Source organism: Bradyrhizobium glycinis (assembly GCF_016031655.1).
GTDB lineage: Bacteria > Pseudomonadota > Alphaproteobacteria > Rhizobiales > Xanthobacteraceae > Bradyrhizobium > Bradyrhizobium glycinis.
Window position 1 is genome coordinate 1 of sequence record NZ_JACCHQ010000014.1, and the last position, 112,916, is coordinate 112,916.

The 112,916-nt window shown below is 60.9% G+C and carries 106 protein-coding genes and 6 pseudogenes (1 of these 112 running past the window's edge); 48 read left to right on the top strand and 64 right to left on the bottom strand.

The annotated features are described in order from the left end of the window. The 4 genes from HZZ16_RS20220 to HZZ16_RS20235 form a co-directional block, all read right to left on the bottom strand. A partial coding sequence (locus tag HZZ16_RS20220; RefSeq protein ID WP_197951284.1) for a transposase occupies positions 1-213 on the bottom strand: 213 nt, incomplete at its 3' end. A 428-nt stretch (positions 214-641) separates the two neighbouring features. Continuing rightward, the gene (locus tag HZZ16_RS20225) at positions 642-2,198 is read right to left on the bottom strand and encodes a hypothetical protein (protein WP_197950951.1); all 1,557 of its coding nucleotides are present in this window, start codon (positions 2,196-2,198) and stop codon (positions 642-644) included. 487 nt (positions 2,199-2,685) lie between these two features. Continuing rightward, positions 2,686-3,684 (bottom strand): GIY-YIG nuclease family protein, encoded by a 999-nt coding sequence (locus HZZ16_RS20230; protein ID WP_197950953.1) that lies wholly within the window; start codon positions 3,682-3,684, stop codon positions 2,686-2,688. A 64-nt stretch (positions 3,685-3,748) separates the two neighbouring features. After that, entirely contained in the window at positions 3,749-4,573 is an 825-nt protein-coding gene (locus HZZ16_RS20235) for a DUF4062 domain-containing protein (RefSeq protein WP_197950955.1), read from the bottom strand. Between the two features lie 258 nt (positions 4,574-4,831). Here HZZ16_RS20235 and HZZ16_RS20240 point away from each other — a divergent pair, with 258 nt between their 5' ends. Further along, positions 4,832-5,557, top strand: a complete 726-nt coding sequence (locus HZZ16_RS20240) for a recombinase family protein (RefSeq protein ID WP_197950957.1) — start codon at positions 4,832-4,834, stop codon at positions 5,555-5,557. Next, positions 5,551-5,673, top strand: coding sequence for a hypothetical protein (locus HZZ16_RS37940; RefSeq protein ID WP_283815844.1), 123 nt, complete (start codon positions 5,551-5,553; stop codon positions 5,671-5,673). The genes HZZ16_RS20240 and HZZ16_RS37940 overlap by 7 nt, the downstream gene beginning before the upstream one ends. A 14-nt stretch (positions 5,674-5,687) precedes the next feature. Here the strand turns inward: HZZ16_RS37940 and HZZ16_RS20245 are convergent, their stop codons facing one another. After that, positions 5,688-5,879: a hypothetical protein gene (locus HZZ16_RS20245; RefSeq protein ID WP_197950959.1), complete on the bottom strand. Its 192-nt coding sequence runs from the start codon at positions 5,877-5,879 to the stop codon at positions 5,688-5,690. 306 nt (positions 5,880-6,185) lie between these two features. Between HZZ16_RS20245 and HZZ16_RS20250 the strand changes: the two genes are divergently transcribed. Next, on the top strand, positions 6,186-7,202 hold the full coding sequence (locus tag HZZ16_RS20250) for a hypothetical protein (RefSeq protein WP_197950961.1): 1,017 nt from the start codon (positions 6,186-6,188) through the stop codon (positions 7,200-7,202). Between the two features lie 288 nt (positions 7,203-7,490). On the opposite strand, the gene HZZ16_RS20255 is transcribed toward HZZ16_RS20250, so the two are convergent. From HZZ16_RS20255 to HZZ16_RS20265, 3 genes are all read right to left on the bottom strand, one after another. After that, entirely contained in the window at positions 7,491-7,724 is a 234-nt protein-coding gene (locus HZZ16_RS20255; RefSeq protein ID WP_197950963.1) for a hypothetical protein, read from the bottom strand. A gap of 703 nt (positions 7,725-8,427) precedes the next feature. Then, positions 8,428-9,846, bottom strand: a complete 1,419-nt coding sequence (locus HZZ16_RS20260) for a hypothetical protein (protein WP_197950965.1) — start codon at positions 9,844-9,846, stop codon at positions 8,428-8,430. An 82-nt stretch (positions 9,847-9,928) separates the two neighbouring features. Continuing rightward, complete coding sequence (locus tag HZZ16_RS20265; RefSeq protein WP_197950967.1) at positions 9,929-11,554, bottom strand: site-specific integrase; 1,626 nt, start codon at positions 11,552-11,554, stop codon at positions 9,929-9,931. A 287-nt stretch (positions 11,555-11,841) separates the two neighbouring features. Here HZZ16_RS20265 and HZZ16_RS20270 point away from each other — a divergent pair, with 287 nt between their 5' ends. After that, the gene (locus HZZ16_RS20270) at positions 11,842-13,059 is read left to right on the top strand and encodes a tyrosine-type recombinase/integrase (RefSeq protein WP_197950969.1); all 1,218 of its coding nucleotides are present in this window, start codon (positions 11,842-11,844) and stop codon (positions 13,057-13,059) included. A 258-nt stretch (positions 13,060-13,317) separates the two neighbouring features. Here the strand turns inward: HZZ16_RS20270 and HZZ16_RS20275 are convergent, their stop codons facing one another. Further along, positions 13,318-13,569: a transposase gene (locus HZZ16_RS20275; protein WP_197950971.1), complete on the bottom strand. Its 252-nt coding sequence runs from the start codon at positions 13,567-13,569 to the stop codon at positions 13,318-13,320. 178 nt (positions 13,570-13,747) lie between these two features. After that, positions 13,748-14,150 (bottom strand): annotated as a pseudogene (locus tag HZZ16_RS20280) (transposase); the annotation flags it as partial. 616 nt (positions 14,151-14,766) lie between these two features. Here HZZ16_RS20280 and HZZ16_RS37945 point away from each other — a divergent pair. The 7 genes from HZZ16_RS37945 (at position 14,767) to HZZ16_RS20310 (ending at position 20,986) form a co-directional block, all read left to right on the top strand. Next, positions 14,767-14,892 (top strand): hypothetical protein, encoded by a 126-nt coding sequence (locus HZZ16_RS37945; protein ID WP_283815845.1) that lies wholly within the window; start codon positions 14,767-14,769, stop codon positions 14,890-14,892. Next, positions 14,889-15,266: a triphosphoribosyl-dephospho-CoA synthase gene (locus HZZ16_RS20285; protein ID WP_197950973.1), complete on the top strand. Its 378-nt coding sequence runs from the start codon at positions 14,889-14,891 to the stop codon at positions 15,264-15,266. The genes HZZ16_RS37945 and HZZ16_RS20285 overlap by 4 nt, the downstream gene beginning before the upstream one ends. Positions 15,267-15,697: 431 nt before the next feature. Then, complete coding sequence (locus tag HZZ16_RS20290; RefSeq protein WP_197950975.1) at positions 15,698-17,134, top strand: ABC transporter substrate-binding protein; 1,437 nt, start codon at positions 15,698-15,700, stop codon at positions 17,132-17,134. A gap of 60 nt (positions 17,135-17,194) precedes the next feature. Further along, positions 17,195-18,118, top strand: coding sequence for a carbohydrate ABC transporter permease (locus HZZ16_RS20295; RefSeq protein ID WP_197950977.1), 924 nt, complete (start codon positions 17,195-17,197; stop codon positions 18,116-18,118). Continuing rightward, complete coding sequence (locus HZZ16_RS20300; protein WP_197950980.1) at positions 18,115-18,954, top strand: carbohydrate ABC transporter permease; 840 nt, start codon at positions 18,115-18,117, stop codon at positions 18,952-18,954. Before HZZ16_RS20295 ends, HZZ16_RS20300 begins: the two co-directional genes overlap by 4 nt. A gap of 10 nt (positions 18,955-18,964) precedes the next feature. Further along, a complete protein-coding gene (locus HZZ16_RS20305) occupies positions 18,965-20,065 on the top strand; it encodes an ABC transporter ATP-binding protein (RefSeq protein ID WP_197950982.1) in 1,101 nt (366 codons plus the stop codon). 30 nt (positions 20,066-20,095) lie between these two features. After that, positions 20,096-20,986 (top strand): SMP-30/gluconolactonase/LRE family protein, encoded by an 891-nt coding sequence (locus HZZ16_RS20310; RefSeq protein WP_197950984.1) that lies wholly within the window; start codon positions 20,096-20,098, stop codon positions 20,984-20,986. A 44-nt stretch (positions 20,987-21,030) separates the two neighbouring features. Here the strand turns inward: HZZ16_RS20310 and HZZ16_RS20315 are convergent, their stop codons facing one another. The 5 genes from HZZ16_RS20315 to HZZ16_RS20335 form a co-directional block, all read right to left on the bottom strand. Next, positions 21,031-22,884: a TRAP transporter large permease gene (locus tag HZZ16_RS20315; RefSeq protein WP_246510286.1), complete on the bottom strand. Its 1,854-nt coding sequence runs from the start codon at positions 22,882-22,884 to the stop codon at positions 21,031-21,033. Between the two features lie 35 nt (positions 22,885-22,919). Then, a complete protein-coding gene (locus HZZ16_RS20320; RefSeq protein WP_197950988.1) occupies positions 22,920-23,945 on the bottom strand; it encodes a TRAP transporter substrate-binding protein in 1,026 nt (341 codons plus the stop codon). A gap of 176 nt (positions 23,946-24,121) precedes the next feature. Continuing rightward, positions 24,122-25,132 (bottom strand): transketolase family protein, encoded by a 1,011-nt coding sequence (locus HZZ16_RS20325; protein WP_197950990.1) that lies wholly within the window; start codon positions 25,130-25,132, stop codon positions 24,122-24,124. Further along, positions 25,129-25,968 (bottom strand): transketolase, encoded by an 840-nt coding sequence (locus tag HZZ16_RS20330; RefSeq protein ID WP_197950992.1) that lies wholly within the window; start codon positions 25,966-25,968, stop codon positions 25,129-25,131. The genes HZZ16_RS20325 and HZZ16_RS20330 overlap by 4 nt, the downstream gene beginning before the upstream one ends. A 24-nt stretch (positions 25,969-25,992) precedes the next feature. Continuing rightward, positions 25,993-26,742, bottom strand: coding sequence for an SDR family NAD(P)-dependent oxidoreductase (locus HZZ16_RS20335; RefSeq protein ID WP_197950994.1), 750 nt, complete (start codon positions 26,740-26,742; stop codon positions 25,993-25,995). Positions 26,743-26,852: 110 nt separating this feature from the next. Here HZZ16_RS20335 and HZZ16_RS20340 point away from each other — a divergent pair, with 110 nt between their 5' ends. Continuing rightward, the gene (locus HZZ16_RS20340) at positions 26,853-27,740 is read left to right on the top strand and encodes a LysR substrate-binding domain-containing protein (RefSeq protein ID WP_197950996.1); all 888 of its coding nucleotides are present in this window, start codon (positions 26,853-26,855) and stop codon (positions 27,738-27,740) included. A gap of 89 nt (positions 27,741-27,829) precedes the next feature. Here HZZ16_RS20340 and HZZ16_RS20345 read toward each other — a convergent pair whose 3' ends face one another. From HZZ16_RS20345 to HZZ16_RS20370, 6 genes are read right to left on the bottom strand one after another with little or no spacing between them, the layout of a single operon-like run. After that, positions 27,830-29,329 carry a CoA-acylating methylmalonate-semialdehyde dehydrogenase gene (locus tag HZZ16_RS20345; RefSeq protein ID WP_197950998.1) on the bottom strand — a complete coding sequence of 500 codons (1,500 nt, stop codon included), beginning with the start codon at positions 29,327-29,329 and terminating at the stop codon, positions 27,830-27,832. A 41-nt stretch (positions 29,330-29,370) separates the two neighbouring features. Beyond that, positions 29,371-30,885 carry an ABC transporter ATP-binding protein gene (locus HZZ16_RS20350; RefSeq protein WP_197951000.1) on the bottom strand — a complete coding sequence of 505 codons (1,515 nt, stop codon included), beginning with the start codon at positions 30,883-30,885 and terminating at the stop codon, positions 29,371-29,373. A 40-nt stretch (positions 30,886-30,925) separates the two neighbouring features. After that, entirely contained in the window at positions 30,926-31,852 is a 927-nt protein-coding gene (locus tag HZZ16_RS20355) for an ABC transporter permease (RefSeq protein ID WP_197951002.1), read from the bottom strand. Positions 31,853-31,855: 3 nt separating this feature from the next. Next, positions 31,856-32,932, bottom strand: a complete 1,077-nt coding sequence (locus HZZ16_RS20360) for an ABC transporter permease (RefSeq protein ID WP_197951004.1) — start codon at positions 32,930-32,932, stop codon at positions 31,856-31,858. A 9-nt stretch (positions 32,933-32,941) separates the two neighbouring features. Continuing rightward, a complete protein-coding gene (locus HZZ16_RS20365) occupies positions 32,942-34,054 on the bottom strand; it encodes a BMP family ABC transporter substrate-binding protein (RefSeq protein ID WP_197951006.1) in 1,113 nt (370 codons plus the stop codon). A gap of 32 nt (positions 34,055-34,086) precedes the next feature. Further along, positions 34,087-35,052 (bottom strand): dihydrodipicolinate synthase family protein, encoded by a 966-nt coding sequence (locus HZZ16_RS20370; RefSeq protein WP_197951008.1) that lies wholly within the window; start codon positions 35,050-35,052, stop codon positions 34,087-34,089. 174 nt (positions 35,053-35,226) lie between these two features. Between HZZ16_RS20370 and HZZ16_RS20375 the strand changes: the two genes are divergently transcribed. Beyond that, on the top strand, positions 35,227-36,039 hold the full coding sequence (locus tag HZZ16_RS20375) for a FadR/GntR family transcriptional regulator (protein ID WP_197951010.1): 813 nt from the start codon (positions 35,227-35,229) through the stop codon (positions 36,037-36,039). 27 nt (positions 36,040-36,066) lie between these two features. On the opposite strand, the gene HZZ16_RS20380 is transcribed toward HZZ16_RS20375, so the two are convergent. The 7 genes from HZZ16_RS20380 to HZZ16_RS20410 all read right to left on the bottom strand — a co-directional run bounded on the left by HZZ16_RS20380 (position 36,067) and on the right by HZZ16_RS20410 (position 41,826). Continuing rightward, positions 36,067-36,558: a nuclear transport factor 2 family protein gene (locus tag HZZ16_RS20380; RefSeq protein WP_197951012.1), complete on the bottom strand. Its 492-nt coding sequence runs from the start codon at positions 36,556-36,558 to the stop codon at positions 36,067-36,069. After that, positions 36,548-37,078 (bottom strand): nuclear transport factor 2 family protein, encoded by a 531-nt coding sequence (locus tag HZZ16_RS20385; RefSeq protein ID WP_197951014.1) that lies wholly within the window; start codon positions 37,076-37,078, stop codon positions 36,548-36,550. Before HZZ16_RS20385 ends, HZZ16_RS20380 begins: the two co-directional genes overlap by 11 nt. Before the next feature lie 106 nt (positions 37,079-37,184). Beyond that, complete coding sequence (locus HZZ16_RS20390) at positions 37,185-37,886, bottom strand: ABC transporter ATP-binding protein (RefSeq protein WP_197951016.1); 702 nt, start codon at positions 37,884-37,886, stop codon at positions 37,185-37,187. Next, on the bottom strand, positions 37,886-38,614 hold the full coding sequence (locus tag HZZ16_RS20395) for an ATP-binding cassette domain-containing protein (RefSeq protein ID WP_197951018.1): 729 nt from the start codon (positions 38,612-38,614) through the stop codon (positions 37,886-37,888). The genes HZZ16_RS20390 and HZZ16_RS20395 overlap by 1 nt, the downstream gene beginning before the upstream one ends. Position 38,615: 1 nt before the next feature. Continuing rightward, the gene (locus HZZ16_RS20400) at positions 38,616-39,659 is read right to left on the bottom strand and encodes an ABC transporter permease subunit (protein ID WP_197951020.1); all 1,044 of its coding nucleotides are present in this window, start codon (positions 39,657-39,659) and stop codon (positions 38,616-38,618) included. Continuing rightward, on the bottom strand, positions 39,659-40,525 hold the full coding sequence (locus HZZ16_RS20405; RefSeq protein ID WP_197951022.1) for a branched-chain amino acid ABC transporter permease: 867 nt from the start codon (positions 40,523-40,525) through the stop codon (positions 39,659-39,661). The genes HZZ16_RS20400 and HZZ16_RS20405 overlap by 1 nt, the downstream gene beginning before the upstream one ends. Positions 40,526-40,590: 65 nt before the next feature. Then, a complete protein-coding gene (locus tag HZZ16_RS20410; RefSeq protein WP_197951024.1) occupies positions 40,591-41,826 on the bottom strand; it encodes an urea ABC transporter substrate-binding protein in 1,236 nt (411 codons plus the stop codon). A 200-nt stretch (positions 41,827-42,026) separates the two neighbouring features. On the opposite strand from HZZ16_RS20410, the gene HZZ16_RS20415 reads away from it, so the two are divergent. The 3 genes from HZZ16_RS20415 (at position 42,027) to HZZ16_RS20425 (ending at position 44,417) form a co-directional block, all read left to right on the top strand. Beyond that, positions 42,027-42,443, top strand: a complete 417-nt coding sequence (locus HZZ16_RS20415) for a MarR family winged helix-turn-helix transcriptional regulator (RefSeq protein WP_197951026.1) — start codon at positions 42,027-42,029, stop codon at positions 42,441-42,443. A gap of 97 nt (positions 42,444-42,540) precedes the next feature. Continuing rightward, complete coding sequence (locus tag HZZ16_RS20420; protein ID WP_197951028.1) at positions 42,541-43,185, top strand: hypothetical protein; 645 nt, start codon at positions 42,541-42,543, stop codon at positions 43,183-43,185. Between the two features lie 185 nt (positions 43,186-43,370). Further along, positions 43,371-44,417, top strand: a complete 1,047-nt coding sequence (locus tag HZZ16_RS20425) for a substrate-binding domain-containing protein (protein WP_197951030.1) — start codon at positions 43,371-43,373, stop codon at positions 44,415-44,417. 245 nt (positions 44,418-44,662) lie between these two features. On the opposite strand, the gene HZZ16_RS20430 is transcribed toward HZZ16_RS20425, so the two are convergent. Further along, positions 44,663-45,586, bottom strand: coding sequence for a LysR family transcriptional regulator (locus HZZ16_RS20430; RefSeq protein ID WP_197951032.1), 924 nt, complete (start codon positions 45,584-45,586; stop codon positions 44,663-44,665). 139 nt (positions 45,587-45,725) lie between these two features. Here HZZ16_RS20430 and HZZ16_RS20435 point away from each other — a divergent pair, with 139 nt between their 5' ends. Genes HZZ16_RS20435 through HZZ16_RS20460 form a run of 6 tightly spaced genes read left to right on the top strand, consistent with a single transcriptional unit; the run spans position 45,726 to position 50,296 of the window. Next, positions 45,726-46,742, top strand: coding sequence for an ABC transporter substrate-binding protein (locus tag HZZ16_RS20435; RefSeq protein WP_197951034.1), 1,017 nt, complete (start codon positions 45,726-45,728; stop codon positions 46,740-46,742). Then, the gene (gene rutB, locus HZZ16_RS20440) at positions 46,739-47,479 is read left to right on the top strand and encodes a pyrimidine utilization protein B (RefSeq protein ID WP_197951036.1); all 741 of its coding nucleotides are present in this window, start codon (positions 46,739-46,741) and stop codon (positions 47,477-47,479) included. The genes HZZ16_RS20435 and rutB overlap by 4 nt, the downstream gene beginning before the upstream one ends. Beyond that, entirely contained in the window at positions 47,476-47,862 is a 387-nt protein-coding gene (rutC, locus tag HZZ16_RS20445) for a pyrimidine utilization protein C (protein WP_197951038.1), read from the top strand. The genes rutB and rutC overlap by 4 nt, the downstream gene beginning before the upstream one ends. A gap of 1 nt (position 47,863) precedes the next feature. Continuing rightward, positions 47,864-48,664 (top strand): ABC transporter permease, encoded by an 801-nt coding sequence (locus HZZ16_RS20450; RefSeq protein WP_197951041.1) that lies wholly within the window; start codon positions 47,864-47,866, stop codon positions 48,662-48,664. A gap of 34 nt (positions 48,665-48,698) precedes the next feature. Further along, complete coding sequence (gene rutD, locus HZZ16_RS20455) at positions 48,699-49,490, top strand: pyrimidine utilization protein D (protein WP_197951043.1); 792 nt, start codon at positions 48,699-48,701, stop codon at positions 49,488-49,490. Beyond that, positions 49,487-50,296, top strand: coding sequence for an ABC transporter ATP-binding protein (locus HZZ16_RS20460; RefSeq protein WP_197951045.1), 810 nt, complete (start codon positions 49,487-49,489; stop codon positions 50,294-50,296). Before rutD ends, HZZ16_RS20460 begins: the two co-directional genes overlap by 4 nt. A 387-nt stretch (positions 50,297-50,683) precedes the next feature. Here HZZ16_RS20460 and HZZ16_RS20465 read toward each other — a convergent pair whose 3' ends face one another. Then, complete coding sequence (locus tag HZZ16_RS20465) at positions 50,684-51,514, bottom strand: GntR family transcriptional regulator (protein ID WP_197951047.1); 831 nt, start codon at positions 51,512-51,514, stop codon at positions 50,684-50,686. A 166-nt stretch (positions 51,515-51,680) separates the two neighbouring features. Between HZZ16_RS20465 and HZZ16_RS20470 the strand changes: the two genes are divergently transcribed. The 9 genes and pseudogenes from HZZ16_RS20470 to HZZ16_RS20510 all read left to right on the top strand — a co-directional run bounded on the left by HZZ16_RS20470 (position 51,681) and on the right by HZZ16_RS20510 (position 62,544). Further along, a complete protein-coding gene (locus tag HZZ16_RS20470; RefSeq protein WP_246510253.1) occupies positions 51,681-52,616 on the top strand; it encodes a hydroxymethylglutaryl-CoA lyase in 936 nt (311 codons plus the stop codon). Continuing rightward, the gene (locus HZZ16_RS20475) at positions 52,613-53,827 is read left to right on the top strand and encodes a CaiB/BaiF CoA transferase family protein (protein WP_197951051.1); all 1,215 of its coding nucleotides are present in this window, start codon (positions 52,613-52,615) and stop codon (positions 53,825-53,827) included. The genes HZZ16_RS20470 and HZZ16_RS20475 overlap by 4 nt, the downstream gene beginning before the upstream one ends. A gap of 43 nt (positions 53,828-53,870) precedes the next feature. Beyond that, a complete protein-coding gene (locus HZZ16_RS20480; RefSeq protein ID WP_197951053.1) occupies positions 53,871-54,917 on the top strand; it encodes an ABC transporter substrate-binding protein in 1,047 nt (348 codons plus the stop codon). Further along, on the top strand, positions 54,914-55,762 hold the full coding sequence (locus HZZ16_RS20485; RefSeq protein ID WP_197951055.1) for an ABC transporter ATP-binding protein: 849 nt from the start codon (positions 54,914-54,916) through the stop codon (positions 55,760-55,762). The genes HZZ16_RS20480 and HZZ16_RS20485 overlap by 4 nt, the downstream gene beginning before the upstream one ends. A gap of 2 nt (positions 55,763-55,764) precedes the next feature. Then, entirely contained in the window at positions 55,765-56,616 is an 852-nt protein-coding gene (locus HZZ16_RS20490) for an ABC transporter permease (RefSeq protein ID WP_197951057.1), read from the top strand. Positions 56,617-57,331: 715 nt separating this feature from the next. After that, positions 57,332-57,874 (top strand): annotated as a pseudogene (locus HZZ16_RS20495) (LysR substrate-binding domain-containing protein); the annotation flags it as partial. A gap of 619 nt (positions 57,875-58,493) precedes the next feature. After that, positions 58,494-59,579: a GDP-mannose 4,6-dehydratase gene (gene gmd, locus HZZ16_RS20500; protein ID WP_197951059.1), complete on the top strand. Its 1,086-nt coding sequence runs from the start codon at positions 58,494-58,496 to the stop codon at positions 59,577-59,579. Next, positions 59,560-60,537, top strand: a complete 978-nt coding sequence (locus tag HZZ16_RS20505; protein ID WP_197951061.1) for a GDP-L-fucose synthase family protein — start codon at positions 59,560-59,562, stop codon at positions 60,535-60,537. Before gmd ends, HZZ16_RS20505 begins: the two co-directional genes overlap by 20 nt. Positions 60,538-61,357: 820 nt before the next feature. Further along, a protein-coding gene (locus HZZ16_RS20510; RefSeq protein ID WP_197951063.1) for an IS3 family transposase occupies positions 61,358-62,544 on the top strand; the annotation gives its coding sequence in 2 pieces (ribosomal slippage) (positions 61,358-61,610 and positions 61,610-62,544; 1,188 coding nt in all). 1,630 nt (positions 62,545-64,174) lie between these two features. Here the strand turns inward: HZZ16_RS20510 and HZZ16_RS20515 are convergent. Next, the gene (locus tag HZZ16_RS20515; RefSeq protein ID WP_197951065.1) at positions 64,175-65,779 is read right to left on the bottom strand and encodes a recombinase family protein; all 1,605 of its coding nucleotides are present in this window, start codon (positions 65,777-65,779) and stop codon (positions 64,175-64,177) included. Between the two features lie 152 nt (positions 65,780-65,931). On the opposite strand from HZZ16_RS20515, the gene HZZ16_RS20520 reads away from it, so the two are divergent. After that, on the top strand, positions 65,932-66,405 hold the full coding sequence (locus tag HZZ16_RS20520; RefSeq protein ID WP_197951067.1) for a thioredoxin domain-containing protein: 474 nt from the start codon (positions 65,932-65,934) through the stop codon (positions 66,403-66,405). 2,541 nt (positions 66,406-68,946) lie between these two features. Here HZZ16_RS20520 and HZZ16_RS20525 read toward each other — a convergent pair. Beyond that, positions 68,947-69,159: a hypothetical protein gene (locus HZZ16_RS20525; RefSeq protein ID WP_197951069.1), complete on the bottom strand. Its 213-nt coding sequence runs from the start codon at positions 69,157-69,159 to the stop codon at positions 68,947-68,949. 1,095 nt (positions 69,160-70,254) lie between these two features. Next, positions 70,255-70,458, bottom strand: coding sequence for a hypothetical protein (locus HZZ16_RS20530; protein ID WP_197951071.1), 204 nt, complete (start codon positions 70,456-70,458; stop codon positions 70,255-70,257). Positions 70,459-71,441: 983 nt separating this feature from the next. On the opposite strand from HZZ16_RS20530, the gene HZZ16_RS20535 reads away from it, so the two are divergent. After that, positions 71,442-72,356 (top strand): TauD/TfdA dioxygenase family protein, encoded by a 915-nt coding sequence (locus tag HZZ16_RS20535; protein WP_197951073.1) that lies wholly within the window; start codon positions 71,442-71,444, stop codon positions 72,354-72,356. Positions 72,357-72,511: 155 nt separating this feature from the next. Here HZZ16_RS20535 and HZZ16_RS20540 read toward each other — a convergent pair whose 3' ends face one another. From HZZ16_RS20540 to HZZ16_RS20610, 15 genes are all read right to left on the bottom strand, one after another. Beyond that, entirely contained in the window at positions 72,512-72,754 is a 243-nt protein-coding gene (locus HZZ16_RS20540) for a DUF2274 domain-containing protein (RefSeq protein WP_197951075.1), read from the bottom strand. A 4-nt stretch (positions 72,755-72,758) separates the two neighbouring features. Then, a complete protein-coding gene (locus HZZ16_RS20545) occupies positions 72,759-73,970 on the bottom strand; it encodes a TraB/TrbI/VirB10 family type IV secretion system protein (RefSeq protein ID WP_197951077.1) in 1,212 nt (403 codons plus the stop codon). Then, entirely contained in the window at positions 73,967-75,001 is a 1,035-nt protein-coding gene (gene trbG / locus HZZ16_RS20550; protein WP_376707576.1) for a P-type conjugative transfer protein TrbG, read from the bottom strand. Before trbG ends, HZZ16_RS20545 begins: the two co-directional genes overlap by 4 nt. Then, the gene (gene trbF, locus HZZ16_RS20555; protein ID WP_197951079.1) at positions 74,998-75,681 is read right to left on the bottom strand and encodes a conjugal transfer protein TrbF; all 684 of its coding nucleotides are present in this window, start codon (positions 75,679-75,681) and stop codon (positions 74,998-75,000) included. Before trbF ends, trbG begins: the two co-directional genes overlap by 4 nt. A gap of 104 nt (positions 75,682-75,785) precedes the next feature. Continuing rightward, positions 75,786-77,015 carry a P-type conjugative transfer protein TrbL gene (trbL, locus tag HZZ16_RS20560; RefSeq protein ID WP_197951081.1) on the bottom strand — a complete coding sequence of 410 codons (1,230 nt, stop codon included), beginning with the start codon at positions 77,013-77,015 and terminating at the stop codon, positions 75,786-75,788. Continuing rightward, complete coding sequence (trbK-alt, locus tag HZZ16_RS20565; RefSeq protein WP_197951083.1) at positions 77,012-77,383, bottom strand: putative entry exclusion protein TrbK-alt; 372 nt, start codon at positions 77,381-77,383, stop codon at positions 77,012-77,014. Before trbK-alt ends, trbL begins: the two co-directional genes overlap by 4 nt. Beyond that, on the bottom strand, positions 77,383-78,111 hold the full coding sequence (trbJ, locus tag HZZ16_RS20570; RefSeq protein ID WP_197951085.1) for a P-type conjugative transfer protein TrbJ: 729 nt from the start codon (positions 78,109-78,111) through the stop codon (positions 77,383-77,385). The genes trbK-alt and trbJ overlap by 1 nt, the downstream gene beginning before the upstream one ends. Beyond that, positions 78,108-80,549, bottom strand: coding sequence for a conjugal transfer protein TrbE (gene trbE / locus HZZ16_RS20575; RefSeq protein ID WP_197951087.1), 2,442 nt, complete (start codon positions 80,547-80,549; stop codon positions 78,108-78,110). Before trbE ends, trbJ begins: the two co-directional genes overlap by 4 nt. 7 nt (positions 80,550-80,556) lie before the next feature. After that, positions 80,557-80,820, bottom strand: a complete 264-nt coding sequence (locus HZZ16_RS20580) for a VirB3 family type IV secretion system protein (protein WP_197951089.1) — start codon at positions 80,818-80,820, stop codon at positions 80,557-80,559. After that, positions 80,820-81,143, bottom strand: coding sequence for a TrbC/VirB2 family type IV secretion system protein (locus tag HZZ16_RS20585; protein ID WP_197951091.1), 324 nt, complete (start codon positions 81,141-81,143; stop codon positions 80,820-80,822). The genes HZZ16_RS20580 and HZZ16_RS20585 overlap by 1 nt, the downstream gene beginning before the upstream one ends. 1 nt (position 81,144) lies before the next feature. Then, positions 81,145-82,059 (bottom strand): P-type conjugative transfer ATPase TrbB, encoded by a 915-nt coding sequence (gene trbB / locus HZZ16_RS20590; RefSeq protein WP_197951288.1) that lies wholly within the window; start codon positions 82,057-82,059, stop codon positions 81,145-81,147. A gap of 230 nt (positions 82,060-82,289) precedes the next feature. Further along, positions 82,290-83,621: an MFS transporter gene (locus HZZ16_RS20595; RefSeq protein WP_197951093.1), complete on the bottom strand. Its 1,332-nt coding sequence runs from the start codon at positions 83,619-83,621 to the stop codon at positions 82,290-82,292. A gap of 134 nt (positions 83,622-83,755) precedes the next feature. Continuing rightward, a complete protein-coding gene (locus tag HZZ16_RS20600) occupies positions 83,756-84,181 on the bottom strand; it encodes a ribbon-helix-helix domain-containing protein (RefSeq protein ID WP_197951095.1) in 426 nt (141 codons plus the stop codon). Between the two features lie 6 nt (positions 84,182-84,187). Then, complete coding sequence (locus HZZ16_RS20605) at positions 84,188-86,173, bottom strand: conjugal transfer protein TraG (protein WP_197951097.1); 1,986 nt, start codon at positions 86,171-86,173, stop codon at positions 84,188-84,190. 37 nt (positions 86,174-86,210) lie between these two features. Next, the gene (locus tag HZZ16_RS20610) at positions 86,211-87,974 is read right to left on the bottom strand and encodes a relaxase/mobilization nuclease domain-containing protein (protein ID WP_197951099.1); all 1,764 of its coding nucleotides are present in this window, start codon (positions 87,972-87,974) and stop codon (positions 86,211-86,213) included. Between the two features lie 128 nt (positions 87,975-88,102). On the opposite strand from HZZ16_RS20610, the gene HZZ16_RS20615 reads away from it, so the two are divergent. Then, positions 88,103-88,405 (top strand): 3'-5' exonuclease, encoded by a 303-nt coding sequence (locus HZZ16_RS20615; protein ID WP_246510255.1) that lies wholly within the window; start codon positions 88,103-88,105, stop codon positions 88,403-88,405. A gap of 248 nt (positions 88,406-88,653) precedes the next feature. Here HZZ16_RS20615 and HZZ16_RS20620 read toward each other — a convergent pair whose 3' ends face one another. Both HZZ16_RS20620 and HZZ16_RS20625 read right to left on the bottom strand, forming a co-directional pair. Beyond that, positions 88,654-90,345 (bottom strand): recombinase family protein, encoded by a 1,692-nt coding sequence (locus HZZ16_RS20620; protein WP_197951101.1) that lies wholly within the window; start codon positions 90,343-90,345, stop codon positions 88,654-88,656. A 321-nt stretch (positions 90,346-90,666) separates the two neighbouring features. Further along, complete coding sequence (locus HZZ16_RS20625; protein WP_197951103.1) at positions 90,667-93,378, bottom strand: 3-keto-alpha-glucoside-1,2-lyase-like domain-containing protein; 2,712 nt, start codon at positions 93,376-93,378, stop codon at positions 90,667-90,669. Positions 93,379-93,641: 263 nt separating this feature from the next. Here HZZ16_RS20625 and HZZ16_RS20630 point away from each other — a divergent pair, with 263 nt between their 5' ends. Together HZZ16_RS20630 and HZZ16_RS37225 are read left to right on the top strand one after the other, a co-directional pair. After that, positions 93,642-93,836: a hypothetical protein gene (locus HZZ16_RS20630; protein ID WP_197951105.1), complete on the top strand. Its 195-nt coding sequence runs from the start codon at positions 93,642-93,644 to the stop codon at positions 93,834-93,836. An 887-nt stretch (positions 93,837-94,723) separates the two neighbouring features. Further along, positions 94,724-94,864: a glutathione binding-like protein gene (locus HZZ16_RS37225; protein WP_311974222.1), complete on the top strand. Its 141-nt coding sequence runs from the start codon at positions 94,724-94,726 to the stop codon at positions 94,862-94,864. Between the two features lie 202 nt (positions 94,865-95,066). Here the strand turns inward: HZZ16_RS37225 and HZZ16_RS20640 are convergent, their stop codons facing one another. The 4 genes and pseudogenes from HZZ16_RS20640 to HZZ16_RS38290 all read right to left on the bottom strand — a co-directional run. Further along, a complete protein-coding gene (locus HZZ16_RS20640; protein ID WP_197951107.1) occupies positions 95,067-95,744 on the bottom strand; it encodes a 3-keto-alpha-glucoside-1,2-lyase-like domain-containing protein in 678 nt (225 codons plus the stop codon). 25 nt (positions 95,745-95,769) lie between these two features. Next, positions 95,770-96,678: pseudogene (locus HZZ16_RS20645) on the bottom strand (DUF1259 domain-containing protein). A 17-nt stretch (positions 96,679-96,695) separates the two neighbouring features. Further along, entirely contained in the window at positions 96,696-96,929 is a 234-nt protein-coding gene (locus HZZ16_RS20650; RefSeq protein WP_197951109.1) for a PepSY domain-containing protein, read from the bottom strand. A 47-nt stretch (positions 96,930-96,976) separates the two neighbouring features. Next, positions 96,977-97,084, bottom strand: a pseudogene (locus tag HZZ16_RS38290) (sulfurtransferase); the annotation flags it as partial. On the opposite strand from HZZ16_RS38290, the pseudogene HZZ16_RS20660 reads away from it, so the two are divergent. The 5 genes and pseudogenes from HZZ16_RS20660 to HZZ16_RS20680 all read left to right on the top strand — a co-directional run. Then, positions 97,082-97,453, top strand: a pseudogene (locus HZZ16_RS20660) (chromate resistance protein ChrB domain-containing protein); the annotation flags it as partial. The pseudogenes HZZ16_RS38290 and HZZ16_RS20660 overlap by 3 nt on opposite strands. A 501-nt stretch (positions 97,454-97,954) precedes the next feature. Then, a complete protein-coding gene (locus HZZ16_RS20665; protein WP_197951111.1) occupies positions 97,955-98,989 on the top strand; it encodes a Cj0069 family protein in 1,035 nt (344 codons plus the stop codon). Between the two features lie 3 nt (positions 98,990-98,992). Further along, entirely contained in the window at positions 98,993-99,589 is a 597-nt protein-coding gene (locus HZZ16_RS20670; RefSeq protein ID WP_197951113.1) for an ABC transporter ATP-binding protein, read from the top strand. After that, positions 99,586-100,392, top strand: a complete 807-nt coding sequence (locus HZZ16_RS20675) for an ABC transporter permease (RefSeq protein ID WP_197951115.1) — start codon at positions 99,586-99,588, stop codon at positions 100,390-100,392. The genes HZZ16_RS20670 and HZZ16_RS20675 overlap by 4 nt, the downstream gene beginning before the upstream one ends. Before the next feature lie 401 nt (positions 100,393-100,793). Next, positions 100,794-100,955 carry a hypothetical protein gene (locus HZZ16_RS20680; RefSeq protein WP_376707577.1) on the top strand — a complete coding sequence of 54 codons (162 nt, stop codon included), beginning with the start codon at positions 100,794-100,796 and terminating at the stop codon, positions 100,953-100,955. On the opposite strand, the gene HZZ16_RS20685 is transcribed toward HZZ16_RS20680, so the two are convergent. Next, positions 100,952-101,125 (bottom strand): hypothetical protein, encoded by a 174-nt coding sequence (locus HZZ16_RS20685; RefSeq protein ID WP_197951119.1) that lies wholly within the window; start codon positions 101,123-101,125, stop codon positions 100,952-100,954. The two genes, HZZ16_RS20680 and HZZ16_RS20685, sit on opposite strands and share 4 nt — an antisense overlap. 306 nt (positions 101,126-101,431) lie before the next feature. Between HZZ16_RS20685 and HZZ16_RS20690 the strand changes: the two genes are divergently transcribed. Together HZZ16_RS20690 and HZZ16_RS20695 are read left to right on the top strand one after the other, a co-directional pair. Further along, complete coding sequence (locus tag HZZ16_RS20690; RefSeq protein WP_197951121.1) at positions 101,432-101,851, top strand: ribbon-helix-helix domain-containing protein; 420 nt, start codon at positions 101,432-101,434, stop codon at positions 101,849-101,851. Positions 101,852-101,855: 4 nt separating this feature from the next. Next, positions 101,856-103,028 (top strand): extracellular catalytic domain type 1 short-chain-length polyhydroxyalkanoate depolymerase, encoded by a 1,173-nt coding sequence (locus tag HZZ16_RS20695; RefSeq protein ID WP_197951123.1) that lies wholly within the window; start codon positions 101,856-101,858, stop codon positions 103,026-103,028. Positions 103,029-103,131: 103 nt separating this feature from the next. Here the strand turns inward: HZZ16_RS20695 and HZZ16_RS20700 are convergent, their stop codons facing one another. Beyond that, on the bottom strand, positions 103,132-103,329 hold the full coding sequence (locus HZZ16_RS20700; RefSeq protein WP_197951125.1) for a hypothetical protein: 198 nt from the start codon (positions 103,327-103,329) through the stop codon (positions 103,132-103,134). Between the two features lie 158 nt (positions 103,330-103,487). Then, positions 103,488-104,411, bottom strand: a pseudogene (ku, locus tag HZZ16_RS20705) (non-homologous end joining protein Ku). A gap of 320 nt (positions 104,412-104,731) precedes the next feature. On the opposite strand from ku, the gene HZZ16_RS20710 reads away from it, so the two are divergent. Beyond that, positions 104,732-105,529, top strand: a complete 798-nt coding sequence (locus HZZ16_RS20710; protein ID WP_246510259.1) for a 3'-5' exonuclease — start codon at positions 104,732-104,734, stop codon at positions 105,527-105,529. Between the two features lie 9 nt (positions 105,530-105,538). Here HZZ16_RS20710 and HZZ16_RS20715 read toward each other — a convergent pair whose 3' ends face one another. The 3 genes from HZZ16_RS20715 to HZZ16_RS20725 all read right to left on the bottom strand — a co-directional run bounded on the left by HZZ16_RS20715 (position 105,539) and on the right by HZZ16_RS20725 (position 107,576). Further along, a complete protein-coding gene (locus tag HZZ16_RS20715; RefSeq protein ID WP_197951127.1) occupies positions 105,539-106,327 on the bottom strand; it encodes a TRM11 family methyltransferase in 789 nt (262 codons plus the stop codon). 77 nt (positions 106,328-106,404) lie between these two features. Continuing rightward, positions 106,405-107,223, bottom strand: a complete 819-nt coding sequence (locus HZZ16_RS20720) for a class I SAM-dependent methyltransferase (protein WP_197951129.1) — start codon at positions 107,221-107,223, stop codon at positions 106,405-106,407. Positions 107,224-107,390: 167 nt separating this feature from the next. After that, a complete protein-coding gene (locus tag HZZ16_RS20725) occupies positions 107,391-107,576 on the bottom strand; it encodes a DUF3606 domain-containing protein (protein WP_197951131.1) in 186 nt (61 codons plus the stop codon). 117 nt (positions 107,577-107,693) lie between these two features. Between HZZ16_RS20725 and ligD the strand changes: the two genes are divergently transcribed. Then, positions 107,694-108,614, top strand: coding sequence for a non-homologous end-joining DNA ligase (gene ligD / locus HZZ16_RS20730; protein WP_197951133.1), 921 nt, complete (start codon positions 107,694-107,696; stop codon positions 108,612-108,614). A gap of 54 nt (positions 108,615-108,668) precedes the next feature. Here the strand turns inward: ligD and HZZ16_RS20735 are convergent, their stop codons facing one another. The 4 genes from HZZ16_RS20735 to HZZ16_RS20750 all read right to left on the bottom strand — a co-directional run bounded on the left by HZZ16_RS20735 (position 108,669) and on the right by HZZ16_RS20750 (position 110,468). Further along, positions 108,669-108,932 (bottom strand): GlsB/YeaQ/YmgE family stress response membrane protein, encoded by a 264-nt coding sequence (locus HZZ16_RS20735; protein WP_197951135.1) that lies wholly within the window; start codon positions 108,930-108,932, stop codon positions 108,669-108,671. 24 nt (positions 108,933-108,956) lie between these two features. Further along, positions 108,957-109,418 carry a YidB family protein gene (locus HZZ16_RS20740; protein WP_197951137.1) on the bottom strand — a complete coding sequence of 154 codons (462 nt, stop codon included), beginning with the start codon at positions 109,416-109,418 and terminating at the stop codon, positions 108,957-108,959. A 73-nt stretch (positions 109,419-109,491) separates the two neighbouring features. After that, the gene (locus tag HZZ16_RS20745; protein WP_197951139.1) at positions 109,492-110,112 is read right to left on the bottom strand and encodes a general stress protein; all 621 of its coding nucleotides are present in this window, start codon (positions 110,110-110,112) and stop codon (positions 109,492-109,494) included. Between the two features lie 35 nt (positions 110,113-110,147). Then, positions 110,148-110,468: a PepSY domain-containing protein gene (locus tag HZZ16_RS20750; RefSeq protein ID WP_197951141.1), complete on the bottom strand. Its 321-nt coding sequence runs from the start codon at positions 110,466-110,468 to the stop codon at positions 110,148-110,150. Positions 110,469-110,732: 264 nt separating this feature from the next. Here HZZ16_RS20750 and HZZ16_RS20755 point away from each other — a divergent pair, with 264 nt between their 5' ends. The 3 genes in view from HZZ16_RS20755 to HZZ16_RS20765 are tightly spaced (each overlapping or abutting the next) and all read left to right on the top strand, a layout consistent with a single transcriptional unit that may run on beyond the window. Further along, positions 110,733-110,933 carry a hypothetical protein gene (locus HZZ16_RS20755; RefSeq protein WP_246510261.1) on the top strand — a complete coding sequence of 67 codons (201 nt, stop codon included), beginning with the start codon at positions 110,733-110,735 and terminating at the stop codon, positions 110,931-110,933. Continuing rightward, positions 110,934-112,607: a DNA polymerase/3'-5' exonuclease PolX gene (locus tag HZZ16_RS20760; RefSeq protein WP_197951145.1), complete on the top strand. Its 1,674-nt coding sequence runs from the start codon at positions 110,934-110,936 to the stop codon at positions 112,605-112,607. Then, positions 112,607-112,916, top strand: partial view of an MOSC domain-containing protein gene (locus HZZ16_RS20765; protein WP_197951147.1) — the 5' portion only. 254 nt of this gene lie beyond the right edge of the window; the window shows 310 of its 564 coding nt (coding positions 1-310); it begins with the start codon at positions 112,607-112,609; its stop codon lies off the right edge, out of view. The genes HZZ16_RS20760 and HZZ16_RS20765 overlap by 1 nt, the downstream gene beginning before the upstream one ends.

A 112,916-nucleotide genomic window follows, 5' to 3' on the forward strand; every position in this document is an offset into this window, starting at 1 on the left:
GGGCAGCTGGCGCGCCTGCCGCCGCCAGGTGAACACTTGTTGGGGTGTCAGCCCGTGTCGGCGGGCAACGTCGGAAACGACCGCGCCTGGGACCAGCGTCTCCTCGACAATCCGGACCTTGTCGTCCTTGGAGAACCAACGGCGTCGTCCGGTCTCTGTGATCACCTCCAACCGGCCCGTTGCCACATCCGACTTAAGCGTATGGTCAAGCATAGACACGAGCCGATCCCTTCAAAGAGATCGTGAACCTCGCTTATCCTTCACGCCACGAGAAGGTGGGATCAAAACGACGCTTACGCTGGAGAGACGGGTATCGACGGATTTTTTCGGTATTGGGGCGGCGAAGCGCTCTACAATTCGCACGACCGCGATCCGGTCAACTCGAAGGCCCTGTGCTCAATCGGAACACCCTGTATCGTCGAGGCGGAGGTGCCTATTTCCTATCTCGGGGGCAACCCGAGTTTGGCCTTTAAAATCGTTCGCCGTTACCTCATCCACCGAGGCCACCACACCACCGAACCTTATGACCACGAGGATCGCATCGTGCAGCCGCTGCCTGCGTCGTACGTTCGCCACATACACAGGTTTCCAGAGGCACGCTTCTTGGAATTGTCTGGATGCGCAGATTGGGAAACTCCGCTCTAACGCTGTCCTGTGTTCAGTGTCGTCCGTATCGCGGCAAACGCTGCCGCAGCAGCGTCAATCATGGCCTTTGCCTGCTGGATCAACCCCGCAGACCTGTCGAGACCAACCAAAGCAAAGGCTTGAGCGATTTCACTCTGGGGCAAATGGGCATCGCCGAGCCGCAGTTCGTAAATCCCCACGAGCGGAGTTAGAAGTGTTCGGGCTTGATCCGCGGACACAAAGTGGCCCAGCAGCCATTCAAGCGACTTGAGAGAACCCAGTGTACGATCTGGCTTACCCACTGCCTTGTACATTGCAGTGACGTCCAATCGGTCAGCTGTGAGCCTCGCGATGTCCTTTGCAAGTGCTAGTAGGTTTTGCTCATCAACTGCACGAAATCGATGAACTTTGCTTGCAATTTCACTGGTTGCATCGTGGTGTCGAAAGATTGGAACGCCATAGATGCGAGCGAAATCTTCATCAAGCGCTGACATTTCACTGATCAACGTCATTTCCGGCGCGTCGGTATCCGCTGGGCGAGACCGCATCTGAGCCGCCAGCAGTTCAGACGAGACGCCGCCGTCTGGCAAAATGTTGTGCGCAGCCCAAATCCTCTGCTGCCACTGCGGAAGACGAGCGACGTCGCACGCATAGACGTTGATGAGACCCAGCTGATTGACGCCAAAATGGACGGGATAGTCAGGCGAACACCACACCGAGCCTGTGTCCTCCGTGTACCACTCCATGCCAGCTCCTCGCACGCCCGCCAATGCAGGCACGACACGTGGATTGAACCAAAGGTATCTGCCGATGTCTTCATCGTTGAGCTTGCGGGACGGCTCTCGAACGCCAGCACCGTCGATGATGAAATCTATGTCGGTCTCTGGTTCATCCCCTCGCACGCGCAAACTGCGGGGAGCGGGCTCAATCCATTCCTCGCGCCAAAGCTCCCCATCGACGCGCGTCACTGTCTCGCCCTTGCGTTCAAACTGGTATGAGCGACCATCTGTGTTGTCGTCATTCTCCCTTGGGAAGACAGGGACCTCATCCCCCTCATCGACGTCTGTGCGCCAAGCCTCGAACACAGCCACGCCTCCGAGGAGACTACCGTCCGCACTGGTTGGAAATGCGCGAGCTTGAAAACGATCATGGCGTTGCTCATCGGCCAACCCAGTCTCTACCCAACTGATATGCGAAGCATCTAGTAGGGTAGCCGTACGCTGTCGGTATACGGCCACTCGCAACGCAAGCCTTCGGGCGGCTAAATAGTCACGTAGGAAATCGCTCCTGATCAAAAAGCCCTTCATTTCACCTTTGTCGTTGTGCACCTCGCGCACGACGTCGATGTACCCCTCTTGTGGCCTAACCCAGGTCGGCCCCTCCCTGATCAGACCCAGAGCCATGATCAAATCTTGGCTCAAATGCCAGACTGTTGGGTGACCGGCTCCGACATGCTGATCAAATACGAAACTGACGCCAAGGTCCTCTTCGTCGTCACGTTGATAGACCTCACACGGCTTGTAGCTGTCCTTGAAGGCATACGGACCGGCTGAGTGTATGAGACCAATGTCCATCCAACCCAGTTCCTCGGCCCTAGCCCTGCTGGCCTCTGGAAAGGCGACCGAGTTGGCGAAGTACAATTCTTCACCTGAGAGAACGCCTGTCTCAGGGCCACAAGCAAATGGCAGTTGAGTCGTCTGAGCTAACCGGAGCGGTATCCAAACTCCGTTCGCGATGCGACGGCGCCGGATTTCTCTCATCTCAAACCATTCTTGTGGCGGAATGCTCACAGCAGCTCCGAAGCGTTTCAGCGTGGCTACCCGCGGAATGTTAGCAGTTCGCGAGTGGTGGATGTCCTTCGCAATCTAGGAAATCTGTTGACGAGCACCGCAAGTGTATCTAATTCCCAAGAATTAAGTGCGCGACTGTGCCACTGGCGCTCCTTAGGGAGACGACAGAAGGCGACTGAAAAATAACATCGGCCTGCCTGCGGGCTCATTAGGTGCTACTCGCGGCAAGGTAATGCCGGAGCGACGGAACAGCTAGTTAGCCTTCCTTTGGCTACTGCCGCTGCTCATGTGTTCCTTCTCCACCGGGAGCTTCCACCTTCTCAACTTGATGGTCCTGCCACACAGCATAGGTTTCGTTCGTGGCAGTGTTTATCCAATCGGTTCTCCCGTTGCGGCTAGTCCCCATCACAGCTTGGGCAGCAGCGCTCGGCGAGGTGAAGGCGACGTCCTCATTGAAGCGGAGGTTACCTGTGCCCTCGGCAGGACGGAGCTTGCCTGCCCTACGGAGCTGCTCTCTGTAGGCCCGAACGTTGGAAGCGAGAGAGGGGGCCTCCTCGGATCGCGCGTCAGATCCAGCCAAGATTATCATCTGACCGTCAACTTCAACAGCTCTTGCCGCAAGGCCGCCGGCGCTCATGCGAAACTCTGGATGTGTGCCTGCGTCGGCCTTCTGAACCTGCACTCCATCTATCCCGCCCTCGGAAAGCGGAGTGATCGTTGGCTTTACCGCTTTGGAGTGGCGAACCTGAGGTGTCGGCCGAACAAAATCAGCGCCCAACACGGGGAGCAATATCTGGAGGCGCGCGACGAAATCATCCATATCCGCCAAGTCGCTTTCGGGAAGTAGATCGAAATCGGGGTCGCTCTTGTTCGCGAGCGAAGCGCGCCCTTCGCGGTCAATAATCTTGATCAATCTACTCTCTAAATAGCGAGCATGAGCCTTCGTCAGATTGAGGTCCTTGCTCGTAATTACGCAAACGTGCTCCCAGAACTCCTTGTCCGCGTCCTTGTTATGGCTGGAAATGCGCAGACCGACGTTATCCCCTTCCCCAACATAGACCATTGTTTGGTCAGCATCCTGAGGGTCAGGACCGATCAACAGATACGCGCCGGTCTTTTTGACCTCGGGTCGCGCAAGAAGAGCCGCTACGCTCGCGCGCGGAGCGAACAGCACGTGGCCAGTCCAGCTCATGATCTCAGCGGTCCGCATTCCATCGGGAACACCGTCCACCAGAAACAATTTAATCGTGCGTCCTGCTAAATTGCTCATTAGCAATGCCATACCTTAGCGGAAATGTAGGAAGGATATAGTAGGCAGCGGGCTGTTATGCTTCCTAGGTCGATGCTTTTGAAACCGGTTTCGGTTTTAGTGATGCCGGAATAGCCAGTGCGCTGGCAACCTTTTCAAGGTGGCGCTTCGAAAACATCCACCCTTTGATGCCTGTGCGATTCGAAAGCCATTTGCCGCCAAGCTCGCGCATGTTATCGGCAACTGAAAGGGTGTTGCCTCGAACTAAGAAAGCGCGATCGGAATAGTCCTCAAGGTAGATCCCCTCGGGCGCTGCGGCGGTGGTAGATTCTACCGCCTCCAGTTGGGTCAGTTCTTCCGTTGCGGCACGCTTGACGGCGCTGGCACTCACGACCGTCCCTACCGTAATCTCTCTGACAATGCGGGTGAGATGCCTTGACAGCTTTTGCGCGAGGTCTACGCCGTCGCTGTAACTGTCCTGAAGACCTTTGTCCCGAATCGATGCTTTGAAATTGTTTAAGCTCTCGATCTGCTTCAAGTCCAACCTCTCTTGAGGGACTGCCCTATTCGAGTAGTAAAGCATTACTGGTTTGTTGTTTTTCAGAAACCACTTGATCTCCTCGACTGTGCCGCTCTCCTCCAGCCCTGTCGGAGAACCTAGTCTAGTCCAGAATGAACCGATCAACATATCGCAAGCACGCACGACTTGCCGGTTGATTACACCTTGGGGACGATCACCCATAGAGGGAGCACTGTGTGACTCCCACATCACCGGTAACAGGACGATCCCCTTGTCCTCGGCGTGAAGAGAGTTCCAATCGTGCAGACTACGCTCAATGAGCTTTCTTTCCTCCTCCACATCGGAAGGCGAAGCAATCAACACATGAAGCACCGTGGCCGAGTACGCCATCATCCCCCCAGGCTATCTGAATGCGCTACGTTCGCAGCGCTATAAGCAAGACGTGTAGCAGAGCATGCGTTGATTTGTACACGCAGAGCGCGAAGGGCGGCCAGGACAGGCGCGACCAACCGAGCCCATGGTGACTACTCGTGAGTCATGCAATTTGGAATCGCAGGGATTCTAAAACGTCAATTTTGCCGGAGGAAGGCCTGTGTTACAACTTGATCTAACGTTCGTTACATCGATTTGTGTAGAGATGGGGCTGCGATGGCTGAGGGCAAGTTCGTGTCGTACCTGCGGGTGTCGCGGGACAAGCAAGGGAAGAGTGGCCTTGGCCTTGAGGCGCAGCGCGCCGCCGTCGAGAGCTACCTGAATGGTGGTCGGTGGAAGGTCCTTGCCGAGTACGTGGAGGTGGAGAGCGGCAAGCGTAACGACCGCCCCAAGCTCACGGCGGCCTTAGCGCACGCCAAGGTGTCTGGCGCCAAGCTCGTTTTTGCAAAGTTAGACCGGCTGACTCGTGATGTGGACCTGCTCAGAGCCTTAGCGTCGAGCACGGTTGACCTTGTTTTCTGCGACCTTCCAAGCGTCCCCCCAGGCGCCATGGGCCGCTTTCTTCTCACGCAGATGGCGGCGGTAGCTGAGCTGGAGGTAGGGCTGATAGGTGAGCGCACTAAAGCCGCCCTTGCGGCTGCTAAGGCTCGCGGAGTGAAGCTTGGTAACCCCAACGGAGCCCGCGCTCTCCGAGGAAAGCAGGTGGGAAACGACCGCGCCGTAGCGAAGCTCAAAGAGAACGCGGTTCAGCGCGCCGCTGACCTGAAGGGCATCGTAGACGACATACGCGCTGCGGGGATCACCACAACACGAGGCATTGCTGAGGAACTTCACACACGGGGCATCAGGGCTCCCCGGGGTGACGTGTGGCACCCGACTGCCGTCTCACGGCTGCTCACCCGGCTCAACGTCGCAACGAAGTCGGGGGCCGGACCATGCTGATGATCATTGGATGCGTGGCAGGAGCAGTCGCAGTGATTGCAGTGGCCTTCGAGGCGCTTAAGATTGCTGCCCTTTGCGGGGCGGTGGCTTACTGGATGATCTCGCAAGCGGTCTAAGGCGCGGCGCGGCTTTAGTCCTGCTGGCCTAGGTCGCGCTTGGCCACGCTGATGGCTTCCGCGGAATTTCGGGCGCGGCGGCTGCTTACGGTGTGGAAGTAACGGCCGTTTCCGTCGCGCTCATAGCTCACTCGCCATTCGTAGTGCTCGGGATCGCCACCAAAATATTGCGCGCCAATTCCCGCTCCGATCACATTGACACTCACTGCCCTTGCTCCCGCTGTTGTCGGTTCAGCGTATCTGATTCGATCCTCAACCGGGGCCGAGAAGTCAATGAGCCAACGGGTCCCATCCGGTGCGACCGGACCCTATTTTGGCGCGACCCCGGCACCCGACTTCAACGCTTCTTGGCTTAGACCGCCGCCGCCGCCGAGGGCGCGGCTGCAGTGTTCTGCGCGGCACCGGCTGTGGCGCTGTAGCGCCTCACTTTATTCCCTATTCTCTCCAGGACCCGCCTTGAAAGGAGAGCAGCTTTGCCGCCGTTTTCTGACCCGTACCCGGGGAGATGACCGATGATTGGTTTTGGAAGCTGGTTTGCAAAGCCTGCCGCGGAGACGTCGAGCCAATCGATGGTCAGAACTCAAAGTACCGAAGTCGAAGCCGAGCTTCGAAGATTCCTTTCTGACTTCAAAGACCGAACTAAACTGCACGCGGCGCTCATCTTTCCGGTCATGTTTAAGGTTGCGGTGAAGTTGTTCATCGAAGACTTCGGCGCGGAAGTTGCACTTCGACAATACGAAGCCTTAGTCGCCTCGCTCACCTCAGACGGCATGATCCGGGAGAACCAATACACTAACTTCAACTGGCCACAGATCGATGCAAACGACGCGCCTCTCGTTAAAGAGTTGGATACATTGCTGTGGCGCTTTGTGCGGGAGCTGACAGGGCGCGGTTATCTAAAGGAAGCAATCGCAAAAGCGATTCTGGATACCGCAATGCAAGCTTCCACCGAAATGAACGCACTCGTATCGGCGGGCTATCTGATCACCATTGTAAAGGAGCTACGGGCCGGAATTTACACGCCTCCCCCGGAGGTCCGCCCCGAAGCTGCGAAAGGTACCGACGAAGTCACCACGATCATCTTCAATCATTTTCGCGACATGGCGTACAAGCTAAAAGAGCGCTTAGGGCTGGAATGGCAGCACCTTCTACCCGGCATGCAGCGTGTGGGCGTGATCTGCTGCATAAAGTATCGGGGGCGCGATGGAGCACTGGCACTCTATCGCGATCAAGTTCAGAAGCTTGCGCCCATCCTTGATCAGAGTCCAAAGAACCCGCCTCAGAATCTTCCACTCACCGAGCTGCACGTCAAGAATATAGAGACTTTCAACGAAGCGTACCTCGGACTTGCAAATGATGGCTTCAAGAACCCGGACCTTCATCCGTTATGGGTCGCCCACGCATTGTCCATGCTCATAATGGAGCTAACTACCAAGCACTACGATCTAACTTTCCTTTCGAGCATCATCGCGTCGAGCTGCGCGGACATCGAGCGGGGCAAGTATAATTCCGTAGCGAAGACGCACTGAGAACGCGCGATGCAGGGTCTGCTCCACGATTCGCCAGCGGTGTCCCGGCTTCTCACCCGCATCAAAAACATCGCCAAGTAACGGGTCCCCTTTCTTACACCGGACCCTATTTTGGTGCGATCCCGGCGCCCGACTTCAAAGCTTCTTAGGTTAAAGCCTGCGCCGCCGCCCAAGCTAACGGCAGCAGCGTGCGCGCTCCACATCTCCGATACGTCTGCTTCCTCTTCCCGCAGGCGAAAGTAACGCCACACCGGCCAAGGTTTTCTGTGACCCATCGCAGACTGGGCTCTAACTTGAGTGAAGATTGAGCGAAACCAGCTTTGCTCCCAACTCCATGAGCAAGATCATTGTTAGCGATTGGACATCGGACTTCGGGTTCAACGTGGCCGCTTTTGAACCGTGCTGAGTTTCAAGCTGCAGCCGGTCACCATCCTTGATCTGAACTGAGCCGTAGTGCGACACGCCGTCAAACTCATACTTGACGACGTACCTGATGGGGGCGACCGTCTTCTTCTTGGCCATTCGTAGGTTCTCCGCAGGTCGGCCTCTTTCCTAACAAGCCAAGCCCGCGATGTCGCCTATTGGGCCCATGGCTGAGCTTCTCGCGCTAAGCGCGCGTGGCCTCCTTCGTCTCGCATCGGACCCTCGGACCTCGCGGGTAGCCGACAGATCAGGTGGGTGTTCCTCGGTCCCTCCGTAAACGCGAGGATCGAACGGGTCCTTTCGGCTCGACTGGGCCCTATCGTGGCGCGATGTCCACACGGCACTTCAAGTCTACTTGGGTTCAAGCCGCTGAAGGCGCCTAACGCCAGCGGCACCCCCTGTCACTCATCCTGAGTGAAACAATATAGGTCGATGCCACCGCCTGCAGCCCAACGAAGCCCGTATGCCCCGAGGATTCCATAAGGAGTCCACCCAGAGGCCATTCGCTCCCCTGCTGTCTGGTGCCACCCGAGCGCCGGAGCGAATCCAGCGCGGCCGTAGGACTCCCTTGACCTATTTCGCTATACCAGAGGAGCGTAATGTACCCCGGCGGCTCATTTACGGTTGGCCTCCCCCACCCAGTCATAAACTTATCGGGCAGGCCAAACATTCGTTCCACGTTATGGTAGGGTTACCCTCCGAGGTACTTGGGGGTGAATAACCATCACCCTCCCCCTATGTAATAATACCTATTATATTATATATTTCATATACTTAGTTAGACACCCCCGATCCTCCACCGTTAGAACTCCCATAGGTGGGTGACATCTAAGCTGGGACAGACCCCGAGACGGGCCTGGAACTGACGGGTGATCGTCTTCACAGCTAAGGCCTGATGTGAAGCTGGTACGATCAGGCTGTCATGAACTGGCAGGCTTGGCACGCCCTGCGCCATCAGTTCCTTCATACTGCCGATCACGACCTCGCTCTCTGCAAACATCAGGTCGCTCCAATCCCGAGCACGGCCACCGATGGGATGACCCCAGCGCTCAAGCAGCGGATGGTGTTCAAGAACACGTCTCTTCACCTCGCGAAGATTGTAGCGCTTCACGTTGAACTCTTCAGGTGCAATGCCCTTCTTCTTCAAAATCTTCCTGACATCAGCAACAACACCCGAGCGCCACGCTGCAAGGAAGTCCCCGTTCCCGAAGTGGTAGTTGATGAAGAACTTCGTCACCACCCGGTCCAGCTTGGTAGGACCAAGGATATCCCCATAGGCGTCCGCCTCGGTGTCGAGCGGCTGACCGATCCAAGCGTAGAAGATGGTGAGGTACGACGATGAGATATCAACCTCCGCCACCGCTTCGCCGTCGATCCGCATCTGGACCCGTTTGTCTTCCTGAATCTGCTGATAGCATCCCGCATCTTGCGGGTACGAGTACAGACGGCCACCCTTGTCCCAGCGATACCGTGCAAGGCTCTCGGCCTTGTGGAACTTGCGAACCCAGCCAAGATGGATGATCTCGTCTGTTGGATGTGTGAGCGTGTGCTGTTGCATAAAAGCGTTCAGCGCAGCGACGTCTGCACGGAGCCGGTGGACCGTGGGTGTCTCAGGTGTCTTATGGTGCGGCTTCGTGAGTTGGATCAACTCGGCGGGCATCACAGGCACGAACTTGAAATGCTCCCGGACGTCCTGCGGTGTCACCCCGCGCTCGGCACAAAGTGCTTGCAGGGCTGGCGTGGCTCGGTAGCGAGTGAGCATACCTCGGGGCGGCCCAGGGTTGCCTATCGCCCGACTGCCGTCATAACCCGGCTTGTGATCCAGCAACCCCGCCTCCTGCCACGATGCCCGGACACTGTCGAACATACGCCAAGTGACAATCTGGCCGGAATAATCAGTCTTCCGCTGCGAACATCTCAGCCAGCCTTCACTGCGGCCGCGCCGGATTGCGTCAAGTAGGTCAGCGAGGAACGCAGCCGCTGCGGTCTGATAAGACGCCAAAGTCTTGTCACGTGCATAGATACGGCCCTGCGCGGGTTGCGGCCGGGGATAGCGCTTGACCAACTCCGCTACAAGCGCACGTGCCTGCTCGCTGGCAGGTGTAGCAGTCAGTGTCGCCAGCGGTGCATCGCGAAGCGCTCCACGCTCGGCCCGTGGTGTCTTTGGTTCCCATCCGCGATACTCAACGAGGAGGTCGTCTTCATTGTCGTCATCAATCATCGTTTATTCACTCGACCGAACGCGGTGTCGCTGAGGGGCTGCCGGTCGCGGCTTGCCACGTGATGGCCCTCTGGGCAAACACTCAATCCAGCTTGTATCGCGGGAACTTCTTCAAAGCCTCCGCCATCGAAGCAACCTTCGGCGGCCCATACTTCCGGCCTTCAGTCGGCGGGGCATGCCCGGTGATGGCATCGTTGATCCTCTCGGACATCCCAACCTCATCGCCAATTCGTTTGAAGAGGTGACGCCACGAATGATTGGGGCTGATGTCGGGATCATCAATACCGAGTTCACGAACCCAAGTTCCGAGATGGGCACGCGCGGTAGCTGCACGAGGACGCGACGGCTTCAGCGGATCGCTACTCATCTTTTGTGGTGTCTTGTCATTGTAGAAAAGCGCGCCATTCCCAACCTGATTGACCATCTCTATGAAGCCTTGGGCAATTAGGTGTTCGTGAAGCGGAACGACGCGTACTTGACCAGTCTTTGTAGTGCCCGCCTCCGGCGTAATCTTCATTACGTGGAAGCCATCGCGCTTCTCGATGTCTAAGCCTCGCAACTGAGTAATTTCGCCTGACCGAGCACCAGAGTACGCGCACACCCAAGGCACCCAACGGCGCGTTCTCTCGGTGGGCGTAGCGGGCTTCTGATAGGTGAGGCTCGCTTTGAGGATCGTGAGCGCTTCTTCGTTCGTGAAGCTTCGGCCGTCTTCTCGCTTTTGAACCTTGCGAGGAACATCGACCTTCACTTCCTTAAATGGATTCTGGTGAATGCGCTTATGAACGCGCGCCCAAGCAAATACCGTCCGTGACGCGGACAACCACACCTCGCGCACGGTGCTGGCCTGACGCTTCTCAGAGATTTGGCTGTGTATCCAAGCCCGCGCTGCGTCCTCTGTGATCCCCTCAGCACCCACCTCAGCGAACTGCCGTTGCATGGCGAGGAAGACAGCACGCCAGCGCGAGACCGTAGTTGGCGCAGGCTTAACCGCGTGAACGTAAGCCTCGAAGAGTTCCCAGCATCCAACACCAGAGGCGCGCACGGGGCCTGCATTGAACACGGGGAACGTGTCGGGCGTTTCGTCACGTGAATAATCGCCGTTCGCGCGCTTCTCCAGCAAAGAGAAGGCCGGCAATAGGTTGTCACTGACAGCGTCTACAAAGAGTGCGTAGGCAGTGGGGTTCAAAGCTTTCCCCTCGCTGGCGAGGAATGTCGCTACTCGCGCCTCTTCCGCAATCAGTGGCCTCACCGCCTCGCGAACGTCTGGCTCTTTGGCCCAATTCCAATCGGCATCAGACCGTGGGTCTTCTTCATAGCTCTCAGGCGCGTGAGGACGGATCACCTCCCAGACCATAATATCCCCGAGGCCCTTCCAATATCCCGGCTTGCCCGGGTCCGCCTCGTGCTGCTTCACGAACCACAAGTACCAGCGACCGGCCAGAGCGATTGCGTTGAGCCTCGTGAGTGGTTGCCCCTCGCCGTTCCTCTGGGCCCGCAGGGTCGCGATGCGGGTTTCGACCTCTGCTTCCCACTCGCCAAGTCGGGCCTTAGCCTCGTGCTTAGGTGTGCCAGCCGCGAGTTTGAGATGAGCTTCACGCTTGGTCCCATAGAGACGTTGGTAGTCCTCGCGGACATCCTCGGGAATGCCCTTGCGAGCAAACCATCGACCATCAGCAGCTCGATTCAACGCAACCATTCGCAACGCCATTTGTATCGCCTTTTGTATTTTGGCGACGCAAATCCGTTAGGTCTATCAACAAGATGCTGAGAATGCGGGGTTATCCGCAATCATGGTACAGTTGGGTGGGCTCGAACCACCGACCTCCTGTTCCACAGACAGATTTGTGCCGCCGCCGCATCTACGCTCCGCTACGCGGCACTACGAATTTCACAACAATTTCAAGATAATAACTCGCCGTAGCCACGCCCTCCTTCGCTACAATTAGTGTTGCCGTGGTAGCTATGTGGTAGCTAGAAGCGCGAAAGGGACTTCGCATGGCGTTGGCAAGTATTACGATCAGAGCTGTGCAGGCGCTGGTCCCAGGAGAAGCGATCTGGGATGCGGGCCATAAGGAAGCGGTGCGGGGCTTTGGCGTGCGGCGCCAGCGCGATCAAGCGACCTACGTCCTCAAGTACCGGTTGTTTGGCCGCCAGCGCTTCTTCACGATTGGTCGGCACGGATCACCCTGGACACCAGAGAAGGCGCGCCGGGAAGCCAAGAGATTGCTGGGTCTGGTCGCGGACGGGAAGGACCCGGCGGATACCAAAGCGGAGGCCAACCTTCAGGCGGCCGACACACTCCGTAAGATAGCCGGCGAATACCTCAGCATCGCGAAAAAGAAGCAGCGGCCCCGGACGTATTCGGAGGTCGAACGCTACTTGCTCGTCGCCTGGAAGCCCCTGCACTCAGTCTCCGTGTTCAAGATGACCAGGCGCCATGTTGCGGCGCGAGTCGCCGATATCGCAGCGCAGCAAGGGGCCGTCTCAGCCGCACGCGCTCGCACCGCCCTATCCACGATGTTTAATTGGGCCATTCAAGAGGGCCTCGATATTCCGGCAAACCCTGTGCTCGGCACCAATCGTCCCGAGCAGCCGAAATCCCGGGAACGGGTATTGTCCGATACAGAGCTGTCCGAGATTTGGAAGGCATGCGGCGATGACGACCACGGACGTATACTACGCTTGCTGATCCTCACCGCTCAGCGGCGCGACGAAGTCGGCGGCATGAGATGGCCGGAGCTAGATACCGCAGCCGGCCGTTGGACTCTGCCCAGCGCTCGGGTAAAGAACCATCGCGAGCACGTGCTGCCGCTAGTCCCAACTGCCTTGGCTCTGCTGCCGCCTCAGCGAAATGATGAAGACTGCGTCTTCGGTAATAGTGCTCGCCGAAAAAGTGATGAAAATCGAGGATTCTCCGGCTGGTCCAAATCGAAGTTAGCGCTGGACGCACGCATTCTTTCGGCTCGGAGGGGAGTGGACGAGGATGCCAAGCCGCTGCCCCACTGGACCGTGCATGATCTTCGTCGCACGGCCGCGACCGTGATGGCCGATCGCTTGGGCGTCCTGCCGCACATCGTTGAAGCGATTTTGAACCACGTTAGCGGCCACCGCGCCGGAGTAGCTGGGGTGTACAATCGCGCCCGTTACGAAGCGGAAATGCGAGACGCGCTGGAACGCTGGACTGAACATATGGCTCAGATCACAGTCGTTTGACGGCGGCGGGCGCGGAGCAGTGCCGGATAATCGTCACTGACAACGACCGCTTTGTTAAACCGCCCTTTGGATGGGCAATCGCCCCTTGAGCGGACACCAGGCGCAATCCTGCCTTCGAGTAAAAGGATCGGCCGTGCTTGATGGGCCGCGCGGGGCGCAAGATACGTCCTCGCGGGCACTTCAAGATGTCGTTCTTGGCGTCGCACCGGAAGCGTCTGAGCGGTACGCGACTCTTGATTGGTTCGGCTTTAATTGGGATCAGGGCATCGATGCCGCGCCGCTCGAGCGCACCGTAGACTTAAGCGTAGGCATAGCCGCGTCGGCGGTGACCACCTTGATGTTGATGCCCGCAATCGATTCAACCTCATCGACTTGCGGCTCGATCATCTCCCCTTCGTTCATTTGTCCAGTCGGAACCGCGACGTCCAGAATAACGCCGACCTTGTCATCGACGGAAGTGTGCTGCTTGTAAGCGGACTCCAGCCGCCGGTTTCGGGCATTGGTGGCCATTGTCGCATCGGATCAGTGGTGCAGATCTTCTTGTACTTGCCGCTTTGCCGGCGCTTCCTCTCAGCCTCGCTTTCATCTTCGCTTTGATTCTCGCTCAACACATTCACCACATGCTGCTCGGTGAGGCTGTCCCAACTCACGTTGGCGCGGATCAGCGAGGCATCGATGTGAACCACTACAGCCGGCTCACCTGGCTTTTCGAGATGCCGGTCATACCCATCGCCTGCACGAGGTCGTCCACCGAGCGGGTCGAGACGCCCTGCACATCGGCTTCCTGCACCGCGGCGGTCAGAGCCTTCTCGGCCATGCGGCGCGGCTCCAGGAAGCCCGGGGAAGTAGGAGCCCTTGCGTAGCTTGGGAATGCGAAGCTCGACCGCTCCGGCGCGGGTTCCCAGATCGGTCGCGGTAACCGTTGCGCGGGGCCAAACGCTCGGGGTTTTTCTCGCCGTAGGCGGCCCCGGTCTGGCCCTCGGCTTCCAGCTCCATCAGGCGCTGGGCGGCAAAGCCGATCATCTCGCGCACCAGATCGGCATCGGGCTCTTCTCCACGAGCGTTCGCAGGTTCATCATGCCGTCGGTCATCGGTGGTTCCTCGAATCAGGTTAGTGTCAGCAACCCGACCCTACCGACGAATCATCGATGACTACCGCAAAGCCGCCCGCCCGCTACGGCGCTGTGTGGGGGCGCGCGTGCAGGCGGCTTTGCTCTACCACACCATCACCGGGGACACGACCCGGCCCACACGGGTCGACTTACTAGAACGATTTGATTGGACGGGATGCATCGTGGGATTGCGGCGGTGGGTGCACGCTGATCTGCAACAGGGTGATTCAGAGCCCCTCTACGAGCTGGCGGGCCTAATTCGTGAGGCAAGCAGCCTTCTGAAGAAGACCGCGAAAAGGCACCGGGAACGCAGCAAATATCGATCTATCGAACCATCCTGGGCGGGAGCCGTGACTGAGAGTAGCTTAGGGATCCGGCGAGCACGCTCGTCGGAGAGCCGATATCATGATTGCGGGCCGAATGACCTCAATGAGCAAAGAGCATATGGTTCATGTTGATTCACAGCGCTCGCCAGGTGTGTGGTCTAATCGACTGCGCGGCGGTTTTCGTCATTGCAAAGCTGCGACTAACGGTCGAGACTCGCCCTTAGCCCACGATCTCCGCCAGGCACTCTAGCTTTTGCAAGACTCCGGTGGTGCGGACCTCGGCTGGCCAGGTCACTCCGACCTCGCCGAACACCACCATCGCGACATGGAGCGCCGCAACCCTGATGCCGTTCTTCAGCGAGCCCGCCGCCCCGGGCGCCGAGGGCGAGGCATGAAACGGCTGCGTGTCATCGGCGTTGCCGCCGAGCGCGCCATACTGGCCGCAACACACGACGTGAACACGCACCGGGGCGCGATCTTCGGGCTGGGTCTGCTCTGCGCCGCAGCCGGCTACCGGAATGCCGTCGGCATTCGCAGGTCGCTCGGCCGGCTGGTTTCCGACCGTTGGGGCGACCACATCCTATCAGCCCCAGTGCCGCGGCGCACCCATGGCGCAGTCGCTTCGCGGCGCTACGGCGCCGGAGGCGCCGGGACGGAAAACGGCCGACGGCCTTCCGTTGGTCTACGGACATCGCTCTGCCCGCGCTCCTCGCGGCGCGCAAGGTCGCGTCCGATGACGAGGAGGCCGTGTGGGCTGAGATATTCATGAGGCTGATCGTCAGGTCACCGACACGAACCTGCTGCATCGAGTGGAAGATGACGGATTGCGCTTCGCGCAAGAGAGCGCCACCGGCTTCGGCTCTTGGATCTAAGGGCCCCCCATTCAGGTGAATGCAGTTCATGTATGAGTGTAAAGTTCTCATTTGTCGGTCGGTTCCACCTCAACGCAGACTGACCTCAAAATCAAAGCTCTAGAGCTGTTTTGGGAGGAAGTTCTACGAATTCACATCGCGCTCATTTGGATTGGCGGGAAAAGCCAAGTCCGGCGATGCGGCTGCGTGGCAATCCTCGACATTGAAGAGACTTCTGGCGCCGGTCGCTGCTGATGGCCTGCTTACGTCCGCGCCAGGTGACGACGTGACAAGTATTTGGAGGTCGGCTCTGCCAGCCTCTGAATGCCCTGGAGAGGAGGAGGAAGGCATGAAGTTTAGGACATTTTTAAGCGCGGCCGCTGTACTCGCGCTCACCGGCGCCGCGGCGCCGGCTGCGGACAGAGATGCGGCCGACACAGCGGTGGAAGCCGCGAAGAAGTACGCAGGTACAACGATCAGCATCGTGTGGGAGGCCGGTCTCCAGTCGCTCGACCCGCTGAACTATTCGGGCCCGCAATGGGAGAAGCTCACCGGCATCAAGGTGAAGGTGGTCGAAGTGCCGACCGATCAGATGTTCACCAAGATCATGCAGGATTTCAAATCAGGCGCCGGAGCCTATGACGCATTGAACGTCATTCCGTCCTGGATGCCCGATCTCGCCCGCGCAGGGGCACTTGAACCCCTCGATAAGTATGTCGACAAGTTCGGCTATCGTGACGAATTGCAGGACATCGCAGCTGCCTATCGTGACAACCAGATGCAGTATGACGGCAAGATCTACGGTTTTCCGGACGACGGCGACGTGATGCTGCTCTACTACCGGAAAGACATCTTCGAGGATCCGAAGATGAAGGACGAGTTCAAGGCCAAGTTCGGCTACGAGCTGGCGCCGCCAAAGGACTGGAAGCAGTTCGACGAGATCGGCCAGTTCATCACCGACAAAATGGCGCCAAAGGTCTATGGCGCTGGCTTCTTCCGCACTGCGCCGTATCCGCAATACATGTTCCAGGAACGCTTTCGCATGGAGGGCGGCAAGTTCTTCAATGCCGACACCATGAAGGCGACGGTGAATGGCGATGTCGGCCTCAAGGTCTTCAAGCAGATGGTGGCGGAGAACAAGTTCATGCCTCCGGGCGTGGAGCAGTGGAATTTCGTCGACAATCTCGCCGCGTTCCTTCAGGGCACGACCGCGATGACGATCTCCTGGCCGCCCTACGGCCGCTGGGCCGCGGGCTATGGCTCGGGCGAGGAAGCGCTGAAGTGGGTGCCGAAATCGCAGGTCGCCGGCAAAGTCGGCTACGCGCTCACCCCTCTCGGCCGTCCCGAGCTCGGTGTTGGCTTCGACTTGTCGGTGTCAGCCACCAGCAAGAACAAGGAGGCCGCCTATCTCTTCATTCAGTGGCTGAACAGCAAGAAGACCAGTCTCGCGCGCGTCCAACTCCCTTATACGCTGCGTGATCCGTTCCGCCTGTCGCACTACGCGAGCGAAAAGTATCGTGCGCTGTGGCCTGACGCTGCCGCCTATCTCGACACCATCAAGACGTCGGGCGAGAAGGGCCTCCTCGACCTGTCGCTGCTGCAACAGGATAAGTACGACGAGGCTATGACAAAGGCGATCTCGAGCCTGTGGGCCGGCGAAGACCCCAAGGCCATTCTCGACCGCATGGCGCAACAATTCGACGCCATCACCGAGAAGGTCGGCATCGACAATCAAAAGGCCGTCTACAAGGTCTGGGCCGCGAAGCCCGGTGCCTACCCGCAATAGCAGCTTTGGACAGCGCACGGGAGGCATCGCTCTCCCGTGCGGCCGTTTCCTGGACCGATGATGACGCTTTCCGAAAGTATCAACGCTGCCGAGCAGCGGCGCCCCAGCCGCTTCGGGCGGATGTTCGAAGATCGCCTGCCCTATCTCATCGTTGCGCCGGCGATTCTGATCCTCCTCCTGGTCGGCCTGTTCCCTCTGATTTACTCGCTGATCGTGAGCTTCCAGCGCATCACGATGACCGAGAACGACACCTCCTTCGTTGGCCTCTTGAACTATGCGGAGCTGTTCAGAGATACCCGCCTCTGGGCTTCGCTCGGTCATACCGCCATCATCACCGCGATCGCCCTCCCCTTGGAGCTGCTAATCGGCTTCCTGATGGCGCAGCTCTTCATCGATCGCATGCCGGGTCGACAGATCTTCGTCGCGCTGCTGGTGCTTCCGACGGTGATCTCTCCGATCGTCGCGGGTGCGACGTGGCGTCTGATGTTCGACGTCCGCTTCGGCCCGATCGGTCAGATCCTGAGTTTCTTCGCCGGCGAGCCGGTCCGGATTCTTTGGACCGTCAATCCCTCGTACGTCTATCCGGCGATCATCATCTGCGAGGTCTGGCAGTGGTCGCCGTTCATGTTCCTGCTCCTGCTTGCCGCACTGTCGAATGTCGACCAATCGCAACTCGAGGCCGCGGAGATCGATGGGGCGTCGTACCTGCGCGTGCTTCGCGCGATCGTTCTGCCGGCGATCGCGCCCGTGATCGCCGTCGCCTGCCTGATCCGCGGACTCGATCTCGTTCGCATCTTCGACATCATCTGGGCTCTCACCGAAGGCGGGCCCGGTTCGATGACCGAAACCATCTCGCTCTACACCTATGTGCAGGGTTTCTCGCAATTCGAGACCAGCTATACGGCCGCGATCTCGTTTTTGGTGATTGCGCTGCTCACGGTCATCACCACGCTGGTCCTCAAGCGCATGGAGCTTGCGCGATGAGGGTCGGCAAGCTACCGGCGAGAAAAGCCCGCATTCTGGCGCTTCGCTATCTCGGCGCAGGCGTCGTAACCCTGCTGTTTCTGTTTCCAGTTTATTGGCTCTTCATGATTTCGTTCAAAACACCGGACGAGATCTATCACGTCCCGCCGTTGTGGATTCCCGGACAGATCCAGTTCTCGAACTATTACGTGCTGTTCAAGGATGGTGACGTCGTCGCCATCCTGAACAGCCTGATTGTCGCCGGCGTCAGCGCTTTCATCGCGATCATTCTCGGAACGCTCTGCGCCTACAGTCTCGCGCGCTTCGGCACCGGCGGCGAGAACCTGGCGATGTGGATCATCTCCCAGCGCATGATCCCGCCGATCGCGGTCGTCTTCCCGGTCTTCCTGATCTACGTCTATTTCGGCCTGGTCGACGGCTATTTCGGCCTCATCCTCCTCTACACCGCATTCAATCTCCCCTACGTGATCTGGATGATGCGCGGTTACATCGTCGACGTTCCGCTGGAGCTCGAGGAAAGCGCGCTGGTCGATGGCCTCAACCGATGGGAGGTGATCTGGAAGGTCGTTTTCCCGATGGTTCGCCCCGGCCTCATGGCGACGTCGGTCTTCACCTTCGTCTTCGCCTGGAACGACTTCCTGTTCGCCCTCGTGCTGACGCGCACCGAGGTCATCACCTTTCCGGTCATGCTGACGCACTATTTCGGCGGACAATCGAATTTCTGGGCCAAGATCGCGGCGATGTCGGTCTTGGGGACGTTGCCGATCTTCGTCGCGGTCTCGGTGATGCAGCGCTATCTCGTGCGCGGCATCTCGCTGGGCGCAGTCAAGGGTTAGGGAGAGCGGAGTGGCTGACGTCAAGCTGTCCGGGGTACACAAATATTACGGCAACGTGCATGCGGTCCGAGGGGTGGATCTCACCATCGCCGATGGCGAATTCGCTGTGCTGGTGGGGCCGTCCGGTTGCGGAAAGAGCACACTGTTGCGCACCATCGCTGGCCTCGAGGACCCGGATGGCGGAACTATCGCCATCGGGGGCGCGGTGGTCAACGATCTGCGCCCGCGCGAGCGCAATATCGCGATGGTGTTTCAGAACTATGCACTCTACCCTTATCTGACCGTCAGCGAGAACATCGCCTTCGGTCTGCGCGCCCGCAAGACTCCCGAGATCGAGATCAGGAAGCGGGTCAGCGAGGCCGCCGAGATGCTCGGCATCGGCAATTTCCTGCAGCGCTATCCGCGGCAGCTCTCCGGAGGACAACGTCAGCGCGTCGCCATCGGCCGCGCCATCGTTCGCAAGGCCGACCTGTTCCTGTTCGACGAGCCGCTCTCGAATCTCGACGCTCAATTGCGTGACGAGATGCGCACCGAGATCAAGCGCCTGCATCACGAGATCACGACGACCATGATCTACGTTACCCATGACCAGGTCGAGGCGATGACGCTGGCCGACCGGATCGTGCTGCTGCGTGACGGAAACATCGAGCAGCAGGGCGCTCCGCTGGAACTTTTCGAGCAGCCCCGTACGGGGTTCGTGGCAGGCTTTCTCGGCTCTCCGTCGATCAACCTCATCCCCGCGACCTTCAAGACAAACGGTCCCGAGGCCGGGGTGGTGTTCCAGTCCGGCGGTGAACTGACGCTACCGAGCGCGAAGGCGAGGCCGCTGGCCAGCATGAATGGGCGAGAGATTCTCGTCGGCATTCGGCCGCAGCACTTCAGTCGAGCCGGCGGGTCGCTGCGCGACGGCGTGGTCTCCTATTCGGCCACTGCCGATCTCATTCAGCCGACGGGGACACGCACCTTCACCACGATCAAGATCGGTGGCGTCGATGCTGTTGCCGAGTTGCAGGCGCACGACGTGAGCAGCCATGGCGAGCGGATCGATCTCGCCATCGACCTCAATCGCGTGGTGCTGATCGATCCGTCCAGCGGCCTGGTTATCGCATAACGAAAGCAACATCCGTAACGGGAGGGATGAATGGCGTCGAGACTGTTTGCAACCGGAATTGGCGCGCCGGAGGGGCCGGTGTGCCTGCCCGACGGCTCGATGTATGTCACGGAGATGTCCGCGTCGACCCTTTGCGTGACGCGGCTCGATCCTCGCGGCAACCGCCGCGTGATCCGAACGACAGGTGGCCGTCCGAATGGATTGACAACCGATGGCCACGGCAGGATCTGGATCGCGGAAGCCGGGCTCCGGGCGCTGATCTGCATCGACGAGCGCGGAAACGAGATCAGGCGTATGCAGGGCGAAGGGGCGGAGCGCTTTTTGTTTCCGAACGACCTCTGCTTCGGTCCGAACGGATTGCTCTACATGACCGACTCCGGAATGGCCGCCGAGGATTTCATCAACGGCCAGGCCTTCGTCGACGGGTATATGGATCTCGACTGGGACGGCCGTGTATACGAGATCGATCCCGCAGCCATGAAGGTGCTCCGCGTGCTCGATCGCAAGATCCGCTTCACCAACGGCATTGCCTTCGGTCCCGACAACCACCTCTACGCCAACGCGTCCTTCACCGGCGAGATCTATCGGTATGACGTGCTTGGCGAGGCAGCGCCGAAACGCGTCGTCTTCGGCAACGTCCTGCAGCCGGATTCCGATGCGGACTTCAAGGGGCCGGACGGAATGGCCTTCGGAACGGACGGCCGGCTCTATTGCACGGTCTACAACCAGAAGAACGTTACGGTGCTGGACCGGCGGGGTGAGGTCGCCAATCGTCTGGTCCTGGATGGACCGCAGCCGACGAATTGTGCCTTCACACTTGAAGGCAGGAAGCTGCGCGTCACCGAAGTCGGCAAGGGGCAGGTCGAAGAAATCGATGCGCCTTGCGAGGGCCTGCCGCTGCATCTGCCGAAATTCGCCTGACAAGGCGCTTCGCGGTTTGTCCCGCGAGGCGCCCGGCCATGTTGTCAAAGGAAGCCGATCGACAGCCAGGGCACGGCGGCAACGATCAGCGTGCCAATCAGGAGCGCGATCATATAGCCCACGATCGGCTTCATGCCCTCGTCCGGATTGATGCGGCTGATGGCACAGGCCGCGTAGTAGCCGACGCCGAACGGTGGCGCGAATAGGCCGATGCCCATAGCGAGGACGACCACCATGGCGTAGTGGACATCGTGCACCCCGACCTGCCGCGCGATCGGGAACAGCAGAGGACCGAACAGGACGATGGCCGGGATTCCCTCCAGCACGCTCCCCAGAATCACGAAGGACACGATCGTCACCGCCAGGAAGACGGGGATGCCGCCTGGTAGGCTGGTCATGAATTTGGCAAGAGAAGCGGAAAATCCAGATTGGGTCAGCGCCCAGGCCATCCCTGTCGCCGCGCCGATGATGAGCAGGATCGCCCCGGAGAGCGAGGCCGTCTCGACCAACATTGGATAGATACGGCGCCAGTCGAACTGGCGGTAGATGAAGAGACCCGCGCAGGCGCAGTATAGAATGCCGATGGTCGAGACCTCCGTTGCCGTCGCGACGCCTTCGACGACAGCGGTCCGGATCACGAACGGCAGGGCGATAGCAGGTATCGCGATCACAAAGGCCCGCCCGATTTGCCGGCCGCTAGCCCGTTTGATGTGAGACAGGTCCTCGCGGCGGTATCGCCACCAGACCACGGCCGCGAGCATGAGCGCGAGCACCACGCCCGGAAGCAACCCGCCCGTGAACAATGCCGAGATCGACACGCCGGTCACCGAGCCGATCGTGATCAGGACCAGCGAGGGCGGGATCGTTTCGGTCTGCGCGCCGGTCGCCGCCAGAAGCGCAACCAGATCGCCTGGCTTGGCTCCTCGCTGCCGCATCTCGGGAAACAGCACAGGAGCCACCGCAGCCATGTCCGCTGCCTTGGAGCCGGAAATGCCCGAGACCAGATACATCGCTCCGACCAGCACGTAGTGCAATCCGCCGCGCACGTGGCCCAGGAGGCTCGCCAGGAAGCTGACCATGGCGCGTGCCATTCCCGTCATCTCGATCAGGAGGCCGAGAAAGACGAAAAGCGGCACGGCGAGCAGGATCAGGTGGCTCATGCCCTCGTCCATTCGTCCGATCATCACCACGTCGGGCGTGCTGGTCGTCAAGGCGAGATAGCCAACCGTCGCAAGACCAAATGCGAAGGCGATCGGCACGGCCGCGAAGACCATCGCCCCAACAACGAAAACGAAGAAGATCAGAAGATTGAGATTGCCGAGCGGCTTCAAGACGGGGGCGAGCAGAATGAACGCCGCAATGATACCTGCGACCATCGCGACCGAACCCAGCAGGCTGCGCAGGCTCGCGATGCGGATCAGCCGGAGGACCGCTGCGATCAGCATCAAGCCGATGCCGATCGGCAACGCCGCCGCACGCCAGCTGTTGACGATCTCGAGCGCCGGCGTGGTGACGAAGGCCTCGTCTGCCGCAAACTCATAGGCCGGCCAGACAACGAGCGCAAGAAATGCCAGGGATGCTGCGGCCGCCACCACATCCAGGAACGCGCGAAGCTCCGCGCTGAGAACGCCAACGACAGCTGTCATCCGCATGTGTTCGCCGCGCTGGAACGCGATCACGGAGCCGAACATGGCGAGCCAGAGAAAGAGAATGCCAGCAAGCTCGTCGGACCAGACGATTGGTGAGCGGAACACATATCGGCTCACGATGCCGGCAGACAGCACCGCAATCTCCGCCAGCACGAGCAGTGCCGCAGGGACCGCAACGAGATGACCAAGCATAGTGTTCGCCGTTATCACCCAACCGCGTCGGCCGGCCTGCGACGCGCCGACCGCCATACCGGCATCCACATGCGGCGTATGGCTCACGCTGGTCATGATAACTGACCCGCGGCTCTTTCGAGTTGCGACCATGCCTCCTCGCCAAATTTGGTTTTCCAGTCGGCGTAGAAGCTGGTCTTGGCCAATGCCTGGCGGAAGGCGGCGCGATCGACATCGATGAATTTGAGGCCCTTGGCCGAAAGATCGGCGCGAAGTGACTGGCTGAGCTTTGCGATGTCGGCGCGCTGATCGAGGGCGGAGCGGTCGAGCTCGCGCGTCACGATCTCCTGCACGTCCTTGGGCAGGCGCTCGAAAGCGCGCTTATTGCCAAGGATCCAATAGCCGTCCCAGACGTGCCCCGTCAGGCTGCACGTGCTCTGCACTTCATAGAGACGGGCGGTCGCGATGATGGGCAACGGATTCTCCTGCCCATCAACGACCTTGGTCTGCAACGCGGAATAGACCTCGTTGAAGTTGATCGGCGTCGGTCCGGCGCCGAGCGCCTTGAAAAGCGAGGTCAATAGCGGCGCGGGCGGTACGCGGATCTGGAAGTTCTTGAGATCATCCGGCGTCCGCACCTCGCGGCCGGACGAGGTCACCTGGCGGAAGCCGTTGTCCCAGGCCTTCGACACCGCCATGATCGGCGTCTTGGCAATCTGCGCCCGGATATAGGTGCCGAGGTCGCCGTCCATTGCTTTCCACACGCTGTCGTAGTCGGCGAAGGCAAAGCCGGTGTTCACGATGCCGGCGCTGGGCACCAGGGTGGCAAGAATCGAGGACGATTGATTGAAGAACTCGACGCCTCCGCTGCGAACCTGGGTCAGCAGTTCGGTGTCGGAGCCCAGCTGGTTGGCCGGGAACAGCCTGATCTCCAGCCGGCCGCTGGTCGCTTCGCGGATACGGTCGATCGCCTCTTGGGCTCGGACATTCACCGGATGGGTCGGATCCTGCCCGGTGGCGAACTTGTAGACGAACTCGGCGGCAGACGCCGGACGGGTCAGAATCCTGCAGAGAGGTACCGCGCTCGCCGCGATCAATAGCGAACGGCGGCTGATGCGTCCGGGCTTCGAGACAGTCATGTTTTCCTCCTGGTCCTGTATTGACGTTGTGCCGGCTGCATGGAGCCTGCGCTGTTCATCCGTCCCGACTCTTCGCTGGCTGCATTCGGGCAACAGCCATCCCTCGCCCGCCGCAACTTGCAGCGGGCGGAACACTTCACTCGTATTTGGCCTGGCTGGCGCTCAGTGCCGGTGCGCTAAAGCCACTGCTTGATCTGCCTTGCGACCTCGGCGGTGGAAATGCCGTAGCGGTCGTGCAGCGTCGGTAGTGCGCCGGCGTCAAGAAATTTGTCCGGCAACGCAATCTGGCGGAAAGGCGGATGGACGCCTGAACGCATCAGGAGTGCGGCGACCGCCTCGCCGAGACCGCCAATCGTCGTGTGGTTTTCGGCAACGATGACCAGGCGGCCTGACTTGCCGGCTTCGCGCAGTATCGTCTCGGCATCGAGCGGCTTGATGGTCGGAACGTGGAGCACTGCAGCATCGACGCCATCGTTTTTAAGAACTTGCACAGCCTCAAGCGCACGCATGGTCATGATGCCGGATGAGATGATCAGCACGTCCTTCCCGTCACGGATCAGCTTGGCCTTGCCGAGCTCGAACTTGTAGTCATATTCGTCCAGCACGACGGGCACCTGACCACGCAACAGGCGCATGTAAACTGGCCCATGATGCGCTGCGATTGCGGGCACCAGCTGCTCGATTTCATGAGCATCGCAGGGATCGATGACCGTCATGTTCGGCATCGCACGAAACAGCGCGAGATCCTCCGCGGCCTGATGGCTCGGGCCATAGCCCGAAGTCAGGCCGGGCAGTGCGCAGACGATCTTTACGTTGCGGTCTTCCTCCGCGATGGTCTGGTGAATGAAGTCGTAGGCGCGCCGTGAGGCGAACACGGCGTAGGTGGTCGCGAACGGCATGAAGCCTTCCGCGGCGAGGCCCGAAGCGGCGCCGAACAGAAGCTGCTCGGCCATGCCCATCTGGTAATAGCGGTCCGGGAATTCCTTCGCGAAGATGTGCAGGTCGGTGTATTTGCCGAGATCGGCCGTCATGCCGACAACGTCAGGGCGGCTACGTGCAAGCTCGACGAGCGCATGTCCGAACGGTGCCGGTTTCGTCTTCTGCCCCTCCGCCGCGATCGAGGCGATCATGGCCGAGGTGGTCAGGCGCGGTTTGCCCGGCTGGGGTGCTGATCTAACGGTCTTCATGCCTGCCTCCCAGCTTCCAGCGCGGCCAGCGCGAGCTGCCATTCGTGCTGCTCGACGCGGAGGAAATGGTTCTTCTCGCGCTGCTCCAGGAAAGGAACACCCTTACCCATCAGCGTGTCGGCGACGATCATCCGTGGCTTGGGCTCGGGATGGGACTTGGCGGCGTCAAACGCCGTAAGCACGGCATCGAGATCGTTGCCGTCGATGCGCTGCACAAACCAGCCGAAGGCCTGAAGCTTCTCGACCAGCGGCTCGAACGCCATGACCTGCGTCGAAGGACCATCCGCCTGCTGATTGTTGACGTCGACGATGCCGATCAGATTGTCGAGTTTGTAATGGCCGGCCGACTGGATGGCCTCCCAGACCGAGCCCTCGTCGAGCTCGCCATCCGAGAATAACGTGTATACCCGCGCCTCGGATTTCTTGCGCTTCAGCCCCAGCCCCATTCCGACGGCGATGCTGAGCCCAAGCCCTAGCGAGCCGCCCGACATTTCCATTCCCGGCGTGTAGGAGGCCATGCCCGACATTGGCAGGCGGCTCTCGTCGCTGCCATAGGTTTCGAGTTCCTCCTCGGGGACGATCCCCGCCTCGATCAAGGCCGCGTAGAGCGCGATGGCGTAGTGTCCATTCGAGAGCAGGAAGCGGTCGCGTTCCTCCCAGGACGGATCTTCCGGCCGGTAGCGCATCGCGTGAAAATAGGCCACCGCAAGGACGTCGGAGATGTCCAGCGCCTGTGCGATATAGCCCTGGCCCTGGACCTCGCCCATGCGCAGCGCATTGCGGCGAATATTGTAGGCGCGATCCGCCAGTTTCGGCGTGTTGGTCAGCGTTTCCATCGATCTGGACCTTGTCTTCCTAGCTCAGTGGATCAGCATGCCGCCGTTGACGTCGATCACGGCACCCGTCACGTAGGCGGAGAGATCCGAGGCCAGGAAGGTGTAGATGCCGGCGACGTCGTCTGCCGTGCCGAGACGATTGAGCGGAATGCCCTCCAGGATCTTCGCCCTCATGTCGTCGGTCAGCTTGCCCGCGGTGATATCGGTGCCGATCAGGCCGGGTGTCACGCAATTGACGCGGATGCCGTCCGGGCCGAATTCACGGGCCATCGCCTTGGCGAGACCAAGCACACCCGCCTTGGCGGCCGAATAATGCGGGCCTCCAAATATTCCGCCGCCACGCTGGGCCGAGACCGAAGACATGCAGGCGATTGATCCGGATTTTCGTGAGCGCATATGTGGGATCACCGCCTGGGAGAGGAACAGAATGCCCTTCAGATTGACGTCCTGAATGCGATCCCAATCGGCCGGCGAGATTTCTAGGAACTTCACTGGCTGGGTGATGCCTGCGTTGTTGACGAGAATATCGATGCTTCCGAAGGATTCGATCGCGCGAGCGACGGCCTGCTCGCAGGATGATTTGTCGGCGACGTCACATCGCAGCCCAATGTGGGACGTGCCAAGCGAAGCCGCGGCGTCCGCCGCCGCGCTCGCGTCAATGTCGAGAACGGCGACTCGAGCGCCCTCGGCAACGAACCGCCGTGCCGTGGCAAGCCCGATGCCACGCGGCGATGCCGCGCCCGAAATGATGGCCGTCTTACCGCTGAGCAGCATCAATTCCTCCCGCAAATTGTTTTTCCTTGGCAAGCCTAGGAATGCACCGCGGACGGGCAACAGACAAACGCACAGTTGTCACGGATGGATGAATCTGGTTCACTTATGGAATGCTATCAAACGTCCCGATATCGGCAATTCGCGCCTTTGAAGCCGCCGCCCGCACCGGATCTTTTCGCGATGCGGCGAATGAGCTTCACCTGACACCGAGTGCGGTCAGTCATGCCATTCGCAAACTGGAGGACACGCTTCGGACCGTTCTGTTCGAGCGCAGCGCGCGATCGGTGCGGCTCACGCCAGCCGGCGAAAATCTGATGCGCCACACGGGAGCGGCATTCGATCAGCTCCGCCGTGGCCTAGAGGAAGTTGCCGCGCGCGGACCGCAATTGGTGCGCGTTCACTCCGCACCCAGCTTTGCCGCGCAATGGCTGGCACCACGGCTGGCACAGTTTCTCGCGGCTTATCCAAAGCTCGAGGTTCGGCTGGCTGCGAGCACGGACTACGCCCGCTTCAGCAATGATGACTTTGATATCGACATTGTCTATGGTCCGCCGCGTGCTGAGGGTGTCGAAATTATTCCTCTCCCGGAGGAGACAGTCACCCCGCTCTGCTCCCCTGCTCTCGCAAAATCGATAAGAAAGCCTGCCGATCTCCTCGATCAGACGCTGATCCGCTCCGACGTGAAGCAGGTTCAATGGCACCAATGGTTCACCGCCAACGGGTTGGAAGCCCCCGCGCTCCACGGCATGAGATTCGATCGCAGCTTTCTCGCGATCGCGACAGCCGCGGAGAGTTTGGGAGTAGCGCTGGAATCGACGCTGCTCGCTGAACGTGAACTGGCGAGCGGACGATTAGTTGCGCCGCTGGCAGGACGCGCCAACGATATTCGATACGTCGGTCACCGCCTGATCTACCCGCGCGCCGGCCGGCAAAGATCAGCGGTACGGGCTTTTGCAGATTGGGTCGTGGCGCAACTCGATGTCCGCTCTTCGCAGTGAGCCGCAGCTCTGTCAAAAAAGAAGCGAGGGCCTGAGAGGCCCTCGCAGTCAGGGAGGAAGGGGTATCCAAAAACTTGATCCCAGTTCTTTTACGACATTGTCGGCATGACGAATTCGGCACCGGCTCGTATTCCGGTTGGCCAGCGGCTGGTGACCGTCTTCATTCGGGTGTTGAAGCGAACGCCTTCCGGGCCGTGCATGTGATGGTCGCCGAAGATCGATGCTTTCCATCCACCGAAGGAGTGAAAGGCCATCGGTACCGGAATCGGAACGTTGATGCCGACCATTCCGACCTTTATCTGATGGGCGAATTCACGCGCAGCGTCGCCATCACGAGTGAAGATAGCGGTGCCATTGCCGAATTCGTGTTCATTGATCATGCGTGCGGCTGTCGCGTAGTCCGGCGCTCGAACGACTGACAGCACAGGTCCGAAGATCTCTTCCTTGTAGATCTTCATGTTCGGCTTGACATGGTCGAACAGCGTTCCGCCCACGAAGAAACCATTCTCGTAGCCCTGCATCCTGAACTTGCGTCCGTCGACCAGCAACTTTGCGCCCTCGGCGACGCCGGCATCGATGTAGCTCCGGACCTTCTCCAGGTGCTGTTTCGTGACGAGGGGACCCATCTCCGCTTCGCGGTCGGTACCCGGCCCGACCTTCAGGCCTCGAACCTTGGGTTCGAGCGCGGATATCAGCCTGTCCGCGGTCCCCTCGCCGACCGGCACAGCAACCGAGATCGCCATGCAGCGTTCGCCGGCGGAACCGTAGGCGGCCCCCATCAAAGCATCGACCGCCTGATCCATGTCGGCATCGGGCATCACGATCATGTGGTTCTTGGCGCCACCGAGCGCCTGGCAGCGCTTCCCGTTGTTCGCGGCCGTCGAATAGATGTATTGCGCAATCGGTGTGGAGCCCACGAAGCTGATCGCCGAAATATCCGGGTGATGCAGCAGCGCATCGACAGCTTCCTTGTCGCCTTGCACCACGTTGAACACACCGTCCGGCAGACCGGCTTCCTTGAGCCACTCCGCCATGATGAGCGACGCCGATGGGTCGCGCTCAGATGGCTTCAGAATGAAGGCATTTCCGCAGGCCAGAGCGACCGGGAACATCCACATCGGAACCATGACCGGGAAATTGAAGGGCGTGATTCCGGCGACAACACCGAGCGGCTGGCGCGTAGAATAGCTATCGACGCGGGTACCGACATTCTCGGTGAGTTCGCCCTTGAGGAGTTGCGGAGCGGCCGTGGCAAACTCGACCACCTCCATTCCGCGCTGAACTTCCCCGAGAGCGTCGGAGTGAACCTTGCCGTGCTCGGAGACGATCACGTCGGCAAGCTGACTTGCGCGATCCTCGAGAATTCGTAGAAAGCGATTGAGGATGCGTGCACGCCGTAAAGGCGTCGTGTCGGCCCAACCCTGCGCCGCCCTGTTTGCGGCAAACACCGCGTCCGCCACCACGGCCCCGTTGGCGGCCACAACACGGCCCGTCTGCTCGCCCGTTGCCGGGTTGAAGACGGGCAAACTGCGTTCATTGCCACCCGGGACCTGCCTGCCATTGATGAAATGATTGATCTGCGTGACCACAAGCGTCTCCTTATTAATTTTGACCAGACAAGTGCCTCGAGTCAGGCCGCTTTCATTCCCGCCATGTATTTGCCGATCACGCGCTTGTCGGCGCTCTCGGCTGGCACCTCATGGACGATGCGACCCGCGCTCATGACGAGGATCCTATCGACCAAGCCGAGCAACTCGTCGAGATCCTCCGAGATGAGCAGCACTGCGGCCCCGCCGTTTCGTGCATCGAGGATCCGACGATACGTTTCTTCGCACGCAACGAAATCAAGGCCGAACGTCGGATTGGATGCGACCAGCAAGCAAACATCCTGGGTGAGCTCTCGCGCCAAAACGGCGCGTTGCACGTTGCCACCGGATAGCGCGCTCATGCTTGCGGTCAGGCCAGGCGCCTTGACACGGAATTGCGCCACCAGCCTCTCGGCCTGCTCCACGAGTGCCCCGTAGTTCATTGCGATACCGCGGCAGAGCGGCGCCCGATCGAAATTGCGCAGGGCGAGATTCTCGGCCAGCGACATGCGATCGATGCAGGCGTTCTTGAGGGGCTCTTGCGGCAAGCCATAGACGCCCAGGCGGGCGATTTCCCTTCGTGTACCGTTGAAGGACGAGCCGGAGACGGCAATCGTACCGTTGCGATCCCGCTGCCCCATCATGGCCTCGACCAACTCCAACTGTCCATTTCCGGATACTCCGGCAATCCCGACGATCTCGCCTGCTCGCACCTCAAGCGAGAGATCCTTCACGGCCGGAAGACCATTGTCCCCGTTCGCGCAGAGGTTCCTGATGGAAAGGATAACGTTGGGCTTTGGAGGTAATCTCGGCGCATGCGGCACCATCTTGCTGACGGGCTCTCCGATCATAGCTTCCGCCAGAGCATCGTCCGTCAAATCAGCAACGGCCCCAGTTCGCACCGACGCACCTCTACGCAACACCGTCACGTCGTCGGCAAATCGGCGCACTTCATGAAACTTGTGGCTGATCAGGATCGCGCTGAGTTCGCCCGTCCGTGTCAGGCTGCGAACATGGCCGAGCACTTCGTCGGCTTCTGCCGGCGTGAGCACCGACGTCGGTTCGTCCAAGATGAGGAGCTTGCGCCCGAGATAGAGCTGCTTGACGATTTCGGCCTTCTGCTTCTCGCCGGCAGAGAGCTGCGAGACGCGCACGTCGAGTGGCACGTGAAAAGGGAGCTTCCTGGTGACTTCGGTCAGCCGCCTCAGCTCGCTTTGCCAGTCGATATAGGCCGGCAATCTCGCACCGCTGACGACGAGATTCTGCGCCACCGTCATCGACGGCACGAGAGTAAAATGCTGGTACACCATGCCGATGCCGAGCGCATCGGCATCCTTCGGCGAGTTCAGTCGCTGCTCGCGCCCATCCACCTGGATGTGCCCCTCGTCCGGACGGTAAAAACCCACCAGGCATTTGACCAACGTGCTCTTGCCGGCGCCGTTCTCCCCCAGCAGCGCGTGGACGGTGCCCGAGCGGATCAGCAGCGACACGTTGTTCAAAGCGAGATTCGCCCCGAAACGCTTCGTCATGTTCCTGAGCTCGACTTGCGGTACGCTCATCGGACGTCCCTCCGAGGATGAATTCTCGTCATGGCGCTTCTCACCGGTGGAGCTTGAGCTCGCCCGGCGCATCGGCGAATGGAGCAGCCCGCGACGTCGAGGCCACCATGATTGCAAGGGTCAGAATGTAGGGAGCCGCGTTGAACAGGTAATAGTAGCCGGTCACGCCAATGCCCTGGAGCGCAGGACCGAGAGCGCCCGCCCCGCCGAACAGCAGCGATGCGCCGAGAGCATTGACCGAACGCCAGCGCGCAAAGATGACGAGCGCGACCGCCATGATGCCTTGGCCACTCGACAGGCCTTCGCTCCAGCTCCCCGGATATGAAAGTGACAGAAAGCTGCCGCCGATGCCGGCGAGAAAGCCGCCCGCCATGGTGGCGATGATGCGCACCCGCAATACGGGAAAGCCAAGCGCTCGTGCCGCATCCTCGCTATCGCCGACCGTGCGCAGCATCAACCCCCAGCCCGTCCTGTTCAGGAAGACGTAGACCGCGAAAGCCAATGCAATTCCGACGAAGAACAGCGCGTTAACGTCCAGCGCAGCTCGCACCTGCGGTACGCTCGACCAGAATCCGAGTGCGATCGAGGGAAGCGGCGGCGCCTTGGGCTCGATCAAGGGTTTGCCCAGGAAAAACGCGAGGCCCGTACCCAGCACGATCAAGCTGATGCCGATCGCGGTGTCATTGACGCGCTTCACACTGCACAGCAGGCCATGCAGAAGGCCGAAGGCCATGCCGGCGAGTCCCGCGGAAAGCACGCCTAGCCAGGGCGAGCCGGAGAGGTAGGAGATCCCGTATCCCGCCATGGCACCGAGCATCAGCGTGCCTTCGAGCCCTAGATTGATACGGCCCGATTTCTCGGTAATCAGCTCGCCGATGCTGACGAAAATGAAGGGTGTCGACACCCGGATGGCGCCACCCAGGATCGCGAGCGGCAGCGCTAGCCAGCCGATTGATGTACCGTCCATGCCTTACCTCCGCGTCGTTTCTCGGAGTTGTTGCGCAATTGCATCCGCGACGAGGACGCAGACGAAGATCAGGCCCTGAAACACCAGCATTGTCGCATCTGGAAGTCCAAGACGCCGTTGCAGCAAACTGGCGCTCGCCTGCATGCCGCCAATCAACAGCGCGACGGCGACAATCGCAAGCGGCTGGTGCCGCGCCAGGAAGGCGACGAGGATTCCGCTATAGCCATAGCCGACGATGAGCGAGGAGTTGGCCGTCCCCTGCACTGCCGCCACCTCGATCGCGCCGGCAATGCCCGCCATGCCGCCTGCCACGACCGAGGCTCCGATGATCCAGCGATTCACGGCAAGACCGATCATCCTCGCGACCCGGGCACTTCCGCCAACCACTCGCAGCGCAAACCCCCAGCGGGTGTAGCGGAGCACGACATGTACGGCGATCGCCAGCAATAGACTGACGGCAAGGCCGGCGTGAACGCCCACACCTGGCAGCGTCGGCAGCATGTAGGAGGGATCGATAGGGTGGGTCGACGGCTTGTCGAGACTTGCCGGATCGCGCAACATGCCTTCGGTCAGGTGGTGGAAGACGGCGATACCGATGTAGGACAGCAGCAGGCTCGAGATCGTTTCGTTGACGCCGCGATATTGGCGGAGAACACCCGCCAGACCGAACCAGAGCCCTCCGATCAAGGCGCCGGCCAGCAACATCAGGCATTGCATGGGAAACGCGTGCGCTCCCGCGAACGGCAGCGTCACAACGGCACCCGCGAGCCCGCCGAGCACCAAGGCCCCCTCGCCGCCGATGATCACCAGCCCCGCTTGCGCAGGGATCGCAACGGCGAGGCCCACGAGGACCAAAGGAGCGGCGCGCGACAAGGTATCCTGCCAGGCGAAGCTGCTACCGAAGCCGCCCTGGACGATCAGACCGAACACCGTGGCGGGGTTCTGTCCGTACAAGGCCACGAACGCCGCAAAGATGGCGGAGGCGAGCAGCACCGCCAGGACAGGCAGGGCCACACTCAGTTGAGCTGCGGTTACCAGCGGCTTCGGAGGCACGGGTTCGATTCCGGAGATCGAAGACAAGAGCGCCTCCTAGACTTGGCCGATGATGCCTTCGACGAGATAATTGATGCCGTCGAGCGCCCGGTCGTTGCTGCTCTGCATGACGCCAGCAGGGATGACGACGTTGCCCTTATTGTCCTTGAGCGGGCCGCTGTAGATCACGCGCGTGCCGCCCATGAGGTCTGCCCGTGCCGTCTCGGCCGCTGCGCGCGCCTCAGGCGTAACGAGTTTTCCAAAAGGACTGTTCTTTACGAAATGATCACCAAGCCCTGCACGGAGATAGTGCTCCGGCTTCTTGCCGCCACGGACGCTGCCGGCATAGACAAGATAGGGTGTGATCCAGTTCCACTCGGCTCCGGTGAGATAGCCGTTAGGAGCCACCTCGGCCTGACTCGAATGGTAGCCGCATGACATGACCCCGCGCTTCTCCGCCGTCTCGACCACGACTTTCGGGCTGTCGACCTGGGCGGCGATGACGTCGGCCCCCTGGTCGACCAGCGTGTTCGTCGCCTCCGCTTCGCGGACTGGAAGAACCCAGTCGCCCGTGAAGATGACCTGCACCTGAATCGCCGGATCGACTGATCGCGCGCCGATTGCAAACGCGTTTATGCTGCGCAGAAGATTGGGCGTCGGCTTTGCAGCGACGAGGCCGAGCTTCTTGCTCTTCGTCATGTGGCCAGCGATGATTCCCGAAGTGTACTGCGCCTCGAAGATGTAGGCGTAGAACGTGCCGATGTTCTCGGGCATGCCCGCCGTCCACACGCCGCCGGTGTGAGCGAAGGTGACATCCGGATACTTGGCCGCCATCTCTAGAACGTGCGGCTTGAAATAGCCAAAGGACGTCGCCAGGATGAGTTGAGCGCCATCCTGACGGATCATTCCTTCCATGCTGCGCTGGGCCGCGATCGTTTCCGGAACGCGCTCCTCCTCGATCACCTTGATGCCGGGCAGCTTCTTCAGGGCCGCGGCGGCCTGCGCGTGGGACTGGTTGAAGCCGTAATCCTGCTTGGAGCCGGAGTAGAGAACTCCGACGGTGAGTGGCGTCTCCGCATGGGCAACGGTACTCTTGAGAACGAATGGTGCGGAACCGGCAGCGGCCAGCATCTGGAGCACCGAGCGACGGTCGACAGGCTTCAATGTCATGTTCCCCTCCGTTGAAGATTGCGATCAGCAAGTCACGACGAAATTCGTTCGGCAGCAGACAGCAGGCCGGGCGCCCCACATGCGATGAGATCGGCTTCCAGCTCTCGTCTTTCAGCAGCGGACAGCGGCGTGACGGGCGAGCGCACGGCGCCACCAGCAAGGCCGATCAGATCGCACCAATGCTTGACCGCCGCGTTCGGCATGTGACCGCGCTTCAGCGGGTCCATGATCCACTTGTTGAAGATGGCCCGTTGCGGCGCGAGTGAAGCGCAGATGCGTGCTGCTTCTTCCGTCCGTCCGGCCGCCAACAGAGCGACGTATCCCGCGATCGGGCGAAACTCGCCGCGTTGATAGAGGTAGGGCTCGGGGTCGGCATAGAGGATCGACTGACCCTCGGCCTGCATGTTGGCGAAGAAGTTCTCTTCCAGCGGGTCTGACACCAGCACGCCGTTTCGCGCAGCCAGGCGGAGCGCCGCGTTCTCGGCTGCATTGCCTGTCGTCTTCAGGAGCTTCAGGTTGGGTAGCGAGCAGAGCTGCGTGAAAACGCCGGGATCCAGCGGGCTGCCCGCGGCGGTTCGCGCGTTGAAGATGACGATCGGCATCTCCAAGCGGACACAGATGTCGTGCAGATACGCGAATTGCTGCGTAGGCGACCGCGGCCCGGAGGTTGGGACCATGAGCACAGCATGGCTGACGCCAAGCCGACGCGCATGCTCGCCGAGATCGATGGTTTCTTCCACCGAGGGACCCGAGATCACCACGGAAATCCCAAGGCGCCCCCTCGCCTCGTCCGCAATGACCTCGATGACACGCTTTCTCTCCTGCAGCGTGAGGGACCAGACTTCGCCGATCAACCCATTGCAGAACACGCCCGCCAATCCGGTTGCGATGTAGTGGCGGACATTCCGGCGGACTCCGGCCTCGTCGATGGAACCGGAGGCGTCGAAGGGCGTGTGAATGGCCGCCCAAATTTCGGGGATGTTCTGCCCGATTGCCATGCTTGCTCCCTCTCATTCGGCCGATCTATTCTATTTATCATGATAAACCGGATTTGCATGAATATGCCTATTATGGGAGAAGTGTCAACCGACGAGTCGGTTCTTCCTTGGGCCCCCGCCTAAGTCGTCCCGGAGCCGACCGTGGAACCTATTGGTGGACTTGGAGAATTCGGAATGACGGTCGAACTGGAAAAATCGCCGCGGCCGGGGAGCCGGCTGAAAATCCAAAAGCGAGCCGACCTCGTTACCGAAGAGATCAAGCAGCTGATCACGCAGAAGAACCTTCGTCCGGGCGACAAGCTTCCCATGGAGAAGGAGCTCCAGCGGCTGTTTTCGGTCAGCAAGAGCACGATACGCGAGGCGCTCAAGTCCCTTGAGGTGCAGGGACTGATCACCATCAGCACCGGCCCGACCGGCGGAGCGACGATCATGGAGGTCCCGCTCGAGCGCACCTTTCAGCTGCTGCAGAACTACCTGTTCTTCAAAGAAGTCAGCATGGAGGACATCTATGCGGCGCGGCGCCTGCTGGAGCCGGAATTGGCTGCCGGCTCGGTGCCGTTTCTGTCAAACGAGCAGCTCGACGCGCTGGAGCACAACATCGAAACGTGCCAGCCGACCTCGCAGGAGCCGTCCCTTCTGGTTCGTCAACGCCAAGCGGATCTCGACTTTCACGACATCCTGGCTGCAGCAAACCCCAATCCCTTCCTGCGCTTCGCATGCGAGCTGATCAACGAGATGCTTCGCCGGCTGGTTGTCTTCAGCACCCAAACGCCTCCGGAAGAGCACACGCGATTCGGATGTGCCAACGTCAGGATTCACACCGAGATCGCCAAGGCCGCCCGCGCGCGCGACAGCGAGCGCGTGCGCGCGCTCATGAAAGCGCATATGGAGGAAGCGTCAGAATACGTGAAGCGGTTGGATGGCCGACTCGATGGTCGACTTATCCTCGACTCGGAGATGGCGCCGCGCCCGCGGCCGCTGTCCTGATCGACGTTCGGAGCTGCCAGCTCACAACTAGGCCCCGTGTGAGAGGCGCTGCTCCACGATCCGATCGGCCTGCTCCCAGCTGTCAGATACAGGAACAAAGAACTTGATCGTCTGATCCCAATTTAGCCAATACCACTCACCATCCCGCTTCCGATAAGAGTGCCGGTGAACGAAGCAGCCCCAAACGGCCTTGCCTGACAGAACAGGAGTTTCCCATGCGCTCCAGTGACCGTAAGCAGCATCACTTCCGGGGCGCACGTCGAATACATAATTGCCTGCATAGTGAAGGCAGAAGGTCTGCGCCAAATCCGCGAACAGTGCCTCCATAGAAGGCCTTCCCATGCACCTGAGCTCGCCGCTCTCAAAGCAACCGTTAGGGAGGAATAGCGAAGCGAGCGCTTTCGGATTGTAAGCCTCGCCGGTCGAACCGCCGGTATCACAAAGCTCGAAGAACTCGACGACCCTCTCACGAAGACGTTCAATATCCTCTAACCGTGTGATGCGCGCCTCAAGCAACATTGCCGTCCTCACAAGACTGTTGGGGCCACGTCCACGACTTTGAGATTCGTTCTTCCGCCCACCCGATCCGATAATCGGAAACGAACTTCACCGTGAACTCAGCGCGAGACGTTAACCATCGCGTATTGCGCTTCACGTATGCATCCTTGTAAAGACCAGCCATCAGCATCGGCTTGCCTTCGACTGTCAGCGGGGCCCAGGTGGTCCACCGACCAGTAGCGCTGCTCCCATCGGGCGAGATCTCGATAATCTGGTTCATCATGAAGTTGAGCGAAAACGAGATCTTGGTCTTGTATGACGCCAAAAACTCCGACAGCTGAACGTATCCCCGGTACACTCCGAAATGCAGCGACTCCCAAGTCGCATCCTCATAGAAGGTATTAAGGACTGCTTGAGCAGGGCCGTTCTCGTTGATCATTGCATCCAGACTGCGCGCATATTCACACTTGAGTTGTCGAACGGCTTCGATGTCTTCGAGCTGCGCGATGCGACGCTCGCTATCTTCGAGTTTATGGATCACGAAATACTCCAGGCAGTGGGCTATCTAAAGCGGACTTGAGAGAATGGTGCTCTGGCGTGCATTTCCCGCAAATATGGAAATGCCGCAGGGACTCCGGTTAGCCAGTCTAGGGCACGGCAAGGCCGACGCGGCCGGCAAGCAGATCCTCACGGCTTACCTCGCCCGTGATGCGACCTTTTTGAATGCTGAGCACGCGATCCGAGAGCGAAGCAATGAACTCAAGATTCTGCTCGACAACAATCATCGAAAGGGATCGGCGCTTCCTCAGCGCGAGCAACGTCTCGATGATTTCCTCGATGATCGACGGCTGAATCCCCTCAGTAGGTTCGTCGAGCAGAATCAGCTTCGGATTCGCGCAGAGACATCTTGCAAGCGCTAACAGCTGCTGCTCCCCTCCCGAAAGTGCTCCGCCAGGCCGGTTCAGCAGACGGACAAGCCTCGGAAAATCTGTAAGCAAGTCGTCGATGATACGGGAATCTTCTTTTCGGGCGGCAGCGAGCCCCATCCTAAGGTTCTCACGCACCGTCAGGGTTGCGAATATCTCGCGCCCCTGCGGGACCAGACCAAGGCCCAAGCGCGCACGTGCGTGAATGGGAAGTCTGGTGACGTCACTGCCGAGGAATCGTACTGCACCGTTCATCGCTGGCAGATATCCCATGAGGGCCTTCAGTAGTGTCGTCTTTCCCATGCCGTTGTGCCCGAGGATGCCGAGATATTCGCCTTCCCCGACGTCGAATTCGATTCCGGTCAGGATCGGCACAGGACCGTAGTTTGCACGCAATCCTTGAACCTCGAGAACGTTCATCATTAGACGACCACCTTCTTGCCGAGATACACGTCGCGTACACGGGGATCAGCCAAGACGTTCTTGAGGGTGCCCTCCATTATGATCCGCCCCTGATGAAAGACAGTGACTGTGCGCGCAATCATTTTGATGAACTCCATATCGTGCTCGACCACGATGATTGCGCGCGCTTCATTGATCTCCCGAATGATCTCAGCAGTGCGCTCCGTCTCTTCGTCGGTCATGCCCGCAGCCGGCTCGTCGAGAAGAAGTAGCTCAGGATCGCCGGCAAGCACCGTACCGATCTCAACCCACTGGCGTTGACCGTGCGAAAGTTGTCCAACGATGGCAGACTGTCTTTCGGTCAGACGAACTCTCTCCAGAATCTCGTCTACAACGAGCTTTGTCGTACGCGGCGTGTTCTTGCGGCGTGCTGACAGCCAGATGTTTTCGCGCACCGAGAGGCCGTTGAATACATTCGGCACCTGCGTCTTTATGCCTAGACCGGCACGAGCGATCTCGTGGCTCGGTAAGCCTGCAATCGACCTGCCGCGAAAAGCGATCGTTCCTGATGACGGTGTGATTTGCCCGGTCAGCATCTTGAAAAAGGTGCTTTTGCCGGCTCCGTTTGGACCAATCAGGCACCGCAGTTCCATTTCGCCGAGGTTGAAGTCAATGCTGTCATTGGCGATGACGCCCCCGAAATTCATTGTCAATTTTTCTGTCTTCAGCAGTGGGACAGGTTCAGTCATGTCAATTGACCTGCATGGCGCGCTCTTTGGGCGCTGTCGTGTTCGGTCGTGCCCGGTGGTCCTTACGGAGTTGCACAAGACACAGGAGGAAGGTCGGTACGACACCTTTCGGTAACAAAAGGACGAAGGCGACGAGAATTGCGCCGAGGACGAGATTCGAGTTGAACGTCTGCTGTGATCCTATCGACGCAACGAGAAATTGGATCACAAAGCAACCTACGATCGGGCCGAACAGAGTGCCAAGTCCGCCGACGGTGATCCAAATGATGATTTCGGCTGATAGCGAGAGGGAGAAGATTGTTGGCCCGACAAACGCACCCCAATTGACGTAAAGCGCCCCGCCTAGACCTGCAATCGCACCGCCAATGACAAACACGCCGAGTTTGACCAATCGCGTATCGTAACCGAGAAGAGCGGCGCGAGTCTCGTTCTCACGTACCGCGACCGCAATGCGGCCGAAGCGGCTGACCAGGATCAGCCTAAGCAGCAGATAAAGGGCGATGAGGGTGCCTCCGGTAATCCACCAGGAAGCTTCGGGAGAGAGGGGAATTTCTGGATGGAAAGGCATATTGAAGATCGGCACGGAGGGAATGCCATTGAACCCTCCCAGTCGCGCTATGCCGATCCTGTACACCTCTCCTGCGGTCGAATTGACAACGTTGAAGAGAATGAGCGTTACGGTAAGTGTAATGACGCCGAGATAGACGTCACTTACTTTGCCGTAGAACACGAAATAACCGAGCGCTGCTGCAAAGAGTGCCGGAAGAACGACCGCGAGCAGGATTGCGTTCGTCGAGTCACCAAAATTGATGGTCGCTATTGCATAGACGTAGCCACCAAGTCCAAAGAAGGCAGTTTGCCCAAATGACAGGATGCCGCCGAATCCCCATATGAAGGCCAGGCTCAGTGCGAGCACACTCATAGCCGCGAATAGCGTTACTTGCATCAGCGCGAAAAGGTCGAGGTGGCGAGGCAGCAGGGCGACGCCTGTCGCCGCTGCAAGTACCAGAATAGACTGAAGGCCGGCATTTCGCGCATCGGTCATTACGACATACCTTTGAAAAAGCGTCCGGAAATGCCTTGCGGCAGAATGCGGATCAGAAAGATCGCCGACAGGAACAGAATCACCTCGCCGTACACTGGGGTCGTGAGGTAGGCACCGAGCTGATTGATGAGGCCAAACAATCCCGAAGCAGTTAGCGTTCCCGAGATGATCGTGGCACCGCCACCCACCACTGTTATGAAGCATTTCGCTATGAAAGCGGCTCCCATAACCGGGGTAATTCCCGACAATGGCGCAAGCAGCCCCCCAGCCAGTCCCGTCAGTCCGGCGCCGATGCCGAACGTAATCATATACACGCGGTCGGGATTGACGCCGAGCGTCGCCGCCATGTTCGGATTGTGCATCACCGCGCGGGCGATGAGCCCAAATCGGGTCAATCGCAGCAGAGCATAGACGAGCGCCATGACGGACACTGCCATCCCTGCCAGGAACAGGGTGTACCAACTCGACCGGTACTCACCGACCTGGAAGCCGCCAAGCGGCGTCGGCACACCGTTCATCGTGTTGCCGTAGATCGTCGTGACAAGACCTATCAACAGCAGGCTCAGCCCCCATGTTGCGAGCATTGAATCGACGAGCCGCCCGTAGAGAAAACGGATCAAGCAGCGCTCGATAAGCAGTCCGACCAAGCCGACAAACAGTGGAGCAACGATGATCATTGAGACCCAGATATCAACGCCGGCATTGGTCGCGATTACCGTTGCGTAGGCACCGAGCATGACGAATTCGCCATGCGCGAGATTTATGATTTTCATCATGCCGAAGATGATGGCCAGGCCGACACAGAGCAGAAACAGTGACGCAGTGCCATTTAGGACATCCAGCGCGAGGATGATTGCCAGATCCATGGATCGTTCCAGGAAAGCAGGAGAAGTGGCTACGCCGGCGAACCGGCGTCAAATCCGAGAAGGCATCAAAGCGAGATTTCGTATTGCTTATTGTCGTTCGGGTTCTTCACCAGATCGCAGACAGCGGCGGTGTCGAGTGGCTGCGCGTCCGGAAAGGTCTCGGTGACGATCCATTTGCGATCCTTCACCACTGCGAGATACGTGTTGCGTGAGACGTGGTGCGTTTTATGATCGACCACTACCTTGCCGCTCGGACCGTCGAACGCGATGCCGGTCTCAAGCGCTTCGATCACCGGCAACCGCTCGATCGTGTTAGCCTTCTTGACACCCTCCACCCACAGGTTGAAGCCCTCGTAGGTCGCTGCGGCCAGCTCGCTGATATAGGGAATGCCCGGTGAGAGCTTCTTGAGCTTGTCGACGTACGCCGTACTGGCCGGGGTGGTCAGTTCCTCGAAGTAGCCGAAGGTACCAATAATGCCGTCACTTTCGGCCGCGGAAAGAGTTGCGGGTTCATTGAACAGCCCGAAGGTGGTAGAGGCAATTTGAATGCGGTCCTTCATTCCGGCCGCGGCCCATTGGCGGTAGAAGGCAACGTGGTTTCCGCCGACGAGTGCAGAGAGAATCAGGTCCGGTCTTGCGGCCTGGATCTTGGATATAGTCGGGCCGAAATTAGTGACATCGAGGGGGAAGAAGTCGACGGATAAGGTCTCGCCGCCATTTTCCTTGACGTACTTCTGCATCCATTTGGCGGTGATTTGCCCGTAATTGTAGTCGGCCGCGATGATGTACACTTTCTTGCCGCCCTTGCTCATCGCGTAGGGCACGAGTTTCGCAACCGTCTGCGCCGGCGTAGTCCCAGTGATGAACATGTTCCGATCGCAGACACCTCCTTCGTAGAGTGTGTTGTAGACATAGAGGGTACGAAAGCGATCGAAAGTCGGTCGGATGGCCTCACGGGATGCCGAAGTGATGCCCCCGACGATTACCGCAACCTTGTCCCGAACGGACAACTGCTGGGCATACTGCGAATACAGTTGGATGTTCGACTGTGTGTCGTAGTGGACGAGCTTCAGGGGACGCCCGAGCAGACCACCAGCCGCATTCACCTCCTCGACTCCAAGCTTGAGACTGTCCACCATTGGCGAGCCCGAGGCCGCCATCGTCCCCGACTGATCATGAAGCGATCCGACAAGGATCGGCTCAGCCGCGAAGGCATTCCGGATGAAGACCGGGGAAACGAGAGCCGTGGCAGACGCGGCAGCGGCCGTCGAGCGCAAGAAATAGCGACGAGTAAAACTCATGGGACGAGACTCCGGGTGGGCGCGGTTTAGTAGTTCCATGAAGTTAATATCACAATGATTGAAAAAGCAACTATTTTTCTGGCCGCGACAATTGAGCTTTTTGAATCACAAGTGAGGTCCGTCTTCTGAGATTTATCCTTTCCATGCGGCTCAGGATCGATGTAAAGAGCTGAAAGAGCTCCAAATAGTTGAAATTTCAAATGTCGGATCGCCCCCTAAACGAGCACTTGTCTCATCTCCTGTCCCAAGCAAGCAGGCATTTTGCTCGCCATCTAAATGCGGATGGCATCGCCCTCGACGAGTGGCGTTTGATGAAGGCCCTGTCGGAGCGCCGAGGAATGACGATGCGCGCCATCGCCGATGAATTGGCCCTGAGCGCTCCGACCACCACCAAAATTGTCGATCGCATGGTGCAGGAAGCGCTCGTCTACCGCGCTCCTGATCCTTCTGATCGCCGGAAGGTCGTCCTCTTCCTGTCAGAGAAGGGAGCGGAGCGCCTTGCGGCCCAGAGCGCGCGGGTCAACGAGCAAGAGACCAAGGCTGAAGACGCCTACGGCAACGAGCACGCCGAACAGCTGAGAGCCATGCTGGAAAGCTTCATACGCAGGATGGAATGAATGGGGTCAAGGACTTCACTACTTCCTTCAAAGTGTGCGGAGTCCATCACTCGATCGTCGATATTTCTATCATCGATCCCGCTAAACGAGAGAGAGCATGAACAATTCCGAATCAGGAGCACGCCTAGAAGTCCGCTTGCAGGATGTCGACCTGAGCGCGCTAAAGACGCCCTTCCATTCCCAATGGACATACGGTGCAGAATGGAGCAAAGCGCGAATTCTGGCCAGCGACCGCACGGACGCACGCATTGAACAACCTGCTGAGGAATCTGAAGAACTCAAATTCGAGGTCCACTACAGGTCATGGTTTGGCATCGCCTATTTCGGCCTGGGACGGAAAGCGAGCGCCGAGCAATCGCTCCCAAACCTTCTGGCAACGCTGGAATCGACTGTTTCCGGGAGGATGAGTGCGGCAGCTGCCGCAAAGCTCGTCATAGGTGACAAGCTCAGCGAGTGCGTATTCAGCGAGTGTGTTTTCGGTGTGGCCAATGCCTGGCTCGAAAACCCGCGCTACACGGTCGCTCCGGCAAAACCTTTGTCGCTTGCGGCGCTGGAAAAGAGCGCAATGGACGTGCACGGCATCTTCTCAACTGGCACGGCCAATCCCATCATGTGCGAATTGATCGATCCAAGGCTGGACGTTTGGCTTGCCATACAGATTTCTGAAACCGGACACGACCAGCATTTTGTCTCTTCCGAACTTGCTCGGCGCGTCTTCACCCAGGTTTTCTTGCGAAAATAGGAAGCAGCATCTTCAAACTTAACGACTATAAATTTCGCGAATTACCGAATCGGGGCTGGTTGCAGGAGCAAAATCGAGCCATCTACCGGCACGGGGTTTGCATCTGATCCTGAGCTTTGCCGTAAGCGACTGCAGATGGTCCATTCTGCAGGATGGAAGCGGACGCAAAGGAGAGGGTCGGTTGCATGATCAAGCTTGGTTTGCTCGTAGCCGAAACGGGGGCGACTGCGATCTGGACCCCCTCGGCGATTGCTTGCGCCCAACTGGCAGTCGCGGAGCTCAATCAGGCGGGAGGCGTGCTCGGTCACCACATCGAACTCACCACGATCGACAGCGGGCCAACGGGCGAAACGGCGGCTGAGGCAGCAGCCAATGCAGTTGCCTTCGAAGGGATCGCCGGCATTGTCGGCATGGTCCCGAGCTATTGCCGCCGACCAGTGACGCGCGCTATCGGCCGCACAGTGCCGTTCATCTATACCCCGCAGTTTGAAGGGTTCGAGGACGACGCGAGAGTTGTGACAACAGGCGAAACATCCAGTGAACTTCTCGCACCGGCGCTTCGGATGTTCCAGAACGGCCGCCGTGACCGGCGCTGTTTTCTCTGCGGGAACGATTACATGTGGCCACGTGGAAGTATAGCGATCGCACGAGCAATGATTCAGGAGGCGCGCGGGACCATAACGGGCGAAATGTATCTGCCGTTGGGCAGCCGCGATTATGATGAAATTCTGTCCCGTATCGCCTCCACCCGATCCGACGTTGTTCTCCCATTCTTCCTGGGATCCGACGCGATCCATTTCAATCGTGCGTTCGCGGCCGCAGGGCTCACGTCGCGAGCGGATCGCTTTGCCTGCGCCGTAGATGAGACCATCATCTATGGGCTCGCCGAACATGAAACCGAAAACCTCTACATTTCGTCAGCATATTTCTCCAGCCTTCGATCGCATAACAACGGCGCATTCCTCGAGCGCTATCACACGCTGCATGGCGACAGTCCGCCCCCCGCCAACGCTTTTGGCCAATCTTGCTACGAAGGCGTGCATTGCTTCGCGGCTTTGGTCGCTGCGGCCGAGACGACGCGCGCCGACTCAGTTCGAGGTAAAGTCGGCCGCGCGCTTCAAGCGCGCACAGCCCGCGGCAAGAAGGGCGGTACGCTCGCCGGTTCGAGCCAGCCAATCTATCTTGGCCGCGTGGACGGCTATGAGGTCTCGATACTATCCCACCCCATTTGATTGCCGATTCCGTTCAGGACGAGCCTCGCTGATTTACAGCTCGCCTTACCTCAGCAATGGGCACGTTAATGCTGCCCCTCTGGGCCGACCGGGGCCCCGATGGCGCTCAGAGCGGTGGGCAAAAGTCGCGTTGCTCCGAAATCGCCGCTCCGGCTGAGAGCGAGAGATCGGCCGAGTTAGTTCGATTTAACCGCTCGCCGTGCGATCATCCACACGGATGGGATGATGGATGTTGTTCGTGATCGTCATTCACCTGAAACCGTTCGATCGCGGATCGCCTGCGCGCCAGCAATGATCTCGCGCTGGAGCGTGCGCGCGGCCGGCGAGAGGTCGCGCCCGATGCGCCAGATCAGATAGAGCTCCCGCTCGATCACGGGATTAACCAGTTTGCGCCAGGTCAGCACGGGATTATCAGCCTCTGGCCATGCGAGACTCGGCAGCGGCGCGACGCCGACGCCGGCTTCAACCAGCGCCAACAGCGTGGCCGGATGCTCGGCTTCGTGGATCGGCGTACCCTGGCCGAGCTCGGGGACATTGCGCTCGATCTCAAGACGGATGCCAGTGCCGGATGCCATCACCACGAGTCCTGCTTTCGATGCCTCGGCCCAGCTCACGTCCTCGCGCGCGGCGAGCGGGTGATCGCGGCGCATCACCAAGGCGAAACTGTCGACGAGCAGGCGCGTGGCATCGAGCTCGGGATCGTCACCCGGGACATTGGCGATGCCGAGATCGACGTCACCGCCGCGCAGGGCCGCAAAGATCTGATGCCGCGAAATCTCCTTCAACGTCACCGCGACCATCGGATGCTCGCGCTGGAATGCGGCGAGCACGCGCGGCATCAGCCGCAGCGCCACCGACGGCACGCAGGCCACCGTGACGTGACCGCGGCGATGCTCGCGCAAATCGCGCAGATCCTGGAGCTGGCGATCGAGATCGGCCAGCAAACGCTGGATGCCCGGCATGAAATCCGCGCCGACCTTGCTGAGCTGGAGCTTTCGCGTGGTGCGGTCGAGCAGCCGCACCCGCAGGTTTTCCTCGAGCTGACGCACCGCCTGGCTGACGGCGGATTGCGACATCCCCAGCGCGCGCGCTGCCGCGCTGAAGCTGCCCGTCTCGACGACGCGGACAAAGGCGCGGAGCTGTTTCAGGTCGAGCTGATCTATCAGCATCGCTTATAAATATATCTCTCTATTCTGGATTGCTAATGAAAGTCTCCAATGCAAGGATTTTGGGCGAAGACCGGGGATGATCAGCAAATGGGCAGTCGGCGAGCTAACTCGTGGTTCTGACAAGTCAAGGGACTGTGACGTGATCAACAGACGCGACCTCATGAAGTATTCGCTGCTGGGCGCGGCGACGGCGCCGCTGGCCGGCCTCAACACCCCGGGCTTCGCGGCCGGCGGCAAGGTGGCGATCGCCGAGGCACTGCGGCTCGGCATGTACAACTCGCTTTATGTAGCCGCGGAGAAGGGGCTGTTCGCCAAGCATGGCCTCGACGCCGACCTCTCAACCGCCGGCGGCATCGCGCTGCCGGTGCCGATCCTGCTCTCCGGGCGCGGCCAGATCGGCGTGACCAGCCCGGGCATGTCTGTCAACGCGGTGCGCGAGGGCGGCAAGATCAAGAACATCGCCAAGATCGTCGGCGGCGTGTCGATGTGGGGCATTGCCAAGCCCGACAGCAAGATCAGGACGATCGACGATCTGCGCGGCAAGACCATCGCCACGCTGAAATTCCCCTCCTCCACGATCCAGGTGCCGACCTACGCGATCAAGACCGTCGGTAAATTTGATCCGAAGGAGGCCGGCGTCACCTTCCTCGAACTGCCGCCCGGCGCGCAGGCCGCCGCCGTGAAGGACGGCCGCGCCGACATCGCCACCGCCTTCGAATGGGACGTCAGCATTGCGGCCGAGCAGTTCGGCCTCGTGCCGGTGCTGTCCTTTGCCGATGCGCTGGGTTCACTCTGCTTCACCACCGCGATGGCGACGGAAGAGACGATCGCGAGCAACCCCGCGGCGGTTCAAGGCTTCTGCAATGCGATCGCCGAAGCGCAGAAGCTGATGCACGAGAACAACGCTGTCTTCACCGAGGTCGCGGAGAAATATTTCCCGAAGGTGACGCCCTCGGTCGTCGCCAGCGCCACCAAAAACTTTTTCGGCTCCAAGACCGCGATCCCGCGCAATCCCACCATCTCCGTCGACGAATGGGATCGCGCGATGCAGCTTGAGCAGGGCGGCGGCGCGGTGCAGTCGATCCTGCCCTACGCGCAGATGGTGGACAATCGCTTCGCCGAGCAGGCCACAAGACAGTTCGGTCTCGCATCATGACGGTGAACACCTCCCCCGCGCGCGAGCGGCGCTTTGTCACGCTGCCGGCGCGGCCCGAGCCGCTCCGGCTTGCCGTTGACGAGACCGCGGTCGTCGTCGTCGACATGCAGAACGCCTACGCCTCACCGAACGGCTATCTCGACCTCGCCGGCTTCGACATCTCCGGCGCCAAGGCTGCGATCACCGCGATCCAGGATGTGGTGAGCGTTGCGCGCGGCGCCGGCGTTCCCGTGATCTTCTTCCAGAACGGCTGGGATGCCGACTATGTCGAGGCCGGCGGGCCTGGCTCACCGAACTGGCACAAGTCGAATGCGCTGAAGACGATGCGCAAGCGGCCAGAGCTGCAAGGCAAGCTGCTCGCCAAGGGCGGCTGGGACTATGCGCTGGTCGACGATCTGCAGCCGAAGCCCGGCGACATCGTGGTGTCGAAGACGCGCTATAGCGGCTTCTTCAACAGCCAGTTCGACAGCATTTTGCGCGCTCGCGGCATCCGAAACCTGGTGTTCTGCGGCATCGCCACCAATGTCTGCGTGGAATCGACGCTGCGGGACGGCTTCCACCTCGAATATTTCGGTGTGATGCTGGAGGACGCGACGCATCAGGCCGGCCCCGACTACATCCAGAAAGCCTCAATCTTCAACATCGAGACCTTCTTCGGCTGGGTCTCGTCCGCGAGCGACTTCCGCCGCGCCTTTGCCCAGACCGAAGCCGTTCCCGCAGAAGAGGACTCGCCATGACCGACCGCGCCATCATCCCGACCGGGACTCAGGCTCCCATCGCCCCGTACTCGCCGGGGATGATGGCCGACAACGTCATCTACGTGTCGGGCACACTGGCCTTCGATGCCAACAACGACGTCGTGCATGAGGGCGATGCCGCCGGCCAGACCCGGCACATCCTCGAGACCATCAAGCGCGTGCTGGAGACGGCAGGCTCGAGCCTTGCCGACGTCACCTTCAACTCGATCTTCATCACCGACTGGGCGAACTATGCCGCGGTCAACAAGGTCTATGCCGAATACTTCCCGGGCGAGAAGCCGGCGCGCTACTGCATCCAGTGCGGCCTCGTGAAGCCGGGCTGCCTCGTCGAGATCGCCTCGATCGCGCACAAGAGGGCGTGAGGTGGCCGTGCTCGACGCTGGCCAGGCCGCAGTGACCGGTCGCATGCGCTTCAAGTTGCCGCCGGCGCTTCGCATCGCGCTGCTCCAGATCGCGCTGCTGGCTCTGCTGCTCGCGGCGTGGGAGCTCGCGATCCGCTTCGGCTTCATCGCCGTCTATCTCTACGGCCAGCCGAGCGGCATCATCGCCAAGGCGGGAAAGCTGATCGGCAGCGGCGAATTGGTCCGCGATGCCGCGCTCACCGCCTGGGAGGCCATCGCCGGCTTCCTAATCGGCACCGTGCTCGGCAGCGCGGCGGGACTCTCGCTGTGGCTGTTCCCGACCGGCGCCGCGGTGCTGCGGCCCTATCTCGTCGCGCTCAACGGCCTGCCGAAGATCGCGCTGGCGCCGCTGATCATCGTCTGGTTCGGCATCGGGCTGTCCTCGAAGATCGCGATCGCCGCGATCATCACCTTCATCGTCGCGGTCATCACCGCGTTGCAGGGCGCCAAGGAGGTCGATGCCGATCTCGTCAAGCTGCTGCGCTCGCTCGGCGCCTCCAGGTGGAAGACCTGGCGCACAGTGATCGTGCCCGGCGCGATGCCGTGGATCGTCGCGGCCTTCCGCCTCAATGTCGGCTTCGCCCTGATTGGCGCCGTCGTCGGCGAGTACATCGCCTCCAAGGAGGGTCTCGGCTACATGATCTACTACGCCGGCGTGCTCTACGACCTCAACGCGGTCTGGGTCGGCATCGCGACGCTGATGGCGGTGGCGCTGCTCATGTACGGCGCGATCGATCTGATCGAGCGCCGCCTGCTCTCCTGATCCGAAACCACATCACTCCAATCGCTGGGACGTCATGGCTTTTGCACGCGGCAAGGATGCCGAGATCTATTACGAAGTTCACGGACAGGGCACGCCGGTTCTGCTCTCGGCCGGCATGGGCGGCAGCGGCGCATTCTGGGCGCCGCAGCTCACGGCGCTCGCCGCGCGCCACCAGGTCATCCTCTACGATCACATCGGCACCGGCCGCAGCGAAAGCGGCAGCCGCAGCATCGCAGGCATGGCCGATGACATCGCGTGCGTGCTCGACCATGCCAGCGTCGATGCCGCGCATGTCGTCGGCCACGCCATCGGCGGCATCGTCGGCATCGAGCTTTCGCTGCGTCATCCCAGGCGCCTGCGCAGCCTCACCATCGTCAACGGTTGGGGCCGCGCCGATCCGTTCCTGCGGCGCTGCTTTGAGATTCGCAAGGCGCTGCTGAACCAGTCGGGCCCGCAGGCCTATGTGCGCGCGCAGCCGCTGTTCCTCTATCCGCCGCAATGGATCTCCGAGAACATAGCCCATCTCGACGCCGAGGAAGAGAAGATCCTGAAGCACTTCCCGTCCGCCGCGACGATGAATGAACGTATAGACATGTTCCTGGCGTTCGAGGGCGGCCGGCGCCTCCGCGAGATCAACGTGCCGACGCTGCTGTCCTCGGCAAAGGACGACGCGCTGGTGCCGGCCTATCTCAGCGGCGAGCTCGCCGCCGCCATTCCGAACTCGCGCGTGCACGAGGTCGCCTGGGGCGCGCACGCCTTCAGCGTGGTCACGCCAAAAATCTTCAACGACACGCTGCTCGACTTCCTGAAGGAGGTGGACCGATGAATGCGCTGGCGCAGAACATTGCAGGGCTGGAGCCGATCGTGCTGCGCGCCGAGAATGTCGGCGTCACCTTCGATGGCACCGGCCATCCGGTCGAGGCAATCCGAAAGGTGGACTTCGAGCTCCGCCGCGGCGAGACGCTGGCCATCGTGGGCCCTTCCGGCTGCGGCAAGTCCACGCTGTTCAACGCCATTGCCGGGCTGCTGCGGCCGACCCATGGGCATGTCGAGGTCGGCGGACGGCGCGTGGACGATGCCGCCGGCCATGTCGGCTACATGCTGCAGAAGGATTTGCTGCTGCCGTGGCGCAGCGTGCTCGACAACGTCATGCTCGGGCTGGAGATCCGCAAAACGCCAAAACCTCGCGCGCGAGAGATCGCGCTGGAGCTGATCAAGGCCTATGGCCTCGCTGGCTTCGAGCACGCGAAACCTGCCGCGCTGTCCGGCGGCATGCGCCAGCGCGTCGCCATCATGCGCACGCTGGCCTTCGACCCCGAAGTGATCCTGCTCGACGAGCCGTTCTCGGCGCTCGACTTCCAGACCCGGCTTCTGATGCAGGCCGACGTCTCCCGCATCATCGCCGAACGCGGCAAGAGCGCGATCCTGGTCACCCACGACATCGGCGAAGCTATCGCCATGGCCGATCGCGTGCTGGTGCTGAGCGCCCGCCCGGCGACCGTCCAGTCAATGCTTGTAATCGACCTGCCGCGCGCCAACTGTGACCCCGCGGGCCTGCGCACCGACCCGAAGTTCCAGGAGTATTTTGCGAAGATCTGGGCCGATCTGGAAAAGCCCGGCGGCTTGGGGTAGGCCGAGTACCCGCGATTACAGGGCTGATGCGACAAAGCTATGCCACTAGAAGCGCTAAAAGTTAGTGCGGTACCCTAATGGATCACGAGCCACGAGCTGGCATCACCTCCCCGACGAGGAGCCGGCTCGCCAATGGCCGCTGTGAGCGCAAGCAACGAAATCGAAACGAGGATTTCCACGCATAAGCTTCTCCATCACTGCTGACGTCGGCTGGTGATCGCGTGTTGACCCCTAGCTGCTTGGATCAATAGTTCTAGCGGCGCGAAGATCACGGACGTTCTCGATGGCAATCTAGCCTTCAGGTACGAATCCCGAGGTAGCTTGTGCGATACGGCGACGTGCAACGCAAGCATGGCGTTAAATCGTTCAATCGCTGCCCCCGAAACATCAAGACAGGCCTTCGACTAGCGGGCGCTGCAGGTGCCACGTCATCAGTTCGGCCGCTTCCGCATAGTGGCGCGCCTCCAGCAGATCGAGCAAGCGCAGATGCTCGCGCACGTGACGGCGCATGCCTTCACGGTCGGCGAAGCTGCGGTAGGCGAACAGGCGACGGATCGAGTTCACGCGCTTGAGCGCTTCGAGGAAGAAGGGATTGCCCGCCCCGCGGATGATCTCTTCGTGGAATTCGCAGCCGGATTGATAGATCTCGCCTATGGTCATCTTCTCGAATTCGCCGCCGAGGACGCGCTGTTGCCGCTCACGCAATCGCGCGATCGCCTCATGCGATAGCGCGTAGCTCGGCTGCGCCATCGCCGCCGGCTCGATCACCACGCGGAACGCCATCGCCTGAGCCTGCGCGGCGGGGCTCGACACCGTCTCCGCAAAGCGCCAGCCATAGCCCGGCAGGCGCGCGATCCAGCCCTCGGCCGCGATGCGATCAAGAAGCCGCTGTAGCTCGGCCCGGCTCAGATCATAACGGCGCATCAACTCCGCCTCGGTGACGTCAGCCGAAAGCCGGCTCGCCAGTACGTCGCCGGCAATGCTCGCATAGACCTGTTCGCCGCGCCTGACGGCCGCGAGCGCCGGCTGGGCCGCGCCGCTGGTCGGATTCTTCGCCAGCACGAAGCCGCGATGTGGCTCGCCGCGCGCAAGGCCTGCAGCTTCCAGCGCCTTCAGCCCGAGCCGGATCGGGGCGCGCGACAGGTCGAGCGCGTCCGCCAGCCTCTGCTCGATCAAACGATCGCCTGCCTTCATGCCGTCGCGCCGGGCGAGCGCCATGATCAAGCCGGCGAGGTGCTCGGCGCGCTCAGAACCGGCTTTGCCTTGGGAACGTCGGCAACTTTGGGTAGCAGTCATTGCAGTGCACGCAGTCTTAGGGCTTGACAGATTGTCCCATGGATTGTTCTTTTATATAACAATATACAATCGGCCTAGGAAGACTCACATGGCCCGCGAGCCCGATGTCCACATTTGCGAAGTCGCGCCCCGCGATGGTCTCCAGAACCTGGACATCTTCGTTCCGACCGAAGCCAAATGCGCGTTGATCGACACGATCGCGGCCGCGGGCATACGCGAGATCGATGCCGGGTCGTTCGTTCCGCCGAAGGTCGTGCCGCAATTCGCCGACGTCGATGCGCTGATGGCGCATGCGCTCACGCACAAATCGACCACCATCGGCGCGCTGGTGCCGAACCCGAAGGGCGCCGAGCGTGCCATCGGCGCCGGCGTCGACGTCGTCTATTTCGTCATCTCGGCCAGCGAGACGCACAACCGCGCCAATGTGCGCCGCACGATCGAAGAGCAGCTCGATGGGTTTCGCGCCGTCCGCGCCGCGATCGATGCCCGTCCGGTGGATCAGCGGCCGCAACTGATGGGCGCGATCTCCACCTCCTTCGGCTGCTCGCTGGAAGGCGAGGTGAGCGAAGCGGCGGTATGCCGGGTCGCGCGCGCCTTTGCCGAGGCCGGAGCCGATGAAATCGGGCTTGCGGACACCGTCGGATATGCGACGCCCAAATCGATCCGGCAGATCGTGACGGCGGTGCAGCGCGAGGTCGGGTCGCAAACGACGCTGCGGCTGCATCTGCATGACACTCTCGGTGCCGGCCTTGCCAATGCCGTCGCCGGCCTCGAAGCGGGCATCCGCCGTTTCGATGCCGCCGTATCCGGCCTCGGTGGCTGTCCCTTCGCTCCCGGCGCGCGCGGCAACATCGTCACCGAGGATCTCGTGTTCATGCTGGAGCGCATGGGGCTCTCCACCGGCATCGACCTCGACCGCCTGATGCAGACGCGGGAGATTCTCGCCCGCCATATCCCGGCAAACCATCTGACCGGCCATCTGCACGAAGCCGGAATCCCCAAGGTCCTGCGGAGGGCGGCATGACCATGGCTGTGCGGCAGACGGCATCGGAGCTTCGTCCGTTGGCGGGCGTTCGGGTGATCGAGTTCAGCCAGATGGTGATGGGGCCGAGCTGCGGCCTGATCCTGGCCGATCTCGGTGCCGACGTGATCAAGGTCGAACCGCTCAAGGGCGACCGCACCCGCACTTTCAAGGGACCTGCGGCCGGCTTCTTTGCGACCTACAGCCGCAACAAGCGCAGCATCGCGCTGGACACGTCGAGCGCGCAGGGCCAGGACGTCGCACGAAGGCTGATTGCCAGCAGCGACGTCCTGATCGAGAATTTCCGGCCGGGCCTGTTGAAGCGGATCGGCCTCGACTATGAGAGCGTCGCGGCCTTTGCACCACGCCTGATCTATTGCTCGCTCAAGGGCTATCTGCCAGGGCCTTACGAGAACCGCCTCGCACTCGACGAGGTCGTGCAGATGATGGGTGGCCTCGCCTACATGACCGGCTTGCCCGACAGGCCGATGCGCGCGGGCGCCTCCGTCAACGATGTCATGGGCGGCATGTTCGGCGTGATCGCGATCCAGGCTGCGCTCGCCGAGCGGCAGCGCACCGGCCGGGGCCGCTACATCCAGAGCGCGCTCTATGAGAACAACGTGTTCCTGATGGCGCAGGCCATGATGTGTGAGGTGGTCAGCGGCCAGCCCTCGATCCCATATTCGATCAAGGACAGCCCATGGCCCGTTTATGACCTCTTCGATACCAGGGATGGCTCAAAACTGTTCGTCACCATCGTCGGTGAAGAGCAATGGGAAGCGTTTTGCCGCGCCTTTGATCGCGAAGCCTGGCTCTCCGATCCCCGCTTTGCGACCAGCAACGACCGGGTCGATCATCGCAACTGGCTGATCCCCGAAATCGCGAAGCTCTTCAAGCAATGGGACAAGGCCGATCTGGCAGCGCGGCTCGAGCAACTCGATCTGCCCTATGCGCCGGTGAACAAGCCCGGCGATCTCTTCGACGATCCGCATCTCAACCGGTCGGGTGGCCTGACCGACATTCGGCTGCCCGATGGTCGCGAGGCCAAGACGCCGCTGTTGCCGATTGCCATGGACGGAAGACGCCTGCCCAATCGCTACGATCCTCCCGGGATCGGTCAGCATAGCGGCGAGATTCTCAGCGAGATCGGCATGTCGCCGGACGAGATCGAAGCATTGCGGCAGCAGGGCACGATCAAGGTCGCGCCGTCCTGACCCGGCCGGCCCGACTGAACAAGAACCAAGGGAGGAGGAGCACATGAGCATGACGAGGCGCCAGGCGCTGATCGCGGGCTCCGCATGGGCCGGCGCGTCGCTGCTGCCGGGACGGTTGCACGCCGAAACGAAACAGGTCTCGCTCGCGTTCGGGCCGGTCTCGCCGGTCTACGCCATCGGCATGATCGCGGAGCTCAAGGGCTACTTCAAGGACGAAGGGCTCGATTCCAGGCTCGTCACAGGTAACGCCGGTACATTCGGCCGCCAGACATTGGCGGCGGGGCAGGCGCTGTTCGCCCACGGCGATGCCAGCCATCCGCTCCAGCTCGGAGCGCGCGGCAAGCCCTGCAAGATGCTGCTCGCGACCGAGATGGTATGCTCCTACGCCAACATCGTGGTCCGGCAGGACCTCTACGACAGCGGCATCAATTCGGTCGAGAAGCTCGCGGATTACAAGCGCACCGACGGCGCCAAGCCGATCGTCGCCGCGACCGCCATCGGATCGGGCACCTGGGTATTCGGCACCTATGTGTTCGAAGCGCGCGGGCTCGGCACCAAGGTGAACTGGGTCGCGGGCGGCGGGACCAACACGATGTTCCCTTCGCTACAGACCAAGCAGTTCGACGCCATCATGGCGCCACCGAGCTGGATCGTCGAGGTCGAGAAGAAGGGTTTTGGCCGGACGATCTACGACACGTCGAAGCCTGGCGTGTTCGACAGGGATTTCGGCGGGACGCTGCCCGTACTCGTGATCTACACGCTGCAGGACACGGTCGAGCAGGACAAGGCGATGGTGCAGGCCTATGTCAACGCGGTCTACCGCGCGATGGCCTTCGTCAAAGCGGCGCCGCTTGCCGAGGTGCAGGCTCTGGTCACGCCGAAATATTTCTCAGGGATCGATCCCGATGCGGTCAGCGCCGAGCTCGGCTTCGACAAGTCGACCTGGGCCTATGACGGCGTCATCGACAAGGCGTCGTTCGAACGCGGCGCCAAGCCCTGGTACCGCAAAGGAACCGACATTCCCGAGACCAGGTACGGGGATGTTGTCGACATGAGCTTTCTCGAGACCGCCAGGACGAAATACAAATGATCGTCGCGCCAAGCCAGGGCCTCGCGCTCGCGCGCGACGAGGATCGAGCAGCGGCTGCGCGCACGCGCATTACCGTGCAGGGTCTTGCCAAGCGCTTCAACGCGTCCGGCCGCGAGTTCGTGGCGGTGGATGACGTTTCCTTCGAGGTCAAGCAGGGCGAGTTCGTCGCGCTGCTCGGTCCATCTGGCTGCGGCAAAAGCACCATACTGAACATGGTCGCGGGGCTGTTGCCGCGCTCCGGCGGACGCATCCTGATCGACGGGGACGCGGTCGAGACCGGCGAGGTCAACCCCAGGGTCGGCTACGTCTTCCAGCGCGATACGCTGTTTCCGTGGCGGACCGTGGAGCAGAACATCGGCTATGGGCTGGAGATCGCGGCAGTGCCAAAGAGCGAGCGCGCCGCGCGCGTTGCCACGGCCGTCGAGAAGGCCGGCCTCGCAGGCTTTGCCCAGAGCTTCCCGCGCATGCTGTCCGGTGGCATGCGCCAGCGTGTCGCCTTGATGCGCACGTTGATCCTGGAGCCCGAGATCCTGCTGATGGACGAGCCGTTCGGTGCGCTCGACACCCACACCAAGCTCGAGATGCACAAGACGCTGCTGGAGATCTGGGAACGCGAGCGGCAGACCGTTCTGTTCGTGACTCACGATCTCGGCGAAGCCTTGACGCTGGCGAGCCGCATCATCCTGCTCTCGGCGCGCCCCGGGCGTCTCAAGGAAGACTTCGACGTCGCCATTCCGCGTCCGCGCGATCCCGTGGCCGTGCGCGAGACGGCCGAGTTCGCCCGGCTCTATTCCCACATCTGGCATTCCCTCGGCGAAGAATTCCGCCGCACCAGGGCCGATTGACCATGTCTAACAGCCGCACCGTCATCCTGTTCTGGCAATTGGCCATTCTCGCAGTCGTTCTCGTCGTCTGGCAATGGGGCTTCGAATGGAGCAGGGCGCTGTTGCCGAAGGCCTACGTGCCGAAAATCCTCGATCCCTATTTCGTCGCCAAGCCGTCGCTGATCTGGCAGAGTTTCTTGCGGCTTGGCTGCTTCGCAGACGCGACCGGCTTTACCGCCTGCATCAAGGGCAGCGACAACAATCTGTGGCTTGCCACACTCGTCACGTTGAAGAACACCTGGTGGGGCTTTCTGTTCGGCTCGGCGAGCGGGATCGCGGCCGGCCTGGTGCTCGGCCGTTCCGATTTTCTCTCTCGCGTGTTCAGCCCCTACATCGTGGCGTTCAACTCCATACCGCGCATTGCGCTGGTCCCGCTCGTCATCCTGATTTTCGGCCTCGGCGACCTCTCCAAGATCGCAACCGCCTGGCTCGTCGTGTTCTTCGTGGTGTTCTTCAACACCTTCGAAGGAACGCGTGCGGTCGACCGTGACCAGATCGCTGCCGCCCGCCTGCTCGGCGCCAGCGAATTCACGGTGCTGCGCACGGTCGTGATCCCGTCCGCGCTCGCCTGGGTGTTCGCTTCGCTGTTGCCCGCAGTATCCTTTGCGCTGATCGGCGTCATCGTTGGCGAGTTCATCGGCGCAGAGCGCGGGCTCGGCAAGCTCATCATTGAAGCGGAGGCGCGCGCCAACGCCAGCGAGATGATGGTCGCCATCTTCGTCATGATGATCGTCGGCATCTTGCTGGCGGTCGCCGTCCGCGCACTGCAGTCCTATTTGTTGCGGTGGCAACCGCAGTTCGAGCACTCGTCATAGTTTCTGCGGCTTCGACTGTGTGCCAGTATCATGGCAGATGCGGTTCATTGACATCGGAATCGCGGAACGTCGCTTCCCTCTGGTGCCTTTCGCAGTAACGCTACTGATAAAGTGGTGCACGGACCCCTCGCCGCTATTGAATCTCTGCAACAGAGACACAGGTCCGTAGAGGAACCGCTTCGATGAGCGACCGCCATCTCCAGTAACCGGAATCCAAGGACGCTCCATCGAGCATCTCTGGAGTCTGATATACCCGCTTCTATCAGCCTCGATGGCGAGTGGCCGCCGGAGTTTCTTCTCTATTTTACCGGCCTCCTCGAAGCCGTTTATTATGGGTTATGGCTCCCTGCGTGAATCATTCGCAAGGCGACCCGTTACCACGAGGCGCGAAGAGAAAAAGTGCATATGGCAGCATCTAGCCTTGCACATCGTGCTCGCACTTCTGGCGATGTGACTGCGAGCCAGTCATCTAAGAGAACGTCCAGCAAGATGCAAAAACGAGCGGGGCGCCGTTTGCCGCGCGAAGGGGATTGAGCTAGGCGGACAGGGCAGATTCGCGCTCCGTTTCGTTTCAGAGAGCCATCAGAGCACAGGTGAATGCGGCTCACCAATGATTGCAAAGTTCTCATTTGTCGGCCGGTCGGTCGCCGCACTCCTGATGCGTTCAGGCGTCCATCCGCCGTTCCGCGAGATCGCATTGCCGGACGAATTTCTTCCGAAGCTCGAGGTTCGACTGGCTGCAAACACGGAATACGCGCGCTTCAGCAATGATGACTTCGATATCGACATTGTCTATGGTCCGCCGCGTGCTGACGGTGTCGAAATTATTCCTCTCCCGGAGGAGACGGTCACCCCTCTCTGCTCCCCTGCTCTCGCAAAATCGATAAGAAGGCCTGCCGATCTCCTCGGTCGGACGCTGATCCGCTCCGACGTGAAGCAGGTTCAATGGCACCAATGGTTCACCGCCAACGGGTTGGAAGCCCCCGCGCTGCATGGCATGAGATTCGATCGCAGCTTTCTCGCGATCGCGACAGCGGCGGAAGGTCTGGGAGTCGCGCTGGAATCAACGCTTCTGGCCGAACGCGAACTGGCGAGTGGGCGACTGGTTGCGCCGCTGGCGGGACGCGCCAACGATATCCGCTACGTCGGCCATCGCCTGATCTATCCACGGGCCAGCCGACAGAGATCTGCGGTACGAGCCTTTGCAGATTGGCTCGTGGCGCAACTCGATGGCGAAACTGCCATCTCACCGCGCTGAAATTCTTCGCACCACTTCGCCAGGCGAAAGAGCAGCCAACGGGTGCCTCGCTCAGGGATAAAGCTTGGCCCAATCGATGTGAATGGCGCCAACTCACATAGCATTCTGGTGCTTTGTAGACACGATTTGACGCACGGGCTTGACTGGCTGCTGGCTTGTAGACCATCGTCCGACAATTGCATTAACGACTGCGGGGTCTCAGCTCATTGCTCTTTCAAAGGCATGGCGAGACCACCGGAATGCGGACATGCGCCTGAGGGTCTGTAAGGAACACAGACCTTCGGCCTTTGTCTCGTTGGAAATATCGCTCTGGAAAGTGCGCCCCTGGTGCTCCTAACGGCGATCGCCACCATCTTTCCTGCTTAGGGCCATTGCCGAGTATTAGCTAGTATGGAGCGCTAATCGACCTTCATTCTTTAAAGAACAATGTGTGGCGCGCTCCAATCCAATCTAAATCTATGTATATAGTGTGCATTCCTAGATGATGTGTATGACTGGAGCTAACGATTGCTTTTTCTCAAATTGCGGGTGACAGCGGGCTTACGCGTATAGATTACTTGAGAAGCGGCTTCGTACCAGCGTTTCACGGGGCATTTTTCCGGGACAACTAAGAGAGACCATGGCAGCTCAGCACTTGAAACGGCGCGTTGCGCTGATCACCGGCGTCACAGGGCAAGACGGCGCATATTTGGCCGAGTATTTGCTCCGTCTCGGCTACACCGTGCACGGGATCAAGCGCCGGTCATCCTCGTTCAACACCGCGCGCATCGATCATCTCTATCACGATCCGCATGCCGGCAACGTACCGTTCCTGATGCATTATGGCGACATGACGGATTCAACCAATCTGATTCGGCTGGTTCAGCAGATCCGGCCGACCGAGATCTATAACCTGGCCGCCCAGAGCCACGTCCAAGTCAGTTTCGAGAGCCCGGAATACACAGCCAACGCCGACGCGATCGGCGTGCTGCGCCTTTTGGAAGCGATCCGCATTCTCGGCATGGAAAAGGAGACGCGGTTCTACCAGGCCTCGACGTCGGAGCTTTACGGGCTCGTGCAAGAGGTGCCGCAGAGGGAAACCACGCCATTCTATCCGCGTTCCCCCTACGGAGTCGCCAAGCTTTATGGCTACTGGATCACAGTGAACTACCGTGAGGCCTATGGCATGTTCGCCAGCAACGGTATCCTGTTCAACCATGAGAGTCCGACCCGCGGCGAGACCTTCGTAACACGCAAGATCACCCGCGCCGTCGCCCGCATCGAAATCGGCCTCGAGAACACACTCTATCTCGGCAATCTCGATGCCAAGCGCGACTGGGGACATGCCCGCGACTATGTCGAAGGCATGCACAGGATCCTGCAGGTCGACGACCCCGCCGACTTCGTGCTCGCGACCGGCGAGACGCGGTCGGTCCGCGAGTTCGTCGAGCTGGCGTTTGCCGAGGTCGGGCGCAGCATCGAATGGCGGGGCAAAGGCGTCGACGAGGTCGGCCTGGACAAGGCGTCCGGCAAGACGCTGGTGCAGATCGATCCAGCCTATTTCCGTCCGACCGAGGTTGATCTCCTGATCGGCGACGCCAGCGAGGCGCGCGCGAAGCTCGGCTGGGTTCCGAAGACACCGTTCTCGCAATTAGTGAGGGAAATGGTCGCCAGCGATCTCGTCGAAGCCAAGCAGGGCGCATCCAATGGCAACCACTGCGTTTGAATTGAAGGGCAAGACAGTTTTCGTTGCTGGCCATCGCGGCATGGTCGGTTCGGCGCTGATGCGCCGGCTAGCACGTGAACAGGCCGATCTCTTGACGGTGTCGCGCAGCGAGCTCGACCTGCGCGAACAGGCGGCGGTGAATGCCTGGTTTGCCGCGAAGCGGCCTCAGGCCGTGTTCCTCGCCGCCGCCAAGGTCGGCGGCATCGTCGCTAACAACATGCTGCGCGCCGAGTTTCTCCACGACAATCTGGCGATATCAAGCAACGTCATCCATGCGGCGCATGCGAATGGATGCGAGAAGCTGATGTTCTTCGGCTCCTCCTGCATCTATCCGCGCCTAGCGCCCCAGCCCCTGCGAGAGGATTCGATCTTAACCGGCCCGCTGGAGCCAACCAACGAACCCTACGCCATCGCCAAGATCGCTGGCATCAAGATGGCCCAGGCCTATCGCAGCCAGTACGGCGCCGATTTCATCAGCGTGATGCCGACCAATCTCTACGGCCCCGGCGACAATTATCACCCTGAATACAGCCACGTCGTCGCCGCGCTGATCCGCCGCTTCCACGAGGCCAAAATTTCGGGTGGCGGCAATGTAGTGGTGTGGGGCACCGGTACTCCGCGCCGTGAATTCCTCTATGTCGATGATCTCGCTGACGCGTGCATCCATCTGATGAAGACCTATTCCTCGCCGGAGCCAGTCAACATAGGTACCGGCGAGGACGTCAGCATTGCCGAGTTCGCGCTCATGGTCGCGGCCGCGGTCGGTTATCGCGGTGGAATCAGCTTCGACATCTCGCGCCCGGACGGCACGCCGCGCAAGCTGCTCGATGTGGGTCGACTGTCCGGGCTCGGCTGGCACGCCACGACCTCGCTCGAGGACGGCATTCACCTAGCATATCGGGCCTATCGCACGGAAAGCGATGGACGGCGCCAGAATGATTCACCTATTGCCGGATAAGGGGGCCGATCTTACGATCAATCAGCGGTGAACGATGGCCTAGCGGACCCGCCGCTTACGCAACGATCGATCTTGATCCGCAGCTGACGAACATTTATCGCAACAACCGCCCTCCGTGTGCGGCCAATAAACCGACTGACCCGGTGGATCCAGCTACGGCGCAGCCGGCCGACCTGCAGGAACGGAAAAATGATCACGATCGAGACGTCCGGCCATCGCTTGAGAGCTCATCGACTTTGGGTCCCACACGTACGATCATTAGCTGGAGGCGTGCTAGTGTCCTTTCTCGACCAATGCCTCAGCGATGGTCTGTTATCATCATCCTAGCCGACAGCGTAACGATGGGCATGAGCGCGCCCAACACTCCGAATGCCAAGGGCAAGCGCATCATTTGTGCAATGAGACCGATCCCGGCGGGCCGGACGAGTATACCCGCGTAGCCGCTTGTCGCGATGACCGCCTACCTGTGCCTAGTGGCATCACATTCCGTTTGCCGGCGCTTCGACATATCCAATAAGCACGAACCCTGCCATAGCAATCAGCGCTATTGGTACGGCCACGACTCCAAACGGCCCGTCACGATCGGCAGTGTCCGGAGCGTCAATGTGGCACGCTCCCCGATTCGTACCACCACGGCTTTCCGCTGAGACGCCCCTTCGCATGTTGGCTATTCGCGAGCGACTAGCGGGCCTGCTCTAGGCCATTGACGAGAGGTGTGAACCTTCACCAACCGCACTCGTGCGAGATCGAGCGATATTGACCTGCCACTGCGTATTTCCTCCAGAAGGAGTTAGAGTCCGGCCCGAAGAAGGACGGACAGATGAAGCGAGCAAGGTTCACGGAAGAGCAGATTATCGCGGTATTGAAGGAGCATGAGGCTGGGGCGAAGACAGCCGACCTGGCTCGCAAGCACGGTGTTTCCGAGGCGACGATCTACAATTGGAAGGCCAAATTCGGCGGCATGGACGTTTCCGAAGCGAAGCGGCTGAGGGCCTTGGAAGAGGAGAACGCGAAGCTGAAGAAGCTTCTGGCCGAGCAGATGCTCGATGCGGCCGCACTTCGCGAGCTCCTTTCAAAAAAATGGTAGGGCCCGCCGCCAAGCGCGCTGCGATCGCGCATCTGCAGGCCGTCATGAGCCTGTCGGAACGGCGGGCCTGCTCGATTGTGGGGGCGGATCGGAAGATGATCCGCTATCGCTCCAACCGCCCGCCGGACGCAGTTCTGCGTGGCCGATTGCGCGATCTCGCCAACGAGCGGCGGCGTTTCGGCTATCGCCGGTTGTTCGTCTTGCTGCGGCGGGAGGGCGAGCCATCGGGGATCAACCGGATCTACCGGCTTTACCGCGAGGAAGGGCTCACCGTCCGCAAACGGCGGGCTCGCCGCAAGGCCGTGGGGACCCGTGCCCCGATCCTGGTCGAGGCGAGGCCGAACGCGCGCTGGTCGCTGGACTTCGTCCACGACCAGTTCGCCAATGGCCGACGCTTCCGCATCCTCAACATCGTCGACGACGTCACCAAGGAATGCCTGGGCGCCATTCCGGAGACGTCGATCTCGGGGCGGCGCGTGGCCCGCGAACTGACGGCAATCGTCCAGCGACGCGGCAAGCCAGGAATGATCGTGTCCGACCATGGCACCGAATTCACCTGCAACGCCATGCTCGCTTGGTGCAAGGACGCAGCCATCGATTGGCACTTCATCGCACCGGGAAAGCCGATGCAGAACGGCTTCGTCGAGAGTTTCAATGGCCGGATGCGCGATGAGCTACTCAACGAGACCCTGTTCTTCGATCTCGATGACGCCCGCGCCAAGATCGCCAACTGGGTCGCCGACTACAATCTCCAGCGTCCCCACTCGTCGCTGAAATACCTGACCCCCGCGGCCTACGCCGCCCACCTCACCGCAACGGACGATCGGCTGCGCAACCCCGACCAGCTCCGCCGATCGTCCGTTGCTCCATCCGCGCCACTTGGCGTACAAAACCCCGAGACTCTAACTGCCGCTGGATGAAAATGCAGTGGCAGGTCAATATCATGAGAAATAGGAAATCGAGCGCGGTTTGGGCGCTATAGTCGTACTGCGGGGCCGGAGCCGGCCCGGATTTGCATCCACGCAGTCCACAAGAGAACGGTTTCATCGAAAAAGGGGGATTCGGGAGATGTCGTAGCTCTCCTGGGCTCTTCTGGCTGTCGCAAGGCCCATTTTAGTGCCCGCCACACGTGTTCTTCTAATGACCATCGGGCTGATCAAAGTTGGCCCGCACCAATAGTAGGAGGCAAGTTAAAGAAGAATCGCTGTCCGCCGAGCGCGATGTCATCGTCAGTGAGCGACTGTTCGCTTAAACCATTTCCTTGGTAGGCCGATGTAGTAGCCCCGCCTCCGAAGTTCCGGCTCGGTTCTGTTGAGCGTTTCGCAAATGGATTCCACCGGTGCGCCTGCATCAACAAGCTCGCGCAACAGTTCATCTTCTCGTATCGTCCAACGAGGAGAGCGAAGGGCAGCCTTCAATGTAACCTCTTAGCTCTGAGTTAATGCGGTTTTGAAGAAGAACTGTCGGCCAGCCCGAGCGTATTGCCAAGCTCGGCGAGCGATTCCGCGCTCGTGTTCTTGAAGCGCAGCACAGTCAACTGGCAAACCTGATCTGACCAGAATTGAGTGTAACCAACTGTATGGCCGCCCATACGTCGCCTCGATTATTCCATGCTTGTGTCCGCTCGAAATTGGCAGCGGTGGATTTCCTTCGAAAGCTATACGTTGGCATAGCCGAAGAATACTTTCGAGCGATTAGGACTCACCTTAGACCGTGCCGTACGACCTGCGAGATGGGCTTGCGGTCCTGGAGTTACTCTGCATGAGATAGCCTGTCGCTAGGAACGCCGCGCCGCCAGAACCGGCAGTACGATACATGCAGTGGGCCGGGCGCTTGGCCGCTGGCCAAAGGCCGCCTCGACTAGCCCGGCGCGCGCATAACCGCGGCCGACTCATTCCCAACAGCCGCACGGGCGGGTTCAGCCCTAAATAGCTCACCAGCTTCTGCGGACTGTTAAACGCCGCCTGGTCCTGCTGCGCAGTCCGGTCACATCAGAGCGGGCGTGTCGACCGTGCGAGATTTCTGTTTCATGCTAGACAGAGGGTGCGAACATGAACCAGAAGGCCGAACCATGCAAAGTGACGGCAGAATCAGTGTCGCCGGCAGGCGCGTGACCGCCTGGCGGTTCGACAACTTGACGTCTGTCGCACCGTGTCGATCACCTCGAATGACGTGAGATCTCTCCCGTGGCCGGCGTCGCCCTTTCGCAGAGCTCGACAGCCGCGCCGACCCGCAGCAGAAACTGTGGGTTGGAGGCGGCACGAGCACGCGTTCTCGCAGAATAACCTCCGGAACACCACCGTGAAAGGGCCGCCTGCGCTTAAACGAGCAAATGACCGCTCCACGGATCGGGGGCGCAACACCTCTCACATTTCCAACGACAGAGAGGCGAAAGGCTTTGCACAAGTCGCTGTAACCCGCCACACCAAGATGGCCGTCTTTGAGGCTCACCTCATCCTGCACCAGTTCACGTGTAAGCCACTTCAGACGGCGCGCGGCTTCGACGGCCCTGTTGCCGTCACAAACTTTGCTGCGGCTGAGTCTTTGCCGTCATCTCGACTGTGCTGTCTTGGCTCGGGAGGAACGGTTTGCCATGATCAGGCGCCTCACAAGCGATCTGGTCAGGGCGTCGAACGTTTCAAAACGGTGAGCCTTACGTCGTATGCGATGTCTTTCAGTGAATCTCTCAAACCTGCCGAATTTTTCCGAGGTTGGTAGCAGTAGATAGTCAAGCACTTCTTTATTGGTCTCAGTTAGCCTGATCACGATGATCCATCCGGGCAGCAATTTCTGTAGAGCTCGAATTGTCCAAACCGACGAGTGGCTTTCCCTCATCTTGCGCTGGCATCGGGCTATCCGGAGGGCGACACCGACCTTCCCATTTACAACGACGGTTTGGGCAACTCTGTTCATCTCTACTTGCCCACCCCCTTTCTCGATCTGAGCAGAAAGCCGGGAGGCGAGCCGTTCTATCAATTCTGCCCAAACCTCGCGAGTGTCTAAATAACCGCAACCTTGTTTCGAGGTATACCCAATCAACCTATAGACATTACGGAGGCTGCCGAAGTGCTGCACGTACGTGCGTGTGCAGGGAAGGCCGATAGTTCTATTTATGATTTTCGGACTGAGCTTTCCCTCTTTCATTAGAGTTCGCCGCAAACGTGTCAACATCTCATTTTCACTGAGATGCACTCGCCGCTCCGCCATGAGCTTTTTCACGCGCCGGAAAATATCAGGCTCAATGATCGGTTCGATACACCCTTCCCTCCTGACCCAGCGATCAGGTGAATTGTACACTGACTTGGCCTTCAACTTGCATGATCGGCGGTTGTAGATGAGATTTCCGATGTACTGCTCGTTTCGGAGTAGCCGACCTATCATCGCGCGATCCCACTCCTTGCTGGTGGGACTAGGCACAGCCCGGTAATTGAGTTCGCGAGCGATCGCAGTTTCTGATTTGCAATCCAGGAATCGCTGGAAGATCCACCTTACGACGGCCGCTTCTTCAGCCGGTCCCGGCGTCACCCTAACGTGATCCGTTGTCAGGTATTTGCGTTCACCATCTCCTAGCACTCCTTTCGATTTCTGGCTTGGATCGACCAACTCCCGCCGGAGGGCGTATCCAACGCGCCCGCCGGACAAAAAGCCGAGGCTCGCAAATCGCGATTGACCCGCATGTACCTTGACTGAAAGTTCGCGACTGTACTCTGCGGCCATCACCCTCTTGACGTTCTTCACAATGCTAGACAGCAAGCTGCAGTCATTGTCGAACTGTTCGGCGCAATAAATAACCTTGATGCCTGCTTGTTTGCAAATGAACTCGTAATGAGCGCTTTCGTCCGTATCTTGAAATCGTCCCCATCGGCTTACGTCATACACCAAGACATGCTCAAAGTCGGCTTGCCCAGAACTGACGTCTTCGAGTAGCCGGATCAGGCCAGCTCGGTTCTTGATTCGAAGCCCACTTTCACCTTCATCCTTATAGGTCCGAACAATCGCCAGGCTGTGAGCCTGCGCGTATGCAGCAATTGCAGCGGCCTGATTTTCAATCGAATATCGCTGGTAGTCGGTTGACATCCGGACATATTGTGCGGCGCGATTGCTGTTTCGTCGCTCTGGAAGTTTCACCTGTCGAAGCATGAGCGCGTTAGCCATAGTGGCTCCAATCAATCATACCCGCACCGTACGCCCACGCTCCGGCGGCTCAACCGCAATTCCCCGTGAGGGTCGCCTCCCCGAAGTGACAACGGCGGCCGGATAATTGCCGAGAACCCTCGGATGGCGGCGCTTCGCCCAGAGCACGATTCTTGTTTACCGAGCGGCATAGCACAGAAATTCTACATGACGCCGGGTTCCTGGTCGACCGGCATTCATATCCTGTAGAAACACTGGAGCTGCCGTTCGAGGTCTGGACCATCAACCTTCCCTCGGGCGAGTATCTTGGGCGCGAGTACCTCAAGACCAGTCCCAGGGGCACGATGCCCGCGCTCTTGCTTGACGACGGCCCGCTCTTACCAATTTCAAGTTTAACGCGCTGTGGCTCGCAGAAATCCGCCCGCGCTGCAAGCTATTGCCGGATGCCCCCGCACCGGCAGCGCACGCCATCGAGCTGCCCGACTTTCGCGCTGATCCAACTGCACGGTAAAGGCTACATACGGATCTTCAGGTTCGAGCGCGACATCTCGTCGAAGGAGGGGCGGCAAGGCAGCTACATCATACGCAAAGCGGCAGCGCCTTCGAGCAGCATCGAGTGCAACCGAACCGCGAAATCGAACGACTAGTGGACGCGATAGCAAAAGAACACGGCGATCCATCAATTCTCAGGCCAAGATGACCGCCATAGGTGCCGAGCGAAAGCAGATTTGTGAGGAGTCAGAGCGAGCCGCACATTCCTAAGGAAATCGCGCTATATGCGGGCATTCTGAAACCATACGAGGAGCCACTCGACTGGCTTGGCGGAGCGCTGGGGAAATGTATTTCAGCCGGAGACGCAGAGGCCGCACGGGCCAGCAGAGACCTTGTCGATACGATGACTGCGTTCCGTTATCAGACATACGGGATGGAGTAGCGATTGAGATTGCAGGCCGATTAAATGCCCTGCTCGGCGACGCTGCCCAACCTAAAGGCGGTCGACACCGGAGTTTTACGCAAGCGTTGAGCCAGCTTAATGCCGCTTTCCCAATGCTGTTTGGGGATCGCGCGGGTTATAGTCCCCGCAAGCCAAATAAATACCTTGCGACTCTTCGGACTGATGAGCACTCGCCCGCAACGCTGGCGTCTCATTTGCTAACGCGGTTCCGAGGAAGGCGTCGGGATAACCGGCGAGATATTTCGTGGCTGCATAAAAGTAGAGCGGTGTCGCCCAGGTACTATCCATTATCACGAGAGTACCCGACGGATGCGACAGCACACGAGCAAGCAGCTCCAGGCCTGATGGCCGACCATGGAATCGTTTTCAGCATGAGCCGGCCCAGGACGTGTGGGACAATGCCGCGATAGAGAGCCGCTTCTCAATACCGAAGGGACGGGCGGTAAGATCTGAAGAACGAGAGACGAAGCTCGCTCCGACTGTGTTCTACTTAAAGGTCTTTACGACACGACCGCAGGGACTCGACCACGCTTATGTCAGCCCGGTTGAGATCGAGCGCAAGCTGGGTTCAACTGAACCCGGTGTCCGTTAAGCCCGCAGCAGCTCAGGCCCGCGCTGAATAGCGCAAGACCACCGATTTCTCGGCTTCGATCACGCCCGGACTTGCTCGAATTGATTAGCGGTTGTGATCGGCGATCAAGGGCTTGCGGCCAATCAGTGGAGCGCTGGCTTATCGAGCCCCGAGGCCCAGGGCAGCGTAGGATGGCCGGCGGCAGATGACGTCGGCGCCAACTGCTCGAGACGAGTTGGCCAGGGACTTTGTGCAAGATTTCTATTTCATGCTAGACAGAGGGTGCGAAGATGAACCAGAAGGCCGGGCTATGCAAAGCGACGACTGAACCCGTGTCGCCGGCGGGTGCGTGATCGCCTGGCGGTCCGACAACTTGACTTCTCCCGTGCCGTGTCGATCACCTCGAATGACGTGAGACCTGTCCCGTCGCCGGCATCCCCTTTCGCAAAAGCTTCGACAGCCGCGCCGACTCGCAGCAGAAACTGTGGGTCGGAGGCGGTAGGAGCACGCGTTATCGCAGAATGATCTCGGAGAACGCCCGCTCCGGCGAAAAGGCCGCCTCAGCTACAACAAACAAGTGACCGCTCTAGGGACCGGGATGCAGCACCTCTCCAAGCTCGGCCTCATTGGAGGCTCACCTCTTCCTGCACCAGTTCACGTGTAAGCCACTCCAGAGGGCGCGCGGCTTCGACGGCGCCGTTGCCGTCACAAAGAGCCGCCCCAACGACTTCGATCTGGAGCTGTATCATTGTGCGGAAAGTTTCGGTTTGGGACTCGTCATCCATCGTGCAGCACTTCGGTGCGGAACACGCTGCATGGGACTAGCAGGTCCACTCGCTAAATTCCCGAAGGGATTACACTTGCTTTCCAGACCATCTGAGTTTCCTTGAGAATCCCCTGAAAACCTGGTCCGGGTTGCGTGGGCCGCAGATACCACTGTCGCACCAGAAGGGCTGCGCGGGGATCACAAAGCACGACTACTAAGAGGTCCGCCCGACACTCAGCCGAGTCGCCCTGAACGTCTGTCCCTACGCCTCATCGTTATCCACCGCTTCGAAGGCGGTCGGCCCTGAATTCGGCTCGATCGGCTTGTACACGCTCACAGCTTCGACGTTCCTCGACCTTGCCACCTACCTCCCGCACAGCGAGTTATCGGGATACTGGCTCACGACGTGATCTAGGCGGCGTGGTTTTCCGGCATTTGGAGCGACCCGGTCGTCTAGGTGTCATGTTCCCATTTCGTGCGGCCATTAAGCTGTAAAGTCCAGCCACCAATCCTGGGAGGCGTCCCATGACCGGCCTTTCCGTTACAATTTCGCAGCCCCTGCGAGATTGGACACTCCTTGAAGGCGAGGTCGCTAGCCTTGTTATGGCAAGGTTGGCAACTGAAGTTAGTCGGGGCGTGGTAGGGACAGCGCGTTTCGGACCAGCACAAGCGCCGAGTCACGTCTCGGCTAACTTCACCGGCAGCGCGGGCGCGGCAGGGACAGCGTCGAGTTTCTCTTGAGTTAAGGCGCCGAGTCGCGCCTGCGTTGCCGTCGATATCAAAGCGGTTCGGCTGCAGGGTCAAGCGGTCGACATTATTCAAAAGCTGACAATCCGTCGCAAGATGATTTGAGACTGCTCAGTGCTCTTGAAAGGGCAGGCTCTGGCTCACTATGGTTAGAGGGTAAGCGCACCGTTGCGCTGTAAGCGGCGGTTTGCGATGGCGTCGCGCTTGATGCGTTTTCCTTCTACGAGGATCGCCTTGGCTCTGTCGACGCAGGCGTTGGCTGGTGTGAGCTTGCCGATGCTCACGTCACAGCGCACGTGATTGTAGTGAGTGACGACACCGTACTTCACCTCTGAGATCACCGGGTAGTTAATACCTTTCAAGCAGAATCCCGTTCTTCAGCGTCGAATCCCAGCGCTCGATCTTTCCCTGGCTCTCAGGATGGTACGGAGCGCCGCGCACGTTCTGTATGCAGTCGTCGAGCCATTTGAACGGACCGTCTGCCACGTAGCTCGAGCCATCGTCGCTGAGAAGACTTGGCCGGTGCGCGATGGCGATGTGATCAAGGCAGGTGCGGCTAATGCTTGGTCGAGGGTGGCACTGACTCAGAATCGCACATGGTGGAACCATGCCTCAGACGCGACGTAGCGCTAGGAGTCCTCAGGCACGGTCGAGAGATAAACGACCCCATAGTGAATTCGGTCTGCCAGAGCTGGTGAGACAGGCATCGCCTTGTCCTTGAACTCGCTCGCGGACCTGGATCACCGCTAGGCCGAGTTGGTGATCGAGCCTATAGGCCCACGCCTCGGATACAAAGTCACTCCGTTCGTCGGCGAACCGCACGGCGAACCTGCGCGCCGACAGCTCCGGTCGGTCCAGCACCAGATGGATAAATCCGGCCTCCCACATCATCGTTGATGAGATTCCCAACCCGCTTCATGACCGGTGATCTACCAGCGGTTTTCCCCTCGCATTGACGACCAAGCCGGCGACAATCGTGGCCCGTGGGATCCCCAGCGTGTCCAGCGCTTGGAGGCGCGATTGCTCGACCAACTGGAAGATCGCGGCCTGCGCGGAGGCCCGATACCTTATGCCTTGTCGTCCCATCCTCGTTCATGCTCCTCTCAGCACGCAATTCTCCAGCTTCAGATCGGCGACCACCTTCTTCAAGACAGCAGCCTCCCGGCGGAGTTACTTCAACTCGCTGGAGGTCGCAGGTCGGACCGTGTCGCTCCTAAGGCGGCGTTTGCCGCCAACGAGGAACTCCGTGGACGAGCCGCAATACATCGAGGTCGCAATGCCTTGTCGACGGCAGAGTTCGGAGATGTACTTCTTGCCGCGAGCACCATGCGGCTACTCTCCTTCGTCCCCCCTATTAGTGTATGCCTAGGACAGTGGGATCGCGAAACTGGAAGCACGTCCGAGCCAGTGTGGATCGTTTGCGCCGGACTAAAACCACACCGCACCTCACGTGCGCGTCAGTCAGCAATCTGCATGTCCTTCGCTATGACGAGTAAGATCTCGGCTTTGAGGCTGCCGGCCCGGAAAGCTGCCGTAGCTCGTTGCTCAACAACAAGCGCCTGCATTGCAAACCAAGCTGCTTCGCCGTGCATGCATCCTGCTGTAATACGGGCCCGACCAAGACTGTGAAACGGTCTTTTAGTACCTGAAAAGCGCAGCATCTTCTCATTTCGAACGATCCTGACCTGCGGACGACGCTGCTCTGGTAGGATTTAAGGCAGCTCGCGCACCAGTATCGCAACAAATAGGGGCGCTGGCTTTGAAGTGACCAGGCTACGTAGGTGCGAGCTCTAATGTTTGAGTGTTCACCTAAAAGCAGGATGATCGGCATCATCGGCTGGAAATTTCTTGCTCGAAACCGCCCTCCTTCTCAGCCAGCTTCCGAAGCGTGCGCAGGTCGACACGTCCGACCGAGGGAGTATCAATATAGTCTATGTCTATCCCCGATTTTTCAAGACACTCCGCCTTACATAGGGCATCTCTTGCACTCAACCTTTGAACCGAAAAATGCTTGCGGCTAAAACCCGATCGATGACACCTAATACTGTAGCGCACGGATCCCCTCCGTTGAGGGCGACAGTATATCCGACTTTTTGCAGCAGTACGGCCGACCATCTTTGGTAGATCTGCAGCTCTCAGATGCTCCAGCGGCATTAGTCGAGATTAACTCAGGTCATCAATTACTTCACCAGATTTACGAGCCGCACAGTCAACTCGGGGCTTACCGCGCTGTAGACACTTGTCCGTTTTCTGACAGAGGCAGAATCTCGTGTCAGGTACATCACAGCGCTTAGCAAGCTTGAGACTGTCGAGAGCCCATTCGGCATGTGGTAGCCAGCGCCGCTTGGCCTGGCCATTGCTTAGATAAATCGATCCTACAGAAGCATTTCTTTTTTCAACGCCATTGATTGACGAAAATTGAAGATTTGCCGGGTTGGCGCACTCCTGCTATCCGCTTCGTCGTCACGACATAGAAGGGTGAGGCCGGCGAGCGAGCTCTTTCGTCACTCGGTCCAACCATCGGCTCAGTTCCGGTTCAGTGCCCATTGGTGGTACATGGCTGCCTTTCGCTTGGCATGATGCTTGCTGAAGATCATTTGCTCTCAGAAGCACGAAAGACAATCCAAGGACTTAAAGACGCAATATGAGCGCAACGGGGTTGATCGGTGACTTCATTCCACGCACGAATGTGGTGAAACGTGCAGGGCGCATCGGCGCCGAAATCAAACATGTGAAGCTATCAGGCGATCTACCGGATCACGCCATCGCTGCGATAAACAGCTTGTTGATCGAGCACAAGGTGATCTTTTTCCGCAATCAAGGACATCTCAATGACGCCGAGCAGGAGCGCTTTGCCGCTCGTCTCGGAAAGTTAGTCCCGCATCCGATGCTCGGTGCCACCAAGGGTACGACGTCGCTCCTCGAATTGGACTCCGCTCGCGGGGGCGGTCGCGCCGACGTTTGGCATGCAGACGGGACTTTCGCCGACGCCTATCCCAAGATTTTGGTTCTGCGGGCCGTTGTGATGCCATCCTTCGGTGGCGACACCGTCTGGTCGAACACAGCTGCCGCTTATCTTGATCTGCCGCCACCGCTACAACAGCTTGCCGAGCGCCTATGGGCCGTTCACAGCAATGTTTTCGATTATGCCGGGATCGCTCGTGTCCGCGAGGTCGACAAGAAGCACTTTGACGAGGTGTTCACCAGAACGATTTTTGAAACCGAGCATCCCGTTGTACGCGTGCACCCTGAAACAGGCGAGCGCACGCTAGTGCTTGGCGCCTTGGTGAAGCACTTTGTTGGGGTCCCCAAATACGACGGTCAAAAGCTGTTCGATCTTTTTCAATCGCACATCACCGCGCCCGAAAACACTGTGCGCTGGAAGTGGTTAGAAGGCGATGTTGCAATATGGGATAACCGGGCAACGCAGCATTACGCTGTCAACGATTACGGGGACCAGCATCGCGTCGTACGTCGAGCCACGATTGAGGGTGACGTGCCTGTCAGCGTAGATGGCCGGAGCAGTGTAACTCGCCCTCCACAGCGCTCTCGCGTCTGAAAACCAAAAAACGCAACAAGCGGAACTGTATCGGGCAGACGCGGGCACACACCTCCGACATGATATCTCAGCTCTTAGCGCCAGCTCGGCGAGGCCTAGGCTGATGCGACGCAACCATTTAGCTTTGACTAGCAGTTTCAAGATACCTTTGACCATCACCGTCCTTCGCCAGCGGGCGGTACGTGGCCTTCACGCTTCAGTTTTGAAAATCCTCTATCCGTGGCCATAAATCGCGCCAACATGAGAGCGATGAGCTTGGTCGGATCGACTACTTGACCACCCTGACGCGTAAGCGCTTCTGCATATGCAGTGAGATCACGATACACAGCCGCAGGCAGCTCCGCACTCACTTTGACCGGCTTGTCGTCTGGAAGCTCGCCTATTTTGAGTTTTGGCATGTTGTCACGCTCTATAGGGCGTAAGTATGAGATCATGATTGACAATAACGCGAATCGGGAAACCAGGTCGCACGGTCAGAGTCGGCTGAATGTTGAGGCTCCGCCGAACTACCTGTTGTCCGGTCTGATTCAGTGAGTCCGAGGCGCCGTGCCGCAACGCCTGGATGATTGCGCTATCGTTGCTATTGGTGTCCGAGCCGGCACCCAATTCGGTCCCGACCGCCAGAAACGTCGATAGTGCCGCAGCCTTGAACAACTCGCCCCAGTGATTGTCGACCTGATCTTCGAGACCTGCATATCCGGCGGTGTCAGTGCCAGGCTGCCGCTCGAGGACAATGGAGCGCCCATTCGGCATCATCAGGCGCGTCCAGACGAGCAGTACGCGGGATTGACCAAACGAGACCTGACTATCGTAGATCCCGATCAGACGTGCTCCCTGAGGCACAAGCAGAAACCGGCCCGTCGGCGTGTCAAACACATTCTCGGTGACTTGGGCCGTAATCTGGCCTGGCAGATCCGATCGTATCCCGGTGATCAGGGCTCCCGGAATGACGGTCCCGGCCTGCACGATATATGGTGAAGCTGGCCTCATGACACGGTCAGGACTGACCGTGCGACGGTCCACGGACGCATTGACGAAGGCAAGCTTGCGGTCCTGGCCATTCTGCGCAGATCCATCGTCGCCACTGCTCGTGGCGTTTGGCGGCACGCCGCGCTCGCTTCCGAGAGGCGCGGTGCCGGACGGACGCACTCCTCGTCCATTGGCAGAAGCGAACAACTGGCTGATGCGGGCTGCTTCGGTCTCTTGATCACGGCGCTGCTGGTCATGATCAGCGCCGGTCGTCGGTAATTGACCTTGAGCAGCAAGGATCGGTCGGCCGAGGTCCCCGGGCAGCGGTGGACCAAGCTGCGGAATCGGCTGGCGCGGAACGCCAGCGTAATCCTTCGGCAGCGTCGTGATGCCGTCGGCAACATTGTGATGGTCGGTGCTGTAAAGCTCATCGGTCACCTGTTCTCGGGATTGCTTGTTCTGCAGCGACCACATCACCGCTCCACTGATGACGAGGAGGGCTACCGCGCTCCCTCCGGCCAGGACTTTACGCGACAACCCCGTTACCCGTGGATTCTCCGCTCTCAAGCGGAAGCTTTTGGACTGTTCCTCTTGTGTCTCCGGCGGCACTGTTACCTCGTGATCGTCTTCCCTCCGCGTGTTCATGACGACGGCCTCCCGTCGGTCCTGAAAATCCTGACCTTCTGCTGATGTTCGCCGCCGAGCCGAAGTTCCGCGGCTGCAAACAGCCGATCGACGATTAATACGTTGCCGTAGGCACGATAGTTGACGAGCTCGGTCTTGCCGTCTGGGCCGATGACAAAGAGCGGGGGCATCTCCCCTTGCACGATGCCTTGCGGGAATTCAACATAGACCTTGCGGCCATCGTCATATGCGGCAACCGGCCGCCAGGCAGGGCTGTCCCCTTCGATGGCATAGCGAGAGATGCGTTGCGCCGGATCGGGGAGAACCGGTTTCAGAGCGACTGAACGGGATCGTTCGCGCGCTGTTTCCGGATAGTACCAGGCAACGGATGGCATGTACGGACGCTCGCGGGAGCGAAGCTCGATCAGATAGGTGCGCCGATCGGTATTGACGACAAGATTGGTCTCGATCGATGCGCGGGTCGGCTTGACGAGGATGTGGACGCGTCGCGTGTCACCGCTCCCGCTCTCGGTATCGCCCACGACCCAGCGTACGGTATCTCCCGCCGCGATGGGCCCTGCCCCTGTCAGCTGCTCCCCTTCCTCCAGCGCGATGTCCGTGATCTGCCCGGGTGCAGCGTAAATCTGATAGAGCGCTCCGGGACTGTAGGCGTAGATTTGGGCTGCGTTGAAATACCCGCGCCTGCGAGGTTCGACGCGGGCCGCGCTGTTTGCGGTCTCAACCCGGCTCACGGGTTCAGCGTCTTCCTTCCCTCCCCACTTGCCGCCAAGAGCCGGCTTCCAGAGCGGTGGAACGTGGAGCGGTCGCGCTCTTTCGTCGAGAGGCATTGGAGGCGTCGGCAACGCAGGCACTTCCGCGTCATAGCTGATCTCCGGCGGTATGTAGGTCGCGCACCCACCGAGCGCCGACGAACTAAGCATCAGAGCAGATAGAAATGCACGCTTCGAGCTCACGAACCCTGGCCAAGCCGAATTGAGCCAGGATTCTGCGATGTGATGCTTCGAATCAACGTCAAACTTTGTCTTGGTCACTGACTCAACTCCTTTGACCAGTTGATGGCGCGGACGTAGACGCCGAGAGGATTCTTACGCAGGCGCTCGGCATCCCGCGGGGTCTCGATCACGACGGTCAGAATCGCAGTCCAGCGCTCGGTCGAACTCAGCGAGCCGTTGTCGTAGGTTCGCTGGGTCCACGCGACGCGAAAGCTGTCTGGAGACGCGCGTATGACGCTAGAGACGTCGACGGAGATCTGCGCCTTGCCGAGCCTGGCAAACGGATCGTTGTTGCGCGCGAAGTCGTTGAGCGCGGCGGCCCCGCGATCGGTTGTAAATTCATAGGCTCGAAGCCAGTTCTGGCGCAGGACGATGCCGTCGGCCGGCAGGCCTCTGACATCCTCGATAAAGCGCGCCAGGTGGTAGGCGATCTGGGCATCGGTGGGTTGATAGTCGATGTTGGCTGGCGCGATCCTTTGGGCCTGACCCAGCCGGTCGACTTCGACGATCCAGGGCGTGATCGATCCCTTGCTCGATTGCCAAACGAGCCCACCGGCAAGGCCGGCGGACAACATCAAGCAGCCGAACGCCATCAAGCGCCAGTTCTTGGCCTGGACGCGAGCCGATCCGATGCGGTCATCCCAAACCTGCGCTGCCTTTTGATATGGCGTGACCGGCTGGGGCATGCGCCCGTAGTGGACGGAAGGTCGCTTGAACATAGGTGATTGCCCCTTGGATCGAACGGTCGGTTTCAAATCGTGACATGGCTAGGTATGGGAGGATCGCCGTCGCTAGCGGGCGCGAGAGCGGAGACTCGGTTGTGTCAGCGCTCTCCTTCGGACAAGTCGACCGACGAGCCGCTACCACCGTGATCGCCGGAGCGCACCGCGTGCCCAGCAGCCGACGCACCATGCCGAATGCTCTCGGCTCGCTTCATGCGCCGCGCCCAATCGGGCTGCCCTTCGCTGGCGCTGCTGGCAGCCTGGTCGCCCGCGCGCCCGCGTCCGCCCAATGTTGCCGCTGCGCGACGGAGCGGGCTCATGACCGCCGATCCGCCAGATTCCGTGACGCCAGCAAGGCCGCCACTTCGATAAGCCGCGGATGCGCCACTCAAGACGGCACCACCACCGCGCGCGGCACCCGCGATCGCGCCGCCGGCGAGACCCGCACCACCCGCGGCAAGACCTGCGCCGGCCACAACAACACCGCCGGCAGCAAGTCCCGTCCCGATCGCAGCGCCGGCGCCGAGTTGCGGTCCACCGGACACCAGGCCATTTGCGATTCCCGGGCCGAAGATGCCGAGGCCCAACAACGAGAGCGCGGCGAGCACCAGCGTCATCGCATCTTCGATGGTCGGTTGTGCGCCAGCGATGCCAGAGGTGAATTGCGAGAACAGGGTCGAGCCGATGCCGACGATGACGGCCAGGACCAAAACCTTGATTCCGGATGATATGACGTTGCCCAACACCCGTTCGGCTGCGAAGGCGGTCTTGCCAAACAAGCCAAAGGGAATGAGCACAAAGCCGGCGAGAGTCGTCAGCTTGAACTCGATCAAGGTGACGAAGAGCTGGATCGCGAGAATGAAGAAGGCGAGCAGCACCACGACCCAGGCGAACAGGAGAACGACGATCTGAACGAAATTCTCGAAGAAACTGATGTAGCCCATCAGGTTCGAGATCGACTCGAGCAGCGGCCGGCCGGCGTCGAGGCCGACTTGAGCAATCTTTCCCGGTCGCAGGAAGTCTGACGCGGACAGGCCCGCGCCGGATGCCTTGAGCCCTAGACCAGCAAAGCTCTCGAAGACGATGCGCGCCAGACTGTTCCAGTTGCTTATGAGGTAAGCGAAGACGCCGACGAACAGCGTCTTTTTGACAAGGCGCGCGATGATGTCCTCATCCGGCCCCCAACTCCAGAACAACGCAGCGAGCGTGATGTCGATCGCTGCAAGGGTGGTCGCGAGATATCCGACGTCGCCACCCACGAGCCCAAAGCCGTTGTCGATGTAACGGGTGAACGTCTCCAGGAACTGATCGATGATCCCGGTACCGGTCATGGCTTGCTCGCTTCCGGTGACGCCACGGTTGGATACCCCTTCGGCAGCCGGCTCTCGTCCTTTGGCGCGAGCGTCAGACCGTCGACGGGATCGGGACGGTGTGATGCGACAGCGCCGTCTTTTCTGCCAAAGAATCGGCGGCGGTTTTCGGCCCAGACCCGCTGGCAGTGCTGATAGGCTGCCGTTTCTTCCGGAGTGATAGTGCTGCAGCGGGCGAGGTCAGAACGATCGACGTCCGCGGTCTGCTCCGCCTTCGGCGGCGAGGAAGCATCCTGTCCACCACGAAGCTGGATCGTGCAGGCCGCGACAACGAACACAACGATCGATACGGCCAGCGACAGCGCTTTGAAGGCCTTTGCGTCGCTCATCAGTGAAACATCTGCACGTTGGAGGATTGATAGCCCTGTCCCGGCGTCAGAAACCGCCGAAGTTGCTCTCGGCCCTGGTCCTGGGCAGCGGCACGCTGAGCTGCTTCAAGACTCTGCGCCCTGCCCTGTGCGGCCACCGTTGCGGTGAGATCGGCGAGCTGTTGCGCCTGGAGCGCGAGGATCTGATTGCCGGCCTGTGTTGCCTGAAGGGCGCCGCTGGCGCCCTGGCTCGATGTTACGAGCGCCGACGTTTGGATGCGGTTGGTGTCCAGATTGCCAACCACGCCGGCCTGGACTCGGAGCGCATCCTGCAGTGCAGCGACAGAATTCTGCCAGCGCGATTGAGCGTTGATGATTAACGCCTGGTTGGACTGGCTGCCGTTGGACGGCGCGTAGCTGGTCGAAAACGCCCTATCGATCTGCTGGACGTCGTAGGCGATCCGCTGGGCCTGGGCCAGCAATTGCTGGGTCCGCTGGATCGACGATTGCAGCTGCTGCAGCGACGAATATGGCAGGCTTGCCAGATTTCTCGCCTGATTGATCAGCATCTGCGCCTCGTTCTGCAACGACGTGATCTGATTGTTGATCTGTTGCAGCTCTCGAGCCGCTGTCAGGACGTTCTGGACGTAATTGTTGGGATCGAAGACGATCAGTGCTCGTGCGGGCACTGCGACGCCGAGCACAAGCGCGATGGTGCCCGCGGCTGCCAATAGGCCAAGACGCCTCATAGCGATTTCTCCAAATTGACGAGATTGGGGATCAGGTCCGTCGCCCAGGCGACGCCACGGTGCTGGAGCCAGGCCGGCACGAAGCCGTCGCGCCCATGTTCGGCCAGGAGCTGCTCGATGGCGGCCTGGTCGGTCTTGGAAGAGGCTGCGGTGAAGGCGAGCGCAACCTCACCTAGGCCGAGCTCGAACATCCGGTTGCCGCGCCGAGACTGGCAGTAATAGTCCCGCTTCGGCGTGGCACGGCTTAAGAGCTCGATCTGGCGGTCGTTGAGGCCAAAACGCCGGTAGATGGCTGATATCTGCGGCTCGATCGCCCGTTCGTTCGGCAGCAGCAAGCGCGTCGGGCAGCTTTCGATGATCGTCGGCGCGATCGCAGACCCGTCGATGTCCGAAAGTGACTGGGTGGCGAAGACGACAGACGCATTTTTCTTCCGAAGCGTCTTCAGCCATTCGCGAAGCTGGCCGGCAAAATCATCATCGTCCAGGGCCAACCAACCCTCATCGACAATAAGGAGTGTGGGCCGGCCATCGAGACGATCTCCAATGCGATGAAAGAGGTAGGCCAAAACTGCCGGCGCAGCAATCGTTCCGATCAACCCTTCGGTCTCAAACGCCTGGACCGAGGCTTCGCCAAGCCGCTCGAATTCGGCGTCAAGCAGTCGTCCGGACGGGCCGCCCAGGCAATAAGGTTGAAGGGCACGTTTCAGGGAGTTGGACTGCAGCAGCACCGAAAGGCCGGTCAGGGTGCGCTCCTCCCTTGGTGCCGAAGCAAGAGATGTCAGCGCCGACCAGAGATGGTCCTTGACCTCCGGGGTGATCTCGATTTTTTCCCGTGCCAGGATCGCGCCGAGCCACTCCGTGGCCCATCCTCGCTCCATGGAATCGTCAATCCAGGCCAGCGGCTGCAATGCGACTGGTTTATCGTCCCCGTCAGACAATGCGCCGCCGAGGTCATGCCAATCGCCGTCCATGGCAAGCGCGGCGGTGCGGATCGAACCGCCGAAATCGAACGCAAAGACCTGCGAGTTCGGATAGCGGCGGAACTGCAACGCCATCAGCGCCAGCAACACAGACTTGCCGGCGCCTGTCGGTCCGACCACGAGAGTATGGCCGACGTCACCGACATGCAGCGAAAACCGGAAGGGGGTCGATCCCTCGGTCTTGCCGAACAGGAGGGGTGGACCCTTGAAGTGCAGATCTCGCGCCTCGCCCGCCCACACGGCCGACATCGGAATCATATGGGCCAGATTGAGAGTCGAAACCGGCGGCTGCCGCACGTTGGCATAAGCGTGCCCGGGCAGACTGCCGAGCCACGCCTCGACGGAGTTCACTGTCTCGATCATGCAGGTGAAATCGCGACCTTGGATCACCTTCTCGACCAGCCGCAGCTTCTCATCGGCAGCATTGGGATCGCGGTCCCAGACCGTGATAGTCGCCGTGACAAAGGCTTGTCCGATCTGGTCCGACCCCAGCTCCTGCAGCGCCGCGTCGGCGTCCAACGCTTTGTTGTGGGCGTCGGTGTCGAGCAGCGTCGACGCCTCGTTGGTCATCACCTCCTTTAAGATCGCGCCGATGGACTTTCTCTTCGCGAACCACTGGCGGCGGATCTTGGTCAGCAGCTTGGTGGCATCGGTCTTGTCGAGCATGATTGCCCGGGTCGACCAGCGATACGAAAATGCCAAATGGTTCAGATCGTCCAGGATTCCTGGCGTCGTCGCGCCTGGAAAGCCGACGATCGTCAGAACCCGCACATTGGCCGAACCCAGCATCGGCTCGAGCCCACCGGTCAGCGGCTGGTCAGCCAACAGCGCATCGATGTACATGGGAATTTCGGGAACACGAACGCGATGACGCCTGGTCGAAATCGTCGAATGCAGGTAGGTCAGCGTGTCCTGATCATCGAGCCAGCCGCATTCGGGCATAAACCCCTCGACGAGCTGAAGAACGCGATTGGTTTGATCGATGAACCCGCGGAGCACCTCGCGAGCGTCGGCACCAACGGTGCGATCGCGGCCCTCATAGAGCAGTCGCTCTGCCTTGGCGGCCCCCTCCTCCGGTGGCAGATAGAGGAAGGTCAGGAAATAGCTGGATTCATAGTGTGCGCCCGCCTCCTCGAACTGGGCCCTGCGCTCAGCGTCGACCAGCGCGGACGCAACGTCTGGAAAGGTGCTCGGAGGATAGGCTCCTGCAAAATGGCGCTGCGCTTCTACGAACACGGCCCAGCCGGATCCCAGGCGACGCAAGGCGTTATTCAAGCGGCCGGCGACGGCGACAAGTTCAGCCGGCACTGCGCTGTCGAGGTCTGGCCCCCGGAACTTCGCCGTCCGCTGGAACGAGCCGTCCTTGTTTAGGATGATTCCCTCGTCGACCAGGGCTGCCCAGGGCAGGAAGTCGGCGAGGCGTGCGCTGGAATGGCGATATTCCGCGAGATTCATCATGACAGACTCAGAGGTTGAGATGACCGGGGATGCGCAGATGTCGGCGCACCACATCGACAAAAGCGGGGTCGCGCTTGGCGGCCCAGACGGCGGCCATGTGACCGATGAACCAGAGGACGAGACCGGCGATCCAGAGCCGCAGTCCAAGCCCAAGAGCCGCGGCCAACGTGCCGTTGACGATCGCGACCGACCGCGGCGCGCCGCCCATCAAAATCGGTTCGGTCAGGGCACGGTGAACGGGCACGACAAAGCCTGCGACCGGATCATCCATCAGATCACCACGCCACCGCCGAAGGAGAAGAACGACAAGAAGAAGCTTGAGGCCGCAAACGCGATCGATAGACCGAACACGATCTGGATCAGTCTGCGGAAGCCGCCCGACGAATCCCCGAATGCGAGCGTTAGGCCGGTCACGACGATGATGATGACGGCGATGATCTTGGCGACCGGCCCCTCGACCGACTGCAAGATCTGATTGAGTGGCTGCTCCCACGGCATGTTCGAGCCAGCCGCCCATGCTGGCTGAACTGCCAAAAGCACCGTGCCGAAGGCCGCCAACGATGCACCTCGAAGAAAGCGAAATTCCTGACGCATGTCAGTCTCCTGCTGTTGAAAGGCTGTAGTCGCCGGTGGCACCCAGCCCTGAGACGGTGGCGAGCTCAGCGAGGCGGCGGTCAGCACCGCGTCCCACCAGCACGGCGACGAGGTCGATGGTCTCGGCGATCAGGGCGCGGGGAACCGTGATGACAGCTTCCTGGATGAGTTGCTCGAGCCGCCGTAGCGCGCCGAGCGCAGTCCCAGCATGGATGGTACCAATGCCGCCGGGATGGCCGGTGCCCCAGGCCTTGAGGAGGTCGAGTGCTTCGGCACCTCGGACTTCGCCGATCGGGATGCGATCAGGACGCAGTCTGAGGGAGGAGCGGACGAGATCCGACAGCGTCGCCACACCGTCCTTGGTCCGCAGCGCAACGAGATTGGGCGCCCTGCACTGTAGCTCGCGGGTGTCTTCGATCAGCACGACCCGATCGGAGGTCTTCGCCACCTCGGCCAGGAGTGCATTTGTCAATGTTGTCTTGCCGGTCGATGTCCCACCGGCGACGAGGATGTTCTTCCGTGCTCCGACCGCGTTCTTCAGGATCCTGGCCTGCTCTGAGGTCATGATCTTCTTGGCAGCGTAATCGTCGAGCGTAAACACGGCGACGGCGGGCTTGCGGATAGCAAAGGCCGGGGCTGCGACGACGGGAGGCAAGAGACCTTCGAAGCGCTCGCCAGTCCCGGGCAGTTCGGCCGAAACCCGTGGCGCGCCGGCGTGCACCTCGGCGCCCACATGATGCGCAACCAGACGAACGATGCGTTCTCCATCCGCGGCCGACAGAGTTTCGCCTGTGTCGATCAGGCCGTTCGACAACCGGTCAATCCACAAACGCCCGTCCGGATTGAGCATCACCTCGATGATCGCCTCGTCTTCGAGGTAGCCGGCAATCGCGGAGCCGAGCGCGCTACGCAGCATTCGCGCACCGCGCGAACTCGCTTCCGATTGAATGGAATGGATTGCCACTGTTCGCCCCCACCGAATGAGGACGTCCAACGAGCGTCCTCATGTGGGGATGATTAGAAAAGCCACCAATGGACTTGGCGCAACAAGCGCTTTCGGTGATCGTAGGCTGGCGTAGAAAAAGAAAGCCTGAGAACTGATACTTAGGGTCAACTCAATGGTATCAGTTCGCTGCGAGTTTCTGCTCACCACTCCGCATCGTCACCCACGGGCGGCAGAAGGATGACCGACTCCTCATATAACCCTATTAACTCGACAGCGGAGCAAACATCAGCCGGCTTGAAGAAGGGGATTGAATTCATCCAGGAAACGATGGATCGGCGCCAAGACAGCATGAACCAGGCCAACGCCGCGATCTGCGCTGCTACGTTGACGCCGAATGCGACTTGATAGGCCTGGATGGCTCTATGACCGTCATTCGCAGACCATTGCTCTAGGATAAGACCTGTCGCGTATTGTGCCAGGAACGCCCAACCAAAGTGCAAGACGTTTAGGGCGCTGTTGGCACGACCGGCAAGCTCCGGCGGAAAGTAATCTGCTATTACCGCGAAGCTGACCACCGTTGCCGTTCCGGCAATTGCGACAACTGACCAAGGCAAGATGGACGGCAGAGGCACTCGCAGGATCAAAGCTAGCTCGGCTGCGACAAACAGCACTGCAACCGTCGCTAATACCGTCTCCGCCCCGATGCCCCTTCGTTTGACGTAATGAACGGTCATCCCGAACAACAAGGCGCCGCCGCTCAAAACGATCGACATTATGAACAGCTGTCTTACGAGACTTGCGCGATCAAGCCCCTCCACGTCGGTCATCCATCGTGAGGCCCACAGTCCTTGCAGAGACCAGGCTGATCCAATGCACGTTGCCGAAAATGGGGCCACTCGCCAGAAGCGACGATCGGCAAAAACGGAGCCAAGGGTGGCGCGCGCTGATGATGGGGCAACGACTCGCTCAGGCACGACGACATAGATGAGAATGGCCGTCGCTCCGGTAGCGGCCGCCAGAATCTCAAAGAGCTGCCGCCACCCCATCCAGGCGAGCAGGTATTCGACGGGAACCGTAGCGGTCACCGCTCCTAGCGATCCCAGCATGACCATGTAGCCGTTCAGCAAAGCAACTCGCTCCCTGGGGAACCAGATGATGATGGACTTCAGTCCAGCAGTCAGCGCTGCAGCAACACCAAACCCGATCATTGCACGCGCGATCAAAAGGGACATGAAGCCGCTCGATACCGCGAACAGTCCGGCGCCCATTGCTGCGAGCAGGAGCAGAACACTCTGGATGCGGCGCGGACCAAAGCGGTCCAGCAATATGCCGACGGGGATCTGCGCCGCCGCAAAAACGAGGAAATAGACCGAGGTAAGCAACCCGAGGTCAGCAGCCCCAAGCCCAGCATCCGAGCTAAGATGACTGGCGATCAAAGCGGTGATCGTTCGAAACAGATACGAAAGATAGTATCCAACTGCAAACGGGAGAAATACGCGTGCGGTGAGGCGCCATGCCCCTGAAATCTGCATGCTGGCCTCTCTTGCTGTCAGCTCGTGCGAGCCGATAGCGCGTCCAGCTTTTTGTCAGTGCGCCTAAATTGCTGCGGTCGTAGGCTGGCGTGGAAAAAGAAGGGACGGCGCGATAGCCTATCCAGGACGCTCGGTCAGGGTTCGTCGACCGGTTCCTGACGGCGGATATCTTCCGGAATCTCGCGGAGAAAGCTTTGCCCCTTTTGCACGCGGCGGCCGAGTGCCTCGACAAATCCTTCGAACCGCTCCCGGCCTTTTGCTTGCGCGGCCGCCTGCGCGTCATTGGGCAGTGGCGGGGTGATCGTCAGCCAGAACCGTATGAAGAGCGCCAAGCTTTCGGCCGTCAAACTGACGTCGCGCTCCAGTCTCTGCATCTGACGCGACAGCCGATCGAGGCGCCGGGCGAACGCTGCCTCCCGCCTGTCCGCTCCGTCAGGTGAAAGAAAGGAGGCGACGGCAGCTTCCACGATGGCAGACCGTGAAAGCTTCTTGCGATCGGCGAGTTCCGAGATCTGTTTCAGAAGCTCTGGCGGGAAATAGACGTTCATCCGGTCGCGCATATTGCCTCAGAGCTCCATGCCGTCATTCGGGTCCATGGCGACTTGACGGGCGACACCGCGCATCTGTTGGCGTATGAGCCGGGACTGACGGACCGCATCCTCATCATCGTCAAGAACAGCGGCAAATTCCTCTGCCGGCGTCGGTTCGGTTGTCTCCTTGGCGATCGCGACGTGATCGGGGAGTTCGGGCTCACGGCGGAGACCGCTATTCGACGAGTCTTCCTCGGCCTCCGTGGCTCTGTCAGTTGGACCTGCCGGCTTCAACGGTCCAAGCGCTGACCATCCGTCCGTTCGCAGCGATCGGCCGGCGCTCGCCGGATCGGGCGGTGACAAAACCCGCTCGGTGAACCGGCGATCCTCGTAATAGCGGACCTTCTTCGCCCTGATCGGCGCCGTCCCTGCCACCATGACGATCTCGTCCATCGGCGGAAGCTGCATGACTTCGCCCGGGGTCAAGAGCGGCCTTGCCGTCTCTTGGCGGGAGACCATCAGATGCCCCAACCAGGGGTTGAGCCTGTGACCGGCATAGTTCTTCATTGCCCGCATCTCCGTCGCCGTGCCCAGTGCATCGGACACCCGCTTGGCCGTCCGCTCGTCATTGGTCGCGAAGCTGACTCGGACATGGCAATTGTCGAGGATCGCGTTGTTCGGCCCGTAGGCCTTCTCGATCTGATTGAGCGATTGCGCGATCAGAAAACTTTTGATGCCGTAACCTGCCATGAAGGCAAGCGCGGACTCGAAGAAGTCGAGCCGCCCGAGTGCAGGGAACTCGTCAAGCAGCATCAGGACTCGATGCCGGCGGTCGCGAGCGTGCAAGTCCTCGGTCAGCCGCCGGCCGATCTGGTTCAACACCAGACGGATCAATGGCTTTGTCCGCGAGATGTCGGAGGGCGGCACCACGAGATAAAGCGTGGTTGGGCGGCTATCTGCGATCAGGTCGGCGATCCGCCAGTCGCACCGACAGGTCACCTGGGCCACCACGGGATCTCGGTAGAGCCCGAGGAACGACATGGCGGTGGACAGGACACCGGAGCGCTCATTCTCCGATTTGTTCAGGAGCTCGCGCGCGGTCGAGGCGACCACGGGATGAGCACCCAGCTCGCCGAGGTGGGGCGTGGTCATCATCGCCTTCAGCGTCGCCTCGATCGGCCGTTTGGGGTCGGACAGGAACGCGGCCACACCAGCGAGGGTCTTGTCCGCCTCGGCATAGAGGACGTGGAGGATGGCCCCGACCAGGAGCGAATGACTGGTCTTCTCCCAATGGTTCCGCTTGTCGAGCGAGCCTTCAGGATCGACCAGAACGTCGGCGACGTTCTGGACATCGCGAACCTCCCACTCCCCACGCCGGACCTCGAGCAGCGGGTTGTAAGCCGAAGATTTCGGATTGGTCGGGTCGAACAGCAGCACCCGGCCATGTCGCGAGCGAAAGCCAGCGGTCAGTTGCCAGTTCTCGCCCTTGATGTCGTGAACGATGGCTGAACCCGGCCAAGCCAATAGCGAGGGTACAACGAGCCCAACACCCTTGCCCGACCGGGTGGGCGCGAAACACAGCACATGTTCAGGTCCGTCATGGCGTAGGTAGTAGCCGTCGAGTTTTCCCAGCACCACGCCATCGGGACCAAGAAGCCCGGCGGCTTTCACCTCCTCAAGATGGGCCCAGCGCGCAGAACCATAGGTCTCGACGTTCTTCGCCTCACGCGCCCGCCAGACCGACATGCCGATCGCCACTGCAATCGAAATGAAGGTCCCCGACGCCGCGATGAAGGCTCCCTCAACAAAGACCTGAGGCGCATAGGCATCAAAGACAAACCACCACCAGAAGAAGATCGGCGGGTAATAGATCTTGAAGCCTGATAGCTCGAACCAGGGCCGGCCAAGCTCCGGTTGATAGGCGAGCCGCCATGCCGTCCATTCGGTTGCTCCCCAGATCGCTATTAGAACGATCAAACCGACAACGATCACCTGGCCCCAGAGGATCTTGGTTCCGGACATCCCGAACGTTCCTTCCACTACTGCATTGGCGAGATGGCTAGAAGCCCAGGTCGCGCTTCCGACCAAAACCCCACTCGATGCCACCGCCGTCCTTGACGACGCCGGTGACGTGTTGGCCGAGCCGCTTTTCGAGCTCACGCGACCAGGGCACGAGCTGGAAGCCAAGCCCGTTGTCGATCATGGCAAAGCGTCCGGAGGTGAGCGTAAGCCGCTGGCGATATGTGCCCGCCACATGCTCTCCGGAGGCGGCCTTCACGTGACGCAGGCCGGTATCGGCCGAAAGTTTTGCGGCCACCTCGTCCAGTTCGCGTCGACGCAACGTGTCCAGGAGATCGCGCTGCAGGATGATGCGCTGACCCTGCCGCCGCGCCAGACCCTGCTGGATCAGATGCTCGGTACGGGCCTCCATGGCGTCGCGGGTCTCGCGGCCGAATCCACTCATGGCAAGCGGCATGGGGTCGCGTTCGACAAGCCTGTGGTCGAGCCAGCTGGCCCCTTTTGCCGTGACCTGCCCACCGAGATCGTGATCGGAACGGGTCGCCAGCACCAAGGTCGGTCGCGGATCGCCGGCTTGACCCAAGCGTCGGACCTCGACGAGTCCGCCGGCCGGCGGTGCATGTTCGAAAGCCTCGAGTCCGCGGAAGCGCACATGGTGCGCGCGGCCGTCCGTTCCGTCGATCAGGGCGTAGGCTTCGCCGGTCAGTTCGTCATACAGTCCACGGTCGACCAGTCGTCCGATAAGATGGGACGTCGGCGCTCCACCTTCGATGACGAAGTCAGCAACACCGCGCGCTTCTCCACGCTCGGCAAAGGCGCGGTGCATGGTCTTGATGATGTCGCCGCGTATACCGAGGTCGCGCAAGCTACGCTCCGCCTCGAGCCCCACCATCCATTCTCCGGGTGCGGCGGATACGGCAAGTCCCGTCTTCTCCAGGTGTTGAAGGCGCCCAACCATCAGGCGCCTGATCTCGGAGTCAGAGCTGCCGGGACTTTCTGGACGAAGATCGATATAGCCGGTTTCATCGGCAGCCAGGCGGATCTCCCGGTCGAGTCGCGTCCATCGTTCCGCCGTGACTTCCCTCTCCAGCGAACTACGGACCTCGTGCTCCGGTTTCGGGCCGAGCTCAATGCCAACCAGCTCCTCAGCGCGTGAGCGCAGGCCTCGGCTGATGTAGTCGCGGGCGATTACGAGATCCGCCCCTTGCTCATCTACGCCCCTGACGAGAAGATGGACGTGGGGGTTGTCGGTATTCCAATGATCGACAGCCACCCAATCCAGCTGCGTGCCGAGATCGGTCTCCATCTGCTTGGCCAAATCTCGGGTGAACGCCTTGAGGTCGGTCATGCCGTCAGCGTCCTCCGGCGAGACGATGAACCTGAAATGATGCCGGTCGTCCTTGCAGCGTTCAGCAAAAGCCGCACCGTCAGCGCGGTCGCTACCAGCGTCGAACATCTCGGCCCGCTCGCCGCTCCGGGTCACCCCATCGCGTTTCAGGTATGAGAGATGCGCGGTCAGGGGCGCCGAGCGGAACGAGCGTCCCTTGTGACGCACGACGCGCGCCTTCACTACGACGCGCCGCGCCGAGCTGAATAACCGGCCGCGACTAAAGGCCAACCGGCCACGGCCAAAGGTCGACCGCCCATACGCAGTAGAACGCTTTCGCACCGCGGTCCGACCCGAAGTGTGTCCGGCCTTCTTCGCGGCACGCAGCACCTGGTTGATGAAGCTCTTGGGCTTCGGCGCGCGGGTGCTGCGGATGCGCCCGGGCCGAATGCGCAGATCGCTGTCCCCGACGCTCATAGCCGGGCCTCGAACAGCGCCAAAACAGCTACCGTGCCGAAAACGCCCTTGATTGCATTCATCAAAATGCAAGGCGCGGCACGCGCCCCGACCGACCGGCACGCCAGAACCCAAGCCATGCCAATGGCTTGTGGTTCGACCGGCGAGCCCCTTTCGTCGCCCACAACGTCAGCTTCGACTACGGCTTCGTCGCCTATGAATTCGACCGCATCGGGCGGCGCTTCAGATTTCCAAAGCTCTGCACCTGCGCCGGAATGCGGCGGCGGTATCCGGGACACAAGTCCTACGGGCTTGGGAAGCTTTGCGAAACATACGGCATATCGCTCGCCAACCACCATCGCGCCCTATGCGACGCGCGGGCCGCGGCGCAGTTGTTGAACCTCATCAATCAAAAGCGGAGCGAAGAGGGGCAAAGCGCCGAAGCAGCGTAGGGCGTAACCGATAAGGCACCTTGGAACGGCGGGAGCTCTGGGAGGCACAATCGCTACGAAGCAGTTCCACAAAAATAGATTTTCTGATAAGACGAAATATCGCTTGCTCCGTCGGGCAAAACAGTGGTTCATAAGGCGCTGGTCCTAGCGAGACGAAGGAGCCAGCCCGATGGCGAATGACGTGGACACCTCCTCGGAACTGTCCAAGATCGCGAAATTGAACGGTGACTTCCGAAGGAACGGCACTCTCATCGGTGCGATTTTGTACCTCCGCACCGTGAGCGCCGCCCGCCGAAGCCCTTGGCTTTGGGCTGGCCTGATCTCGATCGCTTTTTCGGCGGTGCTGAGCTGGTTGGGGCGGCATGGGTGGTTTTTGCCAGCGTTGCCTTGATGGCGGCGAACAGTGCCCCCTTATTCCCGTAAAGCGTGCCCCGATGTCGACGAAGAGAACCGGATGAGAGCCAGACGTAGCGTCCTGCCTTCAACGTGGCAGGCAACAGCACGTAGTCCGCGATCTGCCGGTTCGCCGCATCCAATCTCATCACAGCGAGCAGGCCAGTTGAGATCTGCCTTCGGTAAGCCTTCCATTGCGCTGCGTGGTCCTCTCCGCGATGCGCCAATCGCCGCGCAACGAGAAACGAGACCAAGCGCTCGCCTCCGACATGGAGGGCTATGCCGTCGAGAACGAGGTCAAGCTGCAGGCCTGGGTCAGTGCGCAGCACCTCCGCGAGTTCGGTAGCATGCTTGGTCTGTTCTGAGGCCCAAAGCTCCCTGGTCTCGATCCAGTCGCAATCGCGCGGCGACACGTAGCCGATCAACGCATAAGCCTTCCGCAGCGAGCCGAAGTGCTTCACGTAGGAGGAGACGTGATTGAGGCCCAGGGTTTCGTTGATGATGCGGGAATTGAGCTTGCCACGGCGGCGCAGCGTGAGACGAAGGCGCAGCAGCATCTCATCTTCGGGAATCTCCACACGCCGTTCGGCCAGCAGTTTTTGGGCTCGAGCGAAGATGCTGGGGTCCACGATAGGCTCGATCGCCGCTGCGCCCCGGACCCAGGCGTGATCCGGATTCTTGACCAACTTCTGCCCCAAGCGTCGCGAGGTGCGATTGTAGATGGTCTTGCCGATGTAGTTCTCGTTCGCGAGGATGGTCGGGATCATGCCGTCGGTCCACGGCCGACCGTTGTGATTGGCGATGCCGGCGTCGTTCAGTTGGCGCCTGATGTCGCTGTAAGACGTTCGGCCGTTGACGAACTGATCGAAAATGATCCGGATCACTGCTGTCTCCTCGGCAGAGCCGGGCTGCAGTCGAACGCGATCCGATTGCAGAGCCTTGAACTGGCCCTTTTCGAGGAAGCCTTTGGGATGCTCGCTCTCGTCTACCATCAGGCGCCGGAGGCCGTAACCAACGGGGGCACCGACGCGGTACCCCAGGCTCGCAACTCGGCAGTGTCCAGCGTGCACCTTGACCGAGAGCTCTCGGCTCCACTCTGCGGCCATGCCGCGCTTCAGACTTTTCGCGATCCCGGAGACGAATGTGCCGTCGTTCTTGAAGAGCTCCGCGCAGTATTCGACTTGGACACCGCTCCGCTTGCACAGGAATTCGTAGTACGCGCTCTCGTCGACGTCCTGGAAGCGGCCCCATCGACTGACGTCGTAGACGAGGATGTGATCGAAGTCGGCCTGTCCCGACTGTACGTCCTCGATGAGTTCGATTAGACCGGGCCGCCCCTTGATCCGGAGGCCGCTGCGGCCCTCGTCGGCATAGGTGCGAACGATCGTGAGAGCGTTCGCCTCGGCATAGGCGGCGATGGCGGCCATCTGGTTCTTGATCGAGTAGCGCTGGAGCTCCCTCGACATTCGAACGTATTGCGCCGCCCGCCGCGCTCGGGTCCGCCTCGCCAGGCCTGTTCCTTGGGGAACGACGAGCCAGTTACCCATGCACCCCTCCTGCTACTTCAGAGGTACCCGCGCGCGGACCGGCTGCCCGCCCGAACCATGCTCTCCTCCTCGGGGATGCTGGCGGCAGTACGGGCCCGTCCGGCGCGATCATGGGAGGCGATATCTCGAAACGAGGTCGTCCGGTACACTTCTGCCGACGTGGTGCTATTGGGAGCCGCTACTCCGGCGTGATGACGCACGCCCGCGCCTGCAGCGCGACGCGCGGCCCCGCGGACCGGCCGTATTCGCAGCTCAGCTCGCGTTATGTCGCACTTGTCTTGGCTCCTGCCTGCTTGCCCCCATGGGTGACCGAATGATGGCTCAAGCCGTGAGGGGCGCGTTTGAACGGATGCGCACATTAGCGAAGGCTACACTGCCGGTGTGTACCTGAAGGCCGATGAAGCCGGAATCCGGATCCTCGCTCCTCATGCGCCCGCGGAAGCGCTCGTTGGGATCGGCAGGGTCAGCCGTGAACTTGGTCGATGGCTGACCGTTGAGCACAACCTCGTACGTTCGACCAGTCACAGTGATGTCGAAGCTGTGCCAAGTGCCGGCCGCGAGCCTCTGGCCGTTCGTATAGTTCTGCTGCCCTGGCGAGGTACCGATCGTCTTGACCTTGTATATCGCACCCGTGCGGTTGAAGAGAAATCCATCGAGTTCTCCCCTGCGCGTGTCGCCCCGCGCTTCCTCATCGATCTGAACCTCATAGCCGGTGTCGACCGCCACGGTGGCGAGGTTGCCGGGAACGTCGGGCCCTGGCGTCCCTGGCAACTCGGGCAACTTTGGATTCCGGAAGCGCAGAAAGACCCCCGAATTGTCGTTGCTGTTGCCCCGCGGATGCGGAAGACAGAAGTCGAGCCGGAGGGTGAAATCGTCGAACTGCTCGGCCGCATAGTAAAGCAGCCCGATGCCGTTCGAGTCGGGCTGCGCGACGAGGGTGCGCCGGACAAGGGCGAAATTCCCGCCTCCTACTCGATTCCATTTGGCGAACAGATCGGCGGATCTTTCCGTACCATCGAACAAATATCGGAAACCGGTCTCGGCGACCGCCGCCGGCGGCGGCGGCAGCAAGTGGTCGCCGAGACGCCTGGCGAGCGCGATCCCGGTCAGCATCGGGTTCGGTGAACCGATCGTCGGAAACAGCGCAGGCCCCACCACATAGGCGTTCTTGACGCTGTGAAAGCGGCAATTCGCGTCGGTGACGGACGCAGTCGGGTCGTCCCCCATGCGCAATGTGCCCGCTTCGTGGTGGGTCGAGCCGAGCGGATCGCGTCGGCCGTTCGGGTGCTGATCGCGCCGCGTGTGAGGAATGACGGCCGCAGCGCTCGTCGCATCGGCGCCGAGCTGCACTTCCGCGCCCGTGACGGGATGCAGGAAGTCGACCTTGTGACCGTTTGCAAGCACCACCGCGAGTTCGTCGGAAGCCTTGTCCATGGCCTCCCAGAGTTGCTCGTCCTTCGGGTTCGGTTGCAGGTTCACGAAGGCCTTGCGTTCGCCGTAGTCAACTTGACCGGGGTCGAGATCAAGCGTGACGTTGCTCGCGGCGTTGTTCGGTTGCATCTCGCCGATACCGCGGATCGTCACGATGACATGCGAATCCGTGGCATTCAGATGTTGCTGGAGCGTATCGATGTCAGGGACCTTCTGAAAGAGCTCCGCCTCCGAATTGGATCCCGCATTGCCGAGACCCGACGCGGTGATCTGGAAATGGAAGTGGCCGAAAGAGCCGTCTGGGTTGTTGTCCGCCCCCAGGAACTGATGTCGGCCCTTTAGCAGCAGCGCAGAGGTTTGCAGCGCTTTAACGCTGGCAGAAACAGCGCTGAATGCCTCGCGTGGCACACGCAACGTGAGGTTGGAACGTAAGTGAGCCATGAGGTTGGTGCCGATCCGACCGTCGGCTCCGAAGGACAAGAGAGCAAGCCGCGTGCTCTCGATGGTGCCGAGGGCCACGATCACCTTCGCATCGGGCGAGAGCGGAATCCGTCCGCGTTCGGTGACTACGCCATCGACACGCAGTCCGTCCGGATCGTTGGTCACGCTCAATCGCGACACGTGGCAACGCGGCACGATCATCAAGCGCTTGCGCACGTCGTCACCGGGCGCTTCGCTGAAGGCCCCCCTTGCCGCCTTGATTAGCAGCGGCACCGCGCTGAATTTGTTGAGCGGGAAGAAGCCCGCGTGTTCGGGCCGCGCCTGGACGGCGAGCGGTGCTTCCAGTTTCAGCTTATTGCGCATCTCGGCCTCGATCTGCTGGCTCTGGGCCGGATCCGAGGGCGGATTAGGCGGCGTGAGTCCCAGAAGAGCGGCGAGATCATCGAGTGTGGGCGGCGTATCGAGGATTTCTACCGGAGGGGCCTCCGGCAGTGCGGCAAGGTCGACCGCGCCGGAAATCCGATTGGCTTTGATCGCGCTGTAGAGTTGCTCGCGCATTCCGTGGTGCAACTCTCCGAAGATGTAGTCGTTCGTCGCCGTGACGCCGATCTGCTGTCCGGATTGGCGGAAGTAGCCGTTGTCGCCGTTGGGCAGCTTCTTCGCGTTGAGGTCGTCCAGCACGGCCTGCGGCCAATCGGTGCGGGTCTCCGTATCGAGCAGCCGCGGAGACCACCCGCCCCACCAGATCGAGCGGCCGCCAACGCAGTAGGCCAATCCGGATGCTGCATAGCCGAGTACAGGGGCGGCGTTCCACGACATTCCCCAAACCTCCCGACCGAGATTGATCGACGGGAGGTTCTGCATGTGTTCGGCAAGCAGAACCGGTCCAGCTTCGAGGACAAGGATTCGTTCGGACCGGCCGGTACTACGGAACCACAGATGCTCGGCGATTGCAGAGCCGAACGTGCCCCCGCCGATCACGACGAAATCGAACGGCCTCATTTCGCCGCGGCCCGGCAAGGGATTGCCTTTGATGTCCCGGGCGTTGGCGCGGTAGGCCGGATCAGAATTGGCGAGCGCTTCGTCGAAGGTGTTGCAGACGTAGCGCCCCAGCACGTCGAGAGCGAAGTCGGTTGGTTGCGAGGACGAGCCGATATTCATCGTGGACTCCAATCCCGGGCTTCGCGCTCACATGGGACGGACGGCGCTGGCCCTCACCTCTTATAAATGTACAGCGACGTTCGTGACGTGAATTACTTCACAATGATTATCAAAGGTTGTTTCGGGCAAGAAAGGGGCACCTGAGGGCACCGGAGAGATGGATCGCCTTCCCGTCGTTCTCCCGTGGCGGACACGACGGTCGAGGACATCCACAACGTGACCTCGATCACCTATCCGGTGGTCTGCCCGCGCACCAATGACGGGTGAATGCCTCAAGTCGATTCTGGAAGATCGTAGCCGACAACCTGATCCATGCCGATCCTTACTATCAGCAGGGCGGCGACATGATCCGCTGCGGCGGTGTCGGTCACGCGATTGGCCCTGGCAAGCCGATCGGACAGCGGATCGCGGACATGACACTCCTAAAGACCGGCAAGTCCATCGACGCGACTAAATAATACACCGTCGCCAGTTGGGCATGCGCGGCTGACTTGGTCGAAGGACCGCCGATCTGGGATCTCGTCGAGAGCTACATCGCTCGCAAGAAGGTTGTTGCGGCGGCGCGCTTCGTCGACAATGCGCATCCGCAATGATTCGGCTTCGGCCCAGGGTCGCGCTCAATAGTCGGGGATATCTCCCCTTGGCCGCGTGGGCTGTACGCAACGCACCAGGTCAGCGTTGGTGCGCTTCCTGCTCTTCTAGCAATCCGACGCTCGTTTTTCAGACGGTGCGGCCTCGGCTCCTCCGGCCGTCGCCTTTTTTGACTGTTCGGTGGGCGCAGGACGGGTCTGCTCGACCGTACCCGCTGTCTTATCCGGCTGCTGTGCGGATGGCGCAGGCTTGGTCGCCGTTGATTGCTCGGCAGCAGTGGGCTGGCTCTGCATCTGGCGCTGCGCGTCTTCCGAAGAAGTTGCGGTATGCTCTGAGGCTTTGCTCATCGACGATGTCGGCGGATGCTGCGTGGAATCAGTTGCTGTGGAGCCAGTTGTTTGCCCGCTATAACCTGGGACATTCCCTGACCCTGCATCGCGACTCGCCGTGTCACATGGACCGGCATGCACGGATGAGATGCTGACAGCGAACGCTGCTGCCAGGACCAAAAATCTGTAAGTAGTCATGGCCCTTCTCCCTAGTTGGATGTTGGACGTTCAACAAAAGCATCGAGCCATCAGTTCCTGGATCCTGGAGGAAGGTTTGAGACGGGCGCCATCGTCAGCTACATCGATGCAACATTCGACGGAGTAAAGTTAACGCCCAAAGATCCCCGCGCGCGTGCGCGCATATATATCCCGTAACCCATGAGCGATTGGTCTTCCCGGAACTTGGCATCCCATCCAACGAGAAAGTGGTAGCTCACGCTTTGCCGAAAGTCGAAACAGTGCTCGCGATTCTTGAGCGCGAATTCGTCGATGGCCGGCATTATCTGATCGGCTCCGAGCTATCGATCGCCGACTTCTTCCTTTTACCGAGCACGTTTTGCGTTTAGCCTCACGGGGGAAGGCAGGCGCCTGTACCCGAAGTATCCCGCCTTCCGCCGATGGCGAGAGCGCATGGAGAGCTACCCACGACACAGAAGCTTCGCGCAATCCTCCCGCCACGTGAACCAATTCAACACGCGCGAGAATGGGCGAAGTCACACCGCCCGAAGTCCGACGACTATCTCCGGCAGAGCTGGACGGGACACAGAGCTATCTGACCTCACCATATGCCAGATCATCGAAGAGGGTCACGCTATCCGCCTTGGTCCACAAGCCAATCATGCCGGCGTCCGCAATCGTGGTGTCTTCCACCTCGAATAGCGGCTTTCCATCGTAAGTCACCTTGAACCGATTTCCTGTGAAGTCGCAACGCAGCGCGTGCCATTGCCCGGACGCCACCGGCGTCTTGACGCCATAGCCGCCCTTTCGTCCGACAATCTCCAGCGAGGTTCGAACGCCTTTGATAGTCTTGTAGAGCACCACGTTGTCCTCCAGCGCGTTCGCCCGCACGACATAGTAATTCTCCGCATCCTTTGCGCGCCAGATAATTCCCGCGGCGCGATCTTCTGAGCCGGCGACGGCCCTAAATTTGACCTCCACAAAGCCGTCGCCGATCCTGGTATCGCTCTTGATGGCCACGGGGAAGGTCGCCCGCCCGGATTGCTTGAGCACGTTCGGCTTGCTCGGCGCGGCGGCGTCGGTCTCAATGGTCCATTTCGGTTGTCCTTGGCCGGTCTTCGTCAAAGTCCATCCTTCCGGCGGCTTTCCGGCAGGACTGTCGTCAAACTTCAGAGTTTCTGCCACCGCGCTCCCTCCAATCGACAAAACTAGCATGAGCGTCAAAGCAAGCCTCGCCCGCGCGGGCGACGATTTGACTTCGAAAGGCATCACACGCTTCCTCCCTCGATCCTTCTCAACTCTTTGTACTGGCAGTCTTGTCCAAAGCCGCGCGTAAGCCTTCGGCCAGCTTGACGGCGTCGTCGTTCGCCCAGAAGTGCATGAAGAACAGCCTGGGCTGCTCGTCGAGCATGTGGCTGTGCAGCGCGGTCACCTCGATGCCGTGTGTCCGCAGCGCCAGGATGACCGGGTTGACCTCGTCGGCCGTCAGCACGAAATCACCTGTAATGGCGGCCTTCCCGCCTCCCGTCGGCTGGATGTTGATAGCGATCGCGACGCCCATCGGGCCGACAGGCGTCAGGGGCGTGCCGTCCTGCGTGATCGGGTCTCGCCGCTTGACGTTGAACTAATAGACGCCGCCGTTCGCCTGGCCTTTCACGCCGATGATCTGGTCGAGCTTCGCCGTGTCAAGATCGACGGGTGTCGGCGGACTCGCCTGCGCCGCGACCGTCAGCGGTGTCTTGCTCTGGGCCAACGCATCGTGGATCGCCGACGCAAGCTTGACCGGGTCCCCATGGCCGGCGATGTGCATGTAGAAGGTCGCCGGGCTCGCCCGCAGCAGATGATTGTGCACGGCCGTGATCTCGAGACCGTTCGCGATCATCTTCGCCATCACGGGGTTGATCTCGGTCTCGAGCAGCACCAGGTCGCCCATGACCATGGCGCCGCCATGCGCAGGCTTGAACGTGACCCAGCCGCCGAGCGCCAGCGCCGGCTTGATCGCCACCCCATCCAAGGTGACGGAGAGGTCGCTGCGGGGAAAGCCGTAGCGGCGGACGTCGTCCGAAACCGCCGGCTTGCGGCCGAGCGCCTCGTCTACCTTCTGCCATTGGGCGTCCTGAGCATACGCGGGGAAGAAGGGCGCGAAGCGGATTGCGAAAAAGCAGACGGCGAGGCCGACCAGAGCCAAGATGGTCCTTTTCATGGTGTTGCTCCTCGCCCTCAATTCCGCTCTTTGATCTGGCCACTGCTGTCGACGAGCAGCTTCACGGGCTTGCCGTCCTTCACCGCATTGGCGGTGATGCCTTCCGCCGTCGACTTGACGTCTTGCACCTGCGAGTAGCCGGCCGCCTGAATCCTGGCGACCAGCTCTTCCTGGGTCAGGGCGTGGGCGGGCGAGAAGCCCACAGCAAGCGCTGCGAAGAGCGCCAAACGACAGATCGCTGATGTTGGCATGTCTGATCTCCTGGTTATCCCTGCCCCAGAAGTCCTTGCCTGCGGCCTCACTTGATCTTGCTGGTCGGCCAGTTGTGCGATTCCTTGGTCGCATCGCGGCACCATCGGTAGAACGCACCGTAGAGCAGCAAGCCGGCGTTCACTTGCTCGAGGTCGATCCCACAGCCGTATTCCTGTTCGTCGCACGGTCCGCGGTCGAGGCCGTCGCGGAGCGGTTCGAGGCTACACCATCGACATGGAACGTGTTCTGGAGCCATCGCGGCGAGCTCTGCACCTTCGATGTCATGGTCAAGGAGTTCGGCCTGTCGTCGCCTGCGTTGCAGTGGCTGGCGACGATGGTCCGCGCCGCCGATGCGGGACGCCTCGATCTGTCTCCGGAGGCGCCGGGCCTGCTTGCGGCATCGCTTGGGCTGTCGCGCATGCTCGACGACGATGAGCGTCGGCGCGGCCGCCGTGCCCTCAATCGAGACAGTCTGTCGGGAGAAATGGAGGTGTACGATGGTGACATGCTGCGCCCTTGGTGATCAGGACGCGATTCTTGGGCATGACGCCTCGCGGGGAGATCGCACATCCCCGAGCCGCGAATAAAAAGCCTAGTTGACGGGGCTGTCAACCCGCCGGCGGCGAAGGATTCCAGAAATCATCAGACGAGCGTGTGGTTTCATCTGAATTAAGGGAACTAAGCCGACGGTTGGCGTGACGTTGGGCTTAATGGAGTCGCCGAGCGAGCTTCTTGATGATTTCGCGGAGATCCCTCGCATACTCTTCGATGATCTTTCTGGCTTCCTCCAGGCGCGAAGGCTCCGGCTCCGGAACTTCCCTTTCTCGCGCCGGTCGGTCCGTATCTTTCATGCGCTCACGATTCGAGGGGCACGGCAAGATTTGTTGAGCTAGATCAAGGTTCGCCCGCTCCGATCTTGAAATGTCCGGAGGAGTTCACGTAGACTGCCGGTCCGGGATCAAGCAGACTCCCGGCGAGACTTCGGTCCAAGTTCTGCGCAGCACGCAACACGTGGAGCCTGCGCATGGATACCGAAAAGCAACCCTCTCCCCGACGTGCAGTTGCCATCCTCTCGCGAGGAGATGCGGCCGCGCGTCGAGAAGCCACCTCGAAAAACGGCCGCTTCGTTGACGTTTTCGAAGCACTCACCGCCGTCGGTGTCGAAGGGCGCGCCGCCGTCTACGACGAAAGCTTCGCCGATGCCGTCCGCGAAGAACTGCTCGCAGTGGACGGCGTGCTCGTCTGGGTTAACCCGATTCAAGACGGCCGAAACCGCGCCAGTCTCGACGCGCTGCTGCGCGACGTCGCCACGCAGGGCGTGTGGGTCAGCGCTCATCCCGACGTCATCCTCAAGATGGGCACCAAGGAGGTCCTCTATCGCACCCGCTCGATGGGCTGGGGATCGGACACGGCGCTCTATCAAACCGCCGCGGCGATGCGCGCGGAGCTGCCGGCCCGGCTCGCCACAGGTCCGCGCGTGATCAAGCGCAACCGCGGCAACGGCGGCCAGGGCGTCTGGAAGGTCGAGAAGCTGCCGACCTCCTCCATGATCAAGGTGCTGGATGCGACCAAGGACGCGCCCGAGGAACTGACGCTGGATGATTTTCTGCGGCGCTGCGCGGAGTATTTCGAGAACGGCAGCGTAATCGATCAAGCGTTCCAGCCGCGCCTGAGCGAGGGCGTGGTGCGCTGCTACATGGCGGGCGATCGCTGCGCCGGCTTCGGCCATCACAAGGTCAAAGCCCTCGTCGAGGCGCCGGCCGCGCGTTCCGAGGCGGGACCGCGGCTCTACACGTCGAACGCGGACCCGCGCTTCCAGCGGCTGCGGCGGTTGATGGAGGACGAGTGGACACCGCAGCTCACCTCGCTTTTGGAAATCGCGCCAGGGGACCTGCCCGCGATCTGGGATGCCGACTTCATGCTCGGCCAGGTCCGGGCCGACGGAAGCGACAGCTACGTGCTCGGGGAGATCAACGTCAGCTCGGTGCATCCATACCCGGACCAGGCGCCGGCAGAGATTGCCAGGCGAGTTGCCGACCGGCTGCGGCTCAAGCTCTGACGCATGCTGACGGTCAGCGGCCTCAAGCGCCTGCACATCTTCGTCTCATTCGACCTGCAGGACGGCGAGTGCGTCGCCCTGCAGGGGCCTTCGGGAGTAGGGAAGACCTTGCTGCTCCGCGCCATCGCGGATCTCGATCCCAACGAAGGAACAGTCAAGCTGGACGGCGTGCTCAGAGAGGCGATGCCGGCCCCGGCCTGGCGAAAGCGGGTAACCTACCTCGCCGCCGAGCCGGGCTGGTGGTCCGACACCGTGCAAGATCACTTCGCTGCTTGGGATGATGCCCTTCCGCTAATTGCGCGACTGGGGTTGCCGAACGAGTGCGGAGCGTGGCCGATCCAAAGGCTTTCGACAGGCGAGAGATTGCGGCTGGGACTTGCGCGGGCGCTGATGCTGCGAGCGCGGGTGCTTCTGCTGGACGAGCCGACCTCGGCTCTCGACCCTGCATCAGCCGCGGCCGTGGAATCCTTGATCGCCGAACGCATCGCGGATGGAACGAGTGTCCTCTGGACTACCCACGACGGCGCTCAAGCCCGCCGGGTCGGGACCAGGATTTTGGTGATGAGGCCCGACGGCGGGATCGAGGAAGGCCGGCCGTGACCTACATCCAGCTTTCGTACGGCGACCTGGTCCTACCTGCGCTTCTTGTCGTCATGGACGGCGTCTTCTCGCTTGTTCTCCGGCTCAAGCTCGAGAAGCAACTGGCTGTTGCGACGGTGCGCATGGTGGTGCAGCTCGTCCTCGTCGGATACGTGCTAACGTTCCTGTTTACCGCGGTGTCGCCGCTCTGGACCGCACTCGCCGCTCTGATCATGGTCCTCTTCGCCTCGCGGGAGATCGTCGCGCGGCAGAGGCGGCGCCTTCAGGGCGTGTGGAAGTACGGCCTGGGCGCGGGATGCACGCTGCTCGCCGCCGGTACCGTTACGATGTTCGCGCTTCTGACGGAGCTACGACCCGATCCTTGGTATCACCCGCGCTACGCGCTGCCTTTGCTGGGCATGATGCTGGGCAACACCATGACTGGAATAAGCCTGGGCCTGGACGTGCTGACCAACAGCCTGATGCGCGAACGAGCCGGCGTGGAAGCTTGTCTTGCGCTGGGAGGCACCCGACATCAGGCACTGCTGCCGGTCATACGGGACGCCTTGAGAAGCGGCTTCATGCCGATCATGAACAGCATGGCCGCAATCGGCCTTGTTTCCTTGCCGGGAATGATGACCGGCCAGATCCTTGCGGGCGTCGAGCCGGTCGATGCTGTGAAATATCAATTACTGATCATGTTCCTGATCGCGGGTGGGACCGGGCTGGGAACGCTGGCGGCCGTCCTGGCTGGGGCACGCCTGCTCACCGATAGTCGACATCGGCTGCGTCTGGACCGCCTCACGGCGGAAAAGTCCACTTGAGCGCGCTGGGCGTGCGGCGGCCGTCTCGCTACGCGATCCTACCCCCATCGCTAATTCGATCGCTGGGGTGCAGCATCACCGGGTCGCCCGCAGCGAGCGCGGAGAGAACCTCGGCGACCGGTTGTTTAGATGTTCGATCTGGACAGGGATGGTGGTGGCGCGCGCCCTGTCGTCGGCAAGAACAGTCCACGGGAGGCATTTCCGGAATAAAGCGCACCGACACGGTTAAAGCATCTGGAGTGCTTCAGGTGGTCGCGTCGACGACGACCCTGTAGTCGTGATCTAGCAAGGCCAGGCCTCGGGCTGATCCGCGAAGTGGATGGTCAGACCCGCTGTTCCTCGACACCGTGCTGATGACGAGGGAACGACGCCTGCGAACCGAGTGCGAGGAGCACGGCTGGATGCAGGACCGCACCGACCCGCACGCCCGGGAGCTGGCCTTCGACATCGCCCGCCAGGATTCCTCGACCGGCTTCTCTCCGGAGGAGGCCGTCGCCGAGATCGGCGATGTTCTGGATTCGATCGGCGACACCTGCCCGGAGTGCCCGCCCGAGGCCGACTAAGCCGTCTCGTGCGTCATGCCGCGCTCGCAGCAAGCCGAGGCACGAAGGCGAATGAGTTCGATCCGCGCCAGCGCGGCGTTGATCCATCTCTGCCGTTCAGCTCCATCGGCTTCGCCGGCGCGCTTCATGGCCGCAAACGCCTCGCGCTCGGGATCGTACTCGACGTCCATGGGCTGAAATATAATCGCAGATCGTAAACGATCACGCAGCGAGGCGGCCGTAGGAATCCGGGGCCGCCACGACCCGCGATCGCGGGCCTAACCCTCCGGAGCGTCACGCCTCTGCTCCTCTAATCTGTCGATGAGCTGCTCGGGATCAGCCGCACCTCTGGCCGCTCCTACTGCAGAAGGCATGCGGGTAGCGCTGGCCGCCCCCGGATGGATCGCACTTTCGCAAAGGCGGCAAGGGGGGTCTTGCGCGGTGACGAATTCCATCCATATACCATCTGCCCAGATGGCGAAAGGATAGTAGCAACGATGGCCAGCAACGTGCACGAAATCCGACCAAAGCCCTCCGACTCGGAAAAAATCACAATCAATCTTGGTTTTGTCGATCTCGGTCAGGTCGATTTGATGGTGCAGGAAGGCTTCTATTCGAACCGCACGGATTTCATCCGGACCGCTATCCGCAACCAGCTCGAACGCCATGCCGACGTGGTCAAGCAGTCCACGGCACGAAAGAGCCTGGACCTGGGCTTGCGAAACTACAGCCGCGAGGATCTTGAGGCGGCGCGGAGGGCGGGCGAGATGCTGCACATCAATGTTCTGGGTCTCGCCACCATTGCGCAGGACGTCACGCCCGAGCTGGCCCGCGCGACGATTGCCTCGGTCTCTGTGCTGGGTGCCCTGCATGCCAGTCCGGCGATCAAGTCCGCTCTCGCCGACAGGACGAGGTAAGGTCATGTTGAACCAGGACATCATTCGCGAAGCCACTCGCCTCACACGCTCGGGCCAACTCGTCGAGGCCACCGCGCTGCTTCAGCGCATGCTTCGGGGCGAGAAAGAGCGGGGCGCTACCGCACCGATGGCCGGCCACCTCGCCCTTGCTGCAGGAAGAGAGCCGCCGACCATCGACGCCAAGGCGAACGCCGCCGAGACGAGGCGGCCGCGTCGGGCGGCCCAGCCGGCAGTGGATATCGCCAAAAACCTCCACGGGCTCGGACTGGGAGGAGCCCTGAGGCGTGCGCCGCCTTCCATGGCGGACATCGTGCCGGATGGCGCCAGGTTCGTCGAAGGCGTCTACGCAAATGCCGCGGGAAGCCGCGCCTACCGGCTGTTCATCCCGAGCGGCTATCATGGACAGCCCATTCCGCTGGTGATCATGCTCCACGGCTGCACGCAGTCACCGGAGGATTTCGCCGCCGGCACGCGGATGAACTTCATCGCCGAAGAACAGACCTGCTTCGTCGCCTATCCCGCGCAGCGGGCCGACGCAAACCAGGCGAAATGCTGGAATTGGTTTCGTCCGGCCGACCAACAGCGCGGCGGAGGCGAGCCCTCACTCTTCGCCGGCATCACCCGCCAAATCATGCATGACTATTTGGTCGATCCGGAACGCGTCTACGTCGCGGGACTGTCCGCCGGGGCTGCGGCCGCGGCCGTCATGGGATCGACGTACGGCGATCTGTACGCGGCGATCGGCGTTCATTCCGGACTGGCCTGCGGAGCAGCCAGCGACCTTCCCTCCGCGCTGATGGCCATGAAGCAAGGTGGCGGACTTGAGGCAGCGCCGAGCGACGGCCCGCCCGTGCCGACAATCGTCTTTCACGGCGATCGCGACACCACCGTGCATTCCAAAAACGGCGATCGGATCGTCCGACAGTCGATCAGCGGATCCCGCACGAAAGCCAAGGTGCATCGGGGGCGGGTACCTGGAGGACATGCCTACACTCGCACGGTCCACACCGACGCCTGCGGGCGCGGAATCCTCGAACACTGGGAAATCCACCGAGCCGGACACGCATGGTCGGGGGGCAGCCCCGCCGGCTCCTACACCGATCCGGACGGACCGGACGCAACGAGAGAAATGCTGCGCTTCTTCCTCGAGCATTCGCTCCCACCAGGGCGGAATTGAGGTGGCATCCGCTTTTCATCTCGGTGATGTGGGAAGCGGACGTCGCAATCGTTCTCCATCGAACGGGAGCCCGCTGGCGCTAATCGTCCGACCTTTAAGCCAATCAGGTCTTCGGCTTCTGTTCCGCTGCAGCCTCTCGAGCGATCCGCTCCGCCTTCAGGCGCTCCCGGTTTGCATGGAATGCCTGTTGGTCGTGTTCATGCTCGGAGACCGGTGCCTCCGCGCGCGTGTCGCGAAACACCTTCTGGGCTTCCCGTTGGGCCGCGGTCGGCATGCTCCGGTTTGAGGTGCGATCGCTCATTGCTTCCTCCTTCGGGCGCAAACGGTCCTTGCGCTATGTTGCGCATTCAGACCGCCAACCTAGGGGTAGGTTTTCCCCCGGCGGGACTTTGGGGGCCCGGGGGCATGGATTCGACTCTTCGCGAACCCATTCGTTCCAATCCCTTGGTGTCTCGAAGATTACGCCGACTTCCGCCGGGCTGCAGCGGGCTTCTTCGCCGCAGTTTCCTTCGCCGGCTTCCTGCCCTCGATCGACATCAGCATTTCCTTCTGGCCGGCTGCCGCCTTGCGCGGCTTCTTGGCGGGTTAGCAGCCTTCGCCGCCGCGGCCTGCTTGCCGACTGATCGGCGCAGCGCCTCCATCAAGTCGACGACAGTGCCGGTAGCAGGCTTCTCCTTCGGCGTGATCGGCTTGCCTGCCCGCTTCTTGTTGATGAGATCAATCAGCGCGGTCTCGTAGTGGTCCTCGAACTTTTCGGGCTCGAACCGCCCTGCCTTTTGGTTCACGATGTGCCTGGCGAGATCGAGCATGTCCTTCGTCACTTTGACGTCCTGGATCTCGTCGAAATATTCCTGCTCGCTGCGCACCTCATACGGATAGCGCAGCAGCGTGCCGACGAGACCCTTGTCCAGCGGCTCAAGCGCGATGATGTGCTCGCGGTTGGTGAGCACCACGCGGCCGATCGCGACCTTGTCCATCTCGCGGATGGTCTCGCGGATCACCGCGAAGGCGTCGTGGCCGACCTTGCCGTCCGGCACGTAGGTAGTAGGGGCGGATCAGGTAGCGCGGGTCGATATCGGACCTGTCGACGAACTCGTCGATCTCGATGGTCCGCGTGGACTCCAGCGCTATCTCCTCGAGCTCTTCCTTCGAAACCTCGATGTACTGACCCTTCTCGAGTTCATAGCCCTTGACGATATCCTCGTTCGGCACCTCGTCGCCGGTGTCGGAATCGACTTTCAGGTACTTGATGCGATGGCCGGTCTGCCGGTTCAACTGGTTGAACGAGATCTTCTCGGACTCTGACGTCGCCGGATAGAGGGCCACCGGACAGGTCACAAGTGACAGACGCAGGAAGCCTTTCCAGTTGGCGCGGGGAGCCATGCACGCGGTACTCCGGAGGGACGGTGCTGGATTCAAGACGAACGGAGCCTGCCGGTTCCGACATGCTCCGGGCCCGCCAACAGGAAAATTGGCCATCTGCCCGCAGCGCCCCCAGGCACGTTCGAAAACGTCGTGAATCGCTTGTTTTCCAGGTACCTCGTGGAGCTTTTGGCCGGTATTGTGGAACCATGGATGCCCTGACCCAGCCCCTCAGAGACGGGCATACTTTGGACCCGGCGGACTTGGCCGCAATGGCCGAGGCACTGAGCCGGTCACCCGACTACCGGATCTTGCGGCGCTTGGTTGCCCGACCGACCTAGATGCCGACTGCGGGGCAAGAGGTCCGGACCGGCGTCCTGCTCGACACCGAGACGACCGGCCTCGACCACGCGAAAGACGAGATCATCGAGCTCGGGATGGTCAAGTTCGACTACACGCCGGACGGACGGATCGTCGGCGTCAGAGACACGTTCTCCGCTTTCAACGAACCGAGTGCGCCGATCTCCGCGGAGGTGACGGCACTCACCGGAATCACCAACGAAATGGTCGCCGGACACAAATTCGACGATGCCGCGGTCGCCGCCTTTGTCGAAAGCGGAGTCATCACGATCGCGCACAACAGCGGCTTCGACAGAAAATTCGCCGAACGCTACTGGCCCGTATTCGAGCACAAAGCTTGGGGCTGCAGCATGAGCGAGATCGACTGGCGCAGACACGGCTTCGCGGGCTCGCAGCTTGGCTATCTCCTTAACGGAGCCGGCTACTTTCACCAGGCGCACCGGGCGGTCGACGATTGCCACGCCTTGCTGGAGATTCTCGCGTTCGAATTGCCGACGATGGGCTCGTCCGCACTGGCGCTCCTGCTCGAGACCGCCCGCAAGCCGACAATGCGAGTCTGGGCGGAGCAGACCGCTTTCGAGCTCAAGGACTTGCTGAAACGTAGAGGGTATCGCTGGAACGACGGGAGCGACGGGCGCCCCAAGTCCTGGTTCATAGACGTCGACGAGACCGCCCTCGACGACGAGATCGCGTTCCTGCGCAGCCAAATCTACATGCAGGACGTCGAGCCAACCGTGCAGAGGCTGACCGCTTTCACGCGATTTTCCTGCCGGGCGTGACGCGGGCCCTCAGGGCGTCCATCCCCGCGTTCCCAGGAGAATGCCGTGATTCCTGCCGGCAACGTTGAAATCGTAGATCTTGAGGTCGGACCAATCGAGCTTGCCTTGAAGTTCGGCAAGGGCGCGCTTATCCAACTTCTCATACACTTGAACGGCGAAAAGGATCCGACTGGCAGGAAATGCCTCGGCGAACTTCGCGATGACCTCGGTTATGGGAGGTTCTGTTCGGCGCAGATCTAGTCCTTCCGTCTCATTCAGCGCAGTGCCCCAAGGCGGCGCCACGAAGACGATCATGGCCTCATCGGGCGCCGTATGGAGTTGCCCCATCATGAGGCGATAATCGCCGTGCTTCAGATCGATGGTCTGGTCAAGGACCGCGAGGTTTTGCTTGGTGAGCTGAAAGATCTGAGGATCGAACTCGAAGGCGATCCCGCGCGATCGCGGCACGTGCCGCAATATCCAGTACAAGGTATTGCAAGAGCCGGCGAAAGGATCCAACACGACCCATCGCCCCCTTGCCGGAAGCGAGGCTGCGACAGCAGCGACGTCCTGCCCGATGCGGTCGGCAACGGCATCTCGGGTGCACTCGACTGCTGTCCGGCCGAGCAAGCGTACCCCTTGCGCGTACCACTGGGCCGGCGTCATGCCGTACAGCCGGATGAAGTCGGGATCGCAGAAACTGTCGCTGCCGTATCGACGGATTTCGTCCAATGTCAGCAGCTCGTTACGTTTCGAACCGTGGAGGAGCAATGTCCGGTCATAGGGCGGCGTCTCGGAATGCTTCGAATGCTCGTTCACGTGTGGTCCTCCTACGATCGGCGTTTCCAATTTCAGGACGCCGGCAGGCCGCCTGAACAAGTAGTCCAGGTCGAGCGTCAGCAAAGCGATGCGACGACGACGAAGGATTCCTGGGGAAACGTCAGCCTGCCGTTCGCCAGCGTTGAGGGATCGAGACGGCCGGCCACGTCGTCGGCGATCTCTGCGATCAATCGCGCGCGGCCGGCCTCATCCTCCCCCTTCAATAGCGCAGCCATCGGGGTCGCGGTGAGCTGGAAGCGAACATAATCGAGCGCCGACGGGAAGCTGATCTGCTTGCTCACGGTCTCGACTTGGGCACGGTCGAATCCGGCCTGGCGCACCCAATTGCCCACTTCGTCGGCGCCGCAGGAAAGATGCTCGGCGCGTTTGGTCCGCGAGGACTCGGCTCCGAGAAACTTGTCCAGCGCCTGCACAAAGGCGTAGGCGGCCGGCGTGCGCTCGATGGAGCTGTACACGCTCAGCCCTAGACGTCCGGACGGCCTGAGGACGCGAGCGATCTCTCTGACGGCCTGCGGCCGATCAGGGAAGAATTGCAGTCCGAGTTGGCAGAGCACGACATCGAAGCTGCGCGACGCGAAGGGCAAACCCAGGGCGCTGCCCTCGATCCACTCTACCTCCCTGGATTTGGCCCGGGCGATGGCCAGCATTGCGCCATTCAGGTCTACGCCGACAAGTCTTCCGACATGGCCGCGCTCGGCCAGCCGTCGCGCCACGACGCCGGTCCCGCACGCCACGTCCAGGACGCTTTCTCCATGTTCCGGCTCGATCCGATCCAGCAGGTCATCGGCCCAGACAGAGGTGATCGCTGGCACGAGATAGCGCTCATACAGCTCGGGAGCGCTGGCATCCATCTGCCAATGTTCGTGTGCTGCCATAACACCCTCTTGAAAATGGCAGGGTGAAAGCAAGTAAGATCAATGCAAAAAGTACCTCATGTTGGCCGATCCCGACGGTCAACACAAGGTTTCCGAAAGTAAGCTAGGGTCCGTCCCGTGGCGGAAAATGAGCGATGCTTCCCGCCGCGTCTGGAGACCGCTCCGGCCTAGCGGCCGAGACGCTTCTCGACCCGCTTGCGGCTGTTGCCGACCTTCTTGACGGCCTTCTTCACGGCCGATGCGGAGCGGCCAGTCTTCTTCGCTTCGTAGCGGACTTCGTAGTCCTGTCCCTTGGCGACTCGTGCCCGGTCCTGCTTGCGTCCACGCGCGGCCTTCTTCTTCGCTGCCGCCATCGGCTCCTCCTCTTGCGAATTTGATGACGATGCAACGTCGCAAGGATTCGCGAGTTCCGGAAACGAATCCTGCCGGCCGGCTTTGAGTCCGCAGGTTGTTGCGTTGGAGTTCGTGGCGTGGCGTTTCAGCGGTGTAAACCGGCGGCGATCGGCGTGAAGGCGCCGTTCCCCGGCTTCGTAGAACCGGCCTTGGCATCGTCGATCGAGAAGGTGCCGTCCGGAGCGCGATGGATTCACGAAATCAAGTTCGACGGCTACCGTGTCCAGGTCCACCTGGCGAACGAAGCCGTGAAGGTCTTCACCCGGCGCGGTCACGACTGGACCAACCGCTTCAAGAAGGTCGCCGACGACGCCTGGCACATCAAGGCGGGGTCGGCGATCGTGGACGGCGAAGTCGTGGTCCCCGCCGCGGACGGCACGACGGACTTCTCGGTCCTTCAGAACGAACTCAAAGGCAGGTCCAGCAGCATCGTGCTGGTCGCTTTCGATCTCCTGTACCTGAACGGCCGCGACCTTCGGAAGCTGCCCCTGTTTCAGCGCAAGGCAGAGCTCAAGAAGATCATCGGCGGCACCGCGATCCAATTCAGCGAGAGCTTCGAGATCGAAGGCCGCGAGATGTTCGCGCACGCCTGCAAGGTCGGCCTGGAGGGCGTCGTCTCAAAGGTACGCGACAGCGCGTACGCCAGCGGCCGCGGCAACAACTGGGTCAAGAAGACCTGCGCGCAGCGAGAAACCCTCGCGATCGCCGGCTTCGCGCTCGACGAAGGCAAATGGGATGGCATCTATCTCGGTCGGCGCAAGGGGGACGACCTGGTCTACGCCGGCAAGGTCGACCACGGTTTCGATAAGGTCTCCGCAACCGACCTGCAAAGGCGCCTGAAGCCCCTAATCCGGAAGACGCAGCCGTACGCGAAGCGGATCGCCCACAAGGGCATCTGGGGGGAGCCCAAGCTGCTCGCCGAGGTCGAGTCCCGGGCGAAGTCCGCGGAAGGGAAGGTCCGGCATCCGTTCTTCAAGGGATTGCGGGAAGACATGTAGTATCATCGTTCGCGCTTTCGCAGGGATTTTCGAAGACGGGCGACACGCCGTGAACTAGATAGCCCGACGGCTTCTGCCTGCGACCAGTCCATAAACGAACAGTACGATAATCGCACCGACGACGGCGCCGACTAGCCCCGCTCCTTCGCCGGGCCGATACCAGCCGAGCGCCTGACCGAGATAGGTCGCCACGAACGCTCCTACGATTCCGAGGATCGTGGTCAGAATGAAACCAGTCGGCTCGTTATCGCCGGGCATGATTAATTTCGCGATGACCCCTGCGATAAAACCGATGATGATCGTCCAGATGATGCCCATGTTTTCCTCCAAGAACTCGTTGCGTTAGCCAGCCGACGAAGAAGGAAGCCGTCCGTCGGGCGTGTATTTGTCCAGGGCTGTCGGCAGCTCGCGGGACAAGCGATCGAGTATCTCCTGCTGCGACAGTCCGGTCTGCTGTTCCAGCTTCTGCAGGACATCCGGACCGATCGCTTGCTTAAGTTCGGGCGGCGTGACCTCCCGGTTCGGCCCGTGATCGACCCAGGACTGCGCGGCGTCACCCTGACCGTTTTGTTTGAAGTGCTCGAGAAGTTCGCCGATCCCGCCGTTGAGCAACGAACCCACTCCACCGCCGCCGACGAGGCCGCCCAAGTTGCCGAGCATGCCGGTTAGCGAGTCCTTGTTACCTGGCGCCGACTGCCCGGAGGTCGCGTTGCGAAACATCTCCGCCAGCTTGTCTCGATTCTGGTAACCGGCGATAGCGAGCATGCCCAAGAGGGCGGTCATCGATGGCATTCCGCGGCTCATTTCCCGCTCCCGTATTCGATCGTTTTCGCGTGAGAAAAAGTGACCCGCCCTGGAGGCGGGTCGCCGACTGACCTTACCGTACGCCTGCGCCGTAGAGTTGGCGCTCGCGGCGGACCTCGTCCGCCCCGTAAGGTTGCGCCGCCGGATCGTAGCTCTTCCACCCCGCCTTTTGCCAAGCCGCGCTGCGGTCGCGCAGATTGACAGCCGATTGGTCGAGGATCGCTTCGTAGCGCGCACGATCGCCGTCAGGAACGCGGGCCGAAACCATCGTGCCGCCGCGCCTTACGCCTTCGGCATAGAGAGGTGCTTCTTCCTCGGAAACGCCAGCTTGCGTCAGCGCACCGACGACTCCGCCCGTGGCGCCGCCCGCGACCGCGCCCAGCGCCGTCGAGGCAAGCCATCCGGCCGCGACCACCGGACCCAAGCCCGGAATGGCCAGCAGTCCAAGGCCCGCGAGCAGACCGGCTGCGCCGCCGAGACCCGCGCCGACACCGGCCCCCGTGGCAGCACCTTCGGCACGATCGTCGACACCGTCGCGGTCGCGATCGACCTTCTTGTCGGTGCTGTACCAGTTGTCGGAATTGTTCGCGACGATGCTCAAGTCCGAATGCGGCAGACCTGCCGCTTCGAGGCTCGTCACCGCGCGCTGTGCGTCGGAATAGTTGTCGTAGAGACGCGTAATGGTAACGGTCATTTTGAGTCCTTATCTGTGTTAGCTGCTGCGCTCGGTTACTTCGCCGCGTTGACGTTGCCCTGGAAGTCAAGGCTGACGTCCGTCGATGTGCCGCCCTTGCTGGCCTTGCCGCGCCACACGCCGTTGTCGTCCTTCTTCAGGCCCGTGACATCGGTGTACCCCGCCTGCTCGATCTTCGATTTGGCCTGGCCCTCGGTGAAGCTGTTGGCTCCCGAAACCGGTTTGTCGGAATTGTTCTGGCCGGAACTGTTGACCGCGTTGTTGTTCGGGCGGTCGGTGGCCGGCGGATTTTGCGCGAACGACGGACCCGTCAGAAGCGAAGCGGCCGTCAGCAGCAGAAGAAGTTTCTTGTTCATGTCGTCCTCCAGTATTGGCCGGGCACAACATGTGCTGCGCCCAGAGGTTCCAAGTTTTCCCGGTCGGATTGACGCAGCACTCAGGCCGGGAGGCCGGCGCCGCGAGGCCGCCGCGGCGCCGGCGTCGGAGAATGAGGCCATGGCTGCTAATCGAACCATGAGGGGTAGCCGGCGTTTACTGACATCATGTCAGACGCTTTCGACTATTTCCGCGCCTACGCAGTCCGGGCTCTTTGCAAGGCGCGAGCGATGCCGAAGGGCCGGATGAAGCACCTGCAGCTTGTGGTCGGCCGGATCTATAACCTCCTCAAGAAGGAGGCGGCTTACAGCCCGAACACGCAGCATCTCGAGGATTTTCGCGCGGCCCTGAAGCTGGAGAGCTCTCTCGATCGTCGGTCAGGCGACCGCCCCGGCGGTCGCCCTACTCCGGCGGCGCCGCAAAGCTCGGACCGGGAGGCTGGCTGAATGCCTTCGCTCGACGCGCGCGGTGTGGCAAGTCTCCTGCGAGAGTACGCGCAGCGCACAGCCTTGGGAGGCGGCAATCCCTACCGGGCGAAAGCCTACTCTCGGGCCGCGGATAGCCTGGCGGCTCTTGCCGACCCGCTCGATGTGCTCATCGCCGAAGACCGGCTCACCGAGATTCCGGGCGTCGGCGATGCTATTGCCGACATCATCGCCAAACTTCACAAGACAGGCAGTCATCCCAGCCTTGATAAGCTGCGGAAGGAATTTCCGGAGGGCGTGCTCGAGATGCTCGCGGTGCCTGGCCTTCGGCCGGAGAAGGTGCTGCGACTCTACAAAGATCTGGGCATCGCCTCGCTCGCGGAATTGGAGGCCGCGGTGAAGGACGACCGCATTAAGAAGGCCAAAGGCCTCGGGGCCGCGTTGCAGACCAAGATCCTACAGAATCTGGCGATCGCGAAGAGCGGTGAAGGCCGCGTCCATCTGCACCGGGCCTCCGCCCTGCTGGCGCACGCCAAGGAGTCGATCCGCAAGTCCAGGCCCGAGCTGAGGCGCGTCACCATTGCGGGCGACTTCCGGCGGGGGTGTGAACTCGTCGGCGATCTCTCGATCGTTGCTGAGGGACTCAAGGCCGCGAAGCCACCGCCGACGGACGGACTGCAGATCCACCTGTCCGACCGCAAGCACTTCGGGGCCGCGCTTTTGTTCGCGACGGGCTCTACCGCCCACATCGAGCAGCTCCGGACGCTGGCCGCCAAAAAGGAAATGCGGTTGGAAGCCGACGGCTTGCACAAGGGGCGCACGCTGATCGCCGGCGAGGAGGCCGAGATCTACCGCGCCCTCGGTCTGCCCTTCATCGACCCAGAGCTGCGGGAAGGGCGCGGCGAGATCGAGGCGGCTCTGAAAGGCAAGCTCCCGAAGCTCGTCACCGACCAGGACCTGCGCGGCATCCTTCACTGCCACACCGATGCCTCGGACGGGTCGGAGACGCTGGAGACGATGGCAAAGGCCACGCGCCAGCGAGGCTTCGAGTATTTCGGCGTGGCCGACCATTCCAAGTCAGCCCACTACGCCGGCGGCCTCTCCGTCGAGGAGGTCGCGCAGCAGCAGCGGGAAGCCGACCGCTTGAATAAGGGCTTCGGCAAGGATTTCCGGATACTCAAAGGCATCGAGTTGGACATTCTGGCTGACGGCTCGCTCGACTATCCGGACGACGTGCTGGAGCGCTTCGATTTCGTGGTCGCCAGTATCCACGGCCGCTTCAAGCTGGACCGCAAGGCGCAGACGCAGCGGCTGCTTCGGGCCATTTCCGATCCTCATACCACCATCATCGGCCACATGACGGGGCGACAGCTCCAGCGGCGGCCCGGCTACGAGATCGACATCGAGAAGGTGCTGCGGGCTTGCGCCAAGCACGACGTCGTCGTCGAGATCAATGCCCACCCGTGGCGCCTGGACCTGGACTGGCGCTGGCACCGGGCGGCCCTCGACTTCGGCTGCATGCTGAGCATCAATCCGGACGCGCACTCGATCCCCGAACTTGACCACATGCACTGGGGCGTCCAGATGGCCCGCAAGGGCGGCGTCCCTGCCGACCGGGTCCTGAATGCGATGACGCTCCCGGAGATCACGCGCTACCTGCGTCAGAAGCGGCGCTCGCTCGCCCGCGCCGCCTGATGTCGCAGGCGCACGATCTCTCACTCGAGGGAAAGGTGGCGGCGGTCGCCGCGGACCCTGGGCACCACTTCAGCAAACCGGTCAAGGATCGCATCGTTCTGGTGGCGGGCCACGGCGTCGAAGGCGACGCCCACGGCGGTCCGTTCGTCCGGCACCGCTATTTGGCACGTCGCCGGCCCCGCCTGCCCAATCTCCGGCAGGTCCACCTGATCCCGGCCGAGCTCTTTGCATTCCTTGGGGAAGCCGGCTTCGAAGTCGCCGCGGGGGACATGGGTGAAAATATCACAACGATTGGCCTGGATCTGGAGC

What these genes read in the sequence shown, in the direction of transcription:
- HZZ16_RS20225 (WP_197950951.1), bottom strand. Translation starts at nt 2,198, where the DNA reads ATGGACATTGGTCTCATACACTCAGCCGGTCCGTATGCCTTCAAGGAC.
- HZZ16_RS20230 (WP_197950953.1), bottom strand. Translation starts at nt 3,684, where the DNA reads ATGAGCAATTTAGCAGGACGCACGATTAAATTGTTTCTGGTGGACGGT.
- HZZ16_RS20235 (WP_197950955.1), bottom strand. Translation starts at nt 4,573, where the DNA reads ATGGCGTACTCGGCCACGGTGCTTCATGTGTTGATTGCTTCGCCTTCC.
- HZZ16_RS20240 (WP_197950957.1), top strand. Translation starts at nt 4,832, where the DNA reads ATGGCTGAGGGCAAGTTCGTGTCGTACCTGCGGGTGTCGCGGGACAAG.
- HZZ16_RS37940 (WP_283815844.1), top strand. Translation starts at nt 5,551, where the DNA reads ATGCTGATGATCATTGGATGCGTGGCAGGAGCAGTCGCAGTGATTGCA.
- HZZ16_RS20250 (WP_197950961.1), top strand. Translation starts at nt 6,186, where the DNA reads ATGATTGGTTTTGGAAGCTGGTTTGCAAAGCCTGCCGCGGAGACGTCG.
- HZZ16_RS20255 (WP_197950963.1), bottom strand. Translation starts at nt 7,724, where the DNA reads ATGGCCAAGAAGAAGACGGTCGCCCCCATCAGGTACGTCGTCAAGTAT.
- HZZ16_RS20260 (WP_197950965.1), bottom strand. Translation starts at nt 9,846, where the DNA reads ATGATTGATGACGACAATGAAGACGACCTCCTCGTTGAGTATCGCGGA.
- HZZ16_RS20265 (WP_197950967.1), bottom strand. Translation starts at nt 11,554, where the DNA reads ATGGCGTTGCGAATGGTTGCGTTGAATCGAGCTGCTGATGGTCGATGG.
- HZZ16_RS20270 (WP_197950969.1), top strand. Translation starts at nt 11,842, where the DNA reads ATGGCGTTGGCAAGTATTACGATCAGAGCTGTGCAGGCGCTGGTCCCA.
- HZZ16_RS20275 (WP_197950971.1), bottom strand. Translation starts at nt 13,569, where the DNA reads ATGGCCACCAATGCCCGAAACCGGCGGCTGGAGTCCGCTTACAAGCAG.
- HZZ16_RS20285 (WP_197950973.1), top strand. Translation starts at nt 14,889, where the DNA reads ATGAAACGGCTGCGTGTCATCGGCGTTGCCGCCGAGCGCGCCATACTG.
- HZZ16_RS20290 (WP_197950975.1), top strand. Translation starts at nt 15,698, where the DNA reads ATGAAGTTTAGGACATTTTTAAGCGCGGCCGCTGTACTCGCGCTCACC.
- HZZ16_RS20295 (WP_197950977.1), top strand. Translation starts at nt 17,195, where the DNA reads ATGACGCTTTCCGAAAGTATCAACGCTGCCGAGCAGCGGCGCCCCAGC.
- HZZ16_RS20300 (WP_197950980.1), top strand. Translation starts at nt 18,115, where the DNA reads ATGAGGGTCGGCAAGCTACCGGCGAGAAAAGCCCGCATTCTGGCGCTT.
- HZZ16_RS20310 (WP_197950984.1), top strand. Translation starts at nt 20,096, where the DNA reads ATGGCGTCGAGACTGTTTGCAACCGGAATTGGCGCGCCGGAGGGGCCG.
- HZZ16_RS20315 (WP_246510286.1), bottom strand. Translation starts at nt 22,884, where the DNA reads ATGGCGGTCGGCGCGTCGCAGGCCGGCCGACGCGGTTGGGTGATAACG.
- HZZ16_RS20320 (WP_197950988.1), bottom strand. Translation starts at nt 23,945, where the DNA reads ATGACTGTCTCGAAGCCCGGACGCATCAGCCGCCGTTCGCTATTGATC.
- HZZ16_RS20325 (WP_197950990.1), bottom strand. Translation starts at nt 25,132, where the DNA reads ATGAAGACCGTTAGATCAGCACCCCAGCCGGGCAAACCGCGCCTGACC.
- HZZ16_RS20330 (WP_197950992.1), bottom strand. Translation starts at nt 25,968, where the DNA reads ATGGAAACGCTGACCAACACGCCGAAACTGGCGGATCGCGCCTACAAT.
- HZZ16_RS20335 (WP_197950994.1), bottom strand. Translation starts at nt 26,742, where the DNA reads ATGCTGCTCAGCGGTAAGACGGCCATCATTTCGGGCGCGGCATCGCCG.
- HZZ16_RS20340 (WP_197950996.1), top strand. Translation starts at nt 26,853, where the DNA reads ATGCTATCAAACGTCCCGATATCGGCAATTCGCGCCTTTGAAGCCGCC.
- HZZ16_RS20350 (WP_197951000.1), bottom strand. Translation starts at nt 30,885, where the DNA reads ATGAGCGTACCGCAAGTCGAGCTCAGGAACATGACGAAGCGTTTCGGG.
- HZZ16_RS20355 (WP_197951002.1), bottom strand. Translation starts at nt 31,852, where the DNA reads ATGGACGGTACATCAATCGGCTGGCTAGCGCTGCCGCTCGCGATCCTG.
- HZZ16_RS20365 (WP_197951006.1), bottom strand. Translation starts at nt 34,054, where the DNA reads ATGACATTGAAGCCTGTCGACCGTCGCTCGGTGCTCCAGATGCTGGCC.
- HZZ16_RS20370 (WP_197951008.1), bottom strand. Translation starts at nt 35,052, where the DNA reads ATGGCAATCGGGCAGAACATCCCCGAAATTTGGGCGGCCATTCACACG.
- HZZ16_RS20375 (WP_197951010.1), top strand. Translation starts at nt 35,227, where the DNA reads ATGACGGTCGAACTGGAAAAATCGCCGCGGCCGGGGAGCCGGCTGAAA.
- HZZ16_RS20380 (WP_197951012.1), bottom strand. Translation starts at nt 36,558, where the DNA reads ATGTTGCTTGAGGCGCGCATCACACGGTTAGAGGATATTGAACGTCTT.
- HZZ16_RS20390 (WP_197951016.1), bottom strand. Translation starts at nt 37,886, where the DNA reads ATGATGAACGTTCTCGAGGTTCAAGGATTGCGTGCAAACTACGGTCCT.
- HZZ16_RS20395 (WP_197951018.1), bottom strand. Translation starts at nt 38,614, where the DNA reads ATGACTGAACCTGTCCCACTGCTGAAGACAGAAAAATTGACAATGAAT.
- HZZ16_RS20400 (WP_197951020.1), bottom strand. Translation starts at nt 39,659, where the DNA reads ATGACCGATGCGCGAAATGCCGGCCTTCAGTCTATTCTGGTACTTGCA.
- HZZ16_RS20405 (WP_197951022.1), bottom strand. Translation starts at nt 40,525, where the DNA reads ATGGATCTGGCAATCATCCTCGCGCTGGATGTCCTAAATGGCACTGCG.
- HZZ16_RS20410 (WP_197951024.1), bottom strand. Translation starts at nt 41,826, where the DNA reads ATGAGTTTTACTCGTCGCTATTTCTTGCGCTCGACGGCCGCTGCCGCG.
- HZZ16_RS20415 (WP_197951026.1), top strand. Translation starts at nt 42,027, where the DNA reads ATGTCGGATCGCCCCCTAAACGAGCACTTGTCTCATCTCCTGTCCCAA.
- HZZ16_RS20420 (WP_197951028.1), top strand. Translation starts at nt 42,541, where the DNA reads ATGAACAATTCCGAATCAGGAGCACGCCTAGAAGTCCGCTTGCAGGAT.
- HZZ16_RS20425 (WP_197951030.1), top strand. Translation starts at nt 43,371, where the DNA reads ATGATCAAGCTTGGTTTGCTCGTAGCCGAAACGGGGGCGACTGCGATC.
- HZZ16_RS20430 (WP_197951032.1), bottom strand. Translation starts at nt 45,586, where the DNA reads ATGCTGATAGATCAGCTCGACCTGAAACAGCTCCGCGCCTTTGTCCGC.
- rutB (WP_197951036.1), top strand. Translation starts at nt 46,739, where the DNA reads ATGACGGTGAACACCTCCCCCGCGCGCGAGCGGCGCTTTGTCACGCTG.
- rutC (WP_197951038.1), top strand. Translation starts at nt 47,476, where the DNA reads ATGACCGACCGCGCCATCATCCCGACCGGGACTCAGGCTCCCATCGCC.
- rutD (WP_197951043.1), top strand. Translation starts at nt 48,699, where the DNA reads ATGGCTTTTGCACGCGGCAAGGATGCCGAGATCTATTACGAAGTTCAC.
- HZZ16_RS20460 (WP_197951045.1), top strand. Translation starts at nt 49,487, where the DNA reads ATGAATGCGCTGGCGCAGAACATTGCAGGGCTGGAGCCGATCGTGCTG.
- HZZ16_RS20465 (WP_197951047.1), bottom strand. Translation starts at nt 51,514, where the DNA reads ATGGCGCTCGCCCGGCGCGACGGCATGAAGGCAGGCGATCGTTTGATC.
- HZZ16_RS20470 (WP_246510253.1), top strand. Translation starts at nt 51,681, where the DNA reads ATGGCCCGCGAGCCCGATGTCCACATTTGCGAAGTCGCGCCCCGCGAT.
- HZZ16_RS20475 (WP_197951051.1), top strand. Translation starts at nt 52,613, where the DNA reads ATGACCATGGCTGTGCGGCAGACGGCATCGGAGCTTCGTCCGTTGGCG.
- HZZ16_RS20480 (WP_197951053.1), top strand. Translation starts at nt 53,871, where the DNA reads ATGAGCATGACGAGGCGCCAGGCGCTGATCGCGGGCTCCGCATGGGCC.
- HZZ16_RS20485 (WP_197951055.1), top strand. Translation starts at nt 54,914, where the DNA reads ATGATCGTCGCGCCAAGCCAGGGCCTCGCGCTCGCGCGCGACGAGGAT.
- HZZ16_RS20490 (WP_197951057.1), top strand. Translation starts at nt 55,765, where the DNA reads ATGTCTAACAGCCGCACCGTCATCCTGTTCTGGCAATTGGCCATTCTC.
- gmd (WP_197951059.1), top strand. Translation starts at nt 58,494, where the DNA reads ATGGCAGCTCAGCACTTGAAACGGCGCGTTGCGCTGATCACCGGCGTC.
- HZZ16_RS20505 (WP_197951061.1), top strand. Translation starts at nt 59,560, where the DNA reads ATGGCAACCACTGCGTTTGAATTGAAGGGCAAGACAGTTTTCGTTGCT.
- HZZ16_RS20515 (WP_197951065.1), bottom strand. Translation starts at nt 65,779, where the DNA reads ATGGCTAACGCGCTCATGCTTCGACAGGTGAAACTTCCAGAGCGACGA.
- HZZ16_RS20530 (WP_197951071.1), bottom strand. Translation starts at nt 70,458, where the DNA reads ATGCTGCGCTTTTCAGGTACTAAAAGACCGTTTCACAGTCTTGGTCGG.
- HZZ16_RS20535 (WP_197951073.1), top strand. Translation starts at nt 71,442, where the DNA reads ATGAGCGCAACGGGGTTGATCGGTGACTTCATTCCACGCACGAATGTG.
- HZZ16_RS20540 (WP_197951075.1), bottom strand. Translation starts at nt 72,754, where the DNA reads ATGCCAAAACTCAAAATAGGCGAGCTTCCAGACGACAAGCCGGTCAAA.
- HZZ16_RS20545 (WP_197951077.1), bottom strand. Translation starts at nt 73,970, where the DNA reads ATGAACACGCGGAGGGAAGACGATCACGAGGTAACAGTGCCGCCGGAG.
- trbF (WP_197951079.1), bottom strand. Translation starts at nt 75,681, where the DNA reads ATGTTCAAGCGACCTTCCGTCCACTACGGGCGCATGCCCCAGCCGGTC.
- trbL (WP_197951081.1), bottom strand. Translation starts at nt 77,015, where the DNA reads ATGACCGGTACCGGGATCATCGATCAGTTCCTGGAGACGTTCACCCGT.
- trbK-alt (WP_197951083.1), bottom strand. Translation starts at nt 77,383, where the DNA reads ATGAGCGACGCAAAGGCCTTCAAAGCGCTGTCGCTGGCCGTATCGATC.
- trbJ (WP_197951085.1), bottom strand. Translation starts at nt 78,111, where the DNA reads ATGAGGCGTCTTGGCCTATTGGCAGCCGCGGGCACCATCGCGCTTGTG.
- trbE (WP_197951087.1), bottom strand. Translation starts at nt 80,549, where the DNA reads ATGATGAATCTCGCGGAATATCGCCATTCCAGCGCACGCCTCGCCGAC.
- HZZ16_RS20580 (WP_197951089.1), bottom strand. Translation starts at nt 80,820, where the DNA reads ATGGATGATCCGGTCGCAGGCTTTGTCGTGCCCGTTCACCGTGCCCTG.
- HZZ16_RS20585 (WP_197951091.1), bottom strand. Translation starts at nt 81,143, where the DNA reads ATGCGTCAGGAATTTCGCTTTCTTCGAGGTGCATCGTTGGCGGCCTTC.
- trbB (WP_197951288.1), bottom strand. Translation starts at nt 82,059, where the DNA reads ATGCTGCGTAGCGCGCTCGGCTCCGCGATTGCCGGCTACCTCGAAGAC.
- HZZ16_RS20595 (WP_197951093.1), bottom strand. Translation starts at nt 83,621, where the DNA reads ATGCAGATTTCAGGGGCATGGCGCCTCACCGCACGCGTATTTCTCCCG.
- HZZ16_RS20600 (WP_197951095.1), bottom strand. Translation starts at nt 84,181, where the DNA reads ATGCGCGACCGGATGAACGTCTATTTCCCGCCAGAGCTTCTGAAACAG.
- HZZ16_RS20605 (WP_197951097.1), bottom strand. Translation starts at nt 86,173, where the DNA reads ATGTCCGGAACCAAGATCCTCTGGGGCCAGGTGATCGTTGTCGGTTTG.
- HZZ16_RS20610 (WP_197951099.1), bottom strand. Translation starts at nt 87,974, where the DNA reads ATGAGCGTCGGGGACAGCGATCTGCGCATTCGGCCCGGGCGCATCCGC.
- HZZ16_RS20620 (WP_197951101.1), bottom strand. Translation starts at nt 90,345, where the DNA reads ATGGGTAACTGGCTCGTCGTTCCCCAAGGAACAGGCCTGGCGAGGCGG.
- HZZ16_RS20625 (WP_197951103.1), bottom strand. Translation starts at nt 93,378, where the DNA reads ATGAATATCGGCTCGTCCTCGCAACCAACCGACTTCGCTCTCGACGTG.
- HZZ16_RS20640 (WP_197951107.1), bottom strand. Translation starts at nt 95,744, where the DNA reads ATGCCTTTCGAAGTCAAATCGTCGCCCGCGCGGGCGAGGCTTGCTTTG.
- HZZ16_RS20650 (WP_197951109.1), bottom strand. Translation starts at nt 96,929, where the DNA reads ATGCCAACATCAGCGATCTGTCGTTTGGCGCTCTTCGCAGCGCTTGCT.
- HZZ16_RS20665 (WP_197951111.1), top strand. Translation starts at nt 97,955, where the DNA reads ATGGATACCGAAAAGCAACCCTCTCCCCGACGTGCAGTTGCCATCCTC.
- HZZ16_RS20670 (WP_197951113.1), top strand. Translation starts at nt 98,993, where the DNA reads ATGCTGACGGTCAGCGGCCTCAAGCGCCTGCACATCTTCGTCTCATTC.
- HZZ16_RS20680 (WP_376707577.1), top strand. Translation starts at nt 100,794, where the DNA reads ATGCAGGACCGCACCGACCCGCACGCCCGGGAGCTGGCCTTCGACATC.
- HZZ16_RS20685 (WP_197951119.1), bottom strand. Translation starts at nt 101,125, where the DNA reads ATGGACGTCGAGTACGATCCCGAGCGCGAGGCGTTTGCGGCCATGAAG.
- HZZ16_RS20690 (WP_197951121.1), top strand. Translation starts at nt 101,432, where the DNA reads ATGGCCAGCAACGTGCACGAAATCCGACCAAAGCCCTCCGACTCGGAA.
- HZZ16_RS20695 (WP_197951123.1), top strand. Translation starts at nt 101,856, where the DNA reads ATGTTGAACCAGGACATCATTCGCGAAGCCACTCGCCTCACACGCTCG.
- HZZ16_RS20700 (WP_197951125.1), bottom strand. Translation starts at nt 103,329, where the DNA reads ATGAGCGATCGCACCTCAAACCGGAGCATGCCGACCGCGGCCCAACGG.
- HZZ16_RS20710 (WP_246510259.1), top strand. Translation starts at nt 104,732, where the DNA reads ATGCCGACTGCGGGGCAAGAGGTCCGGACCGGCGTCCTGCTCGACACC.
- HZZ16_RS20720 (WP_197951129.1), bottom strand. Translation starts at nt 107,223, where the DNA reads ATGGCAGCACACGAACATTGGCAGATGGATGCCAGCGCTCCCGAGCTG.
- HZZ16_RS20725 (WP_197951131.1), bottom strand. Translation starts at nt 107,576, where the DNA reads ATGGCGGCAGCGAAGAAGAAGGCCGCGCGTGGACGCAAGCAGGACCGG.
- HZZ16_RS20735 (WP_197951135.1), bottom strand. Translation starts at nt 108,932, where the DNA reads ATGGGCATCATCTGGACGATCATCATCGGTTTTATCGCAGGGGTCATC.
- HZZ16_RS20740 (WP_197951137.1), bottom strand. Translation starts at nt 109,418, where the DNA reads ATGAGCCGCGGAATGCCATCGATGACCGCCCTCTTGGGCATGCTCGCT.
- HZZ16_RS20745 (WP_197951139.1), bottom strand. Translation starts at nt 110,112, where the DNA reads ATGACCGTTACCATTACGCGTCTCTACGACAACTATTCCGACGCACAG.
- HZZ16_RS20750 (WP_197951141.1), bottom strand. Translation starts at nt 110,468, where the DNA reads ATGAACAAGAAACTTCTTCTGCTGCTGACGGCCGCTTCGCTTCTGACG.
- HZZ16_RS20755 (WP_246510261.1), top strand. Translation starts at nt 110,733, where the DNA reads ATGAAGCACCTGCAGCTTGTGGTCGGCCGGATCTATAACCTCCTCAAG.
- HZZ16_RS20760 (WP_197951145.1), top strand. Translation starts at nt 110,934, where the DNA reads ATGCCTTCGCTCGACGCGCGCGGTGTGGCAAGTCTCCTGCGAGAGTAC.